The organism is Nocardioides zeae, from assembly GCF_010686755.1.
GTDB lineage: Bacteria > Actinomycetota > Actinomycetes > Propionibacteriales > Nocardioidaceae > Nocardioides > Nocardioides zeae.
In genome coordinates, this window is sequence record NZ_JAAGXA010000013.1 from 1 (window position 1) to 96,419 (window position 96,419).

Below are 96,419 nucleotides of genomic sequence, written 5' to 3' on the forward strand. Positions count from 1 at the left end.
GATCGCCGCAACCCTCAACCAACGCCCACGACCTACCCTCGACCTACGGACACCAGCCCAAGCGCTGGCCGAGCTGCTCGCCAACCCGGCAGCAGCATGACCGTTGCTTAGACCGATGGACACCGCCCATCAACGTTGATGGTCAAAGCGGCGTGTTGATGCTTCAAGCGTGTTCGGTACGCCGCGAACCGGCCCGCCCGTCATCCCCAGGTCGCGGCGTGAGCGGCGTCGTCCACAGCCGGTCCGAGCGCCGGACGCACGCCGCGGAGGGTCCGATCCACCCGGTGCTCTGCATCGTCCGCGAGGACGCCTGACGGGCGACGCGGTGGGCGGCACGACGGTGGGTCGGGGCCGGTCCGCGTGGGGTCGCAGAAAGGGACGTTGGTGCGGCCACCGGACCGCTGGCTGTGTCCCGACCGCACATTTCGCGCCCCGGCCGACCAAGCCCGGCCGAGCCCGGCCCAGCCCCGCCGCGCCTCAGCCCAGCAGCTCGGCGGCCTCGAGCCACTCGAGCTCGAGCTCGTCGCGCTCGTCGGCCAACGCCTGCAGGCGTGCCCCGATGTCGGCGAGCCGCTCGTAGTCGGCCGCGTGCTCGACCGCCTCGGCGTTGAGCGCCGCCTCGTCGCCGGCGATGCGCGCGAGGCGCTTCTCGACCCGGGCGACGGTCTTGCGCGCGGCGCGCTCCTCGGCGCTGCCGGACTTCGCCCCGCGGGCGGGCGAGCCGCTCGGAGCGGCCGCCGAGGGCTCCGAGGCAGGCTCGGCCAGCGCGCCCTTGGCCGACGTCGACGCGGCCCGGCGCTCGAGGTACTCGTCCACGCCCCGCGGCAGCATCGACAGCTGCCCGTCGCCGAGCAGCGCCCAGACGGAGTCGGTGGCGCGCTCGAGGAAGTACCGGTCGTGGCTCACCACGAGCAGCGTGCCGGGCCAGCCGTCGAGGAAGTCCTCGAGCACCTGCAGCGTCTCGATGTCGAGGTCGTTGGTCGGCTCGTCGAGGAGCAGCACGTTGGGCTCCTCGAGCAGCAGGCAGAGCAGCTGGAACCGTCGCCGCTCCCCGCCGGAGAGGTCACCGATGCGAGCGGTCAGCCGGTCGCCGGTGAAGCCGAAGCGCTCCAGCAGGGAGGTCGCGGTGATCTCGCCGTCGGCCGTCGTCGTCACCCGGCGGATCGACTCCACCATCGGCAGCACGCGGGCGGTGGGGTCGAGGTCGTCGAGCTGCTGGGTGAGGTGCGCGAGCGCCACGGTGCGCCCCGTCTTGACCCGCCCGGCGTCCGGGGCGAGCGCCCCGGCGACCAGCGAGAGCACCGAGGTCTTGCCCGCGCCGTTGACGCCGACGATGCCGACCCGGTCGCCCGGCCCGAGGCGCCAGGTGGCGTCGCGCAGCAGCTCCCGGTCGCCGCGGCGCAGGTCGACGTGCTCGAGGTCCACGACGTCCTTGCCGAGCCGCTGGGTCGCGAACTTCTGCAGTGCCAGGGTGTCGCGGGGCGGCGGCTCGTCCTCGATGAGCGCGTTGGCGGCGTCGATGCGGAACTTGGGCTTCGACGTGCGCGCGGGGGCACCCCGGCGCAGCCACGCCAGCTCCTTGCGAGCCAGGTTGGCCCGGCGCGACTCCACGGCGGCGGCCACGCGGGCGCGCTCGGCGCGGGCGAGGGTGAACGCGGCGTACCCGCCCTCGTAGACGTCCACCACCCCGTCGTGGACCTCCCAGGTCCACTGGCACACGGCATCGAGGAACCAGCGGTCGTGGGTGACGACGAGGAGCGCGGACGGGAGCCCGGCGACGTGCTGCGCGAGCCAGGCGACGGCCTCGACGTCGAGGTGGTTGGTGGGCTCGTCGAGCACGAGCAGGTCGTGCTGGTCGAGCAGCAGCGCGGCGAGGGCGCAGCGTCGCCGCTCCCCGCCGGAGAGCCCCGCGACGGGGCGGTCGAGCTCGACCCCCGCCAGGAGGACCTCGACGACCTCGCGGGTCGTGGCGTCGGCGGCCCACTCGTGGTCGGCCTTGCCGCCGAGCACCGCCTCGCGCACGGAGTGGGTGTCGTCGAGCCGGTCACCCTGGTGGAGGTGCCCGACGAGGAGACCGCGCGTCTGCGACACGCGACCGGTGTCCGGCTCCTCCGTGCCCGTGAAGACGTTGAGCAACGTCGACTTGCCGTCGCCGTTGCGACCGACGACGCCGATCCGCTGCCCCTCGCCGATGCCGAGGGAGACCTCCGACAGCAGGGGCCGCACGCCGTAGGACTTCGAGACCTTCTCGAGGTTGACGAGGTTCGGGGCGGCCATCAGACGTACTCCACACGGTGGGCACCGGCGACGGGGCCGGTGGCGACGAGCACGACGTCGTACGACGCCTGCAGGCGCCCGGCGACCTCCCGCGCCTCGTCGGGCGAGCCGCAGAGGAAGACGCAGGTGGGGCCGGAGCCGGACACGATGCCCCGCAGCGCACCGGCGGCCTCGCCGTCGGCCAGCACGTCGGCCAGCTCGGGACGCAGGTCGAGGGCGGGGGCCTGGAGGTCGTTGTGCAGCACCGCGGCGAGCGTCACCGGGTCCTGCGAGGCGAGGGCCGCGATGACGCGGTCGGGCACCACGACCGACTCGGCCGCGTCGGGCCGCATCCGGTCGAAGTGCTGGTAGACGCTGGGGGTCGAGAGCCCGAGCGCCTGCGGGACGACGACCCACCACCAGGCGGCGTCGGCGATCGCGGGGTCGCTGTACGGCGTGACCTGCTCCCCACGCCCGACCCCGGCCGCGGTGCCCCCCAGGAGGGAGAACGGCACGTCGCTGCCCAGCTCCGCGGCGATCGCGAGCAGCGCCTCGTCGGGGGTGCGCAGGTCGTGCAGGCGGTCGAGCGCCACGAGCGCGGCGGCGGCGTCCGCGGACCCGCCGGCGAGCCCGCCCGCGACGGGGACGGCCTTGGCGATCTCGACGTCCGCCCGCAGCGTGCGTCCGTGGTGGGCGCCCAGGAGCTGCGCGGCGCGGTGCACCAGGTTGGTGCCCGGGGCGAGCGGCACGGCGCCGGCGTCGACGTGGTCGGCGGCGTGGAGCGCGAGGCGGACCGGGTTGGTGCCGGAGCCGCCGGGGCGGGCCGTGAGGTCGTCGTAGAGTCCGATGGCCTGGTAGACCGTCGCCACCGGGTGGAAGCCGTCGGGGCGGGCCGCTCCCACGGCGAGGTAGAGGTTGATCTTGGCGGGCGCGCGCACCGTGACCGCCGTCGTCACCCGGCTGCGGCTGCTCACGCGCGGCTCCCACGGGTCGGACCGGCCGCACCGGCGGGCGCCAGCGCACCGGTCGCGACGAGGGCGTCCGTCAGCGCCGCGAACTGCTCCACCTCGAGCTGCTCGCCCCGCACGGTGGCCGCCAGCCCCGCCTGCGCGAACGCCGCCTCGAGCCGCTCGGCCGCCCCGTCGCCGGACGCCGCCGTCATCGGCCTGAGCGCCGCCCGCAGCGTCTTGCGGCGCTGGGCGAAGGCGGCATCGACGACGCGGAACACGTCCTCGCGGGTGGCGACCGCCGCCGGGGGCTCGCGGCGCGTCCAGGCCACGAGGCCCGAGTCCACGTTGGGCGCGGGCCAGAAGACGTTGCGACCGATGGCGCCGGCGCGGCGCACGTCGGCATACCAGGCCGCCTTCACCGACGGCACCCCGTAGGTGCGCGAGCCCGGCCCGGCGGCCAGCCGGTCGGCGACCTCGGACTGCACCATGACGAGACCGCGCTCCAGCGAGGGCAGGAGGGCCATGAGGTGGAGCAGCACCGGGACCGACACGTTGTAGGGCAGGTTCGCGACCAGCGCGGTCGGCGGCGGCCCGGGGATCTCCGCGACGCGCATCGCGTCGGCGAGCACCACCTCGAGGGTGTCCGCCTGCGCGGGCGCGTGCTCGGCGACGGTGGCCGGCAACCGCCCGGCGAGCAGCGGGTCGAGCTCGACGGCGACCACGCGGCGTACGACGCCCAGCAGCGCCAGCGTCAGCGAGCCCAGGCCGGGCCCGACCTCCACCACCACGTCGTCGGCCCCCACGCCGGACTCGCGCACGATGCGGCGCACCGTGTTGGGGTCGATGACGAAGTTCTGGCCGCGCTGCTTGGTGGGCCGCAGGTCGAGCTCCGCCGCGAGCCGACGGACGTCGGCGGCGCTGAGGAGGCGGGGCTCGCCGGGGTCGGTCACGGGGCTCACCCTACTGACGCCGGATGCGGACGAGCCGCCGTGGTCGCCCGGTCGGGCGTCCACGGCGGCTCGTCGCTGGTGCTGGGTCGTGCCGGGTCCTGCGTGTCGTGCGGTGGAGCAGGTGATCAGCGCGGCAGGCCGAGCTTGCTCGCGCAGCCGGGCCACGCGCCGTACCCACCCCGGTCGTCACGGACCTTGGTGGCGATGCGGATCTGCTCGGCGCGGCTGTTCTCGTGCGGGTAGCCCGAGCCGCCGTAGGCGCGCCAGGTCTGCAGGTTGAACTGCAGGCCGCCGTAGTAGCCGTTGCCGGTGTTGATGGCCCAGTTGCCGCCCGACTCGCACTGCGCGAGACGGTCCCAGTCGGTCGAGCCGGACTCGTAGTTGCTGCCACCCGCGGGAGCGGACGAGCCGGACGAGCTGGACGGCTCCGGCTCGGGCTCCTTCGTGCCGACGCGGATGCGCTCCGTGACGGGCGCGGTGGTGACCTCGCGGGACAGCTCGGTGCGCTCGACGGTGCTGCCGTTGCGGAAGACGACGCGGTAGGTCACGTCGGCGGCGCCGTCGCGGCCCTCCTGCTCGACCTCGCGCTCGCCCTTCTCCAGGCTCGCGTCGTTGACCTCGACGGTGTCGTGGGGCACGCGCTGGCCCTCGACGGTCGCCTCCTCCGCGGTCCAGCGGACCACGGTGATGGTCTGCCCGTCGGTGACCGTGCTGTCGAGCGCGGGGTCGACGGCGTCGGTCTCGGAGACCTCCACGCCCATCTGCTCGAGCACGTCGGCGACGGTCGTCGCGGCGACGCGCTCCTGCACCGGGTCGTCGAGGCCGACGACGACGGTCAGCGTCTTGGGGGTGACCAGCTCGAGGGCGAGGCCCTCGCGGTCGATCGACGCGCTGCGGCTCACCGAGACGGTGGCGGCGTCGTCGACGCCGAGCTCCGTCAGGGCGGCGTCGACGTTGGTCGCCAGCACCCACCGGGTCTGGGACTCGCCGTCGACGGTCAGCTCGAGCGGACGCGCGTAGCGGACGTCGACCTTGGTGCCGTCCTCGACGGCCTCGTCGACGCTGGGCACGACGCGGTCGCGCTCCCCGACGTCGATCGACTCCGACTCGAGGACGTCGCCCACCGTGCCTCCGAAGACGGTGACCGTGCGCTCCTGACCGTCCACCGAGAGGGTGACGGACTTGCCGAGCGCGGCGTAGCCGGCGGTGGTGCCGGCCACCGCCAGCACCACGACCGCGACCAGCGCGATGACGAACCCCCGACTGCGGACGAGCCGGGCGAGATCGCCTCGGCTGCCCAGGACACTGTTGAGCTGCACGCTTCTCCGAACGACGTGGTTCCCGGTTCACGGACGTCGGCGCACCGCTGGGCCGCGACGTGCCGCCGGCGAGCAGGCCGCAGGGGTCTCCTGCTGCACCTCGTCGGGAACCATCGGGATCCAGTCGGGTCGACTGAGGAAGTAGCGGGGATCGGAACGCGGTTGTCTGTCCGCGCCCGGCCCGCGAGCCGCACCCTGCGCCGGTCGGTGTGGATGCCCGATCCCGGCTGACAAGACCCCGACCATAGCGGGGATCGGGGGAGCCTCCAATCCCCCGTGCACAGGGTCACGTCCCTCGTCCGCCCGGGCTCACCCGCTCGTGCGACCCCACGAACCCCCGAACGCACGCTCGGTCGTGGCGTCCACGGCGGCGCACAGCTCGGCCAGGTCCTCGCCCCGCACCTCGGCCATGACGCGCATGGTCAGCGGCACGAGGTACGACGCGTTGGGCCGCCCGCGGTAGGGCACGGGCGTCAGGTACGGCGCGTCCGTCTCCACCAACACCCGGTCCTGGGGCGTCACGGCGAGAGCCTCGCGCAGCGGTGCGGCGTTCTTGAACGTGACCGTGCCGGCGAAGGAGAGGTGGGCGCCCCGGTCGAGGCAGGCGCGCGCGAGCTCGGCGTCGCCGGAGAAGCAGTGCATCACCCACCGGTCGGGCGCGCCCTCGGCGTCGAGCACGTCGAGGACGGCCGCGTGCGCGTCGCGGTCGTGGATGACGAGCGTCTTGTCGAGCCGCTTCGCGATCGCGATGTGGCGGGCGAAGCTCTCGCGCTGCGCGTCGACGCCCTCGGGCCCGGTGCGGAAGAAGTCTAGCCCCGTCTCCCCCACGGCCCGCACGTCGGCGTGCGCCCCCGCGAGCCGCTCGATCTCGTCGAGGGCCTCCTCGAGACGACCCGCCTCAGCCAGGCGCGGCGCCTCGTTGGGGTGCAGTGCCACCCCGGCGACGAGCGCGTCGTACCGCTCCGCCGCCGCGACCGCCCACCGCGCCCCCTCGAGGTCGCAGCCGATCTGCACGATCCGCGGGACGTTCACCGCTGCGCTGGCCTCCAGGGCCGCGTCGACCTCGACCCACGCCCCGTCCGGACCGTCGGCGATGTCGAGGTGGCAGTGGTTGTCGACCACGGGGTGCGGCAGCGGCTCGGGCGCCGGCGGCCGGGACCGGTCGCGGCGCGAGCCCTGCTCCGTGGCCGCCGCCCGCGAGCGGGTGGGCCGGTCGGGATCGGTCACGCCGCGCTCCCCACGCGCTCCAGCACCGCCTCGGCCAGCGCCTCGGGGGCGTGCTCCGGCACCCAGTGGCTGACGCCCTGCAGCACGACGAGCTCGTACGGCGCGTCCACGTAGTCCGACGCCAGCTCCACGCCCGCGCGGTCGACCGCGGTGTCGCCGTCGCTCCACACGAGGGTCGTGGGCACCCGGACGCGCGCCGAGAACGAGCCGCGGGCGGCGAGGGGCAGCGCGCGGTAGTAGCCGATGGCGCCCGGGAACGCGCCGTGCTCGAGGATCTCGGTGCGGAACCGCGCCACGTCCTCCTTGGTCATGCCGGTCGAGCGCAGCACGCGCTCGAGCGCCTCCGGCTTGCGACCGGCGAGCAGCTCGGGGAGGCGCGGCAGCTGGAAGGCGCCGATGTACCAGCTCTTCAGCAGCTGCGGCCCCCGCAGCCCGCCGCGGACGAACGCACCCGTGGGCGGCACCGAGACGGCGGTGAAGGTGCGCAGGCGGTCGGGGTACGCCGCGGCGACGCCCCACCCGATGACGGCGCCCCAGTCGTGACCGACGAGGTGGACGCGCTCGCCGGCCGTGCCGAGCGCGTCGAGCAGTGCCCGCACGTCGCCGGCCAGGTGCTGCACGGTGTAGTCGCGCCGACGCGTGGGCCGCGCACCGGGCGAGTAGCCGCGCTGGTCGGGGGCGACCGTGCGGTAGCCGTGGGCGTGCAGGAGCGGCGCCACGCGGCGCCACGACGAGGAGCGCTGCGGGAAGCCGTGGAGGAGCACGACGACCTCCCCGTCGATCGGACCCGAGTCCTCGACGTCGAAGGTCAGGCCCTCGTGGACGAACGACGTGACGCGTGCGGGAGGCATGGTCGCGAGGGTAGTAGCCGGGTGTGGCACTTTCCCCGGTCGACCGGGGAAGGTGTCGCTTGGACCATCAACATTGATGGTCTAAGCGGCGTGTTCCCCGGTCGACCGGGGAAAGTGGCGGGCTCACCCCTTGTGCACCACGTCGTACACGACGCGCTTGGGCACGCCGGCGGCGTCGGCGACGTCGCGGATGGCGTCCTTGCGCGTCGCGCCCGCGGCCTCGGCCTCGGCGACGGCCGCCCGCAGGCTCTCGGGGTCGGAGGCGACGGACGCGCCGGGCGAGGCGCCCTGCACCACGAGCGTCACCTCCCCGCGCACCCCCTCGGCGGCCCAGGCGACCAGCGAGGCGAGATCGCCGCGGCGTACCTCCTCGTGGGTCTTCGTCAGCTCCCGGCAGACGGCGGCGGGGCGGTCGCCGCCGAACGCCTCCGCGAGCGCGGCGAGCGCCGCGTGGGTGCGGTGGGGCGCCTCGAAGAAGACCATCGTGCGCTCCTCGCGGGCCAGGCCGGCGAGACGGCGGCCGCGCTCCCCCGCCTTGCGCGGCAGGAAGCCCTCGAAGCAGAAGCGGTCGACGGGCAGGCCGGAGACGGCGAGGGCGGTGAGCACGGCGGACGGGCCCGGGACGGCCGTGACCGGCACGTCGGCCTCGACGCAGGCGGCCACCAACCGGTACCCGGGGTCGGAGACGCTCGGCATCCCCGCGTCCGTCACCAGCAGCACCCGCTCCCCGGCGAGCAGCGCCTCGAGCAGCACGGGGGTGCGCGCGGTCTCGTTGCCCTCGAAGTACGACACCACGCGACCCGTGAGCTCCACCCCCAGGTCGGTCGTCAACCGCCGCAGCCGGCGCGTGTCCTCGGCGGCGACCACGTCGGCCCGCGCGAGCTCCGCGACCAGCCGCGGGGGCGCGTCGTCCGGGCGCCCGATGGGGGTACCCGCCAGCACCAGCACGCCGCTCCCGTCTCCGCTCACGCCCCGATCGTAGAGTTCACCCCCGTGACCTCGCCGATCCTCGCCCGCGCCAGGGAGCGGGCGGGACGCGCCGTGGCCCCGCCCGCGGTCACCCGTGCGCTCGCCGGCTGGTCGACGCGCTGGGGCGGCTGGCTCCCCGCGCTCGGCGTCTTCGCCCTGGCGCTGGGGATGCGGCTGTGGCACCTCGGCACGCCGCGGGAGTTCTCGTTCGACGAGACCTACTACGCCAAGCACGCGTGGTCGCTGCTCAACCTGGGCTACGTGCGGGACTACCCCGACGACGCCAACGACCGGATCCTCGCGGGCGACCTCGACGCGTGGTCGGACGAGCCCGAGCTGATCGTGCACCCCGAGGTCGGCAAGTGGGCGATCGCGCTGGGCATCCGGCTCTTCGGCATGGACCCGTTCGGCTGGCGCTTCTCCGCCGCCGTCGCGGGGGCGCTGCTCGTGCTCGTGCTGTGCCGCCTCGTGCGGCGCATGACCGGCTCGACGATGCTCGGCCTCGTCGCCGGGATCCTCCTGGCCTTCGACGGCATGCACTTCGTGCTGTCGCGCCTCGCGCTGCTCGACATCTTCCTGGCCCTCTTCATCACCTGCGGCGTCGCGTGCGTCGTCAACGACCGGTTCTGGCTGCGCGCGCGGCTGGCCCACCTCGTGCCGGAACGGCCCGACGACCCCACCGCCCGCCTCGATCCGCTCGACGGCACGGCCCGCTGGGCCACCTGGGGTCCGGTACGACGCCTGCTCTGGCGCCCCTGGCTGCTGACGGGCGGCGTCATGTGGGGCCTGGCCGTGGGCACGAAGTGGACGGCGCTCTACCCGCTCGCGGCCTTCGGCCTGCTCGTGTGGGTCTGGAGCGCCGGCGCACGCCGGATGTTCGGCGTACGGCGTTCCCTCCTCCGCGCGGCCCTCACCGACGGCCTCCCCGCGTTCGGCTACCTCGTGCTGGTCGCGTTCGCGACGTACGTGCTCAGCTGGACCGGGTGGTTGATCCACGCCGACCAGGAGGAGGCGGCGTTCTCGTCGACGCAGTACACGCAGTTCGTCGCCCCCGCCGCGGACTGCGACGGCCAGGCCGAGACCGACCCGTCGCAGCGCTGGCCGACCGCCACGGAGCCGGACGCCTCGGGCCTCGGCGAGGTGGTGCAGTCGCTGCGGTCGCTCTGGTACTACCACCAGGACGTCTACACGTTCCACACCCAGTACCTGAACTGCTCCACCCACCCCTACCAGTCCGACCCGCGCGGCTGGCTGCTGCTCAACCGGCCCGTCGGCGTCCACGCCGAGAACGGCATCGCGCCCGGCGCGCAGGGGTGCGACGCGGCCCCGGACTCCACGTGCCTGCGCCAGGTGCTCATCCTCGGCACGCCGGTGCTGTGGTGGTCGGGCGCGGTGGCGCTCGCGTTCGCGGCGCTCATGTGGCTGGGCGCCCGCGACTGGCGCTACGGCGTCGCCGTCGTCGGCGCGCTCTCGACGTGGGTGCCGTGGTTCTTCAACGACGACCGACCGATCTTCATCTTCTACGCGATGGCGATCCTGCCGTTCACCGTCATCGCCCTGACGCTGGCGATGGGGCAGCTCGTCGGCCGGTCACGCGTGCCCACCCCGCGCCGCACGGTCGGCGTCGTCGTCGCCGGCGCCGTCGTCGTGCTGGTGATCGTGAACTTCGCGTGGTTCTACCCGATCTACACGGCCGAGCTCCTCACCCGCGGCGAGTGGCTCGACCGGATCTGGTTCGACCGCTGGATCTAGCCGGTCAGGCCGGCGTTCTCCCGCACCCAGTCCCACAACGCGCGGCGGTCGGCCGCGGACGGGCGGGTGCGCCGCAGGAGGGACGTCGGCCGCACCCGGCGGTCGTGCCACAACGCGCCCGACGGCGGCGCGGGCTCCACGGCCCCCAGCCACACGGCGGTGTCGGCGCCACCGGCGGCGTCGCGCAGCACGGGGCCGGTAAGCTTGTGGAAGCCCGGCAGCGAGTCGACGACGCCGGGGGTGTCGGCCCACCCGGGGTGCATCGCCGCGACGCTGACGTGCTCCGGCGCCCAGCGCGCGGTGAGCGACGGGAGCAGCTCGACCTGGGCGCGCTTCGAGCGTGCGTACGCCGTCGTGCCCGAGTAGTCCTCCGGCGACGCGTCGTACTCCAGGTCGTCGACCCGCAGCGCCTGCGCGTACATGCCCCCGGACGTCACGAGGACCACCCGCGCGCCGCTCGGTGCCGGGTCGTCGGGGTCGGAGGCGTCGGACGACGCGGCGAGCCGGTCGCGGAGGAGGTCGGTGAGCAGCACCGGGCCCAGCACGTGGACGGCCATGGAGAGCTCGTGGCCCTGCGGCGAGAGCGTCCGCTCCGGCGGCATGACCCCGGCGTTGTGCACGAGCACGTCGAGGGTGCGACCGTCGAGCGCCGCGTCGATGGCGGCGGCCGCGCGGCGTACGTCGTCGAGGTCGCCCAGGTCGCAGCGGTCCACCACGAGGTCGGCGCCCGGCACCCGCTCCAGCAGCTCGGCGCGCACCTGCTCGCCCTTCTCCACGTTCCGCACGACGAGCCGCACGGAGGCCCCGAGCCGCGCCAGGCCCTCGGCGGTGGCGAGCCCGAGGCCGGAGGTGGCCCCGGTGACCGCGGCGACGCGCCCGCGGAGGGCGTCGGGCGCCGGGTCGGCGGGCCACGTGGGGAGACGACGCCGCAGGCTCAGCCCGAGCTTCGTGTAGCCCGGCGCGATGGTGCGGTCGAGGACGGTGTCGAGACCCCGGGCGAGGGTCGTCGCGAGGGGGGCCTGGCCGGTCCGGTGTGCCATGACCCGAGCCTAGGTGGGCGGTCCCACCCCGACGGGCGAGCAGCGGATCGCTAGGGTCGACGACGGCGGCGACCCACCGCCGTACCCCTGTGACCCCGCGCGAACGGAGCCGCCCGTGCCGTCCTGGACCCCCGACTGGACCGCCGTCCCCGACGGCCTCGCTTCCTTCTTCGCCGAGCGCCACCTCGCGACGCTGACGACGCTGCGCCCCGACGGCCGGCCCCACGTCGTGCCGGTCGGGGTCGGCATCGACGCCGAGCGCGGCTGCGCGTGGGTGATCACCTTCGCCGGCGCGCGCAAGGCGCGGAACGTGCAGGCGAGCCCCGGTGGACCGGTCGCCGTCTGCCACGTCGACGGCGCCCGCTGGGTCACGCTCGAGGGGACGGCGACCGCGACCACCGATCCCGACGAGGTGGCCCGGGCCGTGGAGCGGTACGCCGCGCGCTACCGCCAGCCGAAGGAGCGCCCCGACCGGGTGGCGCTGCGCATCGAGGTCACGCGCGTGCTCCACTCGGCGCGCCTCTGAGGCCCTGCGACGCACCACGAGCCGGTCCCCCTGCTCCGCCACAGAGGACAGGGGGACCGGCTCGTCGCCGTACGGGGTCCGGGGTCTCCGCGGGGAGACCCCGGGAGGTCACTCGTTGATGTTGGCCGGCTCGCTCGCGTCGGCGGTGCGGTTCTCGGCGTCGATCATCCACGCGAGCTGCTCGAGGCGCTCGATGATGCCGTGGAGGATGTCGGCGGTCGTGGGGTCCTCGGCGTCGACGTCGTCGTGGATCCGACGGGCCGTGCCGGACACCGCGTAGAGCGACGCGACGATGAGGTCCACGCACCGGGCGGTGTCGACCTCGGTGGCCGGGAACTCCGGGAGGCTCGACTGGGTGGCGACGCGCGCAGCGCGACCGTCCACCGTCACGTAGATGGCGCGCATGCGCTCGGCCACCGTGTCGGAGAAGTCGCGGGCGGCGTCGACGACCTCGTCGAGGGCCAGGTGGAGGTCGCGGAAGTTCTTGCCGACGACGTTCCAGTGGGCCTGCTTGCCCACGAGGTGGAGGTCGATCAGGTCGGCGCTGAGCGCCTGCAGGTGGTCGGCGAGCTGCTGGGACGCCGTGAAGCGCGGGTGGGCCTTGTGGGTCGCGGCGGGCGTCGTGGTCTGGATCGTGTCGCTCATGGCGAGCTCCTCTCCTGGGGGTCCGGATTGCCGGCTCGGGCCGGCGACGTCACCCACATAACCACCTTTTCTGGAACCGTTCCAGACAGGAAAGGCTCCCCTAAACGCTGTCCTGGCGGGCGATCGCGGCCCACGCGAAGCGTCCGGCGCGCTGCCACGACGCACGGTCGGCGTCGCCCAGTGCCGAGAGCCGCGACGCCAGGCCGAGCACGAGGAGGGCGAGGTCGTCGAGGGTGACGTCCGGCGCGACGAGTCCCGCCCCGACCGCGCGGTCGAGCGCCACGCCGAAGCGCCGCAGCAGCTCCTCGCGGGCCTGGCGCATGCGGTCGTCGAAGTCCTCGCCCCAGAGGGCGTCGAGCGCGAACCGGTCGCGCCGGAACCGCTCCATCACCTCGGCGAGCAGCACGCGCAGCGTGTCGTCGCGGTCCTCCTCGAGGTAGGCCGCGACGTCCGCCGACCAGGTCTCGAACCATCGGCCCGCGACCTCGCTCAGCAGGTCGGCCTTCGTGGGGAAGTGCCGGAACACGGTGGCGTTGCCGACGTCCGCGCGCCGGGCGACGTCGGCAACGGTGGCGACGAGCCCCTTCTCGGCGAACACCTCGACCGCGGCATCGGAGACGCGCACGCGGTTGCGCGTGGCGTCGGCGCGGGGCCGCCGGGGCGCGAGCTCCGGCGCGAGCGGCGGGGTCTGGTCGGGCACGGCGCGGATTCTAGGGGCGTCAGGTGACACGGCGCCGCAGGACGCGGATCCGGGGTGGCGCACGACTCCGTCGCGCGGCCTACCGCGTCGGCGCAACATCCCCGTAACATGGCGAGCGCTCAGGGTTCGGGCGCGTCTTGGAGGTGGGTACGGCGCGCAGCCTCGCCCTGCCCGGAGCCCCCATGTCACCGATGCACTCCTACCGGCGGCTGGTCAGCCTGACCAGTCCCACCTACGTCCTCGTCGCCTTCGTCGCGCGGGTCCCCCTCGCCATGGCCCAGATCGGCACGCTGCTGCTGGTCGCCGCCGAGACCGGCAGCTACGGCGCGGGCGGCGCGACCGCCGGTGCCCTCGCCGTCGCGAACGCCATCGGCGCCCCCGTCGCGGGCAGCCTCGCGGACCGCTGGGGCCAGCGCCCCGTCGTGCTCGTCCAGTCCCTCGTGGGCGCGGCCGGTCTCGTCGCGCTCGTGCTGTGCGCCACCGGCGACGCACCGCTCCCGACCCTCCTCGTCGTCGCGGCCCTCGCCGGCGCGGCGCTCCCCCAGGTCGGCCCGCTCGCGCGTGTCCGGTGGCGTCCGCTGACCGCCGGCGAGGCCCAGCAGGGCCGTCTCGTCGCCACCGCGTTCTCCTACGAGGGCGCGGCCGACGAGGCCTCGTTCGTGCTCGGCCCGGCCGTCGTCGGCCTGCTCGCCGCCCTGGTCGACCCGGCCGGCGCGCTCCTCGTCGCCGCGGTGACGCTCGCCGTGTTCGGCACCGCCTTCGGTCTCCACGGCTCGGCCCCGCGCGGCACGGGCCGGCGCACCGCCGGCACCTCCGCCCCGCTCCTGACGGCCACGGTCCTCGTGCTGCTCGGCGCCCAGACCCTGCTCGGCATGGTGTTCGGCTCGATCCAGACGGGCTCGACCGCGGTCGCCACCGACGCCGGGATGCCCGGCGCCGCGGGCCTCGTGCACGCCCTGCTGGGCATCGGCAGCGTCACCGCCGCGCTGACCTACGCCTACCTGCCCGACCGGTTCACCCTCGGCCGACGCCTGCTCGTGGCCGCCGCCGCGCTCGCGGTGCTGAGCACGCCGCTGCTGCTCGTCGGCACGCTCTCGTCGGTCGCCGTGGTGACGCTGGTGCTCGGCTTCGCCGTGGCGCCCTACATGATCACGACCTTCACGCTCGCCGAGCGGGTCGTGCCGGTCGCGCGGGTCGCCACCGCGATGACGCTGCTGGCCGGCGCCACCGGCCTCGGGTACGCCGCGGGCGCCGCCCTCGCGGGCCGGCTCGCCGACCTGGCCCGAGCGGGGTCGATCGACCTCGGGGCGCACACCGCGGCGTACGTCGTCACCGTCGGGTCGGGCACCGCCGCCCTCCTGCTCGCGGGGGTGGCGGCCTGGCGTCGTACGCTCGTGACGGAGGTCCCCGACGGGGACCCGGAGCCCGCGTCCACGCCCGACACGCCAGCAATCCCGGCGGTTCGGTAGCGTGATGCGGGGATTTCCCCGCTACGGTCGCTCTGACCGCACGTTCTCGACAAGGAGTCACACATGAACAAGAAGGAGCTCGTCGACCAGGTCGCCTCCGCCACGGGCCTGGGCAAGGGCGAGGCCGAGTCGGCCGCGAACGCCGTGTTCGACGCGATCGCCAAGGCGCTGGCCGGTGGCGACAAGGTCGCCGTCGCCGGCTTCGGCACCTTCGAGACCCGCGAGCGCGCGGCCCGCACGGGCCGCAACCCGCAGACGGGCGAGGAGATCCAGATCGCCGCGAGCACGACGCCGGCGTTCAAGGCCGCCGCCGCGCTGAAGAAGCAGGTCTCCGGCTCCTGATCACGGAGACCTGACGCCGGCCCGGGCACGTCCCGGCCGGCCCAGGAGACGCGACGAGGGCGTCCGATCCACCGGATCGGACGCCCTCGCTGTGTCTGCGGGACCTCGGCGCTCAGCCCACCGTGGACTCCGTGTCGGCCGGCTGCGACGGCTCCTCGGTGAGGCCGGGGGTCGGCTCCACGGAGTAGAGCGGCGTGCCCTCGGCGTCGCACGTGGCGCTGACGGTCTCGAGCGCGTTGATCCACTCCTCGTCGGCCGCCTCGAGCGCCGCCGAGTCGCCCTCGATGGGCGGGCCCTCGAACGTGTACTCCTGGCCCGGCACCATGTCGGTCGGGAAGTTGCTGGGGTCCTCTGCGAACTCGTTGACATCCGACTCGTCGACGCTCGCCGCCGCCTCGGCCCGCGCCTCGGCGGCGTCCGCCAGCGGGGTGAGCGCGTCGGCGGTCTCGTCGTCGGCGTTGTCGACGAAGTCCCGGAGGTCGGCCGCGAGCCGGGTGTAGTCCGTCTCGCCCGGGTCCTCGGCGGGGCTCACGATCTCGCCGACGGCGGGGCAGGCCTCGGCGAGGTTCTCCGGCAGGTCGGGGGCTGCGTCCTCGTTGTCGCCGTCGTCGCCGCTGCAGGCGCTGACCGACAGCGCCAGCGCGCCCACGAGCGCCGCGATCCTGGTGCTTCTCCTCGCGCGCATCCGCGTCGTACCTCCACGCAACTTGGGTGTGCGACCCCGAGCGGGCCACCACCGAGGGTAGTCGAGCGGGGGGCCGACGTTGCGCGAAGGACCGATCAGGCCCCGAACACCGGCGCCCGCTTCGCGAGGAACGCGGAGACGCCCTCCCGCCCCTCGGGGCCGCCCGCCTGGGCACGGATGCCGAGCGCCTCGGCGCGCAGGCGGCTCTCCGGCGCCGGCTCGGCGGCCTGGCGGAGGAGGCGCTTGGTGGTCGCCTGGGCGCCCGCAGCGCCGGCCGCGAGACGGGACGCCATCTCCTCGGTCGCCGCCTCGAGCTCGGCGTCCTCGACGACGCGGGCCACGAGGCCGGCGGCCTGGGCCTCCTCGGCCCCGAGCCGGTCGTTGAGGAGGGCGAGCCGTAGCGCGCGGTGGAGGCCGAGCGTGTGCACGAGCATCGACGAGCCGCCGTCGGGGCTGAGGCCCGCCCGCGTGTAGGCGAGCGTGAAGCTGGCCGAGCGCGCGGCGAGCACGATGTCGGCCGCGGCCACGAGGGGGAACCCGGCCCCGGCCGCCGCGCCCTGCACGGCAGCGACGACGATCGCGTCGGAGCGCACGAGCTCGCTGACGGCGCGGTGCAGACCGTCGGCGAGGTCGTCGATGTAGCCCGCCATGTCGTCCGCACCGCCGAACTGCGCGAGGTCGCCGCCGACGCTGAAGAAGCGGCCCCGGGCGGCGAGCACGACGACCCGCGCGCCGTCCGTGTTCACGCGGCGGGCGGCAGCGAGCAGCTGCTCGAGCGACGCGGTGTGGATCGGGTTGCCCGCTTCGGCGTTCTCGAGGGTGATGCGCGCGATGCCGGACTCGGCGTCGTACGCGTAGGCCACGTGGGTCTGCTCAGCGCTCATGACTCCGCAGTCTCCCGCACCGGGGCGTCCGGCCGACCACCGGGCCGACCGAACGCTCCGTCGTGCGGCCTCTGCGGCGGGGGGCGCCGCAGGCGTCAGCCCTGGCGGGCCTTGAGCCGCGGGTTCTGCTTGTTGATGACGTACGTGCGCCCGCGGCGCCGCACGACCTGCGAGCCGGGCTGGTTCTTCAGCGACCGCAGCGAGTTGCGGACCTTCATCGCGTTCCTCCTCTCCTGGTGTTCCGGGTGGGGCGACCGGTGGCGGGGTCGACGAGGCCGCGCTGCACGGCGCGGACCAGCGACCGGGGCACGGCGTGCTCCTCGCCCCCGACGACGACGGGCACGAGGTCGGCGGGGGTCGCCTTCCACTGCGAGCGGCGGTGCCGGGTGTTGCTGCGCGACAGGCGTCGCTTGGGGACGGCCACGGTTGTCTCCTTCTTCTCGATTCTCGGGGGAGCTCAGGCGACGCGCCGGATGGGACCGAGCCACGGCTCGAACCCGTCCTCCGCGGCGGTCCAGCGGATGCCTGGGCCGACGGCGGCGGCCGGCACCAGGAGCGACTCGAACGTGGCGGGCAGGTGGGCGGGACGCTCGCCGACCCCGACGAACGTGAGGTGCGTACGGCGCGGCCGCGCCCCCCAGGCCTCCCCGTCGCCGATGGACAGGTGCCCGCCCGCGCCCTCCCAGAGCAGCGCGCGGTCGGGTCGCGTCGGCAGCCAGAAGCAGCCCCGGGTGCGCCACGGGCCGGCCGCGAGGGACTCGAGGTCCTCGACGAGCCGGTCGGGGTGGAACGGCAGGTCCGCGCGGAGCTCGAGGGACCACACGCCCGGCCCGGGGGCCGCGACGAACGGCACCTCCCGCACGTGGGAGCCCCAGGCCACCGTGCGCCCGTGGCGGTGCGGCGGTCGCGCGACGAGAGGAGCGGCCTCGAGGCGGGCGGCGTCCTCGACCACCGGCACGTCGGGGCGCGCGAGCGTGCGCACCAGGGTGGCGGCCACCCCCGCGTCGCCCGCCCCGCCGGTGAGCACCACGACGTCGGCGTGCTCGACCATCGCGCAGGCGACGTCCCCGACGCCGCGGTCGTCGTCGGCGGAGGTGCCGAGCTCCCGGTCGGCCAGCGTGTCGTCGCCCAGCAGGTCCGCGACGACGGTGCCGTGGTCGAGGGCGGTCACGACGGCGGCGACCCGCAGCCGCCGGGCGAGGCGCGGGTCGCGGGCCAGCACGGTGCAGACCTGGTCGGCCTCCGCCCCGACGGGCAGCTGCACCACGATCGAGCGCCACCGCCCGTCGCGGGCGAGCCGGTCGAGCGTGGGCAGCACGTCCTCGCGCAGCGCGCAGCTGACGCAGGCGTGCTCGAGCTCGGTCTCCTGGTGCTCGACGACGCCGGTCAGGTCGGAGACGACCCGCTCGAGGACGCCGCGGCCGACGTCGATGCGATGGCGCACGGCGACGGCCTGCGGCGCGTCCCAGAGGAGCGCGAGCTGCGCGGCGGCCATCGCGTCCGGGTCGACACCGGTCACGAGCAGCACCGAGGCCCTCACGACGCCGACCCCTCGGCCGCCGACCCCTCGGCCGCCGGGCGCTCGGCCGCCGGGCGCTCCGTGCCGCGGGCGGCGGCGGCCGCGCCGTACCGACGCCTGAAGGCCTCGACCCGACCCTCCGTGTCGAGGACGCGTCCCTTGCCGGTCCACCACGGGTGGCTCGCGGAGGAGACGTCGACGTCGACGACGGGGTAGGTCACGCCGTCCACCTCGGTCGTCTCGCCGGTGGTGCGCGCCAGCGTCGAGCGCGTCAGCAGCGTCCAGCCGGCCGAGCGGTCGCGGAAGACCACCGGTCCGTAGTCGGGGTGGATGCCCTGCTTCATCGAGATGCTCGCTTTCCGTGTGTTTAGAATGAGAACCGTTCTCAAGTCTGCCACGGAAGGAAACCCCATGTCACGTGTGTGCCAGGTGACGGGACGGGAGCCGGGATTCGGCCACCACGTCTCGCACTCCCACCGCCGCACCAAGCGACGGTTCGACGTCAACATCCAGAGGAAGCGCTACTACGTGCCCACGCTCGGGCGCACCGTGACGCTGCGCCTGAGCGCCCGCGGCATCAAGGTGATCGACGCCCGCGGCATCGAGTCGGTCGTCGCGGAGCTGCAGCGGGCGGGGGTGAGGCTCTGATGGCCAAGCGCGGCAGCGACGTGCGCCCGATCGTCAAGCTCCGCTCGACGGCGGGCACGGGCTACACCTACGTCACGAAGAAGAACCGGCGGAACGACCCGGACCGGATGGTGCTGATGAAGTACGACCCCCGGATCCGCCGCCACGTCGAGTTCCGGGAGGAGCGCTGATGGCCAAGCAGTCGAAGATCGCAGCCGAGAAGCGGCGCCAGCAGGTCGTGGCGCGGTGGGCCGAGCGGCGGGCGAAGGCGAAGGAGCGGGTACGCCGCGCCCCCGCCGGCTCCGCCGAGCTGACCGCGGCGGTCCAGGCGCTGGCGCGGATGCCCCGCGACTCCTCCCCCGTGCGCCTGCGCAACCGGGATCAGGTCGACGGACGGCCCCGCGGCTACCTGCGCAAGGCGGGCGTCTCGCGCGTGCGGTTCCGGGCGATGGCCCACCGCGGCGAGCTGCCGGGGATCACGAAGTCGAGCTGGTAGGCGCGGGGCTGCGAAAGAAAACGCGGACGGGGCTCCGGGGGCTGGAAAGAAAACGCGGACCGGGCTCCGGGGGCTGAAAAGAAAACGCGGACGGGGCAGCGCGACACGCCGAACCCCGGGCCCGTCCGGTCCGCGTTTTCCTTCCCCCAGCACGGGCCCCCGCGCACTTTCCTCACCCAGGCCCTGGGGGCGGGACCACCGAGCCGGTACGGCGCGAGCGACGGCCCGACGGCCCGACGGACCGGGGCCCGACGGGACCGGGGCCACCAGTCCCCACCCCGAACGAGTCGTGGCCCCAGCGCATCACTTTCCGATGCGCTGGGGCCACGAGCCCGCGAGGGGTGGATCAGATGTCGGTGATGCGCACGCCGGCGTGGGCCTTGTAGCGGCGGTTCGCGGCGATGAGGTTCGCCGTCAGGGCCTCGACCTGGTGGGCGTTGCGACGACGCCCCCCGTAGACACCGCGCACACCCGGGATGACCCCGGCCAGGTCCTGCACGAGGTCGGTGGCCTCGCGCTCGTCGCCGAGCACGAGCACGTCGGTGTCGATGGAGGTGACGGCGGGGTCCTCGAGCAGGACGGCCGAGACGTTGTGGAAGGCACCGACGACGGTCGAGTCGGGCAGCACCGCCTGGGCCTGCTCGGTCGCGGAGCCCTCCTCGACCTTGAGCGCGAAGGGACCCTGCTTGTCGAAGCCGAGCGGGTTCACGCAGTCGACGACGACCTTGCCGGCGAGCTGCTCGCGCAGGCTCTCGAGCAGCTCCTTGTGGCCGTCCCACGGCACGACGACGAGCACGACGTCACCAGCGGCGGCGGCACCCGCGTTGTCGGAGCCGCTCACGGCACCCACGCCCTCCGCGCCGGCGCCAGAGCCGGCGAGGGCCTCGGCGAGCTCGGCCGCGGCGGCCTGCCCCTTCTCCTCCGTGCGCGAGCCCAGCACGACGGGCACGCCGGCGGCAGCGAAGCGCCGGGCGAGGCCGCGTCCCTGGGGTCCGGTGCCGCCGAGCACCGCGACGGTCTTGCCCTGGAGGCTCTCGGGGATGGAGGTCATGCGGCTGGCTCCGTTCGTCAGGGGTCTTCGGGGCCCTTCCACGACCGATCGGTCGGGGCGAGCGGCGCCAGCCTAGTGCGGCACGTGGGCCCGGTCGTGGTGTGCCGAGTACCGGTCAGTAATGAGATCCAACGCCCCTTGAGGTCGCCTTGAGGGAATCTTGAGAGTAGCCTGCGCGAGCATGTGTCGTTGACCACCTCGAGCGGGGCACAGAAGGCATCGCTCGTCGTGATCCATCCGGGGAGGGATTCCTTTGCCACGCTCAACCACGCGCCTTTTCGCGGCGCTCTCGACCGTCGCCATCATCGGCGTGACCACCGCGCCTGCCATGGCCGCCGAGCCCGCCGCCGAGGCCAGCGCCACGGCCGCGATCCTCACGATCGCCGGGAGCCCGGTCGACTCCGGCCAGTTCACGGTCGTCAACGACGGCAAGGAGCAGTCGTCCACGGGCACGAACTCGCCCGAGGTCGCCGACGTCCTGTCCAACCAGAGCAACGTCTCGGTGGGCGTGCTCTACCAGGACGCGACCACCGCCGTCGCCGACGGCCGCGGCACGTCCCGCGCCTGCTCGGGTGTCGCCGGCACCGGGGCGGTCGTCGCCGAGGTCGGTGACGGCTCCTGCCTCACCGGCGGCGACGCGGTCACGCTCCTCCCGGGCACGGTCAACCTGGGTGACGCCCAGCTGATCCAGTCCAACATCCTCAACCCGCTGACCCAGCCGCTCAACGACGCGCTCGGCCCGCTGGTCTCCCAGCTGACGACGCCGCTGAGCGACGTGGTCAACCAGGTGCTGGGCGGCCTGGGCAACCTCGGCATCGTCATCGAGTCCGCGGGCGCGATCCAGAGCACCTGCCAGGCGACGTCCACGTCCGCCTCGGCCGACTCCAACATCGCCGACCTGCGCGGCTACGTGACGGTCGCCGGCCAGGAGATCGAGATCCTCGACCTGCCCGTCGGCGACATCGCGCCGAACACCGAGGTCGTCACCAACCTCGACGACGTCGTCGACGCCGTGCTCGTGGGGGTGGACCAGCAGCTGACCAACGGCCTCAACGGCGCGCTCCAGCCGCTGACCGCCCTGCTGCCCTACCTCGACCAGATCAACGACCTGGTGATCGCGCAGATCTCGAGCCAGCTGGCGCCGATCCGCGACAACGTGCTGAGCCTGACGCTCAACAAGCAGTCGCAGCCCTCCGCCAACTCGATCGAGGTCACCGCCCTCGACCTGCAGGTGCTTCCCGCGGCCTCGCAGTTCATCGGCACGAGCTTCGCGAGCCTCGAGCTGGGCAAGGCGTTCTGCAAGGGCGGCGTGGCCGACATCGACACCCCGACGCCGCCGACGACGACGCCGGACCCGACGCCGCCGAGCGACCCGACCCCGGCCGTTCCCGTGTCGGTCCCGGCCGGTTCGGCCGGTGAGACCGAGGTCCCGTGGGGCCCGGTCGCACTGGGTGGCATGGCGGTCCTCGCGGGTGGTGCCGGTGTGGCGCAGCTCGTCCGTTCGCGCCGCTCGATCTGATCCTGCGTGATCTACTGACGCGATGGACGAGAGCACCCCGAAGAAGCGGCCCGGACTGGGGGACGCGCTCCTCTCGGCCCTGACCACGGTGCTCCTCGTGATGAGTGTCGGCATGATCGGCTGGGGTGTGGCGTGGCCGGGTGGCGAGGCGGACGACGGCACGACGTCGTCGGAGTTCGTCTCGCTCGACCCGGCCGCGCCCATCCGGCTGGAGGTGCCGAGGATCGACGTCTCGGCCCCGATCATCCCGATCAGCGTGGCGGACGGGGAGCTCGACCCGCCCCGTGACGCCGAGCTGGTCGGGTGGTGGAACCTGAGCGCGAAGCCGGGGGCCACCCAGGGCCAGACCGTCATCACCGGTCACACGGTGCACACCGGGGGCGGCGCCATGAACAGCGTCGGCCAGCTCGAGCAGGGCGACCTGGTCGACGTGGTGAGCGACCAGGGCCGGATGCGTTACGAGCTCACCTCCTCCCCGCGCTACTACAGCCGGGAGGACGTCGCCGAGAAGGCCGAGGAGCTCTTCGGCCAGGACCACGGTGACGGCGCGCTGGTGCTCATCACCTGCGCGGACTGGAACGGCGAGTACTACGAGAACAACGTCATCGTCGTCGGCAAGCCGCTCGGCCGCCCCAAGGACGGCCAGCCCATCGACGTCGCCGCGGGCTGACCCGCGGCGTACCCCCTGCCCCACGACCGGGTCGTGGTGAGGGACCTACGGATTCCGTAGGTCTCCCACCGCGACCCGGTCGGCGTTGGGGAGCGTCAACCCACCGGGTGGTGGCTCGTCATCGACAGTCGGTTGAAGGCGTTGATGGTGACGGCGATCCAGGCGACGACGGAGTACGCCTCGTCCCCCAGCACCCGGCGGGCCCGCGCCTCGGCGCGGCACCGCTCGTCGTGGGACGGCAGGCGGGTGATGGACTCGGCGAGCACGAGCGCCGCCTGCTCCGCCTCCGAGAACAGCGAGGTCTCCCGCCACGCCTCCAGCACGGCGAGCCGTCGCGGCTCCTCCCCCGCCGCCAGCGCACGCCGGTGGTGCAGGTCGAGGCAGAAGGCGCAGCCGTTGAGCTGCGAGACGCGGATGTTGACGAGCTCGACCAGCCGGCGGTCGAGCCCGACCCGCTTCGCGGCGTCGGTGACGGCGGACGCCGTGGACCCGAGGGCCGCGTACGCCGCGGGCTCGGCCTTGTCGAGGTAGCAGTCGCTCACGACCCGCACGCCCGGCTCAGTCGACGACCCGGCTGGCCGGGGCGTTGAAGGCGAGGTCGGCGTAGTCGGGGTGGCGCTGCATCCACGCGAGCACGAACGGGCAGAGCGGCATGACCTTCGTGCCGCGCGCGCGGATGTCGTCGAGGGCGAAGCGGGCCAGCGCCGAGCCGACGCCCTTGCCCTCGTGGGCCGGATCCACCTCGGTGTGGGTGATGACGCGCATCGCCTCGCCCGGGATGTAGGCCGCGAAGCCGGCGAGCGCGCCGTCGATGCGCGCCTCGTACCGCTTCTCCTGCTCGTTCTCGACCACCTCGACCGTCATGGCCACCCCTCGCTCGCGGGCCGCCGCCCGTCGGCGGCCACGGGGGGACGCTATCGGGTCGGCGGCGGGTCGGTACGGTGCGCGGCATGGTCCCCCCGGCGCGCTACCTCGACGGACTCGACGGTCTGGCGCGCGCGACGAGCCACCCGTCGTACGTCGCGGTCGCGCCCGACTGGTTCTGGGACGCCGCCGACCCGCGCGCGCCGTTCGGCTCGGACGACGGGCACGACACGTTGCGGCACCTCGAGGAGTTCTTCTTCGACGGTGGCGCCGACGACGAGGCCCCCGCGGCCCTCGTCGCGCTCCTCGACGACTGGGCGCTCGTGCCGGAGGAGCTGTGGGACGGACCGGGCGAGGCAGTCGTCGCCTGGCTCGACGCGGACGAGCCGCACGTCCGTTTCCTGCACGGCGAGATCGACGCCTACGTCGCCGCCGCGTTGGCGCACTTCAAGGTCGCGGGCGGCATCCACCCCCGGCTCCGGGCGTGGGCGGAACGCGCGTGCGCGCTGCTCGAGACGGTCGTCGACCCGTGGGAGCAGCGGGGGTTCGGGGTGGGCCCGGGACGCTACGACGAGCGGCTCGCCGCCGTGCGTACGGCGCTGGCCGCCGCTCCCGCGACCTGAGGCCCCGGCGGGCCGGACGCGACCGGACGACGAAAACGCGGACCCGGGCGCGGGCCGACCCCGACCGGACCAAGAAAACGCGGACCGGGCCCGGGGCCGATCCCGACCGGACGAAGAAAACGCGGACCCTCGGCCGCGACACGCCGAGGCCTGGGCGACCCAGGTCCGCGTTTTCTTTCTCCCGCTCCACCAGCCCGCGCACTTTCGTCCCACCCGGTCGGGCCCGTCCGCGTTTTCCTCCACCCGAGCCCGACCCCGAGCCCGACCCGAGCCCGACCCCCAGCCCGACACCGGGCCCAGGCCATCCCCGACCCGCGCGACGGTCAGCGCCAGCCCAGCGCCGGCGCGACGTGGGTCAGCAGCGACTCGATGACGTGCGCGTTGTACTCCACCCCGAGCTGGTTCGGCACGGTGATCAGCAGGGTGTCCGCCGCGGCGATGGCCTCGTCCTTCGCGAGCTCCTCGACGAGCTGGTCGGGCTCGGCGGCGTACGACTTGCCGAACCGCGCCGTGCCCCCGTCGATGATGCCCACCTGGTCGCTGCTGGCCCGGTCCTGGCCGAAGTAGGCCCGGTCGCGGTCGTCGACGAGCGGGAAGATGCTGCGGCTGACCGAGACGCGGGGCTCGCGCTCGTGCCCCGCCTCCGTCCACGCGTCGCGGAAGAGGCGGATCTGCTCGGCCTGCAGCTCGTGGAACGGCACGCCGGTGTCCTCGGTGAGCAGGGTCGAGCTCATGAGGTTCATGCCCTGCCGGGCGGTCCACTCGGCCGTGGCGCGCGATCCGGCGCCCCACCAGATGCGGTCGCGCAGCCCCTCGGAGTGCGGCTCGACACGGAGCAGCCCGGGCGGGTTGGGGAACATCGGGCGGGGGTTGGGCTCGGCGAAGCCGCGTCCGCTGAGCACGTCGAGGAACACCGACGTGTGGCGGCGCGCCATGTCGGCGTGGTCCTCGCCCTCGGCGGGCCCGTAGCCGAAGTAGCGGTAGCCGTCGACGACCTGCTCCGGTGATCCCCGGCTGATGCCGAGCTGGAGGCGTCCCCCGGAGATGAGGTCGGCGGCGCCGGCGTCCTCCGCCATGTACAGCGGGTTCTCGTAGCGCATGTCGATCACGCCGGTGCCGAGCTCGATGCGCGACGTGCGCGCGCCGGCGGCGGCGAGCAGCGGGAAGGGCGAGGCGAGCTGCCGCGCGAAGTGGTGGACACGGAAGTAGGCGCCGTCGGCGCCCAGCTCCTCGGCCGCCTCGGCGAGCTCGATCGACTGCAGCAGCACGTCGGAGGCCGACCGCGTCTGGGAGTGCGGCGACGGCGTCCAGTGCCCGAACGACAGGAACCCGATCTTCTTCATGGTTGAACGAACAACTACCTTCCCACCGATGTTCCTGCGCGGCTTCCTCACCGCCGCGGCAGCGGTCGCGCCGACGGACGGCACCGTACGGCGTCGAGCGCGAGCTCGACGTACCCCGCCGCCACCTGCTCCGGCGTCGCCGGACCGGTGGGCCGGTACCACTGCGCCAGCGCCGTGCACATCGTGACCACGGCGCGCGACGCGTCGAGCGGCTCGGTCACGGCGGAGACCCCGGCGACCCCGGTGAGCACGGCGACGGACCCTCAGGGACGACGTGGTGGCGCGGCCCGCTGGTGAGCTCGGTTCAGCTCACGGTCGGTACGGCGCTGCCGCGGGCCCTCCTGCTCCAAGACGTGGTCGCGCTGGTGGCCCTGGCGCTCGCCGGGACGGCGCTGTCCGTCCCCGCGCTCCGACGGGCTACGCCCGCCGGCACCCTCACCGCTCGACCGGACATCGGCGCCGGGATCGTGCTGCGCGCCCTGCTGTGCGGGGTCCAATTCGGCAGCGAGGCCTTCATTCCCCCGGGCCTGCAGGCGCTGCGGGGCCAGAGCGCCACGGCGGCCGGCCTCAGCCTGTGCGCCGGCGCCCTGACCTGGGTGCTCAGGTCGTTCCTCCAGGCCCGCTTCGGCACCACCCACGCCGACAGCCACGGCCGGAGCGTGGCCGCCGACGCCGAAATTCTCCTCGTGGGGGCCGCGGCCATTGCCACGACGGTCCTCGTTGACACCGTCCCCGCTTCGCTCGCCGTCGCCGGGTGGGCGGTCTCGGGATGGGCGTAGCCTTCAACGCGTCGACCGCTGCCACACTCGTCAGGCGCCGTCAGACACCAGGGGGTGACGAGCAGCTCGCTCCAGCTCGCCCAGACCCTCGCCACCGGGATCGTCCGGGATCGGCAGCGCGGCCACCGCCACCACCGCCGGCGACGCGACCGACGCGCTCCAGACCGCCCTCGTGGAGATCGTCGTACTCACGGGCACCCTGGCCGCAGCGGCGGTCGCGCTCGCGGGCTGCGTACGAGCCCGCTGAGCACGACGAGACACGCGGTCCGAACATGTCGCTCACCAGGGCCAGCAACTCCCCGCCCGGGGCGACGCACTGCAGCAGACGAGCATCCGCGTCAGCACCGCCTCGCTTGGGTCTATACCGAACCGCCGCATGGTCAGCGAGAACGGTCAGCGGGCGGTCCATTCTGGCGCCCGGACTCAACGCATGAGCCAGCGCCATCGCCCGCCGAACGACTGACAAGCGACGCCGGGGCTTCTCACCCATTCCCCCCGCACCAGGATCAGTTGTGGTCGCCCCAGGTGCTGCGAGGCAACACCCAGGGCGACCGACGCGTGTCCCACGTCACAAACATGGCCGGGTCAAAGGTCGACTCCAAGACCTCGACGCGTTCAATCTGGCTCGACAGGAGGGAGAGCGGGTGGTTCCAGCCACTGTCGCTCTCAAAGTCAAAGAAATGGTACCGCGGCGCCTGGTCGTGGAAGCGACGGCTCAGCGCGTAATCCATCGGCGCGCAACGGCGCCGCTGGATCGTCCCGCCGTCATCCTGAGACCGCCACTCGACCACCACCTCGCGACAGTCGTGGATCGCTTGGACGATGTCCTCGTGATTCGCCAACTTCATGGTCGCCCCCTCGGCTCCTAGACCTGCGCACACCGGTCGACCAATCGCCGCCGATGCGGCCAAGGTAGAACACCTTGGTCACGTGACCGACAAGATGAATTCAAGTTCGCTTCACGCTGACGCACCTCCCGCTATCTAAGCCCTAGAGCCGAGGCGAGAGCGCTTCCCGCGGGGCGGACGCATCGGGCGTCGAGTCTCGACTGAGGCGCCGGCTCGCGGGCTGCGTAAGCGCGCGGCGAGGAGCGGGCTCGAAGGAGAAGGAGAACGCGGACCCTCAGCCGCGACACGCCGAGGCCCGGGCCACTCAGGTCCGCGCTTTCTTTCTCGGGCCTCACAGGCCCGCGCAGTTTCGTCTCACCGGTCGGGCCCGTCCGCGTTCTCCTCCACCCGAGCTCGGGCCCACCCCGACCCGCGCGACGGTCAGCGCCAGCCGAGCCCCGGCGCGACGTGGGTCAGCAACGACTCAATGACGTGCGCGTTGTACTCCACCCCGAACCGGTTCGGCACGGTGATCAGCAGGGTGTCCGCCACCGCGGTCGCCTCGTCCTTCGCCAGCTCCTCGACGAGCTGGTCGGGCTCGGCGGCGTACGACTTGCCGAAGCACGCCGTACCCCCGTCGATGAAGCCCACCTGGTCGCTGCTCGCGCGGTCGTGCCCGAAGAAGGCGCGGTCGCGGTCGTCGACGAGCGGGAAGATGCTGCGGCTCACCGAGACGCGCGGCTCGCGCTCGTGCCCCGCGACCCGGCGCCCCACCAGATGCGGTCGCGCAGCCCCTCGGAGTGCGGCTCGACGCGCAGCAGCCCGGGCGGGTTGGGGAACATCGGGCGCGGGTTCGGCTCGGCGAAGCCGCGCCCGCTCAGCACGTCGAGGAACACCGACGTGTGGCGGCGCGCCATGTCGGCGTGGTCCTCGCCCTCGGCGGGCCCCGTAACCGATGTAGCGGTAGCCGTCCACGACCTGCTTTGGTGATCCCCGGCTGATGCCGAGCTGCAGCCGGCCGCCGGAGATCAGGTCGGCGGTGCCCGCGTCCTCCGCCATGTAGAGCGGGTTCTCACGCAAAACGCATTGACTGAGCAGGCGTACCTCGACCGATCTGCCAAAATCGCCATATCTCGCCGGAGGCTGACGCGATCTACGGACGGCCTCTGATGACGAGGCCAAGCCCTGTGCGATAGAGGCGTGGAATCTCGTATGAGGCAGCCGTAAGAACCCGCCCAGTGTTTGGGCGGACGACCCCGATCTCGAAGAGACGCTCAAGTAGAGCATCCCCGTTGGGTTCAAGGCCATCCATCAGTTCAAGGATTTCTGCTCTAGTGAAGTCGGCCTTTGACAGGCCACTGAACCTGCGAAAATGTTCGCGCAGATCAGGAAACTCAGCCAGGAACGACTCGTATCGAATTTCGGAGGTCTTCGTGAACGCCTCCCGCACCGCCTCGCGCGAGAGCAACGAAGGAGACCCCACCTCCCCCAGGTCCCGCTGCTTATCGGCCGCTGCGTTGGCGAGAACGATCGTGTCCCTCGGCAAGGCGGTGCGACGGCCATCAGTGACTCGCTCCACCAACCAGTCCATGATCGCGGCCTCGCGCTCACCGGGGTAAGCGGTTGACGGGAAGATGGTCTTCAGGGCGTCAAGGCGTTCGTCGGCCGTCCAGTCTTCGACTTCGCGGCCAGAGAGTGAAGGGATCTGGCCGAGGACGTATGCAAGAACGGCTTCTCGTCGAAGCGCCCTCTTCACCAAAAGACTCGTAAGTTGGATCGGATTCCAATTAAGTTCGATGCGCTTGTCAGTCAGGTGGTCCTTGTTGGTGAAGTCAAGTTCGCTCCATAGGTCAGTGCGGAGCAGCACGACCGGCTGAATCGCCGGAAACGTCCGACGAATGTGCATCGAGGCGGTCAGGAGACCTTCGAGTGCGCGGCGGCGCTCGCCCCTATCCGCGGGCCAGATTTCGTCGATCTTGTCGAAGACGAGCCACAGCACCTTCCCCTTCTCGTAGAGCGCTGTATTCACGTCATCGAGGAGTGTCACCACATCAAGACTGCGCTTACCGCCGCTCAATGCCACGCTTGCGCCACCTGCAGAGACGGTCACGACCTCTGGGGCATTGCCGATAGCCAACGTCCAGAGTTCTCGGAGCATTGGACCAACGCGGTAGTCACGGCGTTCGCCGACGGCGGCCAGAAGATCCCTCAAAGGACCCCGGGGGATCTTAAATGATTCATCCAAAGCCATGCCCGCCTTGATCGCAATATAAAGCCGCCAGAGGCGATCATGGTCAAAGTCCTTGGCCTCGGACTTCAACGCTTGGAGGTCTCCCGTCGCCACCTCGGTGAGGTCACCGAATCCAGTACCCGGGGCGATGATGACGTCGTTCAGCGCTGAGCCAGCGAGTCGTCTGGCAGTGCTTTCAAACTTGGTGAACAACTCGAAGAGTGCACTTTTGCCAGTCCCCTTTGCTCCAAGCGCCAACCAGACATGCGGCTGAAGGAACTTGTCGAAGTCGCTCGTCCGAACGAACAGGCGGTCCAGGTCGGCCTCGGACTCTGAATTCACGGACCCGAAGTCCAAACTGGCGAGGGCGGCAGCATCTGTCATCAAGGCGCTCCTGAGGTCGTTGCACGGCGATCTGCAGGGGCGATGATCCGGCAGGCCCCGGATTCAGAATCTAGCCTCGGGACGCCGCACGAACTAGTCCATCACCAAGATAGAGCGGGTTCTCGTAGCGCATGTCGATCACGCCCGTGCCGAGCTCGATGCGCGACGTCCGCGCCCCGGCCGCGGCGAGCAGCGGGAACGGCGAGGCGAGCTGCCGCGCGAAGTGGTGCACGCGGAAGTAGGCACCGTCGGCGCCCAGCTCCTCCGCCGCCTCGGCGAGCTCGATCGACTGCAGCAGCACGTCGGAGGCCGACCGCGTCTGGGAGTGCGGCGACGGCGTCCAGTGCCCGAACGACAGGAACCCGATCTTGTTCATGACCCTCCGAACAACCACCCCGGTCCGGCTGTTCCGGCGCCGCTCCGACCCTTGACGCCGCACCCGCATCCCCGCGAGTGTGATCCAGGTCATGCATCAGCCGAGCGGGCGTTCAGATCCGTTCGGCGCGACCCCTGGAGGATCCATGTCCGACGGCACCGCCCCCGACCTCACCGAGCTGCTCGCCGACTCCCCGTCCAACTGGGGCAAGTGGGGGCCCGAGGACGAGGTGGGCAGCCTCAACTACCTGGGTCCCGAGCAGGTCGTGGCCGCGGCAGGCCTCATCAGCTCGGGCAAGGTCTTCACGCTGCAGCGCCTCATCGGCGACCCGAAGGGCGACCCCGTCTGGCCGGGCCGCACCCCCGCGACCCGCACCCAGATCCTCGACGAGTCGAGCTGGGACGGCGAGGACGCACCGGCGTTCCCGGGCGGCCTGCACTACGCGGACGACAAGATCGACGCGTTCCTGCAGGGCTCGACGCAGTACGACGCGCTCGGCCACGTCTGGTACGGCGGCCAGCTCTACAACGGCTACGACGCCCGCACGACGGTCGGCGGCATGGACAAGGCCTCCGTCGAGCCGATCGCCCAGCGGGGCGTGGTCGGTCGCGCCGTGCTGCTCGACATGGCCCGCTTCCGCGGCAAGGACACCCTCGAGTCCGCCGAGACCTACACGCACGAGGACCTCGTGGCGTGCGCCGAGTCCCAGGGCGTCGAGCTCCGCAAGCGCGACATCCTCCTCATCCGCACCAACTACCTGCAGCTCTTCTTCGAGCTCGGCGACAAGTTCTACGAGGGCTTCTGCGAGCCCGGCCTGGTCTACAGCCCCGAGCTCGTGCAGTGGTTCGCCGACATGGAGATCCCCAACCTCGTCACCGACACCATCGCCAACGAGGTCACCACCGACCCCAACAACGGCGTCGCCCTCGTGCTCCACAACGCGCTCATGCGCAACCTCGGCATCGCGTTCACGGAGATCTGCGACCTCGAGGCGCTCGCGGCCGACTGCGCCGAGGACGGCCGCTACGAGTTCTTCTACGCCGCCGCCCCGCTCAAGGTCGCGAAGGGCAGCGGCTCGCCGGTCAACCCGCTCGTCGTGAAGTGAGCGAGGCGTGAGCGTCTACGACGAGCGCCCCTGGCTGGGCCTCTACGGCCAGCAGCCGCCCGAGATCGAACCCGGCCACCGCAACGCCCTCGACATGTTCCGGGCGGGTCTCGCCCAGGAGCCCGACGGCGTCGCGGTGCGCTACTTCGACGGGGTCCTCACCCGCGCCGAGCTCGACGCCCAGAGCGACGCGCTCGCCTCCGGTCTCCTCGCGCACGGCGTGGCGCGGGGGGACCGCGTCGCGGCGTACCTGCAGAACGTCCCGCAGTTCCTCGTCGTGCTCCTCGCGGCGTGGAAGGCCGGCGCCGTCATGGTCTCCGTCAACCCGATGAGCCGCGCGCGGGAGCTCACCTACCTGCTCGAGGACTCGGGGGCGCGCGTGCTCGTGTCCCTGGAGTCGTTGTACGACGAGGTGGCGCGCGACGTCGTCCCCGGCAGCGCCGTCGAGCTCGTGCTCACCACCAGCGAGCTGGAGCACCAGACGCGGCACGACGCCCGCCTGTTCGCGGGGACGCAGCGGCAGCGCCACGAGGGCACGACCGACCTCGCCGCGTTCATCCACGAGCACCGCGGCCAGGTGCCGCCGCCCGTCACGCTCGGGCCCGAGGACGTCGCGTTCCTGACCTACACCTCCGGCACCACCGGCGTGCCGAAGGGCGCGATGAACACCCACGGGAACGTGGTGTTCACGGCGACGGTCTACCGCGACTGGGCGCGCTTCCGGCCCGGCGGCTCGGTCTTCGGCATCGCGCCGCTCTTCCACATCACGGGACTGATCGGGCACATCGCGGTCAGCTTCCTGGCCCCGATGCCGCTGGTGCTGGCCTACCGGTTCGAGCCGGCGGTGGTGCTCGACGCACTCCGCGAGCACCGCCCGACGTGCACGATCGGCGCGATCACCGCGTTCAACGCCCTGCTCAACCACCCGGACTTCACCACCGACCACTTCTCCTCGTTCACGTCGGTCTACTCCGGCGGCGCGGCGATCTCGCCGACGGCCGAGAAGCGGTTCCTCGAGGCCACCGGGCTGCAGGTGCACAACGCCTACGGCCTCACGGAGACGACGAGCCCGATGACGCTCACGCCGTTCGGCACGCCGTCGCCGGTCGACCCGGTCTCCGGCGCGCTGTCGGTCGGCACGCCGGTGCCCTCCACGGTGGTGCGGGTGCTCGGGGACGACGGCCGCGACGTACCGCTCGGGGAGGTCGGCGAGATCGTCGCCGAGGGTCCGCAGGTGGTGGCGGGCTACTGGGGCAAGCCGCAGGAGACCGAGGCGAGCCTGCCCGGGCGGTCGCTGCGGTCGGGCGACGTGGGGTTCATGAACGACGACGGCTGGATCTTCATCGTCGACCGCAAGAAGGACATGATCAACGCGTCGGGCTACAAGGTGTGGCCGCGGGAGGTCGAGGACGTCCTGGCCGAGCACCCGGCCGTGCGGGAGGCCGCGGTCGTGGGCGTGCCCGACGAGAAGCGCGGCGAGACGGTGAAGGCGTTCGTCAGCCTGCACGCGGGCCGGCAGGCCACGGCCGAGGAGCTCGTCGCGCACTGCAAGGAGCGGATGGCGGCCTACAAGTACCCCCGCCAGGTCGTCCTGCTCGACGAGCTGCCCAAGACGGTGACCGGCAAGATCCTGCGCCGCGAGCTGCGGGGCACCTGAGCGCGGGAGGCCGTCGCACCGGTCGGTGCGACGGCCTCCCCCGCTCGGGCGGTGGGGCATCGGTCAGTGGGCGGCGGCCCGGGAGAGCTCGTCGGTGAAGTCGTCGAGCGTCCACTCCCAGGAGAGCGCAGTCGGCGGAGAGACCGCAGCCACGTTCGCGCCGCCGATGACGGTGGCGACCCGCCCCTCGCGATACTGGGTCAGGAGTCGGGCCGGGGCGCTCGCCTCGAACGCCCGCGCCTCGTCCTCCGTCTGGAAGTACAGGAGGAGCACGTCCGACGTGATCTGGCCAGCGTGCTCGAAGCTCAGCTCGTACCACGGTTCGGTCTGGCCGAAGGACTCCACCTCGAAGCCCAGCTGCGCGAGCAGCAGCGAGCGTGGCTCACTTCCCGTGAAGATGTAGAACTCATCGTCGTAGATCGCGGAGGCCGTGATCGACCGGCCGGCGAACTCCGGGTGAGCCCGACGAGCGGCCTCGGTCTTCGCGTCGACCTGCGCGAGGACGTCGGCGGCCCGGTCAGGCTCGCCGAGCGCATCGCCCGTGATCGTGATGACCTCACGCCAGGGAGTGGCCCACGCCTCACCGGGATGGGCCACGGTCGGAGCGATCTCGCTCAGCCGCTCGTACTGCGTGTCCGTCAAGCCCGCCTCGACGGCCAGGATGAGGTCAGGATCGTAGGACGCGATCTCTTCGAAGGGCGGCTCCGCGCCGGCGTTCGCCGACAGGAGCTCCGGTGCGTCGAGCCCTTCGTCGGAGAGGAACTCGGCCACCCACGGGTGCAGACCATCGTCGATACCCCCGTTTCCCTCTCCGTTGGGAATGGCCACCGGAACCACACCGACCGCCAGGGCCGCCTCGGTCGATCCCCATCCCAGCGTGACGACCCGCTGAGGATCGTCCGGCACCTCCGTGACACCGAAGACGTGCTCCACGACCGTCCCCGAGCCGCTGTCGGGTGCGTCGCTCGCACCGCAGCCCACCGCGATCGGAGCCAGCGCCGACGTCAGCGCAGCGAGGAGAAGCGTTGCTTTTTTCATGTGGCTCACCTTCGTGCCGATCCGGATCCGAGCTTAGGCTAACCTAAATTCACCTGACCGGGTGAGGCAACAGGCGTCACGGAGTCGCGGAGTCGCGGAGTCGCGGAACCAGAGAGCGGCGCGGCGGCAACGCCGGCAACGGCAAAGCGCCCCAGATGTTCCGGGGCGCTTCGGAGGAGCACTTCGACCGCCCCGACGTGGCCGGCACTGCGGCGATCGCGGGTCGGCGCAAGCCGATCATGGTGGAGCTGAGGGGATTCGAACCCCTGACCTTCTCGATGCGAACGAGACGCGCTACCAACTGCGCCACAGCCCCAGTGCGTCACCGTGGTGACGCGAGGAGAAACGTTAGCACCACCGTCGCCGCGGTCCGAATCCGGGTCGTGGTGCCAGCCCCCCACTTTCCGCAGGCCTCCCACCACGACCGACGGAGGGGGGACGGTGTCAGTGACCGACCGCGCGGCGGTGGTCGTCCAGCTCGGCCTGCTGGGCCGCCGTACGCCGCTCCTCGGCCTCCGCGCGCTCCCGACGGACGAGCTCCGAGTCGGCCTGGTCGCGGCCCGAGGAGAAGACGCCCGTGTCGTCGAAGTCGAAGGCGGGCAGCTCGCGGGCGGCCGCGTGGTCCTTGCTGACGTACGTCGGGAGCGGCACCGCGACCGGGTCCCACAGGGTGCGCGGGTCGCGCGTCTCGGCGGGGTCGCCCGGCGTGTGCGCCCGCGAGAGCTGGGTGGCCCCCTCGGCGGACACGGCGGAGATGAGGCCGGTCTCGGCGTTGGCCTCGAGCAGGTGGGCGCCACCGTCGTCGTACCCCTCGAGACCCGCCACGAGGTCCGCCTCGCTGCTGGCGGCGTTGGGGGCCTCGGTGGAGCGCGGCACGGCGACGGACACGACGGCCCGGGCCTGGTCCCACGCGGCGAGCTCGCCCTTGACCATGACGCGGCACGTGACGAGCCAGGCGCCGAGGAGCACGACGGGAGCGGCGACGTACCCGCCCGCGATGACGCCGGTCAGCGCGAGCACGACGCCGACGACGAGGAGCGTGACGAGCACGCCGAGCACCCGGCGACGGCGCTGCATGGCACGGCGGGCGGCGGCGCGTCGGGCCCGGAGCTGCGCAGGGGTGGGCGCAGCTACGGGCTCGGCGACGTCCTCGACCGGCTGGTCGGCGCCTGCGGAGCCGGCACCGCCGCGGCGCACGAGCACCCGCATCGTCGCCGAGAAGCGCTCCACGGAGCGGGTCTGGACGGTCTCGTCGTGGTGCTTGATGGCTTGGGGCAGGAGGTACACCACCCATGCGATGGCGACCGCCACGAAGATGACACCGCTCAGATCCACGAGCCGAGGCTACGAGCGCGGAGCACGCGAGTCCGGGAGGCGCACTGGTGTGTCGGTTGACAACTGGTGTGGCGTCCGGGGAAAGTGTCGCTCGCTCTCACCCCAACCGCGCGCGCAGCCCGCCGGGGCACTCCTCGGGGGTGACGGCGTAGAGCCGGTGGTCGCGCCAGTCGCCGTCGATGTGGAGGTACCGCGGCGCGTACCCGAACTCCCGCAGCTCCAGCTTCTCCACCACCCGCAGCGAGCTGGAGTTCTCGGGCCGGATGGCGATCTCGACGCGGTGGAGCCGTCCGGGCCCGAAGCAGTGGTCGACGGCGAGCGCCACGGCCCGCGGCATGAGCCCGCGGCCCGCGAAGCGCTGGTCGATCCAGTACCCGATCGACGCCGACTGCGCCGAGCCGCGCAGCACGCTGTTGACGGTCACCTGGCCGCCGAACGCCCCGTCGACCTCGAGCACGAACGGCATCGCCTCGCCGCGGTCGGCGAGGCGCAGCAGCTGCCGCAGCCCGCGGCGCAGGGTGAGGGGCGTGTCGGTCTCGGCACCGGGGGGCGCGGTGGCGTCCCAGCGGGCCAGCCAGTCGCGGTTGCGCTGCCGCGCGTCGCGCCACGCCTGGGCGTCGCGCATCGTCATCGAGCGCAGGACCAGGCCGGTCGCGGGGTCGGGGTCGACGATGCGCGCGGGCCAGGCCGCGGCGTGGCTCCAGGGCACGTCAGTCGCCGGTGCGCGGGTGGTCGCCGCCGCCGATCTGGTCGACGGCGTGGGGCACGACGTCGGCGAGCACGCCGAGGGCGTCCTTCACCCCGCCCCGGGAGCCGGGGAGGTTGACGACGAGGCAGTGGCCGGCGACGCCGGCGAGCCCTCGGGACAGCACCGCGGTCGGCACTCCCTTGGCCACCCCGGCGGCCCGGATCGCCTCGGCGATGCCGGGCACCTCGCGGTCGAGCAGGGGGCGCGTCACCTCGGGCGTGCGGTCGGTGGGCGTCAGCCCGGTGCCGCCGGTGGTGAGCACGACCCGCGCCCCCGCCCGTACGGCGCTGTCGACGGCCTCCCCGACCGGCGCCCCGTCCGGCACGACGACCGGGTCGGGCGTCGCGAAGCCCCAGGCCCGGAGGGCCTCGACGAGCAGCGGGCCGGTGGTGTCGTCGTACACGCCGGCGGCGGCGCGGTTGGAGGCGACGACGACCGCGGCGGGGAGTCCCGCGACCGCGCTCATCGCGTCCAGTCCCCCGACTTGCCCCCGGACTTGGCCTCGACCCGCACGTCGGTGATGACGGCGAGCTTGTCGACGGCCTTGACCATGTCGACGACGGTGAGGGCGGCGACGGAGACCGCGGTGAGGGCCTCCATCTCGACGCCGGTGCGGTCGGCGGTGCGCACGGTCGCGCTGATCTCGACGGCCTCGTCGGTCACCTCGAGGTCGACGGTGACCCCGGACAGCGAGAGCGGGTGGCACAGCGGCACGAGGGCGGGCGTCTGCTTGGCGCCCATGATCCCGGCGATGCGGGCCACGGCGAGCGCGTCGCCCTTGGGCACGCCCTCGCCGCGCAGCAGGCCGACGACGGTCGGCGACACGAGCACGCGGCCGGTGGCGGTCGCGGTGCGCGTCGTGACGGTCTTCGCGGAGACGTCGACCATGCGGGCGGAGCCGCGCTCGTCGACGTGGGTGAGGCGGGAGCCCTCGGGCGGTGTCGTCATGTCCGGCCTCAGAACTGCTCGTCGAGGGCGAGCACGTGCACGGGCTGGCCGGCCTCGACGCGCGTGACGCTCTCGGGGATGACGATGAGGGCGTTGGAGGCCGCGAGGTCGCCCAGGAGGTGGGAGCCGTGGCCGCCGACGGGCGTGACGCTGGCGCCGCGCGCGACGTTGCCGCCGACGCCGGTGGGCACCGAGTACTCCCCCCGCAGGAACTGCCGCCGCCCCGCGATCGAGGTGACCGGGTGGGTGAGCGCGGCCCGGCGCAGCGGCCGCGCGTAGGGCGCCAGCCCCATGAGCTTGCGGATCGCGGGGAGCACGAACACCTCGAAGGAGACGTACGCCGAGACCGGGTTGCCCGGCAGGGTGACGATCGGCGTCTGGTCGTCGCCGATCGTGCCGACGCCCTGCGGCTTGCCGGGCTGCATGGCGACGCCGCCGAACCAGACGTTCGCACCCGAGCTGGCCGAGCCGAGCGCGGCCTTGACGACGTCGTAGTCGCCCGCGCTGACGCCGCCGGAGGTGATGACGAGGTCGGCCCGCACGAGCTGGTCGTGCACGGCCTCGAGGAAGGCGCCCGGGTCGTCGGGCACGATGCCGACCCGGTAGGAGACCGCACCGGCGGCGCGTGCCGCGGCGGCGAGCATGTAGGAGTTGCCGTCGTAGATCGAGTCGTGGCCGACCTCGTCGCCGGGGTCGCGCAGCTCGGAGCCGGTGGAGACCACCACGACGCGGGGGCGGGGCCGGGCGAGCACGTGGGAGCGGCCGACGGCGGCCAGCAGGCCGATCTGGCGCGGGCCGAGCACGGTGCCGGCGGAGACGACGACCTCGCCGGCCGTCACGTCCTCGCCGCGGCTGCGGATGTGCTGGCCGACGGCGGGTGCACGCTCGATGCGCACCTGGGCGACACCGCGGTCGGTCCACTCGTAGGGCACGACCGTGTCGCACCCGGCCGGCACGGGGGCGCCGGTCATGATCTTCGCGGCGGTGCCGGGGCTGAGCGCCATGATCCGCGCCTGGCCGGCGCCGATCTCGCCGACGACGGGCAGGTGGACCGGGTGGTCCTCGCTCGCGGTCACGACGTCGGCGGCGACCACGGCGTAGCCGTCCATGGCCGCGTTGTCGAACGACGGCAGCGCCACCGGCGCCGCGACGTCCTCGGCACACGCGAGCCCGGAGGCCTCCTGCAGCGAGTGCGACATCGGCGCGAGCGGGTGGACGGCGTCCATCACGCGCTCGAAGAACTCCGGTACGCCGATCAGGGAGGTCGCGTCAGGCATCAGGCTCCTCGGTTCGGCGGTCGGGCGGGGGACCTCGGTCGAGGTCAGCCTCCCAGCACGGTACCCGGGTCGAGGCGCTGCGCCGAAGGAGCCTCGTCGAGCTCGACCTCGCCCTTGACGGTGACGCCCTTGCCGAAGGTCCAGTCACCGCGGACGCGGAGCGCCGTGGCCTCCTTCAGCGACGGGGCGCCCTCGGGGAAGCGGCGGTCGAAGTCGCCGACGAGCTTGTAGACGTCGCCGTCGAGGTCGACGAACGGCACGTCGGTCGCGACCTGGTCGAGCACGAAGTCGTCGCCGATCGCGTAGATGTCGCTGCGCAGCACCAGCAGGTCGTTGGTCGTCTTCACCGGGATGAACCGGTCGCGGCCGACCTCGATCGTCTGGGCGCCCTCGAACACCTCGATGGCGGCGCCCATCGCGGTCTCGATCTGCACCACCTTCTCGGTGGAGGAGTCGGCCGGGTCGACGTTCTTCACGTTGCGGATCAGGGGCAGGCCGAGCACGCCCTGGCGCTCCGTCAGCGTCTTCTTCATCGCGCGGAGGTCGAACCAGAGGTTGTTGGTCGACATGAAGCGGTGGCGGTCGAGGTCGGCCAGCGCGTCCTTGTCCTCGTCGCGGGTCTGCGCGGTCTCGCGCAGGATGATGCGGCCGTCGGAGCTGCGGCGCGCGAAGTGGCCGCCCTTGCGGTCGGACGGTGTGCGGCGCACGGCCTCGATCGCGAACGGCGCCCCCGAGGAGGCGAACCAGCCGGCGACCTGCGGGTCGGCGACGGCGCCGAGGTTGTCGGAGTTGGAGACGAACGCGTAGCGGTAGCCCTGCGCGATCATCTCGTCGAGCAGGCCGGTGCCGAGGAGCGCGGTGTAGATGTCGCCGTGACCGGGCGGGCACCACTCGAGGTCGGGGTCCGGCCCGAACTCGACGGGCTCGAGGTCGCTGAGGCGGAGCTTGGGCTCCTTGTTCTGCAGGAACTCGAGCGGCAGCCCGTCGACCGGGAGCGCGTCGTACCGCTCCAGGGCCGCCAGCGTGTCCGCCGACGTGCGGAACGAGTTCATGAGCACGAGCGGGATGCGCGCGTCGTACTTCTCCCGCAGCCGCAGCGTCTGCCGCGCGATGATGTCGAGGAACGAGAGGCCCTTGCGCACGCACAGCAGCGACTTCGCGCGGTCCATGCCCATCGAGGTGCCGAGGCCGCCGTTGAGCTTGATGACGACGGTGGCGGCCAGCGCCTCGGCGCCGACCTCGTCGTCCACGTCAATGTCGGCCAGCGCCGGCATGTCGAGCGGCTCGATCGTGTCCTCCGCGATCATGCCGGTCTCGCCGTGCTCGAGCAGCCGGTAGTAGTGCGCGAACACCTCCACGGCGGTCTCGTCGACACCGGCGTCGCGCATCTTCGCGGCCGCCTTCTTCAGGCCAGGGCTACCCATGAGCGCGATCGTAGGCTTGTTCGGTGCCGTCCACACATCCTCCTGCACAACCCGTCCCGACGGGTGGGGCGCGGGAGGCCAAGCGCGCCCTGCGGCGCACCGTCCTCGGCCTGCGGGAGCAGCGGAGCGACGCGGCCCGCGCGGCCCACGGCACCGCCCTCGCCGACGCCGCGCTCCGCACCGGACCGCTCGCGGGCGTCGTGTCCGCCGGGGGGTGCGTCGCGGCGTACGTCGGGGTGGGCAGCGAGCCGCGCACCCTCCCCCTCCTCGACGCGCTGGTCGCGCGGGGGGTCGAGGTGCTGCTCCCCGCGCTGCGGTCGGACTGGTCGATGACGTGGGGCCGGTACGTCGCGCGCGACGCCCTCGTCGCCGCCGACCGCGGGCTGCTGGAGCCGGCCGAAGCGCTCCACGGTCTCGGGCGTGCCGATCTCGTGCTGCTGCCGGGCCTGGCCATGGGGCCGGACGGGATGCGGCTCGGGCGGGGCGGGGGCGCCTACGACCGAGCACTCGCCGATGCCTCGCCGCACGCCCCGCTGCTCGTCGTGCTGCACCCCGAGGAGGTCGGACTGCCCGTGCCGGCCGAGCCGCACGACCGGGCGGTCGACGGTGCGCTGACCGTCGACGGGATCGTGCACGCGCACCGTCAATAATTGATACCCTGTCGAGGTATTCGTTTTCAGTGCTGCCCGGCGCAGGCGTCACGCACTGTTTACACGCGCGATGCAGTCGTACCGCCGGGTAGGACCCACACTCCTCTCAGGGAGAGGGAACGACGGATCTGGGGTCCGTCGTCAGATTCACGGGAGCACACATGCAGGTCGACCTCGCTGCCGAGGGCAGCACGCTCACCATCTCGTCCAACCGGGCCTTCGAGGCCCTGGTCCTCGCGTCGACCCCGTCGGGTGACGGCGCCTTCCTCAACTGCGATGTCCGTCCAGGGACGACCGTCGTGCACCTGCCCATCACGGGCCACGGCCTCGTGCTCGAGGTCGTCGACAGCCGCACCGGCGCGGTCACCGGCACCATCACCGTCTGAGGCTCCACCACCTGTCGGGAAGGATGACGGCATGGACGCCGTCGTGACCGACAAGAAGGGCCGCCCGGCCAGCTCGATCGTCAGCATCGTCGTGGCGGTCCTGACCCTCGGCTACATGGTGCCGTGGATGGTGGCCGCGTTCCGGGGCAAGCAGAACGCCTGGGGCGTCTTCTGGATCAACCTGCTGCTGGGCTGGACGGCCCTGGGCTGGATCGCGGCACTCGTGCTCGCGTGCATGCCGCACCGGGTCGTGGGTTTCCGCAGGTCCTGAACAAGTCCTGAGCGAATGCTCAAGATCTGGACGGACATCGCTCCAGCAGGTTAGAAACGGGCGGCGGGTGGCCATAGTTACCGTTATGGCCATCAACCTGCCGCACGAGCAGCGCTGCTCCTGCGACCACCTCGCCTTCCTGCACGAGGCACGCGCGCCCCACGGGTGCACCGAGGCGTGCGGGTGCACGGGGTTCAGCGAGCTAGCGGAAGCCGACCTGCTGGACTGGTGACCACCGTCTCCGGCGAGCGCCTAGACTTGGCAGTCGAGGCTTGAGAGTGCCAATCTCTCGCTCGACGTCACGTTCTCCGGAGGTCTCACGTGCCCACCTACCAGTACGCCTGCACCGAGTGCGGTCACTCCTTCGAGCAGGTGCAGAAGTTCTCTGACGACGCGCTCACCGAGTGCCCCGAGTGCCACGGCAAGCTCCGCAAGCTCTTCAACGCGGTCGGCGTGGTGTTCAAGGGGTCCGGGTTCTACCGCAACGACAGCCGCGGCACCGACACGTCCTCGAGCAGCGGTGCCTCGTCGAGCTCGAGCACGTCCGGCGGCTCGAGCAGCTCCAGCAGCGACAGCTCGTCGTCGAGCAGCACGACGAAGTCCGACTCGTCGAGCTCCTCGAGCAGCACGTCGAGCAGCACGTCGTCGCCCGCATCCGCCTGAAGGGGGACGCGGGGGCGACGCGCGTCAGCGCATCGCGCGCACGCTGACCACGGCGACCAGCGCCCACACCAGGGCGCGCGGCAGGTCGCTGGCGACGACACCGTGGCCGCCGCCCAGCGCCAGCAGGATCTTGGACTCGGACGAGTGCGCCGCCGTGACGGCGAAGGCCACCCAGGCGGTGGCGCCGACGAGCAGCGCGAGAGCGCAGCAGCGGCGTACCCAGGTCATCCCCCGATCCTAGGGAACCCCCGGGGGCCTGCCACGGCCTGTGGATGAGGCACCGCGCACATCGCGCTCGGCGCCTAGCGTCGTCGCCATGGTCTCGGACTCCTCCACTCCGTCGCGGCCGACGCGGCCGTCGCCCGCCCGGCGGCTCCGCTCGGTCCGTCACGCACTCGTCCGTCGACGTCGGTGGCTGGCCGCCGCCTGCGCCCTCGTCGCCGTCGGCGCGACGGTGGCGGTGCTCCGCCCCGCTCCCCCGGCGAGCACCCCGGTGGTCGTGGCCGCGTCGCCCCTGCCGGCGGGCACGGTGATCGAGGCGGCCGACCTCGTCACGGTCGCCGTTCCCCCGGAGGCTGCTCCCGCGGGCCGCCTGACGGCCGACGAGCTGGTCGGTGCCGTCGTCGCCGCGCCCGTCGACGCGCGGGAGCCCCTCACCACCCGGCGCATCGTGGGGGCGAGCGCGCTCGCGCCGACGGAGGGCGAGGTGACGGTGCCCCTCCGTCTGCCCGACGCCGGCGTCGCAGCCCTCCTGGGCGTCGGTGACGTCGTGGACGTGCTGGCGACGGACGCGGAGAGCGGTACGACGCGCACCGCGGCCCGCGACGTCCGCGTGGTCGCGCTCCCACCCGACGACGGCGACGTCGGCGCTGCGGGTCTCGGAGGCCGCCTCGTGGTGGTGGCTGCTCCTCGGGAGACCGCGGTCACCCTGGCCGGTGCGGCCGTCCACCACTACCTCACCATCGCGTTCACGAACTAGGCTCGTGCGCCGACCGCCCCGGCACCGGGGCCTCGGGACAAGGAGCTGGCGATGACCGGATTCAAGAACTTCCTGCTGCGCGGCAACCTGATCGAGCTCGCCGTCGCCTTCATCATGGGCGGCGCCTTCGCGACGGTGGTGACGGCCACGGTCGCGCTGATCATGGACCTCGTGGGCAAGGTCGGCGGGCAGCCGGACTTCTCGACCTACTCCCCCGGCGGGGTGTCGGTCGGTGCGTGGCTGACGGCCCTCATCGCGTTCGTCATCCTCGCGGCGGTCGTCTACTTCGCGATCGTGATGCCCTACACGAAGGCCAAGGAGCGGTTCTTCCCGGACCCGACCGACGAGCCCGGCACGCCGGAGGACATCGCGCTGCTCACCGAGATCCGCGACCTGCTCGCCGGCCAGGCGCAGACGGGACAGCACAAGCAGCTCTGAGTCTCACTGCACGGCCACACGCCCACCCCCGCGACGGGGGTGGGCGTTCGTGGTCTCAGGGCCGGTTCTCGGCCAGGTCGTGCTCGACCATCATGGTGATGAGCTCCTCGAAGGTGACGCGCGGCTTCCAGCCCAGCACCTCGCGCGCCTTGCTCGCGTCGCCGACGGTCAGACCGGCGTCCGCCGGGCGCATGAACGCCGGGTCCTGCCGCACGTAGCGGCTCCAGTCGTCGATGCCGACGACCCGGAAGGCCGTGTCCAGGAGCTCCCGCAGCGAGTGGGTCTCGCCGGTGGCGATGACGTAGTCGTCCGGCTCGTCCTGCTGCAGCATCAGCCACATCGCCTCGACGTAGTCACCGGCGAAACCCCAGTCGCGTTCGACGTCGAGGTTGCCGAGCACGAGCTCGTCCTGGAGGCCCAGGCTGATGCGGGCGACGGCGCGCGAGATCTTTCGCGTCACGAAGTCGACGGGTCGCCGCGGCGACTCGTGGTTGAAGAGGATCCCCGACGACGCGTGCATGCCGTAGGACTCCCGGTAGTTCACCGTCACGTGGTGCCCGAAGGTCTTCGCGACCCCGTACGGCGAGCGCGGCCACGGCAGCGTCGACTCCCGCTGCGGCACCTCCTGCACCTTCCCGAACATCTCCGAGCTCGATGCCTGGAAGAAGCGGACCCTGCCGACGTGGTCGCCCTCGTAGAGGCGAATCGCCTCGAGGATGTTGACGACGCCCTTGGCATTCACGTCGGTCGTCAGCTGAGCCGTCGCCCACGAGTTGGAGACGTGCGACATCGACGCGAGGTTGTAGACCTCGTCGGGCCGAGCGGCGTACATCGCACGCACCAGGCTGGGAAGGTCGGTGAGGTCACCGGGCACGCGATGCAGGCCGGGCAGCGCCTCGTCGGGCGACGCAGTCGCCCCCACACCGCGCACGAGACCGTGGACCTCGTACCCCTTGGCCAGCAGCCACCGCACGAGGTAGTGGCCGTCCTGGCCGCCCGCGCCCGTCACGAGTGCCCGCCCGTTGGTCATGCGCTGATTGTGACAGCAGCGATGTCACAATCGCCGCAGGTAGCCATCTCGACCCGGCGCAGTGCGCCCCATCACACCCGCCGGGCGGCTCTGATCGCGACAAACCCCAAACGTCGATCGCTGGCTACGACACAATGGCGTGCAGAGCCACGTACCGTCACCAGCGCCGCGATTGGAGGTTCGTTGGGACCGAAGGACGCACCCCGTAGCTGGACGCACCTGATGGATGAGCATGCACCGCAGGGGTTTACTCCGAGCCAGAGTTCAGCGTCACTAGCCCGCGGCCCCCGAAGCGGGCGCCTTCCGCCGAGCCGATCGGCGGCGCCCGAGCAGCCAATGACCACCAGACCAGGACCAGGCGTCTTGGCTGAACGCCGCCGAGAGACCTCCGTGACAACTCAGAAACCGCGCATGGCATGGGTTACCAACATGGCGCCGCCCTACCGTGTGCCCGTATGGAACGCTCTGGCTCAGAGCGTCGACCTTACGGTCCTCCTGCTCGCCGATGAGCACCAGTTCGAGCGGCTTCAGAGAACACGGAACCGCAGCTCGGAGTGGATCAGACCAACCGCCCCAGGATTCGCGGTTGAGAGTCTTCGGACAACGGCCTTCAGCGTTCGGGGCCGCCCAACATACGTCCTGCGGACCTCACCCGCAGAGAAGTACGACTGCGTAGTGCTGGGAGGCTGGGAACAACCCGCGTACTTTCAGCTCAAAAGGTGGGCACGCCGGTCGGGATCAACGTTGATTGGCTTTTACGAGTCGACATCGAAGACGCAACGCTTCAGCCGTGGACCCGTCGCCCGCGCCCGTTCCGAGTACTTCGCAGATCTGGACTGTGTCGTCGCCCCGGGCACCGGCCCCGCTCAGGCATTGCTGCACGCCGGAGTCACTCAAGATCGAATCCGGCAGGGTTTTAATCCGGTCGATGTCGACAAGTTTCGCCGCACAACAACGACATTTCGAGCGCCAAGTGCGGCGCACAACTTTATCTACGTCGGCCAGTTGATCGAGCGCAAGAATGTCATCAACCTGGTCCAAGCGTTTGGATCGGCGACTTTTCGCGACGACAACCTGACCATTGTCGGCAAGGGGCACCTCGAACAGGCACTTCTGGCCGAGGTTGCGCGACTCGGCGTCGCAGATCGCGTGAGACTGATCGGCTCGGTGCCGAACGACAGACTGCCGTCAGTGATGTGGGAACACGACACACTCGTTCTGCCGTCAATAGAGGAAGTATGGGGACTCGTCGTGAACGAAGCCTTGGCAGCCGGGCTTCACGCGGTCGTAAGCACCCGCGCGGGGATCTTGGAAGACATCAGCCACATGGGTGGCGTCATCCCGACCGACGTCACAGTCGAGCAGATAGCGAAGTCGATGGCGAAGTCGAAGACGCAGTGGCGCGGCCCAGTGCCCGAACCAGAGATCCTGAGACACACGCCCGAAGCCCTCGCGGACCTCATCGTCGACGCCGTTCGGAGCACAGCATGAGCAAGGTCGGCAAGTGGATAGTAGTGAACCCTGGGAACCACCCGGCGCCGAAGTGGGCAGCATCGGGGCTGTCCGCGGCTAGACGGTTGCACACGTATTGGACTGCCGCACAATTCAGATCGGTGCCCTCGCCCGCCCAATCGGCGATGGCGAACAGAATGCTGCCGAAGCAACTTGAGAACGACCTCATACGGAGACGCGGACTGCCCCAAGACTTGGGGGCCGCGGTGGCCCTCGCATGCGGGGCAGCTCCGATCCGACGGGCCCTTGTCCAACGTCGTGACTTTTCTATAGGGCGCGCCGTCGCCCGCCAGTTACGCACAAATCCCGACGGCGTTTCCGGAGTTCTCATCCCTACCGGAACAGCGTGCGACCTTGACCAGGTCGTGCGCGAGCACGGACTGATCCTTGCGCATTACACACCCCTCCCAAAAGCCTCCACCGTCCAAACGATTTTGAAAGCCGAGCGGGAAAGCAACGCCAGGTGGGCCAGACACCTTGGCGTAGGCTTCACCCCGGACGAGAGGACCGACTCCTCGGAAACTGCCGGAGTTCCTGACTGCATCATCGCAAACAGCGCCTTTACAGCACGCTCTTTCAGCGGCAGCAGTGCTCAGGTAATCAACGTTCCATTGGCGGCTAATTACGCCGAGCGTTTCAACCTGCCGACATCGACCGAGCGTCGTCGCCCCGGCGAGAAGTTGCGGGTCGCGTTCTCTGGACAGATTAATCAGCGCAAAGGAATCTCTTACCTAACTGAGGCAATATACGGGACTCTCCAGGACAAGGTCTCGCTGCACCTTTTTGGCAACGATGCGACCGGGTTTGTACCCGAGCTCCGAAGGGCGTACCCGGGCGTGCAGATCGAGCACACCGAGAAGACCGACCAGGAAAGCCTTTGGGGCCACCTATCCGCCATGCATGCGTTCGCATTTCCGACGCTGGTCGACGGCTTCGGCAATTCCTTGGCGGAGGCTGCGGCCATTGGACTTCCGTCGATCGTTACGGACAACTGCGGCGCACGCGACATCGGACTCGTGCCCGAAGCCGCTGTGGTGGTTCCACCCGCGTCAGTCAGCGCAATCGTGGATGCTATCGAGATCCTCTTGGACGAGGCGACCCGGCAAGACATGGGTGCATCTGCGAGACGCATCGCACGGCAGACACGAACCTGGGAGCAGTATGGCTCCGAGGTGACTGAACTGCTAAGCGAGTTGGCAGACCGAAGTTGATGAGGCTGTCGCGCTTCCAGCGCACCTTCGCACTCATCACCGGAGGCAAGATCGCGGGCGCTCTCCTGCAGGCCGCATCTCTGGCGCTCCTTGCCTCCTTCATGGACGTCGCAGAGTTCGGCCGGTTCTTTGTCGTCGTGTCCATCACCTATTTGGCCATGACACCGTTTGAGTTCGGATTCGGCACCCTGGCGCTGCGAATCAAACGCGAAGACGATCCCGGCGGCACGCTCGCGGCAGTGCTCGCATTGCGGTGCACCACCACCGCCTTGACCATCGGGCTCACTTTCGTCGGATGCGTTTTGTCGTTCGAGAACATGAGTCCCAGCTTGATCCTGGCTGCGACCATCTGGGCGACCTCTGAAGCCGTGGGAAATCTGAGCCAAAACCTGTACGTTGGCTTGCTTCGAGAGAACGTGGCTATTGCTTTTCTTCTCGCACGCAGAGCAGTCTTGGTGGCGGCACTGCTGTTAGGGCAAGCGCAAAGAGTGTCCTCACCCACCGAGCTTATTCTCTTTGCGTGCGGGCTTTCCCTTGTCGCCGGACCCGCTCTCCTGAGCATCCATGCCTCTCTGCCGATGCAGTCCCCCATCAAGCTCTTGTCGAGTCGACGCCGGTTCTGGCTGACTGGCCTTGGCGATAATCTCCGCCAGCTCGATACGGTCATTGTCATGCTGCTGGCTGGCCCCGTCGTCACGGGGTACTTCGCAGCCGCGAGCCGTCTGGTCGCACCCTTGGGAATCCTGACCAGTTCACTCATGCAGTCCATGATCCCGGAGATGGTCAGACGCGGAAAGGAAGACACTTCACAGTTTCTGCGTTCAGCCTTGAGATACATGACACTAGTAGCCGCTGTTCTGGCGCTTGCGTCTTCCGCGTCTCCAATACTTATGACCGTCGTCTACGGAAGCGAGTTCGGCCCATCCTGGCCCATTGCCGCGGCGATCATCTTCGGCGCTGGACTCACGGCGATGAATCAGACCATCCTGGCCTGGGAGGTAGACCAAGGTCTCTCCGGAGCTGTCACCGTCATTATCCTTTTGTCGACGTTTCTCTACTTGACATGCATCAGCGCAGCAAGTTTCGCGTCCACGACATACGCATTGGCAGTCGGCATACTCGTCAGCGGGATGGCGTATCATCTGGCCCTGCGATTCAGATTCGTCAAACACTTTCCGAAGGCGGAGGCGACGTGATGCGGCGAACGCAGGGCCTACCTGCAGCTTGGGCGGCGTTGTTTCTGGCAGCGTCGGCCCTCAGCGCTGCGGCACTGTTCGTCGTCGAGACGCTGCCGCGATTGAGCGACGGCGAGGTCGGCGTCTTGACTGCCATCGTGTTCGTCGTGATCTCAGTTCTTTTTGTGGCATTCACCTCCGCGAAGCCTATTAGGCCGCTGTCACTGTTCACCCTGATTGCCGTGGGCCAAACGGTTCTCTTTGTGGCGCGGCCAGCCTATTCTCTTCGCTTCCAAGGTGGGCGGAACCTGTTCACCGGCACGGAGTACGACGGAAGTTTCGTCACCGCCCAACTAACGGCAGGAGTTGCATTTCTTGCTTTTTCCGTTGCGTACGGGCTGAGTTCTCGCGTGGAGGTGCGTGGGCCCTCTCGAGCTATATTGCCGATTCCGGAGGCGGGGTGGAGGAGGGTGCGCCCGCTCGTAGTGGTTGTAGCGCTGGTCGGGACTGGACTCTACTCCCTGCACATCGCGTCCATCGGCCTCGGCAACTACTTGGCCGTCTCGACCGCAGGGCGCGATCGCGAGCTCCAAGCCGAGGTGGGGACCTCATCTGGTTACTTCTACTCGGGCCTGATGATCGCCACAGGGGCGATCGTCCTGCTCTTCATCCAAGCAGCTGCGAGCGGCGAAAGGCGCCGGGCCGTGAGGGCCGCCTTCTTCCTTGCAGCGTTAGCGCTCCCCAGCCTGCTTTCCGGAACGCGCTCTCAGTTCCTCCCGATCATCTTGGCGCTGGCCATCGTCTGGATCTACCTGACCCCACGGCGTAACACGTGGAGACGGTTTGCGTTGTTCGCGCCAATACTGCTGGTGGTGGGATTCGTAGCTCCCCGCATTTGGCGAAACTCGACCGATGACAGCGTGGGATGGGTTTCGGCTCTGGGTGCCGCATTCAGCCCGAAAGAGATCTTCGAGACTTCACTCGGCTCCCTGGACACAGCAATGGTTGATGCTTTCTCATTGCAAGTGGCGCGACAAAGCAGCGGCGCGTTGGAGCAGACGTACGGATCGTCCTACTTGGGCCTGCTGGCAGCGCCCATCCCACGGGCCATCTGGCCCTCAAAACCACTGCCGACCGACCAGCTTCTCAACGCGGACGTTTTCCCGGCGACAGCAGAGCGCGGCATCGGTTTCTCGTTTTCCATGTACAGTGAGCCCTATTTGAACTTCGGCTGGCTCGGTACCATTGGGGTGTTTCTGATCTTTGGCTTTTTCTTGGGCCGCTTGAGCTCACGGCTCGAAACCAGCCGTACTGTCCCGTGGCTATTTGTCTACGCCTTGACCAGCGGATTCACGTTCGCCTTGGTGCGGGGCACCTTTACTTACAACTTCCAACGGCTCCTCATCCCGCTCGTTCCTGCTCTGCTCGCGCTCCTGTTCTCGGTCGGGCTAAAACCAGCCCACGCTAGGGGCCGACCTCCCCGGCCAACCAGTTCGGGCAACCTAGGTGCATCCCCGTCGCGTGATCGGCGACTTGCAACCTCCCCGTTGATCGAGGCGGCCCCGGAGCATCCACGGGGCCCCGGTGAGGACCGGCGGACCGGTGATTCAGATGACCTGAGTGTGAAAGGACTGCGAGCCAATGAGTGATGCATCGTTCTCGCAAGTTGTCGACTCCGGCTGCTGCGTCGGCTGTGGCGCATGTGAGGTCGCCACCGGCGGCTCGGTGACCGTTCGTCTGGGGCCGACCCGGACCTACCAGGCCGACCCCGACGTATCGCTCGCCGATAGCGCCACCGCGTCGAGCGTGTGCCCCTTCGCGGACGAGACGGTCGACGAGACCGCCCTCGGCGCCCGCCTCTACCCGGAGCTGCCGGAGGACCCGCGCACGGGGCGCTACCTCGCCGGCTACGCCGGCCGGAACCCGGATGCCGCCCTCGTCCCCGACAGCAGTTCCGGTGGCCTCACGTCGTACCTGCTGCGCAGCCTGCTCGAGCGCGGCGACGTGGACGGGATCATCCACGTCGGCGAGACGGGCGCGGCGGGCGGGAGCGGGGAGCCGATCTTCGCCTACGTGGTCTCGAACGACGTCGATCAGCTCATGGCCCGTCGCAAGAGCCAGTACTACCCGGTGAGCATGAACGAGGTCCTCCGCGAGGTTCGTGGCGACGGCCGGCACTACGCGTTCGTCGGGATCCCCTGCGTGGTCACGGCAGTGCGCCACCTGATGGCGCAGGACCCGGTGCTCCAGGAGCAGCTGCGCTTCGTCGTTGGCATCGTGTGCGGACACCTCAAGTCGATCGCCTACGCGGAGTCGTTCGCCTGGCAGCTGGGCATCGCGCCCGACGCGCTGGAGAAGGTGGACTTCCGCGTGAAGGACCCGGAGCGCACGTCGCGCGAGTACGGGTTCGCCGCGGTCGACGCCACCGGGCACCGCGAGGAGCGCAAGACGCTCTCCCTCGTCGGCGGGAGCTGGGGCCACGCGGTCTTCCAGCTCGGTGCCTGCGACTTCTGCGACGACATCTTCGCCGAGTCGGCCGACGTCGTGTTCGGCGACGCGTGGCTGTCGAAGTACGAGATCGACTGGCGCGGCACGAACGTCGTGCTCACTCGCGACCGCTACCTCGACTCGATCCTCACCGAGGCCCGCACGTCGGGGGCGATCGAGCTCGACGACCTGACCATGGACAAGGTGGCCGAGACGCAGGGCGGCAACTTCCGCCACCGGCGCGACGGGCTGGCGGTCCGCCTCGCGGACGACCGGGCCGCGGGCCGGTGGACACCGCGCAAGCGTGTGCAGCCCGACACCGAGCACCTCCCCGCCGACCGCGTGGATCTCATCCGTGATCGTCGTGAGATCACGCGCGAGAGCCACGTCGCTTTCGAGAGCGCCCGGCGCGCCGGAGATCTCGGGGTCTACCTCGACCGCATGCGACCGCTCATCGAGCGCTACCAGTCACGCACCTCCATGCCGTTCCGCACGCGCCTCCGCAACAAGCTTCGCCGCGAGACCTACCGAGTCCTGTCCAAGCTCCGCACCGCACGCTCCAACCGAAAGGCCTCGTCCTGATGGGCAACCCGCCTGAGCTCTTCATCGTGTCGACCGGCGTCAGCGGCAACCTGGGTGACGCCGTGATCCGGCGACGTGTGCTGCGCTGGTTCGAGACCGGGAGCACCCGTCACGTGTACGTCGGGCGCACCACCCCGGGCTGGGTCGAGCAGCTGGAGCTGCCGACCACGGACGTGGTGTACGGCGCAGGTGAACGCCGCGCCTGGCTCAAGAAGCTGCTGTTCGGACGTGGTCGCCGTGTCCTCGTCTTCGACCCGGGCGAGGTTCCCCTGGGACGGGAGCACCTGAAGTCCGAGCTCGTCTTCCTTCTCATCGGCATCGTGCTGCGGCTGCGGGGAGCGTCGGTCGTGCGCCCACCGCGAGCGGTGGCCCATGTCGACCGTCCCACGGCGTGGCTGCACCAGATGGGCTGCCTGCTCTCGCAGACCGTGATGTGGCGCGATGCCGACTCCCACCGCACGATGCGGTGCGGCGACCTGACGCCCGACACGGCCTTCGGTGAACCGCGGCGAGCGCAGGCCGACGAGCCGCACCGCGTGGCGATCTCGCTGCGGGGGGCCCGACCACTCCCGCCCGACGCCTGGTTCGATGCGGTGGCCGAGTTCGCGCGCGCCTCGGGCCTCCTCATCACGCTCTCCACCCAGGTCGACGAGGACCGGGATCGGTCAGCGGAGCTGGCGGCGCGGTTCCGTGCCCTCGGCGCGACCGTCGATCACGTGGAGTGGACGGACGCGTCCGATCTCGAGCACGAGCGTCGCCTGCGTGACCTGTACACGGAGTGCAAGGTCGTCATCAGCGACCGGCTCCACGTGCTCCTCATCGCCGCCAAGTGCGGGGCCATCCCGACGGAGGTCGTGCCCGGCCCGAAGTCGAAGTGCCGCACGCACTTCGCGACGGCGGGCATCCACGACATCTCGCTCGACGTCGCGGGCCTGCCCGCGGAGGAGATCGTCGCCTTCCTCGGGGCCGCAGCCGCGCGCGGGCCGGAGATCACGGCGCTCGTGGACGCTGCCGAGGCGCGCCTCAACGCCTACGTGGAAGGGTCGCGGCGACGGGCGCTGCGCTCGCCGGCAGCCGCGTCGAGCGTGGCGTAGCGCCGCACGCGGTAGCGCCGGTAGAGCGCCGCGTAGGGCGCCGAGCCGAGCTTCACACCGACCGCACGCGCGGCGGCTCCGCGGTGACCCCCGCGGAACGCGCGGACGATGGACCGCCGGGAGATGAGCGATCGCGCGTAGGCACGCATCGCCCGGACCTCGGAAACGTCCAGCACGCCCTCGCGCCGCACGCTCTCGTGGAACAGGGGCAGGGCGACCTGGTTCGTCGCGAACAGCTCCAATGAGGCGTCCGCGACCCGCCCCTCACCCACCTCACGGGCGAGGTCCAGGCAGTCGGGGAGGTCGCGCCACCGGTAGCCCCTGCTGTTGAGGATCGAACCCGGGCGAATGATGTAGGTGTACACCTCCTGTGCTTCGAAGGCGACGGTGGCGCTCCGGCCCAGCACACCCAGGAGCCCTCCGAGGTCGGAGTGGGCCCGCGTGGGAGGGAACGGCGCAACTCCGAGCACGCTGCGCCGCACCAGCTTGTTCCACAGGTGTCCCTGGAGGGACCCGACGAGGAGGCGCTCCATCGCCTCGACTCCCGTCGCGGTCCCCGCCCGAGCGGCATCGGTGATCTCCCCGAGGTCCTCGCCCGCGACGCCGACCTTGCGCGCGTTCGCGACCACCAGGTCGGCGTCCGTATGCCGCGCTGCTGCCAGCAGGGTCGACACGATGTCGGGGGACCATCGGTCGTCGGCGTCGGTGAACCAGAGGTAGTCGCCGCGGGCCTCGCTCACCGCGAGGTTGCGAGCGGCTGCGACGCCCTGTCCGCTCCCCCGGAGAACGCGGAGGTCGAGTGCGGTTCCCTCGGCCCAGGAACGCAGGACCTCGGAGCTGCCGTCGGTCGATCCGTCGTCCACCACGAGGACCTCGATGGTGCTCGCACCGGTCAGGCCTTCGCACTGCTCACGAAGGCCGGCCAGGTGCGCCACGGCGTTCTTGACGGGAACGATGACCGACACCTCGGGCACGTGGCCCCCTTCTAGCTGGGTGGGCGTCCCGCGTGGCCGGGACGCCGGGAGCGTATCCATCCCCGGGCCCGAGGGACAGGTGAGACGGCCCTCACCACCGGGGTTCTCGGAACACCCGTTCTGGGGCACCCACTTTGTGAGAGGGTCACGCCAAGTCCGCGTCAGGCACCAGGAGATCGAATGAAGCGCGCCCTCATCACCGGCATCACCGGACAGGACGGCTCCTACCTCGCGGAGCTCCTGCTCGCCAAGGGGTACGAGGTCCACGGCCTGATCCGCCGGGCATCCACCTTCAACACCTCGCGGATCGACCACCTGTACGTCGACCCCCACGACCCCGAGGCGAAGCTCTTCCTCCACTACGGCGACCTGAGCGACGGCGCACGCCTCGTGACGCTGATGTCGGAGATCAACCCGGACGAGGTCTACAACCTCGCGGCCCAGTCGCACGTCCGCGTGTCCTTCGACGAGCCCGAGCACACGGCCGACACCACGGGCACCGGCTCGATCCGGCTCCTCGAGGCGGTCCGGCTCTCCGGCGTGGACACGAAGTTCTACCAGGCGTCGTCCTCGGAGCTGTACGGGGCGACCCCGCCTCCGCAGGACGAGAACACGCCGTTCTACCCGCGTTCGCCGTACGCCGCGGCGAAGCTTTACAGCTACTGGATCACCAAGAACTACCGCGAGGCCTACGACATGTTCGCGGTCAACGGGATCCTGTTCAACCACGAGTCGCCCCGTCGCGGCGAGACCTTCGTGACCCGCAAGATCACGCGCGCGGTCGCCGCCATCGCTGCCGGCAAGCAGGACTACGTCTACATGGGCAACCTCGACTCGGTGCGTGACTGGGGTTATGCAGCGGAGTACGTCGAGGGCATGTGGCGGATGCTGCAGGTCGACGAGCCCGAGGACTTCGTGCTCGCCACGGGTCTCGGCATCACGGTGCGTGAGTTCCTGGAGATCAGCTTCGAGCGGGCCGGTCTGGACTGGGAGAAGCACGTCAAGTTCGACGAGCGCTACCTGCGGCCGACGGAGGTCGACGCCCTCATCGGCGACCCGTCGAAGGCGAAGGAGAAGCTCGGCTGGACGCCCACCGTCGACGGCCGCGAGCTGGCCAAGCTCATGGTGGATGCCGACATCGAGGCACTCAAGCACGCCGGCAGCAGCTGGATCGACGACGTCAAGCTGGCGTCGTGGGGCACCGCGTGAGCGACGGCGTCGAGTTCGCCCCGCGTCCCCTCGACCGGGACGCGCCGTTCTACGTCGCCGGGCACCGTGGGCTCGTGGGCGGCGCCCTCTGGCGCACGCTGGACGGCAACGGGTTCACCAACCTCGTCGGGCGCACGTCGTCAGAGCTGGACCTGACCGACCGCGGTGCGGTGTTCGACTTCTTCGCGACCGAGAAGCCGACGTACGTCGCGCTGGCGGCCGCCAAGGTGGGCGGCATCCTGGCCAACAGCACCTACCCCGTCGAGTTCCTCTCGGTGAACCTGCAGATCCAGACGAACGTCATGGACGCGGCACTGGAGCACGGCGTCGACCGGCTCCTGTTCCTCGGCTCGTCGTGCATCTACCCGAAGCTGGCACCCCAGCCGCTCAAGGAGGAGTACCTCCTCACCGGACCGCTGGAGCCGACCAACGATGCGTACGCGATCGCCAAGATCGCCGGCATCCTTGCAGTCCAGGCCGCTCGCCGTCAGTACGGCAAGCCCTGGATCTCAGCGATGCCGACGAACCTCTACGGCCCCGGGGACAACTTCTCGCCGACGGGCTCGCACGTCCTCCCGGCCCTCATCCGGCGCTACGACGAGGCGGCTCGGACCGGCGCGGACGTCGTCGAGAACTGGGGCACGGGTTCGCCGCGGCGCGAGTTCCTCCACGTCGACGACATGGCCGAGGCCTGCCTCTTCCTGCTGGAGAACTACGACGGCCCGTCCCAGGTGAACGTCGGCACCGGCAGCGACGTGACCATTAAGGAGATCGCCGAGACCATCGCCGAGGTGGTGGGCTACGAGGGCGAGGTGCGCTGGGACACGAGCAAGCCGGACGGGACGCCCCAGAAGCTGATGGACGTCTCGCTCATCAACGACGCCGGTTGGACCGCTCGCGTCGGTCTGCGCGAGGGGCTCGAGTCGACCGTCGAGTGGTACCGCTCCCACCAGGGCGAGCTCCGCGGGTGACGGTCACGGGCTGCTGACCGATGCGCATCCTCCAGGTCCTCACCTACATCAGTGCCGACGGTGCGTACGGCGGACCTGTGGCGGTCGCACGCGCCCAGTGCGCTGAGCTGGCCGCTCGTGGGCACGAGGTCCAGCTGGTGACGGCCTGGGACGAGCAGGCGGATCCCACGGTGCCCGGTGTGCGGGTGAGGCCCCACCGTGCCGCCCGGCTGCCCGGACTGGGCTTCGCCGGGCTCACGTCACCAGGGGCCTGGGCCGACGTGCGCCGCCTCGCTCGCGACGCGGACGTCGTGCACCTGCACTACGCCCGCGACTTCGTCCAGATGCCAAGCGCGGCGTCGATCCCCCGCCGCACCCCGACGGTCCTGCAGGTCCACGGGATGGTCCGACCCGACGCTCGCGCCACGGCCCGGCTCCTCGACGCGCTGTTCGTCCGGCCGGCCTACCGGCGTGCCTCCGCGCACCTCTGCCTGACGGACGACGAGGAAGCAGCACTGAGCGACCTGGGACCCGTCGGTGGCATCGTGGCCCGCATCCGCAACGGAGTTCCGCTCACCGCCACCGCGGCGACCTGGTCGTCCCGTCCCCGCATCGTGTTCCTTGCCCGCCTGCACGAGCGCAAGCGTCCGCTGGCGTTCGTGGAGATGGCCGCTCGCATGATCGCGGACGGGTCCCCGGCACGGTTCGACCTCTACGGCCCCGACGAGGGCGAGGGCTCTCGGGTGCGTGAGCTCATCGCGTCGTCGGGTCTGGAGGAGCGCGTCGCCTACCACGGCGCCGTCGACCCGCGGGAGGTCGCGACCATCCTGGCGTCGGCACAGGCGTACGTCCTGCCCAGCGTCCGCGAGGTGTTCCCGATGGCGCTCCTCGAAGCCATGGCCGCAGGGGTTCCCAGCATCCTCACCGACGACTGCGGCCTCAGCGACGAGCTGCGGTCCCGGGGCACCGCCGCCGTGACCGATGGCAGCCCGGCGCAGCTCGCGGACGCCGCTGCCCGGCTGACGAACGACGAGGCCACCTGGACCGAGGCCTCACTCCGATCGCGCGCCGACGTCGCCGCGCACTTCTCCCCCGCATCCGTGGTCGACCGGCTCGAGCGGATCTACCAGGAAGTGGTGCGACCGTGAAGCTCCGCAACGACCGCTCCCCCGCTCCGCGTGCTCGTCAGCGGATCCTCCTCGTCGGCCTCAACTACGCGCCGGAGACGACAGGAATCGCGCCGTACACGGCCGGTATCGCCCGCGCGCTCGCCGAGGACCACGACGTGCAGGTGCTCACCGCGCACCCGCACTACCCGCAGTGGCGGGTCCACGACGGCTACGGCGGATGGCGTGCGGACGTCCGCGACGCCGACGTGCACGTGAGCCGGCTCCGTCACTACGTGCCCGCCGAACCGGCCGGAACCTCGCGCATCGTCTCGGAGCTGAGCTTCGCTGCGCGGGCGTACGCCGCGCGCGTGCAGCGCCCGGACCTCGTGATCGCGGTGACGCCGGCGCTGCTCTCGGCGTCGGCCGCCGTGCGGATGGCCAAGCGCTGGGGCGTCCCGTGCGGCATCCAGGTGCAGGACATCTACAGCCTCGCCGTCGAGTCCATCGGCGGCCTCGGCGGACGACTGGCCACCCGGGTGCGTCAGCTCGAGGCGTGGACCCTCCGGCAGGCCGACGGCGTCGCGACCATCCACGACCGCATGGCCGTCGCCGTCAGCGCCCTGTCGGGCATCCCCGTCGACGACGTCACGGTGGTGCGCAACTGGACGCACGTGTCGGCGCCCACGGTCGCGCGGGAGGAGATGCGCCGTCGGCTCGGGTGGCGCCCTGACCAGACCGTGCTGCTCCACGCCGGCAACATGGGGGCGAAGCAGGGCCTCGAGAACGTGGTGGCCGCCGGACGTGCTGCGAGCTCGCGGCCGGAGGACGTCCGCGTCATCCTCATGGGAGACGGCAGCGAGCGACAGCGGCTCGGTGAGCTGGCGTCAGGTGCGGAACGGGTCGAGTTCATGGCCCCGGTCGGCAACGACGACTTCACCAACGTGCTGGCAGCGGCCGACGTGCTCTGCCTCAACGAGCGCCCGGGGCTCAAGGAGATGTGCGCGCCCTCCAAGCTCACGTCGTACTTCGCGACGGGTGTGCCCGTCGTCGCCGCGACCGAAGCGGAGAGCGCTGCCGCTCACGATGTTCGGGCCAGCGGCGCCGGCCTCGTGGTGACGCCCGGAGACCCGCAAGCGCTCCTCGACGGGGTCAGTGCGCTTGTGGGCGACGCGGGGCGTGAGCGGGGTTCCCGCGGCCCGGTCTTCGCCGCGGAGACGTTGAGCCAGTCCGCCGCCGTCGCCGCCTATCGCTCCTGGGCAGCGGACCTCGTGGCCGGGAAGCGCTCTCCCAGCACCTGAGGGGCCCCGCTGCCCACGATGGTGTTGGGCGGCACGTCCGACTGCACGGTGGTCCCGGGGCCGACCAGCGCAGAACGTCCGATCGTGACACCTCCGGTGACCACGCACCGCGCCGTCACCCAGGCACCGGCCTCGATGACCACCGGCCTCGTGATCAGGGCCATGTCGCGTCGGTGCGCGTGGGAACCAGTGGTGATGAAGGTGCCCTGGCTGACCACCGCGTCGTGGCCGATCGTCAGCTCGTCCTGGTTGTGGAGCCACACGTCCTCGCCGACCCACGAACGGTCGCCGATCGTCAGCTTCCACGGGAACTTCACGCGCAGTCCGGGGCGCAGGATCACGCCGTCACCGATGGTCGCTCCGAACTTCCGCAGGACCGCGACCCGCAGTCGCGAGCTGATCTGGAACGCGTTGGTGACGAAGACCTGCTCCACCAGCCCCCAGAGCAGCACCATCCAGGCGGGACGTCCCCAGGCGGCGCGGGCTCCGGGAGCGCGGGAGAGATCGATGACCGGCGGCAGGTCCTCAGGCACGGTCACAGCCTCCCACGCCGACGCTCCACGGGTCAGTCGTTCACCATGCCCGCGCCGACCGTCACACCCGTCGCCTCGTCGATGAGGATGAAGGCGCCGGTCGTGCGGTTGCGCGAGTAGGGGTCGAGCAGCAGCGGCTGCTGCGTGCGCAGGCGCACGCGGCCGATCTCGTTGACGCCGAGCTCCCCCGTCTCGAGGTCGCGGTGGAGCGTGTTGACGTCGAGGCGGTAGTCGAGCTCCTTGACGAGGGCCTTGACCGTGCGCGTCGTGTGCTTGACGAGCAGCTTCTGACGCGGGCGCAGCGGCGTCGTGCTCATCCACGCCACCATCGCGTCGACGTCCTGCGTCACGGCCGGCTGGTTGTTGGGCCGCGCGATGAGGTCGCCGCGGGAGACGTCGACGTCCTCGTTGAGTCGGATCGTCACCGACATCGGCGGGTAGGCCTCGGTGACCTCGCGGTCGAAGAGGTCGATGCCCGCGATCGTCGCCGGCATGCCGGAGGGCAGCACGACGACGTCGTCGCCGGGCTTGAAGACACCGCCGGCGACCTGACCCGCGTAACCCCGGTAGTCGTGGTGCTCGTCCGACTTGGGACGCACGACGTACTGCACCGGGAACCGCGCGTCGCGCAGGTCGCGGTCGGAGGCCACGTGGACGTTCTCGAGGTGGTGGAGGAGCGAGGACCCGTCGTACCAGGGCATGTTGGCCGACCGCGTGACCACGTTGTCGCCCTTGAGCGCAGAGATCGGGATGATCGTCAGGTCGGGGATCGTGAGCTTCGTGGCGAAGGCGCTGAACTCGCGCTTGATCTCCTCGAACCGCTCGGCCGAGTAGTCCACGAGGTCCATCTTGTTGACGGCCAGCACGAGGTGCGGCACGCGGAGCAGAGAGAGCAGCACCGCGTGTCGGCGGGACTGCTCCGTGAGCCCGTGGCGGGCGTCGACGAGCACGAGGCCGAGGTCGGCGGTGGAGGCGCCGGTGACCATGTTCCGCGTGTACTGCACGTGGCCCGGCGTGTCCGCGATGATGAACTTCCGCGTCGGGGTCGCGAAGTAGCGGTAGGCCACGTCGATCGTGATGCCCTGCTCCCGCTCGGAGCGGAGGCCGTCGGTGAGCAGCGCGAGGTCGGTGTAGTCGTAGCCCTTGGAGGCGCTGGTGGCCTCGACGGCAGCGAGCTGGTCCTCGAAGATCGCCTTCGAGTCGAGCAGCAGCCGACCGATGAGGGTCGACTTGCCGTCGTCGACGGATCCAGCGGTAGCGAAACGGAGCAGGTCCATCAGAAGTAGCCCTCCTTCTTGCGGTCCTCCATGGCAGCCTCGGAGAACCGGTCGTCGCCACGGGTCGCGCCGCGCTCGGTGAGGCGGGCGACGGCGATCTCGTCGATGATCTCGGCCGTCGTCGCGGCGGTCGACTCGACGCAGCCGGTGAGGGTCAGGTCGCCCACGGTGCGGAACCGGACGGTGCGCTCCTCGGCGACCTCGCCGGCCCGCAGCGGGTTGTGCTCGCTCTCGCTCAGCAGCATGCCGTCCCGCTCGAAGACGCGGCGCTGGTGGGAGAAGTAGATCGACGGGATCGAGATCTGCTCCCGGTCGAGGTAGTGCCAGATGTCGAGCTCGGTCCAGTTGCTCAGCGGGAAGATCCGCATGTGCTCGCCCTCATGGATGCGCCCGTTGTAGAGGCTCCAGAGCTCGGGGCGCTGGTTCTTCGGGTCCCACTGGCCGAACTCGTCGCGGTGGGAGTAGACCCGCTCCTTCGCGCGCGCCTTCTCCTCGTCGCGACGACCGCCGCCGAAGGCCGCCGTGAAGCCCTCCTCCTCGATGGCGTTGAGGAGGGTGCCGATCTGCATCCGGTTGCGCGTCGTGCGCCCGTCGTCGACGACGACGCCGTTGGCGATCGCCTCCTCCACGGACGCCACCACCAGGCGGAGACCGAGGCGGGCCACCCACTCGTCGCGGCACGCGAGCACCTCGGGGAAGTCGTAGCCCGTGTCGACCTGCAGCACGGGGAACGGGATCTTCGCCGGGTAGAACGCCTTCTCGGCGAGGCGCAGCATGACGATCGAGTCCTTGCCGCCCGAGAACATCAGGACGGGCTTCTCGAACTCGGCGGCGACTTCGCGGAAGATGTGGATCGACTCGGCCTCGAGCTGGTCGAGCTGGCTCAGGCGGTAGTCGGGGTGGGTCACGGACACCGGTTCAGAGTACGGACAGGTGTCTCATGCCCGCGCCTTCGTCCAACTACTGAGCATTCACCTGTCCAGCGACTATCGAACTCCGGAGAGCGCCTCTGCGAGGAGCGGGGCCAGTTCCTCGGACAGCGGAATGGACAGGTGGATACCGTCAACCGTCGCGGGTGTGGTGCCGATCCAGCCGGGGCATCGGTTGCTGACGCAAAACCAGTCCTCCGTCGAGACGTAGGTTGCGCCGGCGGCCTCGGCGGCGGCTCGTTCCCCGGCGGCGTGCGAGCTCCATTGAGCACTGGGGGTCGCCTCGCAATCATCGGGGTCGCCGAAGCGAGTCATACAATCCACGAGCGAGGGTGACTTCGGCCGAGGCTGCAGCACGACAACATGGTCAGACCACTGTGCATAGCGACGGAGCGTATCCCTCATCCCAGCCTCGGCCACGCCCTCTCGGGTGTAGGAGAGGTCGGTGCGTCGAGCGTTCTCGACATGCCCCTCGCCGCTGGCCAAGACGATTAGGTCTGGCTGCAAGGTCGCGATTGTTCGGTCGCGTTCGCCGTTCAGGTCGGCGCACTCGGGGTAGGGCGCCCCGTCCGATCGGAAATAGCCAGGCAGGGTCCATGTGCCGCACTGGCTGCCGGTCAGCTGTACAACCTTCACCTCCGGACCCAGTGCGCTCAACAAACCGGGCATCCACGCCGCGGCGACTGAATCGCCGACGACCACCACAACCTCAGCGTCGGGCGCACTACTTCCGAACACGCAGTTGACGGATTGGTTCTCGGTCAGGGTCGAGCACGCAACGTCATCCAACTGGCGGCGCCACACTTCGGTGTCCAAGTCCTCGAAGGACAGGTTGAGTGTGGGATAGGTCGTTGAGTTGAGCGCAAGAATCAACCGCTGCCGCTGTACGGCAATCATGCCGGCGAGTCCGTCCGCGGCACCAGTCGTCTGAGTCTGCGGCTGCGGGGCTGAAGCCAGTGAATCGAGTTCCCCACTTGCCTCGATTGACCGGCTTGTCGTCGCGACAGCACCTACTGCGGCCACGAGCACCAGCCCGGCGACCAACCAACCTTGAACCAGGCGCCGTTGTCTCCGCTTGCGTTCGGACCGCCGCACGCGACGTTTGAACCTCTTCTTCTCGGGGGGAGTCATCAACCACATCGCTGTCCGCATGGGTCGTTCGACGAGGTAGAAGAACACGACCGACAAGATCGCCGTGAGGGCTATCACCGCCACCTCGTACTGCCAGTCGACCTCGAAGAACGGCCGCAGCAGAACGATCAGCGGAAGGTGCCAGAGATACACCGAGTACGAGATGTCCCCGATGTAGGTCATGAGCCGGTTGTCGATGAGGACGAACCTCCGCGTGTCGCGACCGACGCCCGCCGCGACGACAGCTGCTGTGCACAACACCGGCAGGAGGCCCCAGGGCGCGGGGAACGCGACCTCGTGGTGCAAGAGGAAGATCGGGAAGGCGAGCGACAGGAAGCCGCCATAGCTGAGCACGAGTGCGACGCGCGATGGCAGGCGTGCGAGAACTGGCTGGGCGATGGCGAGGAGACCGCCGATACCGAACTGCCAGGCTCGGTCGAAGGTGGAGAAGTATGCGACGGTCGGCGCGGCGACCGAGTGCCACAGCGAGTAGCAGAAGAAGCCCACCACGACGACGGAGACGGCGACGAAGAGCGCTGGGCGGTTCGACCGCATTCGACGCGAGACGAAGATGACAGCGAAGAGCAGCAGGGGCCAGACGGCGTAGAACTGCTCCTCCACCGACAGGGACCAGTAGTGGAGGAAGGGCGACTTGCCCTGGGTTGCGAAGTAGTCCGTTCCCTGGTTCGCGAAGTGCCAGTTCGCCCAGAAGATGCTGGACCAGAACCCATCTTCGGCGATGCGGTCGCCGCGCTCCGGATTGAACACCCAGTAGCTCGCCGCGATGGTCACCGCGGTCACGAAGAGACCCATGGGCAGGAGCCGTCGCGCCCGCGCCAGGTAGAACGGCACGAAGTAGATCCGACCGTGCTCGTCGGCCATGTCCAGCAGGACCTTGGTGATGACGAAGCCCGACAACACGAAGAAGATGTCGAGCGCCGTGAAGACGCCTTGGGGAGCCAGGTAGAGGTGGCCGATGACGACGAGGATGACGCCGACACCGCGAACGCCTTGGAGGTCGTAGCGTGTCGCCGGGTTGCGTCGCTTCGGCTGCGGGGTCAAGGCTGCCCGGAGCTTCTTCCACTTCGAGCGATGACCGCGCCCCCGTGAGGAAGACCGAGAACGACCCGACGTCGAACGCGATCGTTCGGACTGACCAGCAACAACACTCACGGTCGACTCTCCCAGAGACGCGGCGCGACGGCCGCACGATGCAGCACCGGAGCCACGGAGCGGACCGGCGCGTCCCAGCTACGCCCTGACGCGCGCTGTGAACGAACCGATTCTCCGGCAGTTCGTTCCCGCCCGCCCCGGGTTCACCGAGGCGGAACCGGACGGTCTAGACCAGGGCGGCTCAGTCCCGACCGTAGATGTCCCGCGTGTACACCTTGTCCGCCACGTCGGCCAGCACGTCGGTGCGGCGGTTGGCGATGATGACGTCGGCCCTCTTCTTGAACTCGTCGAGGTCCTGCACGACCTCCGAGTTGAAGAACAGGTCATCGTCGAGCGACGGCTCGTAGATGACGACCTCGACACCCTTCGCCTTGATCCGCTTCATGACGCCCTGGATCGAGGAGGCACGGAAGTTGTCGGAGCCCGACTTCATGATGAGCCGGTAGATGCCCACGGTGGTGGGGTTGCGGCGCAGCACGTCCTCGGCGATGAAGTCCTTGCGCGTCGTGTTGGCCTCGACGATGGCGGAGATGAGGTTCTGCGGCACGTCGGAGTAGTTGGCCTGCAGCTGCTTGGTGTCCTTGGGCAGGCAGTAGCCGCCGTAGCCGAACGACGGGTTGTTGTAGTGCCCGCCGATCCGAGGGTCGAGCCCGACCCCCTCGATGATCTGGGACGAGTTGAGCCCGTGCACCGCGGCGTAGGTGTCCAGCTCGTTGAAGTACGCCACCCGCAGCGCCAGGTAGGTGTTGGCGAACAGCTTGATCGCCTCCGCCTCGGTGGCGTCGGTGAAGAGCGTCGGGACGTCCTTCTCGATGGCACCCTCGATGAGGAGCGCGGCGAACTCCCGGGCGCGCTCGCCCGTGTCGCCGACGACGATGCGGGAGGGGTGCAGGTTGTCGTAGAGCGCCCGGCCCTCGCGGAGGAACTCCGGGGAGAAGATGATCGAGGCCCCCGGGTTCTCCGAGCGCATCCGCTCGGTGAAGCCGACCGGCACGGTCGACTTCACGATGATCGTGGCGTCCGTGTTGATGGCCAGCACGTCGGCGATGACCGACTCCACCGTCGAGGTGTTGAAGTAGTTGGTGCGCTCGTCGTAGTCCGTCGGCGTCGCGACGACCACGAACCGGGCGTCGGAGTACGCCGCGGCCTTGTCCAGCGTCGAGGTGAGGGTCAACGGCTTCGTCGCGAGGTAGTCCTCCAGCTCCCGGTCCTCGATGGGCGAGGTCCGGTCGTTGAGGAGGTCCACCCGGTGCTGGTCGACGTCGACGGCGACGACCTCGTGGTGCTGGGCGAGGACGACGGCGTTGGAGAGCCCGACGTAACCCAGGCCCGCGACGGCGATCTTCATGGTCGGGAGCCTAACGGCGCGCGAGGGCGGGCGTGACCTCTGTGACGAGACGGTCGATGTGATCCGCGCACGCCTCGGCCGCCGCGGGGCCGCGCCGGTAGGGGTCGGCGATGTCCACACCCTCCGCGCTCGGCCGGCTGGCGGCGAGCCGCGCGACCGCCTCGCGCGGCGCCGTACCGTCCGGGAGGCCGGCGACGCCGCGGGCGAACTGGCCGACGGTGAAGACCTTCTTGAAGGCCGCCGGGTGCTCCTCGAGCACGAAGGCGCGGTGCCGCGCCTCGGCGGTGAGCACCAGGTCGGCACCGGCCACGAGGTCGCGGGTGAGGGGCCGACTGCGGAAGCCGACGGGGTCGAGACCCCGGGCCCTCGCCTGCGCCGCCATCTCGGCATCCATCTCCTTGTCGACAAAGCCGTGCGTGCCGGCGCTGGTCACCTCGACCGTCTCCCCCGCGGCGGCCTGGAGGGCCAGCTGGAGATAGGGCGACCGGCAGATGTTGGCCGTGCAGACGACGAGCACGCGGAGCGGGTCCGCCACGGGCGCCGGCTCCGGGTCGGCCGTGAGGCCCACCGCCGCGAGCACCGGCGCGAGCGCCGCCTCGACCGTCAGTCCGGTCGTGTCGACGACGACGTCCGCGTCGTCCGGCACCTCGTAGGGCGCCGAGATGCCGGTGAAGTCGCTGATCTCTCCCGCTCGCGCCTTGGCGTAGAGCCCCTTCCGGTCCCGTCGCTCGCACTCCTCGACAGGAGTCGCGACGTGCACGAGCACGAACCTCCCACCCGCCTCCTCGACCGTGCGGCGCACCTCGCGGCGGGTCGCGTCGTACGGCGCGATCGGGCTGCACACCGCCACCCCGCCGTGCCGGGCGATCTCCGCCGCGACCCAGCCGATCCGCCGGATGTTGGTCTCGCGGTCGGCCGGCGAGAACGTCAGGCCCGCGGAGAGGTTGCGACGCACGACGTCGCCGTCGAGGCTCGTCACCGTGCGGTCGGTGGTCTCGAGGACCTCGTCGACCAGTGCGCGGGCGAGGGTGGACTTGCCGCTGCCGGACAGCCCGGTGAAGAACACGACCACCCCCCTGGCCTCGTCGACGGCCGGTGCGGCGGACGCGCCGCGGTCGCCCGCGAGCTCGACGAGGGTGGCCCCCTCGGCGTACGCCGCCAGGACCTGCCCGCGACGCTCCGCGTCCCGCGTCGCGTCGCCGGTGCGCGCGAGCGGCACGACGACCACGTGCACGTCCGGTACGCCGCGGGTCGCCGCCACCGTCGAGCGCACCAGCGCGAGCGGGGAGACGCCGACGGGCCAGCCGGCGCCCGCGAGCGCGAGGAGGACGACCGGACCACCCGCGCCCCGCACGTCGGCCAGCTGCGCGGCGGTGAGCGGCGACTCGACCGGGACGACGACCGCGCCCGGGTAGCGGTCGCGCAGTTCGGCGGGCGTGAGCCGCAGCCGCCGGAAGGGACCGTAGGACGGCCGGGCGAGCGGCTCGACGCGCAGACCGGAGTGCCCGTCGAGGTCGACGCGGGCGAGCGGCAGGCCCTCCGGATCGACGAGGTCCACGGTCGGCAGCCCAGCGAGGTCGCGGGGCAGGCGCAGATCGTCGATGCTCGGCGGCGAGGAGAGCACGCCCGTCAGCAGCAGCTCGATGTCGTCGAGGGTGCGCTGGCTCGGGTTGTGCTGGGGAACGGCGGCCACGGCCTCATCCTGCCAGCGGGGAGGCCGCACGCCGGCGGCCGTCCGAGAAGGCGGAGCCGCCCTGCCCTCTGGGGTTCGGCAGGGCGGCTCCTGGAGGCCGTCCACCTGCCGGCCGTCAGGGATTGCCAGCGGCAGACTCGCTCCGAGGACAACTGTCCCACGCGAGAGGCCCCCGTACAAAGCAAGTCCGGCGCAACTTTGCGGAGAGTTCCGACGGCCGACAGCGACCGTTGCGACGTGCAAGCAGGAGCAAGCGACGCCGACTGGTGCTTCTCACCTGTTCGGTGGCCGGATTCTCCGCGGGCTGTGCCCCTCCTCACGTTACTCAGGGGTTGAGTTTGCTTGCTGGAGTTAGCAGCATGGAACTCATGGCAAAGGGCAAGGTCGGCAAGACGGTCGAGACTCTGGGCGAGTACCTGAAGGAGCAGCGCACCTCCGCGCAGCTCTCCTTGAGGCAGCTGGCCGAGCAGGCCGGCGTGTCGAACCCGTACCTGAGCCAGATCGAGCGCGGTCTGCGCAAGCCCTCGGCCGAGGTGCTGCAGCAGATCGCCAAGGCACTGCGGATCTCCGCCGAGCAGCTCTACATCCGTGCGGGCATCGTCAGCCCGACGGACGGCGGAGGTGGCTCCGTCGAGCTCGCGGTGCTCGCCGACCCGAACCTCACGGAGCGGCAGAAACAGTCCCTTCTCGAGGTGTACGCGTCGTTCCTGGCGCTCAACTCCAGCGAAGGCTGATCCCCGCACACAAGCAGAAGGAGTGGACATGGCTGCCACCAAGTTCGACATCAAGACCGAGGCCCAGAAGGGCCTGTACGCCGGCGCCGGCGTCGTCGACCTCGCCGTCGAGGTCGTTCGGGAGTACGTCAGCACCACGCAGGCCAAGGTGACCGCGTTCCAGGGCGACGTCGAGGCACGCGTCAAGGGCGTCCAGGCCCGCGCGACCGAGGCGCAGAAGAAGGCGACGAACCTCGAGCTGAAGCCCGAGGCCCTGCGCGACCAGGCCGTCGCGACCGTCAACAAGCGCGTCGAGCTCATCACCAAGGAGGTCGAGGAGCGCCGCGCCGCCATCGAGACCCGCGTGGCCGACCTCCAGGCCGAGGCGCGCGCGCTCCCGGAGAAGGCGCGCAAGGCGGGCGACGAGTACGTCGCCACCGTCACCGGCGCCTACGCGGACCTCGCGAAGCGCGGCGAGACCCTCGTCGGCCGCATCCGCAAGCAGGAGTCCACCAAGGAGGCCGCCGCCTCGGCGAAGGCCACGGTCTCCCGCGCGAAGGCGACCAAGACGACGGCGAAGAAGACGGCCAGCTCGGCGAAGACCACGGCGAAGACCGCCTCGTCCGAGGCCCGCAAGGCTGCCCAGTCCGCGACCACGTCGCCGGCGACCAAGCGCGCCACGACCACCACGCGCAAGAAGGCGGCCACGACGAAGTCGACCGCCAAGGCGACCGGCACGACGGCGAAGAAGACCGCGGAGAAGGCGACCACCGCGGTGACCGAGGCCGCGAAGAAGGTCGGCGACTGACGATCGAGCCCGCCAAGGGCTGAGCCCACGAGGTCGGGAGCGCACGCGATGCGCTCCCGGCCTCGTGGCGTGTCAGGTGCGCCGCCACTCCCGGAAGCGGCGGCGCGCCGTAGCTCCCCGCACGCGGGCAACCGCGAGGGCCGCTCCCCCAGCCGTGCGGGCGTCGACACCGCCGAGGTCGCTGGGGTGCGCCACCGTCACCGCAGCGAGTCGCCACAGATCGCCCGCGGTGCGGATGCCCCGCGCCAGGCGCCGCGCACCCGTGAGCGTGCGGTGCCCCGGGAACCGCCCCGTCGACACGTCAGCGGCGGAGGCCTGCAGCAGCACGGCGCGCGCCACGACACGGTCCGGGGCGAGGGGCCCGTGGTCTCCGCCGAGGTGGGCGCGAACGACGCCGATGGTCGCGCGTGGCGCTGCCCCCAGGGTCCCGTCCTGGCCGGGATCGACGGCGTCGCCGAGCAACCGCACGTCGACGAGGCTGCGCAGCGACGCCCACTCGTCCTTCGCTGCATGCATCGCGGAGTGGCGCCACGCGTCTGCGATCGACAGCGTGGCGACGCTGCGCCCACCGACGTCGACACTCGCCCTACGGCTCCACAGCGTGTCGAACGACGGCGCAGCACTGCGCGCGAGACCCAGGTGCCAGTGCAAGTCGATCGAGAGTCCCGACCCGTGCATCGCGATCTCGTAGTAGTTGCGCATCATGTGGCGCCAGGCCCACGTGGGCCCGGGCGCCGGGTAGGACCTGTCCGGTGTCCAGCCGGCGCCAGCCAGCGCGGCGCGCGCCTCGGCGATCTCTGACGGCGGCACGAGCAGGTCGAGGTCGCCCGAGCCGCGGGCCGCGAAGTCGCCGTGGGCCTGCGCGGCGAGTGCCAACCCCTTGAAGCTCAGCACGCGCACTCCGGCCGCCGTCAGCGCGTCGGTCGCCTGGTGCAGAGCCCGAGCCATGCCGAGCGTCGCCATGCGCTCCCGTCGCGCCGACTCCTGGAGCGTCCGGGCCAGCTCGAGCGTCAGCACGAGCCGTTCCTGGCGCAGCGCGAGGAACACGACGAGACGGTGGCGCTCGGCGGCCGCCAGGTAGGCGGCGTCGTCGGTCGGGCTCGCCGTGGTCGCGACACCGGTCTCGCCGTCGAGGAGACGGCGGACCGTCTGCCGCAGCGCGGCCACGGACTGCTCTGTGTAGGCGACCACGACGTCTCCCTCCTCCTCGCGAGCCCCGGAAACACCCTAGTGTTGGGCCTCGTGCTGGTGTACCAGGTCGAATCGTGGCTCATGCTCGCCCTCCTGCTCGCGATCATCGCGGTCAAGGGCTTCACCCTCGTGAGCGCAATCGGGTTCCGTCCCGACGCCTACGAGGCGACGGGCAAGCAGACCAAGTCGACCTGGGTCGGCATCCTCACCGTGGGCCTCGTGCTCGAGCTCGCGACGCTCTTCGTGGCGTTGGGCTTCATCGGGGGGATCCTCAACATCGGCTTCACCATCGCGGCGCTCGTCTACCTCGCCGACGTGCGGCCCGCGCTCAAGGAGGTCATGCGCCGACCGCGCTGGTGACGCGGCGCCCCAGGGTCATCCCGCCGCGACGTACTCCGCCAGCTGCTCCAGTGCGTCGCGCGGCACGAAGCCGGTCGATTCGATCTTGGTGAGGTCGAGGGCGCTGTGAGTGGGACGCGGCGCGACCTGCTTGCCCGCGACGTACTCCGCCGTGGTGATCGGGGTGACGTCCTCGCGCGGGCGTCCGGAGAGCTCGTAGACCTGCTGGGCGTAGGACGCCCACGACAGCACCGCGCCCGCGCCGGTCACGTTGTAGGTGCCGAACGGCGCCTCGACGTCGAGGAGGTGCTTGATCGCCCGGGCGAGCTCGGACGTGAAGGTCAGGCGGCCGTACTGGTCGTCGACCACCGTCGGCGCCACCCCGTTGCCCGCGAGCTTCTGCATCGTGCGCACGAAGTTTCCGCCGTCACCGATCACCCACGACGTGCGCAGCAGGTAGTGACGAGGCGCGAGGCCGACGGCGATGTCACCGGCGGCCTTGGACTGGCCGTAGACGCTGAGCGGCGAGTAGGGCTCGGTCTCCGTGTGGAGCTCGACGGTGCCGTCGAAGACATAGTCGCTCGAGACGTGGACCAGCGTGAAGCGGTGCTCGGCGGCGAGACGCGCCAGCGTCGCCGGCGCCGTCGCGTTGGCTGCCCAGCAGGTGGCGCGACCGTCGGGGGTCTCGGCGATGTCGACGGCCGTGTACGCCGCGGCGTTCAGCACCACTCCGTAGTCGCCCCACGGCCACGCGGCCACCGCGTCGGCGTCGGTGAGGTCGAGCGCCGCGATGCCCTCGCCCGCGACCAAGTCGACCCGGTCGGCGTCGGGGAACTCGGCGAGCAGCGCTCGCCCGAGCTGACCGCCCGCGCCGACGACCAGCGTCTTGCGCGGCCGCATCGGCGTGACTTCCGCCAGGCGCGGGTTGCGCTGGTCCTTCTCCGAGATCTCCGCCTCCGCCAACGGGATCGGCCACGGGATGCCCGCGGTCTCGTCCGCGAGGTTGAGCGCCGGGTAGGCCTTGCCGGGCACGAAGTGGTCGTTGACCAGGTAGCTGTAGACGGTCCCGTCCTCCAGCGCCTGGTAGGAGTTGCCGACCCCGCGCGGCACGAAGACCGCGACCGACTCGTCGATCTCGATCCAGAAGGTCGCCCCGAACGAGTTGCCCTCCCGCATGTCGACCCAGGCGGCGAAGACGCGGCCGGTCGCGACCGCGACGTACTTGTCCCACGGCTCCGTGTGGATGCCGCGGGTCGCGCCCTTGGTCGCGTTGTAGGAGACGTTGTTCTGCACCGGGCCGAAGTCGGGCAGGCCGAGCGCGGTCATCTTGGCGCGCTGCCAGTTCTCCTTGAACCAGCCGCGGGAGTCCCCGTGGACGGGGAGGCGGACGACCAGGAGGCCGGGGATCGGGGTGGTCTCGACGGCGAGCTCGGTGGTCACGAAAGGATCATCCCACCTACGTGTCGACGCCACCGCGGACCACAGCCGCTAGGGCGATCCGTCGGGAGAGCCCGACGCCTCAACTGCCTCCTCGATCGCCTCGAGCAACGGCGAAGCCAGCGCCTCGCTCATCTCGGCAGTGACGTGGTTGGAATCGCGATAGACGAGCCGGTCACCGATGATCGGGCCGCAGGTGTCGCTGTCGCACAGCCAATCGGTCAGGTCGACGAACTCGGCGTCCGCCGCAGCTGCGGCCGATTCCTCCGCTGCCTGCAGCTCGTCCTCGACAGCGTCGTCTCGGCCGACAGCGCAGGCGTTGGCATCGTCGAGGTTCGCTGAAAGACATACCGCCGGAACCCCTGGGAACTCAGGAGTGTCCGCGATCACGAGAGCTCTGCTTCCAGCGGCCTCGAGACGCTCGAGAGACGACTCCAGGCCGTCTTCCCACTCTCTCGGCAGGTCCGCCACGCGGTCGAAGCCATCAGAGCGGGCGTAGTTGGCGACGACCACGAGGTCCGCCGGGTCGCTGGCGTTCGCACGGATGACGGCGTCGCGCCAGGTCTCGCACTGCGTGTAGCGGTTGCCGTCGCGCATCTTGACGATGTCGACGGACGGACACGAGGACTTCGTGTGGACCGTCAGACGAATGCGTCCCGTGGCCGCAGCGACTTCGAGCGCCGGGAACCACTGAGCGGCGTGGGAGTCCCCGAACAGTGTCACTTCGATGGGGGCGGACTCGCGACCGTATACACACCCGACGGGGTCGGTTTCCGCGAAACCTGCATGGCAATCCGTGGCGTAGATAGCCGGGTTGTCATCGGCCGCACCCTCGAGCGACGGTTCTAGGTTGGCTGGCACATAGTCAGTGAACTCCGGCTCCCGAACGAGTGGTCGCTCTGCTGCCGTCCTATCGCTGTGCAGCGGTACGAAGTGGAACAAGACGAAGGCAACGGCCGCGGTCGAGGCGGCCACGACCGTCAGAGCGGCCGCCGCACCGAGACTCCGCCCCGCCGACGTCCGTCGCAGGAACGACGCGTTCTGAGCGGGTCTTTCCACAACGTTGAAGAGGAACCAGGAAGCGACGACGCTTGCCAGCACGAGCACGGCCGCCAAGAGCGGCGACAGCTCACCCGGGTAGTCACCAGCCTGCTTCGGGATGGTGAGGATGGGCCAGTGAACGAGGTACAGCGAGTAGGAGATTGTTCCGATGAACACCATCGGACGAAGGCTCAACAGTCGTCGCGGCCCCGGCCCCTCGGTGTCGCCGAATGCAATGAGCAGTGCCGTGCCCACGACCGGCACCGTCGCGGCGTACCCGGGGAAGGTCACGTCGGAGTCGTAGAGAACCGCGGCGCCGGCGACGAGAGCCAGGCCGGCCCATGCTCCGGCAACTCGCAGCACCTGCGGAACTCGCAACAGTTGCGCGGCGGCTAGTGCCAGCAAAGCGCCGGCACCGAGTTCCCACGCCCGGGTCGGGAGCAGGAAGAACGCATCGGGCTGTGATGAGCCGGTGAGCAAGACGCAAGCCAAGAGCGAGCTGACGACGAGGAGGACGGTCACGAGGGCTGTGCGCGCCTGCGAGCGACGGACGACAATGTAGCTACCAACGAGCAGGACGGGCCAGATCAAGTAGAACTGCTCCTCGATACCTAGCGACCAGTAGTGCTGGTAGACGGACGGCGTGCTGTCCGCGAGGTAGTCCGTGCCGGTCTTCGCGAAGAGCAGGTTGGGGACGTAGAGCGCCGTCGCGAGAGCCTGCTCGAACGTCGCACGCCACTGCAGCCGAGGAAGCCAGAGCACCGAAGCAACGAGCGTCAGAAGAAGAACCACGACCGACGCGGGGAGGATGCGGCGGGCGCGTCGCGCGTAGAACGCGGCAAATTGGACTCGGCCCGTCCTGGTCAGCTCGGACAGGAGGTGGTTGGTGATCAGGAACCCCGAGATGACGAAGAAGACGTCGACACCGACATATCCGCCACTGAGCCACGGGAGTCCCGCGTGGTACAGAACCACTAGGCCGACCGCGATGGCGCGCAGCCCCTGGACATCCCCACGGTAGGCCTGCTTCGTCACCTCGGTCACGAGGGTGCAGCCTATGTCCGAGGGGCCTTCCGCTCGGAGTGGATGCAACCACCGTCATACGATGAGCGAGCCACTTGTCGACCAGTCATCAGGACAAGAGACGGCGGGCCGTCCGGTCCCGTTGCAGTACCGCTCGCGCTCCGTGGAGCGCCCGTCGCGCAAGGCTGCCAGTTCAATGATCCGGAGCGGTGGTCGGCGAGTGAGGGGCGTCCCCAACCGAGTGAGTCTGCACCAGCCGGTAGACACGCCTCAACGCCAGCGAGCGGACCTGCGGGTAGGGCCGCGATCGTTGGCCCCGACTGCGCGGCGGCAGGAGGGGGCAGCGTGGGACGGCACAGCAATCGCCAACTTGAAACGATCTCGTTGAGGCGTGCCCCGTCGAGCTGGACTAATACCGGTTGTCGGTTACTCCTCGTCGAGCGCGAAGTGCCGGGCGATCCGGGGGTGCCACAGCTCGCGCTCGGCCTCGGGGTCGTCGGCACCGGCCGGCGAGCCGACGTAGGCCTCGCTCGGCTTGCCCGTCTCGTTGACGGCCCACGCCAGCAGCGAGCGGGACCACGAGTACTGCCCACGCTCGCCCATGTGCTTGAGGACCGCACCCATCCCCGTGGCGGGGTAGGTGCGCTCGTCGTCGCTGATCGCTGCGGCCAGCTCGCCGTAGGTCATGGGCTCGACGCCCTCACGGGCGCGCGCCGCCAGGACGCGCTCCGCCCGCGCGGCGAGCTCCGGAATGGACCGCTTAGCAATTGCCACTGTCACTGCCCCTTGGCTGCATAGGTTGCCTCGACGGCCCGCTTGTGCGGCCGCCACCAGGGCTCGTTGTCTCGATACCACTGGACCGTGCGCTGGAGGCCCTCGGCGAAGTCACCGAACGCCGGCTGCCACCCCAACTCCTCCCTCAGCTTCGAGGAGTCGATGGCGTAGCGCAGGTCGTGACCCGCCCGGTCGGTGACGTGGTCGAAGTCGTCGGCCGGGCGGCCGAAGGCCTCGAGGATCATACCGACGACCTCGAGATTGTTCTTCTCGCCGTCGGCGCCGATCAGGTAGGTCTCGCCGATGCGGCCCTTCTGCAGGATCGTCCAGACCGCCGAGGAGTGGTCGTCGGCATGGATCCAGTCGCGCACGTTGAGGCCCGCGCCGTAGAGCTTGGGGCGGCCGCCGTCGATGACGTTGGTGATCTGGCGCGGGATGAACTTCTCGATGTGCTGCCACGGGCCGTAGTTGTTCGAGCAGTTCGACACGGTCGCCTGCACACCGAAGGAGCGCACCCAGGCCCGCACGAGGTGGTCGGAGCCCGCCTTCGACGCCGAGTAGGGCGACGAGGGCGTGTAGGGCGTGGCCTCCGTGAAGCGCTGCGGGTCGTCCAGCTCGAGGTCGCCGTAGACCTCGTCGGTCGAGATGTGGTGGAACCGCACCCCTGCCTTGCGGACGGCCTCGAGCAGAACGAAGGTGCCCACGATGTTGGTCTGGATGAACGGGCTCGGGTCGTTCAGCGAGTTGTCGTTGTGGGACTCCGCCGCGTAGTGCACGACCGCGTCGTGGCGGGCCACGAGCGGCTCGACGACGCTCGCGTCGGCGATGTCGCCCACCACGAGCTCGACCCGGTCGGCGGGCAGGGCAGCCAGCGACTCACGGCTTGCGGCGTACGTCAGCTTGTCCAGCACCGTCACCCGCACGTCGGTGTGGGCGACGAGGTAGTGGACGAAGTTGGAGCCGATGAAGCCGGCGCCGCCGGTCACGAGGATGCGCTGCATGGTCGCAACACTAGGCTGCCCCCATGCGCGGAATCATCCTGGCCGGCGGCACCGGGTCGCGACTCCACCCGATCACCCTCGGCGTCAGCAAGCAGCTCGTGCCCGTCTACGACAAGCCGATGATCTACTACCCGCTGACCACCCTGATGCTCGCCGGCATCCGCGACGTCCTCATCATCACGACGCCGCACGACAACGAGGCGTTCCGGCGTCTCCTCGGCGACGGGTCGCAGCTGGGCGTCAGCATCACCTACGCGGTGCAGCCCAGCCCCGATGGGCTCGCCCAGGCGTTCGTCATCGGCGAGGAGCACATCGGGACGGAGTCCGTCGCTCTCGTGCTCGGCGACAACATCTTCTACGGCCCCGGCCTCGGCACCCAGCTGCGCCGCTTCGAGCACATCGACGGAGCAGCAGTCTTCGGCTACCAGGTGGCCGACCCCACGGCGTACGGCGTCGTCGACTTCGACGCATCGGGCGTGGCGACCTCGCTGGAGGAGAAGCCGACGAAGCCCCGCAGCAACTACGCCGTGCCCGGTCTGTACTTCTACGGCAACGACGTCGTCGACCGCGCCAAGGCGCTCACGCCCTCGGCGCGGGGCGAGCTGGAGATCACCGACCTCAACCGGATCTACCTGGAGGAGGGCCGGCTGCAGGTCGAGATCCTGCCCCGCGGCACCGCCTGGCTCGACACGGGCACGTTCGACTCGCTCAACGACGCGAGCAACTTCGTGCGCACGCTGGAGGGCCGCCAGGGTCTCAAGATCGGCTGCCCGGAGGAGGTCGCCTGGCGCATGGGCTGGCTCAGCGACGACGAGCTGCGGGACCGGGCCGAGCCGCTGCGCAAGAGCGGGTACGGCGCGTACCTCGAGGGCCTCCTGGGGTCGGACCTCCCCTGACCTCCCCTCACCTGCCCGAACGACACGACCGGGCTCGCCGTCCCCCAGGAAGGCGACCCCGGTCGTAGTTCGAGAGGGAACCGCAGGCGTCAGTAGGCGCCGCGGGAGCTCGCGACCGCGCCGACGGTGCGAGCGAGGATGCTCAGGTCCTGCATCATCGACCAATTGTCGACGTAGTAGATGTCGAGGCGGATCGCTTCCTCCCACGACAGGTCCGAGCGCCCGGAGACCTGCCAGAGACCGGTCATGCCGGGCAGCACGCGGAGGCGGCGACGCATGTCGTCGTCGTACGTCGCGACCTCGGCCGGCAGCGGAGGACGGGGGCCGACCAGGCTCATCTCGCCGCGGATCACGTTGAACAGCTGCGGCAGCTCGTCGATGGAGAACCGGCGCAGCCACTTGCCGGGCTTGGTGATGCGCGGGTCCTCCTTCATCTTGAAGAGACCGCCGTCGAATCCCGCCTCGGCATGCAGCGTCGCGAGCAGCTCCTCGGCGTTGGTCACCATCGAGCGGAACTTGAGGCACGCGAACTCGACGCCGTCCCGCCCGGTGCGCGTCTGCCGGAAGAGGATCGGGCCACGGTCGAAGGCCCAGACCCGCAGCGCCGCCAGCACGAGGATCGGGCTGAGCACCGTCACCAGCACGGAGGCACCGAACAGGTCGAAGGTGCGCTTCGCCCAGCGCGACGCCTTGGCCGACCGCGCCGTGTCGAGGTGCATGAGCGGGAGCCCGCCGACAGGACGGACGGTGATGCGCTCGCGGGCGACGTCGGTGACGCTCGGCGCCACCACGACCTGGGTGCGGTGCTGCTCCAGGTCCCAGGCGGCGCGGCGCATCTCGTCGGAGGTGCGGAAGGCGCCGTTGGCGAAGAAGACGATGTCGGCACCGGCTCCACCGGCCACGCAGGCCAGGTCGGCGGAGTCGCCGATGACCGGGATGCCTGACGCCGTCGTCGTGCTGACGTGTCCCGCCGGAGTGACGGCGCCCACGATGCGGTAGCCGAGCCACGACTCCCGGTCGAGCACCGCGGCGATCTCGTCGATGTGGGAGGGACGTCCCGCGATGACCACCCGGTGCTGGAGCACGCCGAGGCGGTGCGCCTTGTGGAGGGCGCGGCGCAGGGCGAACCGCCCGAGCACGAGGAGCGGGACGCCGATGACGAAGGCGAGGAGGAAGAACCCGCGCGAGAGGGGGAACTTGGCGAGGTAGCAGCCGACACCGACGACGGCCGCGGTGAGGAAGGAGGCGTTGACGACCCGCTTGTACTCGTCCGGGCCGGCCCCGAAGACCGAGCGTGCGTAGCCGCCGGACGCGGCGATCGTGGCGATCCAGGCGAAGAACATGAGCGGTCCGACCACGCCCAGCATGCCGGAGACGTCGCTCCCGACCTCGAAGAAGGCGAGCCGGTTGCGCCCCGTGATCGCGAGCGCCGCTGTCACGGCGATGGCGATCGTGTCGGTGGCCAGCGCCGTCAGCGGGATCGAGACGAGGGCCCGATGGCGGAAACCGCGGGTGGAGTCGACCGCAGCACTGTCCCGTCGCAGGGAGGTGAGGGCGAGCGTCAACGCGGGCTCCGAGAGGTCGAGAAGGGGGACGGGCCGACCCCAAGTCTGGGGCATCGAACCGCGCAGCGCACCTGCTTCCGAGAAATGACACGTACGCCACACCCGGACGTGTGATAGGCCCGAAGATCGGCGGACGAGGGACGGCACGGATAGCATGACCGACCATGGCCCAGACCACGCTGGCGGGAGAGGGATGACTCTCCGCGACTACCTGCGCATCATCCGCTCGGCGTGGCTGTCGATTGCGATCGTCACGCTCCTCTGTGTCGCCGCGAGCGCGGCGTACACCTTCACCGTCGCCCCGCAGTACGAGTCGTCGGCTCGGCTGTTCGTCAGCACCCAGGGCAGCACGACGGGGGATGCCTACACGGGCAGCCTCTACTCGCAGCAGCGGGTTGCGTCCTACGCCGACCTGATCCAGAGCCGTGAGCTCGCGGGGGACGTCATCGACGAGCTCGGGCTCGACCTCACACCATCCGAGCTCTTGGGCGGAGTGTCAGCGAGCGTCGTTCCCGACACCGTGAACCTTGAGATAACTGTGCTCCAGGCTGACCCCCAAGACGCGCAACGCATCGCGCAGGGTTACGCCGAAGCCATGGTGGCCCTCGTGCGGGAGCTCGAAACACCGCCGGGGCAGACCGTCGCACCGATCAAGGCGACGATCGTGGACCCGGCGGACTTCGACGGCACCCCCGTATCACCACAGCCAGTGCGCAACATAGCGATGGGCCTGATCCTCGGCGTCCTCCTCGGCGTTGCGTTCGCCATTCTGCGCGACTTGCTCGACAGCACCGTCAAGTCCACCGAGGACATCGCGGGGGCGACAGACGCACCCCTCATCGGTGCGATCGGCTACGACGCGTCGGTGCGCAACGACCCGCTCATCACCACGCTGCCCTCCCACGCGCCGCGGGTCGAGGCGTTCCGCGTGCTGCGCACCAACCTCCAGTTCATCGACCTCGACAAGTCCTCCAAGGTCTTCGTCGGCACCTCGGCCGTGCCGGGAGAGGGCAAGACGACCACCATGGTCAACCTGGCGCTGGCGCTCGCCCAGGGCGGCGAGCGCACCCTCCTCATCGAGTGCGACCTGCGCCGTCCCAAGGCCGCCGCGTCTCTCGGGCTCGACTCCAGCATCGGCGTCACCACCGTGTTGCTGGGGCGGGTCACGCTTGCCGACGCGGTGCAGACGCACGAGTCCGGCCTCGACGTGCTCGGCGGCGGTGCGATCCCGCCCAACCCGGCGGAGCTCATCCAGTCGGCCGCCATGAAGGACCTCCTCGCCGAGGTCCGGGAGAAGTACGACGTGGTGCTCATCGATGCGCCGCCGCTGCTTCCCGTCACCGACGCCGCGCTGCTCTCCGCGCAGGCCGACGGCGCACTCGTGATCGTGCGTCACGGCAAGACCACCGTGGACCAGCTCAACGGGGCGGTGCGACGCCTCGAGCAGGTCGACGCGGCCGCACTCGGCGTCGTCTTCAACATGACGCCGAAGGCCGGGGGCGCCTACGGCTACGGCTACGGCTACGGGTACGGCTACGGGTACGGCTACGGCCCCGAGGAGGGACGGCGCGCCGCCCGCTCCGCGAAGGACAGCGAGGACGGGGCACCGCGCGGCAAGCGCTCCCGCTGACTGACGCTCCACCGCTGATCGAAGCCCCCGGGCACCGGTACCGCCGGCACCCGGGGGCTTCGTCGTTGTTCCCTTCCGGCCGTCACCAGCGGAGAGGTTCGCCTGGTGCCCCGGGCCCGACACGGCCGACGGCGCCGACGACCCCCGGCCCGTCCCGCTCCAGCCCGCACGGGCAGCTCAGGGGCGGCAGGCCGACGTCACGGTCGAGGACAGGTCATCGGGCTCGACCCCAGCGGTCGTGTCCACCACGACGTCACCGGGTTGGCCGCGGCCGCTCGTCATGGTCCAGCGGATGTCGGCGGTGAACCCCGGGTCGAGGAACGCCAGCACGGTCAGCACCGGGCGCCCGTCGAGGTCGACGGTGGGCGCTGCGATGTAGGGCTCGTCGTTGAACATGACGTCGTCGATCTCGCCACCGACCGGTCCGATGATCTGCACCGACACGAGCTGCTTGCCCGGCTCGATCCCGTAGCGCCCGGCACCGGTGATGTAGCTGGGGAGGTCGGCCGCGTTCTCGGGCGCGTCGGAGAGCAGGTAGGCCCGCCCGGAGAGCCGCTGCTCCCCGCGGGCGCAGCTGGTCGCGGTGACGTGCACCTCGTGGCGCAGGAAGTAGGACATCTTCGCGCCCGTGGTGTCGTTGAGGTAGACGCCGACCTGCGGGTTCTCGTCCGATGGGTCGGTCACGAGCTCGCCAGCGATCCGCGTTCCGGCGACCACCGACTGCTCGGTCTCGTCGAACGAGTGCAGCTTGACCCGACCCTCGTCGACCCCGCGGGCCAGGGCCTCGATCAGCAGACGCGGGTTCCCGCCGCCCGACGCCAGGGCGTCGAACGTGGTAGCCGCGGCGGCCTCGAAGTAGGCGTCCTGGGCGGACGGCTCGTCGAAGCGCAGGTAGACCTGGTGCAGCAGCTCGTCGACCAGGTTGGACTGCGTCAGGCGCGGCCCGCCCGGCACGTCAATCGGCCCGACAGCCCCCAGCACGTAGGACAACGTGACCGGGTCGATGGCCAGGACGCCGTCGACCGGCTCGTACTCCTGCTCCCACCGCGCCTGCCACAGCTCGGCCGAGCGCGGGAAGTCGGGCGTGAAGTTCGCGTCGAGGAAGTAGGTGCCGAGCTGGCGGTTCCAGATCTCGTCCTCCGCGTCCGTCAGCGGCAGCACCGGCTCGTCCGTCATGCCGAACGAGCTGCCCGCCACCTGGCGCGTCAGGTCGATCTTGCCGTCCACCGCGGTGACGAGCGCCGCAGATCCGGGCAGGCCTCCGCCGGCGCGGATCTCGGCATTGTTCTGGAAGATCAGCAGGTATTGCCGCGGGCCGTCGGCGCCCAGCATCGACGGCATCACCTGCGCCGCGCGGTCAGCGGAGTCGAGGACGCGCGCCGCGCGCCCCACCTCGCTCACCACCTCGCGGTACTGGTCGCGCACCACCCCGACGTAGCCCTCGGAGTCGTGCTCGTCGAGCTCCGCCACCGCCCGCTGGAACGCCTCGTTGCCACGGGCCACCGGCTCCTGCAGCGCGGCGACCGCCTCGAGGTCCACCCGACCGTCGCGCGGGCTCAGCGTCTCGAGGTTGCCAGCCGTCTCCACGAGCGGCGCCAGCCCGTCCTGGGCGAGGTCGTCGAGCACCGCGCTGACGGCGCGCACACCCTCGAGGTCGTCGCCGACGAACGGCGTCCACGTCATCACCGACCACAGGGGACCGTCGGTGCGTCCGGCCGCCGAGGCGGCGTGGTCCTGCAGGCTGGCCAGGGCGGCGTCGGCCGCGGCATCGTCGCCGTCGGTGACCGCGTCCTGCAGCGTGCGCGCGTCGTCGGCCGCAGCGGCCAGGTCGGTGCTCGTGCGGACCACCAGCCAGACCCCCCACAGCACCACCCCGAGCAGGAGCACGCCGGCGAGCAGGACGGGCAGCTTCCAGCCGCGGGCAGCACGCATGGGCGTGACTCTAGCGAGGGATCAGCGCAGGCGTGGACGGACGTGCAGACCCACCTCGGGGTCGACGAGTACCTCCTGGCCCGCGGGCATGCCCTCGACCTCGAGCGTCGCGTCCAGCGCGACGTTCCGCTTCACCATCGCCAGCGCGATCGGGCCCAGCTCGTGGTGCCGCGCGGAGGTGCCGACGAAGCCGACGACCTTCTCCCCCAGCCGCAGCTCCGCGCCCGGTGTGGGCAACGTCTCCTGGGACCCGTCGAGGTGGAGCAGCGTCAGGCGCCGGGGCGGACGCCCCAGCGTGTGGACCCGCGCCACGGTCTCCTGCCCGCGGTAGCACCCCTTGTCGAGGTGCACGGCCGGGCCGATCCACCCCGCCTCGTTGGGGATCGTGCGGTGGTCGGTGTCGAGGCCGAGGCGCGGCTCGCCGCGCTCGATGCGCAGGGCCTCGAAGGCCCACAGGCCGGCCGCCGGGCCCGCCGCCGCGGCGTACGACTCCAGCTGGTCCCGCGGGACGAGCTCGTACGCCGCGTAGGGGCCGTCGCCGCGCGACGCCGGGCGCCACGTGAGCGCCCACTGCGCGGTCACGTCGGCGACCTCGACCTTCGACCAGAAGCGCATCCGGTCGAGGAACGCCACCAGGCCCGCGCCCTGGCCGGGCTCGGTGTGCGCGAGGAAGGCCTCACCGTCGTCGTACCCGAAGAAGGCGTGCTCGACGTGGCCCTGCGGACTGAGGACGAGCACGCCGGTCCACTCCCGCGGCGCGAGGTCGGTGAGGTGCTGCGTCGTCAACGAGTGCAGCCACGTCAGGCGGTCCTCCCCCGACACCCGGATCACGTCGTGGTGGGACAGGTCCACGAAGCCCTCGCCCGCCACCAGGGCGCGCTGCTCCACGTTGAACGAGCCGTAGTGCGCCGCCACGGGGGCGTCGATGCCGTTCGCGGCCACGGCTCCCGGCAGGCGCAGCAGCGGGCTGCTGGCGGGGGCGGGGCTGGGTGCGTCGGTGGTCACTGCGTCTCCTCCTCGGTCGGGCAGCGCACGCACTCCCCGAAGATGGCCAGGTGGCCGGCGTCGGCGACGAACCCGCGGCGGTCGCGGAGCGCGTCGAGGAACGGAGCGGCCTCCCCCACGTCAACAGCGGAGGTGCGCCCACACTTCCGGCAGACGAGGTGGAAGTGCTCGTGGCCGTCGTCGACGGCGTGGAAGGTGGGCGCCCGGTCGCTCAGGTGCGCGTGCCGCACGAGACCGAGGCCCTCGAGCACCTCGAGCGTGCGGTAGACCGTCGAGAGATTGACCGCCGACGACGACTTCCGCACCTCGGCGAGCACCTCGTCGGGGGTGGCGTGGCGCAGGGTCGTCACCGCTTGGAGGATGAGCTCGCGCTGGGGCGTCAGGCGGTACCCCTGCGCACGGAGGCGGGCACGCCAGTCCGGCTCGACGCCGTCCCCCGGCGCAGCCGGCTGGTGCGCGCCCACGGTCAGGCCCGCTGCAGACGGGCCCACGTGCGCGGCTGGAGGGCCTCGCCGAAGGCGGCCATGTCGTAGGCGTAGAGCAGGTCGCCCTCGACGTTGCCGTAGAGCCGCTTGCCGCCCGTCACCTCGGGGGCACCCTCGGTGCGCCCGATCGCGTCGGTCACGATCTCGACCTTGCCGCCCTCGGCCTCACCGATCCAGATCTCGACGACCCCAGACTCGTGGCTGAGCAGCAGCTCCACCTTGCCCCCGGGCAGACCGCGGAGGAAGCCGGTCTCGATCGCGTCGTCCCGGACCTTCGTGCCCTCGGCGTCCACCACCCACGAGCGCGCCATGTAGTGGAAGAACGGCCGCCCGTCGTGGGTGAAGATGAGCTCCTGGCCGAACTGGTAGGGCTCGATCGTCGGGTAGTCCCCGTGGCCGTTGCCCCGCCAGGTGCCGAGCATCCAGGCAATGGGCCCGCAGTCGGGGTGGAGGTCGACCGGCAGCTCGAACGCCATCAGGCCCGCCCTCCGGCCCCGGCGCCCACGAGGCGCGCCACCGCGCGGAGGGCCAACGCCGCGAGCCCCAGGGGCGCGGCGACGAGCACGGCGATCAGCACGGCATCCATGACGGGTGAGTCTATCGGCGCCCGTCCGCGCGTCGTCCTAGGCTGGCGGGATGCGAAGCCTGAGGATCAAGGTCACCTGCGGGGCCGAGGACGCCGAGCGCTGCAACCAGGCCTTCACGGTCGCCGCGGCAGCAGCCGCCGCAGGCGCCGACGTCGGCCTGTGGCTCACCGGCGAGGCCGCCTGGTTCGGCGTGCCCGGTCGCGCGGAGGAGTTCGCCCTCCCCCACGCTGCCCCGCTCGCCGACCTGCTCGCGACCGTGGTCGACCTGGGCCAGGTGACGGTGTGCACGCAGTGCGCCGTGCGCCGTGGGATCTCCGAGCCCGACCTGCTGCCCGGCGTGCGGATCGCCGGTGCCGCCACCTTCGCCGAGGAGATCCTGGGCGACGGCGTCCAGGCGCTCGTCTACTGAGGCGGCTCCGGCGTCGTTCACGCGTCCCGACGCACCCGGGAAATGCAGAACGGCCGCCGCCGCGAGGCGGGGGCCGTTCTGGTGAGCTGACGGATCAGGCGCGACCGGACACCGTGACCCAGACGTTCCAGGCGCGGACCGAGGGACGGAACTGCTCGTCGTCCGGCACGAACGTGATCGTCACGCGGTAGTTGGCCTTGACGCCCGGCGTGAAGGTCGGCGTCGTGAAGTAGCGGGTCGTGCCGGTGTAGCGGTACTGCTTCACCTGCACGGTGCTCGTGCCGTAGCGACGGATCGAGACGTAGGCCGTGCCGTTGAGGCGCACGCCGGGCTCACCGGCGTAGAAGATCGTGAAGCCCTTGCCCGTGCCGGCCTTGCCGACGTTGGAGATCGGGTCGGGCGTGAGGCGGGAACCCGTGGAGTACTGACCCGGGTAGCCCTCCGCAGCCTGTGCAGTTGCGGCCGAACCGGCGAGCACGCCAACGGCCATCACGACCGTGGAGATGATCGCCACGAGAAGCTTCTTCATGAGAACCCCTGACGTAGATCGAAGCGGACGGATGAACCCCTCATCCATCCGCCCCGAACTCTAGGGCATCCCGGGAGGGTTCCGGACCACTCTCGGCAAATATCGACACTTATGGTCGAAGTTCACGCTCTCGTAACGCTCCCCGAGACCCAGGTCACCGCGCCGGGGCCAATCCCAGGACCTCCCGGACCCGAGACGGTGCCATCGGCGTCCGGTGGACTAGACCACCCAGGGTCACGACCCGCTCCACGAGACGGCGGTTGCTCCCGACCGGCTCGCCCGGCGCGAGGGTGAGCGTGTCCTCCATGCCGACACGGAGGTGGCCCCCCTTGGCGAGGGCGGCCATCGCCACCGTCATCGCCGTGCGCCCGATGCCCGTCGCCGACCACGACGTGACTTGCGGCGGCAGGGCCGCGACGGCCGCGACGAGCGCGTCGGCCGTGCCCGGCATCCCACCCGGCACCCCCATGACGAGGTCGCAGTGCACCCGGTCGCCGACCGGCAGTCCGTCCTTCGCCAGGAGCCGGCCCAGGGCCGCGACGTGCCCGAGGTCGAAGAGCTCGAACTCGGGCGCGATGCCCCGCTCCCGGGCGGCGCGGTGGAGGTCGCGCACGAAGGGCCACGGGTTGAGGAAGACGTCGTCGCCGAAGTTCACGGTGCCGAGCGTGATGGAGCAGGAGTCGGGGGCGGCGTCGAGCACGCGCAGCCGGTCCTCGAGGGGGTCGTGCACCGAGCCCCCGGTGGACAGCTGCACGACGAGCGCCGTCGACTCCCGCAGCGCGGCGACCGTCTCGCGCAGGAGCCCGGGATCGAGCGTCGGGCGGTGGTCGGCGTCGCGCACGTGGACGTGGATCAGTCCCGCACCCGCCGCCTCGCACTCCTTCGCCGTCGCGACGAGCTCGTCGAGCGTCGTCGGCAGGTCCGGGCAGTCCGCCTTGGCGGTCTCGGCCCCCGTGGGGGCGACGGTGATGAGCAGGTCGTCGACGACGGTGTCAGCCATCCCGCCATGCTGGCAGAAGATCCTGCGGTCGAGAACACCTCCGGCGGGAGGATCTCCTACGGCGTGCGGGTCACCGCGAGGTAGCAGAGCACGAGAGTGACGATCGACAGGATGACGAGCAGCGAGTACTGCAGCGCCCTCACCAGGCGACGCTCCTCAACCGGACTGCGACGAGCCATGTGCCCCTGAACCCTCCCCTGACGTGACGTTGGCGCTCACCCCTAAGGGTGGCACCGATTGCTACCGCCGGAGAACCATGTCTGGACCAGCGGTGCCGTGACCTTCCCCACGACCACGCTCAGGGGTGATAGGCCGGGTGGTGCGGACAGCTGTCGCCGTACTTCATCCGGCACCGCACCGCGCGGGCCAGCCGCTTCATCCTGCGCACTCAGAGCTCCTCGGATCGCCGTGGTCTCGACACGAAGACGCTAGGGCGGACGTCAGCGGATCCCGCCGCCCTTGCGGCAACGTTGAGGGCGCGTCTAGACCACCGGGGGCAGCGACCCCGGCGTGCCCAGCCCCGCGCGGAACCGCGGGTCGGCAGCCGCTCGCCCCACGACGTACGCCGCGGTCTCCGCGCCGCCCGCCAGCCAGCGCGTGCGGAGGGTGAGCGGGCGGACCCGCCACGAACGGACCGGAGGGCCGTGGCGGTCCACCACCGGCCGGGCGCCGTCGTGCAGCGCGATCTCCAGCGGTTCCCCGGGATCGACGCGGGCGATCGCCGTCCACGGCACCTCCCACGTCGTGCCGAGGTGCTCCGCGATGACCCGGTGCGGGGTCAGCCAGACGCCGCCCGCGGTGTCCCGCCCGGGCGCGGCGACCACGAGGAACGCGACACCCGCGAGCCCGCAGGCCGACGCCAGGAGCCAGTGGGCGGAGACGAGGGCGAGCACCGCCCCGATGAGCAGTGTCACACCGGTCCCGAGCAGCACCCGGGTGACGTTCTGGACGACCGCCCGGTCGCGCGGCAGGAACAGGGCCGGCTCGCCCCCGCGCAGCACGACGAGCGTCGGTGCGGGCGGGTGGCGCTCCCCCGCGACGTACGCACGCTCCTGGGCCACCCCGCCCGCCAGCGCGACGCAGAGCAGGAGACCCGGCACGAGCACCACGCCGTTGCCGCTGCCGAGGAGGAGGGCGAACCCGAGCAGCGTGACCACCGGCGCGACGATGCCGAGGACGACGAGCGCGCCGCGGCGCACGACGACGAGGTCGGAGGCGGGAGACGGCACCGGACCAGTGAACCGCATCGGCGCCAGGACGCCGACGGGCCCCGGAGCAGTGCTCCGGGGCCCGTGCGGTGGTGCTGTGCTGGTGGTGCGCTGCTGACCGTTGGTCAGATCGCGATCTCGACCTCGGCGACGACGCCGGTGCGGGCGACGACCGTGCGGTCGACGGTCTCCGCCTTCGGGGCGAGCGTGCGCAGGGTCCACTCGCCGTCGCCGGCGAAGAACCGGAAGTGGCCCGTCGCGGAGGTCGGGACCTCCGCGGTGAACTCACCGGTGCGGTCGAGCAGACGCACGTAGGCGCTCTCGACGGGCTCGCCGTCGCGCAGCACCTGGCCCTGGATCACGGCCTCCTTCGCGACGTTGACGCCGTCGAGGGAGAGGCCGCCCTTCGTTGCTCCGCACATGTCAGGCCTCGCCGGGCTCGTCGCCGAGGGCCACGGGCACGCCCACGAGGGAGCCGTACTCGGTCCACGAACCGTCGTAGTTCTTCACGTTCTGGTGGCCGAGGAGCTCCTTGAGCACGAACCACGTGAGCGACGAGCGCTCACCGATGCGGCAGAGCGCGATCGTGTCCTTGGAGTCGTCGATGCCGGCGTCGGCGTAGAGGGCCTTGAGGTCCTCATCCGACTTGAAGGTGCCGTCGTCGTTGACGTTCTTGCTCCACGGCACGTTGATCGACGTGGGGACGTGGCCGGCACGCTGCGCCTGCTCCTGCGGGAGGTGGGCCGGGGCGAGGAGGCGACCCGCGTACTCGTCGGGGCTGCGCACGTCGACGAGGTTCTGCACGCCGATGGCGGCGACGGCGTCGTCACGGAAGGCGCGGATGGAGCGGTCCTGCTCCTGCGCGACGTACTGCGTGGCGGCGCGCTCGGGCACCTCGTTCGTCAGCTCGCGGGACTCGAGCTCCCACTTCTTGCGGCCGCCGTCGACCAGCTTGACGTTCGTGTGGCCGTAGAGCGTGAAGTACCAGAACGCGTAGGCCGCGAACCAGTTGTTGTTGCCGCCGTAGAGCAGCACCAGGTCGTCGTTGGAGATGCCCTTGCGGGACAGGAGCTCCTCGAACTGCTGCTTGTTGACGAAGTCGCGGCGGACCTGGTCCTGCAGCTCGGTCGTCCAGTCCAGCTTCACGGCGCCACGGATGTGGCCCTTGTCGTAGGACGTGGTGTCCTCGTCGACCTCGACGACGACGATGCCGTCGGTGTCGAGGTTGTCCTCGACCCACTGCGTGGAGACGAGTGCGGACTCGCGGCTCATGGTTGGTGCCTTTCGGTTGTGGTGCTGGACGTCGGGTGGGTGGTGCGGTGGTGCGGGGGCGTGCCGGGTCAGGCGGTCGCGCGCTTGGCCAGCAGGTAGACCTCGCAGCCCAGGCAGAACGCGAACACCGCGTTCAGCAGGGCCGCGACGAGGGCGAAGCCGACGGCCACCTGGCCGACGAGGGTCGCCCCGAGCAGGTACGCCGCCAGCGCGACCACGACGAACCCGAGGCCCACGGCCTGGGCGAAGCGCGGCGGCGCCGGGTCCTCCAGCTCCGTGGGCGGCTGCAGGCGGGGACGGACGAGGGTGCGGAACACCCAGCCGTACGGCGCGTGCTGCGGCCCCGCCGCCGCCCCGACCGCGAAGACCGCGGCCTGGAGACCGAGCAGCACGAGCGCCGCCGTGCTGTCGCCCAGGAGGAGGGTGACGGCCAGCACGACCGAGGTGATGGCGGCGGCGACCTGCGGGCCGCGGGGGTCGATGCCGGCCGGGACCTGGGGGCGCGTGCCCGGCGTGAGCGCGGCAGAGTCGGTGGACATGGAGTTCCTGACGGTGGTGTTCGGGGTGCGGGGCTGCTGGTCGGCGTCGTCGGGGCCCAGGTGGACGTGCCGGTGGGCGTGGACGTCCCGCGGCGCGGAGGGGCGGCGGTCGATCAGGAGCAGCGACACAGGGCGGAGCGCACGCGGCAGTGGTCGACTGCGCGTCGCTTCGTCAGCAAGGTCGTGAACACGTCGCCCAATGTAGGCGGATGCTGGGTGGGCGCGAATTCGGCGTCCGGATGGTGGGACCGGTGTTCGGTGGGTGAGATGGGGTGGGGGGCTTGGGTTGTCGGGCTGGGGCGCACGATCCCGTGGTCGCGAAATGTGCGGTTGGGGTGGGTCTGGTCGCGCCCGGCCTGTCCCGACGTCCCATTTCGCTGGGGTGGGGTAGGGGCTGAGGCGGACCCGCGACGACGCCGGCCCGCTGGACGTCCCCAGGCGCTCGCCGGGCCGGACCCCTCCACAGGCCGTCACCGGACGGCTCCGGGAGCGCCGGGGGTGGGGCAGCGTCGTACCCGTGTCCCTGGACGACGACCTCGACCTCCCCGCCGACCTGCGCCTCGGGCGTTCGCGGCAGGCCGGGTGGGAGCGGGTGACGCGCGGGGTCCATCGCCGGTCGGGCGCGGAGGAGGCCGAGCTGCTGGACCTGCGCGGGTTCCAGGAGGCGCTGCCGGACGACGCCGTGCTGACGGGGCTGACCGCTGCACGGGTGCGGGGGTGGTGGCTGCCGGGGCTTCCCGACGACGTGCCCGTGTTCGCCGCGACGAAGGTCGGCACCGGTCAGTCGCGGCGCCCGGGCGTGCGCTTGATCCGCGCGGTCGAGGCCCCGGATGTCGAACGCGTCGGGGACCTGCGGCTGGCGTCGCCGGTGCGGACGCTCCTCGACTGCGGCCGCGTGCTGGGGCCGCTGGACCTCGCGGTCGTCGTCGGCGGGGCGCTCCGGCCGCAGGGAGATGCACGTGGCGTGGGTCCCGCCGAGGTGGAGGCGGCCGCGGGGCGACCCGGCGTGCGGGGGGCGAGTGCCCTCCGCGCGGCGCTGGCACTCCTGGTCGATCCCGGTCGGGCCGAGTCCGCACCGGAGGTCACGCTGGGGGCGTTGTGCCGCACGCTGCGGGTCCCGGTCACTGCGCAGCACGAGGTGCAGGCGGCCGACGGCTCCTTCGTCGCGCGCGGCGACCTGTGGATCCCGGGCACGAGGACGCTGGTGGAGTACGACGGCGCCGGCCACCGCGAGAAGGAGGCGTACGCCGACGGGTTGCGTCGCGACCGACGGCTCAGGACGGAGGGCTGGGGGCGGATCGCCGTCACGCAGCACGACCTCGGGGAACGGTCGCAACAGCTGGCGCGGGAGCTGTACGACGCGGCGGGCCTCCCCCACGACCAGCGGCGGGTGCTGACGTGGTGGCGGATGCTGCGCACCAGCGGCGAGACCCCCGCCGGACGGGCGTGGCTGAGCTCGCGCTGGGCGCTGCGGACCAATGCACGGCGGGACCCGGTTCCGGACGAGCTTCCGGGCGAGCTTCCGGGCGAGCTTCCGGGCGAGGGCCCGTGCGAGGCCGGGGACGTCGAGCCCGAGGTCGACGGGCGCCGGGCGGCGTAGGCGAGCCGGTGTGGGGCGGGCGCCCCGCCAAGCGGCCCAGAAGTGTGCAGCTGGGGCCGGTCCGACACGATGCCAGTTGCTCCAACCGCACATTTCGCACCGGGCCGGGGCCGGGGCCGAGGCCGAGGCCGGGGCGGGCGCCCCGCCAAGCGGCCCAGAAATGTGCAGCTGGGGCCGGTCCGGCGCAACCAGACCCACCCCAACCGCACACTTCGCGGGTCGGCGCGGCGCCGAGGCCCCAGCCACCACCCCGCGAGGGCCGAAATGTGCCGCTGGGGCAGGCCCGGCGCAACCAGACCCACCCCAACCGCACACTTCGCGGCCCCGGCGCGGCGCCGAGCCCCGAAGCCCCAGCCCCAGGCCCCAGGCCCCAGGCCCCAGGCCCCAGGCCTCAGCCCAAGCGCGCGACGGCGGCGTCGATGCGCTCGTCGGTCGCGGTGAACGCGACGCGCACGTGCTGGCGCCCGGCGGCGCCGTAGAACGCACCCGGCGCCACGAGGATCCCGCGCTCGGCGAGCCACGCGACGGTGTCCCAGGCGTCCTCGCCGCGGGTGGACCACAGGTAGAGCGATGCTTCCGAGTGGTCGATCCGAAACCCGGCCCGCTCCAGGGCGGAACGCAGGCGGGTGCGGCGGGCGGCGTACCGGCTGTGCTGCTCCAGCGCGTGCGTGTCGTCACCGAGAGCGGCGATCATCGCGTGCTGCTGCGGCAGCGGCATGATGAGGCCGAGGTTCTTCCGCACGGCGAGGAGCTCGCCCACCACGGCCGGGTCGCCGGCGACGAAGGCGCAGCGGTAGCCGGCCAGGTTCGACCGCTTCGACAGCGAGTGGATGGCGAGAATGCCCTCGTGGGAGCCGCCCGAGACGTCGGGGTGCAGCACCGACGCGACGGGGCCGTCCCAGCTGTTCTCGATGTAGCACTCGTCGCTGACCAGCAGCACCCCACGCTCGCGGCACCACTCGACCACCTTGCGCAGGTGGGCCGGGGGCAGCACGCGGCCGGTGGGGTTGGACGGGCTGTTCAGGTAGAGCAGCGCCGGCACCCGCGGCCCGATCGCCGTCAGCGAATCGGTCGCCAGCGACTCCGCGCCCGCGAGGGCGGCGCTGACCTCGTACGTCGGGTACGCGACCTCCGGCAGCACCACGAGGTCGCCCGGGCCGATGCCCAGGTGCAGCGGGAGCGCCGCGATGAGCTCCTTCGAGCCCACCACCGGCAGCACGCCGTCGAGCCCGAGGCCCGTCACGCCGTGGTTGCGCGCCAACCAGTCGATGGCCGCCTGGCGCACGGCCGGGATGCCGATCGTCGTCGGGTAGCCCGGCGCATCGGCGGCCGCGGCCAGCGCGGCCTGTGCGACCGCGGGGGTCGGGTCCACCGGCGTACCGATGGACAGGTCGACGATGCCGTCAGGGTGGGCGCGCGCCCGCTCGGCGTGCACCACCAGACCGTCCCAGGGGAAGTCGGGCAGGCGCTGGGAGACGGCGCGCCGCGCCGGGGCGCTCACTCCTGGTTCTGGGGCGGCAGGGCGGCGATGAAGGGGTGGTCGGCCTCGATCACGCCCATCTTCGCTGCGCCGCCGGGCGAGCCCAGGTCGTCGAAGAAGTTCACGTTGGCCGTGTAGTACTCCTTCCACTCCTCCGGGGTGTCGTCCTCGTAGTAGATGGCCTCCACCGGGCAGACCGGCTCGCACGCGCCGCAGTCGACGCACTCGTCGGGGTGGATGTAGAGCATCCGGTTGCCCTCGTAGATGCAGTCGACCGGACACTCGTCGACGCACGCGCGGTCCTTGACGTCCACACACGGCTGGGCGACGACGTACGTCATCTCGGGGTCCTCCTGGAGTCACGGGCACGTGGTCGTGCCTTGGTGGAGCGGGGTCGATCGGGATGCAGCGGGCGCGGATCACGCGCGGCCGCCAGCCTAGTATCCGCGAGGTGACCTCCCCCGACGAACCCCACGATGTGAGCAGCGGTGTGAGCAGCGGAGCACCCGCCACCGGGGCCCACGGCCTGGGCCCGCACGTCGTCGGTACCCGGGTCGTCGTGCGCCGACTCGTCCCCGGCGAGACCGGCCCCACCGGCGGGCCCGCGTTCACCGACGTGCTGGGGGTGGCGGAGACGTGGTGGCCCGACCTCGTCGTACGGCGCGAGGACGGCACCGCCGTCACCGTCCCGCACGCGCTCATCGTCTCGGGCAAGCCCGTCCCGCCCCGCGCCAGCCGGCTCCAGCACGTGCCGGGCGGTGAGGTGCAGCGACGCGTGCGCGGGCTGTGGCCCGGCGAGACCGCCGCGCTGGGCGACTGGCTCCTCCAGGTGTCCCCGCCGCACGAGGGACGGGTGCGGCGGCGCGCCAGCTCGGTGCTCGCCTACGGCAGCCCCGACCGCCCGCTCGGCGAGGCGCTCGCGGCGATCCAGGACTGGTACGCCGCCCGCGACCGCCGCCCGGAGCTGTGCGTCGCGGTGGGCTCGGCCGAGGAGACCGCGTTGCGGGCCGAGGGCTGGACGGAACCGGCGGACTTCGCGGGACACGCCGTCGCGGTGCAGGTCGGCTCCGTGGCGCGACTGCGGCGCGCCCTCGGCGCGAGCCCGCACACCGCGGCGACCGGCACCGTCGCGACCGAGCACGGACCGGTCGCCGGCGCGGCGCCCGACGTCGAGCGGGTGCGGGTGTCGGTGACCGCCAGCGGCGACCGGATCGCCACCGGCCTCGCCGACCTCCGGGGCGACTGGGCGTGCGTGCACGACGTGCGAACGGACGCGGCGTACCGGCGCACGGGGCTCGCGCGACGCATCGTCGCCGGGCTCCTCGACGAGGTCGCCGAGCGGGGCGTCACCACCGTCGTGCTGCACGTGCTGACGACGAACGACCCGGCGCTGGCGCTCTACGCGGGGCTCGGGTTCGAGGAGCACCACACGGCGACGTACCTCGGCCCACCGCGCTAGCGCGGGACGGGAGCCTCAGCCGCCCGTGCCCGCCTCGCCCGGCTCCACCGGGTCGGCCTGCTCGACCGGCGGCGGCGTCGGCTCCGGCTCGGGCGAGACGCAGCGGATCGTCGGGGTCGGGCTGTAGGTCCAGCTGAAGTCCTCGGTGCGCACGATCTCGTCCGACCCCGCCTCGCGGAAGATCCGGTCGTAGTCGACCGAGAAGCCGCTCGACCCGCTCTGCGGCTCGCAGTCCGCCGTGTCGAGGGTGCGGGTGCTCGAGCTGGTGACGGCGTAGCGGCCCGAGACGTCGGACTCGATGTCCCACACCTTCGTCGACCACATGCGCACCGTGATCGAGCCGCGGTTGCCCGGCGAGCTGGGGCTGAGCACCGCCTGCACGAGCACGCCGTGCTCGGTGTCGTTCTCGAACTTCAGGTCCACCGTCGGCCACGCCACGGTCGCCTCGCGACCCTCGGGGTAGCGGTCGATGTAGAGCGAGTGGGGCTTGTGCTCGACGTCCTTGAGGCCCGCGAAGTACGCCGCGTTGAACGTCGTCGTCGCCATCTGCGAGACGCCGCCGCCGGGCTCGGAGCGGAAGACACCGTTGGAGATGATGAACCCGTCGGTGAAGCCGTTCTCGTAGGTGCGCTCCCCCACGATCCCGTTGAGCGAGAAGACGTCGCCGGGCTTGAGCACGGTGCCGTCGATCAGCTCGGCCGCACGGCCGATGTTGGTGTTCCGGTACGCCGCGTGCGGGTAGTACGTCGTGAACTCGCTGACCTCCTCGACGATGCCGAGGGCCTCCGCGTCGGCCGTCGTGAACTCGGGCTCGACGGCCTCCGCCTCGACGGTGCCCTCCCGGCTGCCCTCGGGGGCGGTCACGATCTCGGTGAAGACCGAGGCCAGCGTCTCCGGCAGGAAGTCGACGCCGGGCTCCGCGGGCACGACGACGGGGGCGCCGTTCTCGATGACGACGGTGGCGTCGACCGGGCGGCCCGGGTCGCCCACGCGGTCGTCGACGAGATCCTTCAGCACGGCGCCGTCGACACGGCCCACGAGGGCGCCGTCCTCGGCGACCATCGACACGGCCGGCGCGTACTCCACCGGGGCGAGCTCGACCGGCGTCTCGCCGAAGACGAGCGTCACGGGACCGGACATCGCCGGCTCCGCGAAGGTCGCCAGCGCGGTCTCCACGTCGGCGGCGTCGATGCTCGGCGCCACGTCGGTGAGGGTCAGCTCGACGGTGCTGTCCTCGGCGACGAAGGCGTCCTCGATGGCCGGGAGGGCCTCGTCCCGCTCGAAGCCGCGGCCCGGCATCGGGTCGGTGACGACGGGCTGGCCGTCGGTGAAGGTGATCGCACCCTCGACGGGCGGCTGGCCGGCCGCCTCCTCGAGCCCGCCGAGGAACTCCTCGACGGCCGCGTCGTCCGCGTCCACCACGGCGGGCAGCTCGTCGCCGCCCGTGAAGTAGTCCCACAGCCGGCCCGGCGCCCAGCTGCGCTCGCCACCGGCGGCGGCGACGGACGCTGCGTAGTCCACCTCGAGGCCGGCGGCCGCCGGGTCGAGCTCGTCGGACAGGTCCGAGTCCGCGACCGTCACCGAGATCGGGCGCTGCAGGCGCTCGGCGAGGCCGTCCTCGAGCTCCTGCTCCGCCTCGGCCTGCGTCAGGCCGCCGATGTCGACACCCGCCACGGTCGTGCCCCGGGCGACCTTGTCGCCCGCGACCGCGTAGGCCGCGCCGTACAGCCCCGCCGCCAGCAGCACGAGCGCCAGCGCGGAGAGGGCCACGACCCGGCCCGTACGGCGCTGCTTCACCACCGGCTCCTCCGTCGGCTCGTCGGGCTGGTCGGGCTGGTCGGGCTGGTCGGGCTGGATCAGCGAGAGGCGCTCGGTGTCGGGGGCCTGCTCGGGACTCGCCGCGGACGGCCGCACGACGGGGCGCTCGGCGGTGTCGCCGCCCTCGAAGCCGGCGTCGGGCCGGTCGGCGGGCTCGTCAGCGTCAGTCACGGGCGTCATCCTAGGTATGCCGGGTCGGCGCGCCGAGTCCGTGCACCCCGTTCACCCCTTCGGAGGGTCCGGGCGGCCCCCCGCCGGGCGGCGGTCGAGGCCACCGGCGAGCGCGACCACACCGGCGAGCGCGACGAGGAAGCCGAGCGCGAGGATCCCGTAGCCCTTCCCGTCCGACGCGACCGCGAAGTCGCCCTTGGCGTTGCCGTTGAGCACCAGCAGCAGCATCGCGACCCACCCCCCGGCGAACGAGCACCAGGCCAGCCGGGTCGGCGGGAGCGCGAGGAAGACGGCGGCGGCCGTCGCCGCGGCGAGCGCGATGCCCCACCAGTGTCCGCCGGCGATCACCGAGGCGAACCCGCTCACCGCGCCCACGACGGCCAGGCCGAGGGCGAGCGCGACGCGGCGGGCGGGCGTCACAGCCCGGCGAACAGGTCGGTCTCCCACCCGTCGGCGTCGACCGGGCCGAGCTCGCCCTTGGCGATCCGGTAGTGCTCGACCCCCCAGATCGCCGTGCCGAGGTTGTTGGAGAGGGCGAAGAAGGGCCCGTCCACGGTGATCTGCGTGGCGTGGGCGCGCATCGCGTCCATCTTCTTGTCGGCCAGGGCACCGGCGTCGACCCGGCACGCGATGTCGGCGTCGGGCGACCCCATGGGCATCGGGCCCTCGGGGTCCATGCCCTCGAAGGTCGTGGTGTCCCCCGCGGCACGGAGCTTGCGGAGCCCGTCGCGCAGCTGGGTCTCGGACATCGCGCCCCAGTAGATCTTGGCGATGTCGTGGGCCTCGCCCAGGTCGCGGCGGTAGGACGGCACGGCGGCGAGCTGCGCGGCGTACATCGCCACCCGGTGCGCCTGGATGTGGTCGGGGTGCCCGTAGCCCCCGAACTGGTCGTAGGTCACCAGCACCTGCGGGCGCACCTCGCGGATGATCGCCACGAGGTGGTCGGCCGCCTCGGTGAGGTCCGCGTTGGCGAAGGCCCGCTCGTCGGTCTCGTCGGCCGCGATCGCGTGGCCGTCGGGGTGCCACTTCATGCCGGAGTCGCGGTAGCGCCCGAACCCGCCCAGGAAGCGGTGGTCGGTGACGCCGAGGATCGCCATCGCGTCGGCGAGCTCGCCCCTGCGGTGCTCCCCGAGGGCGTCGTCGCGGTCGGCGGCCAGGTGCTCGAGCTCGGGCACGAGCACCTCGCCCATCTCGCCGGCCGTGCAGGTCACGAGGGTGACGCCGCGGCCCTCCGCGACGTACTTCGCCATCGTCGCGCCCTGGCCGATCGTCTCGTCGTCGGGATGGGCATGGACGAGCAGGAGGTGCTGGTTGGTCACGGAGCGAGCGTACGGCGCGGCACCGACATCACTGCTGCGGGCGCTTGATCCGCTTCGGGGCCGTGGGGAGCACGAGGGGCGGGGGCGGCGCCACCGGCTGGGCCTCCTCGGCGTCGAACCACCCGTCGAGGTCGTCGCACACGACCTCGAGCACGAAGGGCGGCGCGTCGCTCACGACCGCCCAGGGCTGGTCCTCGTCGTCGTCCTCGCCGGCGAGCCGCTCGCGCTCGACCACGGCGTCGTACCCGTCCCGCCGCAGGCGTGCCACGGCGGCGTCGGCGGCGTCGGGGTCGAAGAAGATGGCGCGCACGGCTCCATTCTGGACCCGGGCGCTGGGTCGGCGTTCGGCCCAGGCGGAGAACGCACCGCCTGGGCCGCCCCAGAGGGCGTCCGGCGGTGCGTTCTCCGCTGTTGTGAACAGTCCCCGTAGCGTCGGGGGATGACCGCCGCGCTCCACGTCCGCCGCACGCCCTCCCGCGAGCCCCTCGTCGTCGAGCTCGCCGCCCGGACCGGCACCCGCCCCGGGCTCGCCGCCCTGCTCGCCGACCTCGACCGCCGGGCGCACCGCAGCGTCCTGCCCCGCCTCCTCGGCCGCCGCGTCGCCGCCGCCTGGGGCTGGGACGCCGAGGACCGCCGCAACGAGTGGTGGCCGCAGGGCGTGTCGACCACGGTCGACGCGACCGGGCTCGGCACGGTCCCGGAGGGCATCGCGGGCCGGCGGGTGGCGGTCGTGTCGTCGTACGCGAAGGCGGTGCCGGGCCCCGACGGACCGATGAAGCAGGGCGCGCGGCTGACGTTCCTCGACCTCGACACCGGGGCCTACCGGCACGTGCTGCTGGTGAAGCCGGTACGCCGCGACGACGGCATCGTCGGCCACGAGCCCGTGCCGGTCCACGCGGGCGGCGTCGTCTGGTCGGGGTCGTGGCTGCACGTCGCCGCCACCGGGAAGGGCTGCGTGTCGGCACACCTCGACGACCTCGTGCACCTGGGGGACGGCGAGCGGGGCACGGCGTTCGGCTACCGCTGGGTGCTGCCCACGCGCGTCGACCACCGCGGCGGCGCGGACGAGGGCACCGACAAGCTGCGCTGGTCGTTCCTGTCCCTCGACGTCGGGACGCGGTCGCTGGTGGTGGGCGAGTACGGGCGCGGCGAGAAGTCGACGCGGATCGCACGCTTCCCGCTCGCCGACGACGGCCTCCCGGCGGGGTCGGCCGAGGACGCCGCGCTGACGCGGGCCAGCGAGGTGATCGACACGGGCGTGAAGGGGATGCAGGGGGTGGCGTCGGTCGACGGCCGGCTGCACGTGACCACGTCGCACGGCGGGTGGCTGCCCGGCAGCCTCGTCACCGCCCGGTCCCACGACGCGCGCGGGTGGCGCCGCACCGTGGCCGCGGCGCCCATGGGCCCCGAGGACCTGTCGTGGTCGCCGGCCGAGCGCCTGCTGTGGACCCCCACCGAGCACCCCCACCGGCGGTGGCTCGTCGCGCTGCGGCCGGTGGGGTGAGGCCTCTGGCACTTTCCCCGGTCGACCGGGGAAAGTGCCACTTCGACCATGGCGGTGTCCATCGGTCTAAGCAACGGTCATGCTGCTGCCGGGTTGGCGAGCAGCTCGGCCAGCGCTTGGGCTGGTGTCCGTAGGTCGAGGGTAGGTCGTGGGCGTTGGTTGAGGGTTGCGGCGATC

The 96,419-nt window shown here is 71.3% G+C and carries 103 protein-coding genes, 1 tRNA gene and 4 pseudogenes; 39 read left to right on the top strand and 69 right to left on the bottom strand.

All coding sequences use genetic code 11. The features are described from left to right. Window positions 1–477 precede the first annotated feature (477 nt). From G3T38_RS16735 to rsmI, 8 genes and pseudogenes are all read right to left on the bottom strand, one after another. On the bottom strand, window positions 478–2,277 hold the full coding sequence (locus G3T38_RS16735) for an ABC-F family ATP-binding cassette domain-containing protein (protein ID WP_163773471.1): 1,800 nt from the start codon (window positions 2,275–2,277) through the stop codon (window positions 478–480). Beyond that, window positions 2,277–3,230 carry a 4-(cytidine 5'-diphospho)-2-C-methyl-D-erythritol kinase gene (locus G3T38_RS16740; RefSeq protein WP_163773472.1) on the bottom strand — a complete coding sequence of 318 codons (954 nt, stop codon included), beginning with the start codon at window positions 3,228–3,230 and terminating at the stop codon, window positions 2,277–2,279. The genes G3T38_RS16735 and G3T38_RS16740 overlap by 1 nt, the downstream gene beginning before the upstream one ends. Continuing rightward, window positions 3,227–4,156 (bottom strand): 16S rRNA (adenine(1518)-N(6)/adenine(1519)-N(6))-dimethyltransferase RsmA, encoded by a 930-nt coding sequence (gene rsmA / locus G3T38_RS16745; protein WP_163773473.1) that lies wholly within the window; start codon window positions 4,154–4,156, stop codon window positions 3,227–3,229. Before rsmA ends, G3T38_RS16740 begins: the two co-directional genes overlap by 4 nt. 125 nt (window positions 4,157–4,281) lie before the next feature. Further along, window positions 4,282–4,521, bottom strand: a pseudogene (locus tag G3T38_RS22910) (transglycosylase family protein); the annotation flags it as partial. An 87-nt stretch (window positions 4,522–4,608) separates the two neighbouring features. Beyond that, a pseudogene (locus G3T38_RS22350) lies at window positions 4,609–5,475 on the bottom strand (ubiquitin-like domain-containing protein); the annotation flags it as partial. A gap of 309 nt (window positions 5,476–5,784) precedes the next feature. Then, complete coding sequence (locus G3T38_RS16755) at window positions 5,785–6,702, bottom strand: TatD family hydrolase (protein ID WP_163773475.1); 918 nt, start codon at window positions 6,700–6,702, stop codon at window positions 5,785–5,787. Further along, window positions 6,699–7,553, bottom strand: coding sequence for an alpha/beta fold hydrolase (locus G3T38_RS16760; RefSeq protein WP_163773476.1), 855 nt, complete (start codon window positions 7,551–7,553; stop codon window positions 6,699–6,701). The genes G3T38_RS16755 and G3T38_RS16760 overlap by 4 nt, the downstream gene beginning before the upstream one ends. A gap of 123 nt (window positions 7,554–7,676) precedes the next feature. After that, entirely contained in the window at window positions 7,677–8,522 is an 846-nt protein-coding gene (gene rsmI, locus G3T38_RS16765) for a 16S rRNA (cytidine(1402)-2'-O)-methyltransferase (protein ID WP_338037726.1), read from the bottom strand. A gap of 24 nt (window positions 8,523–8,546) precedes the next feature. On the opposite strand from rsmI, the gene G3T38_RS16770 reads away from it, so the two are divergent. Further along, window positions 8,547–10,274 carry a dolichyl-phosphate-mannose--protein mannosyltransferase gene (locus G3T38_RS16770; RefSeq protein ID WP_338037727.1) on the top strand — a complete coding sequence of 576 codons (1,728 nt, stop codon included), beginning with the start codon at window positions 8,547–8,549 and terminating at the stop codon, window positions 10,272–10,274. On the opposite strand, the gene G3T38_RS16775 is transcribed toward G3T38_RS16770, so the two are convergent. Beyond that, window positions 10,271–11,314, bottom strand: a complete 1,044-nt coding sequence (locus tag G3T38_RS16775) for an SDR family NAD(P)-dependent oxidoreductase (protein ID WP_163773477.1) — start codon at window positions 11,312–11,314, stop codon at window positions 10,271–10,273. The two genes, G3T38_RS16770 and G3T38_RS16775, sit on opposite strands and share 4 nt — an antisense overlap. A gap of 115 nt (window positions 11,315–11,429) precedes the next feature. Here G3T38_RS16775 and G3T38_RS16780 point away from each other — a divergent pair, with 115 nt between their 5' ends. Continuing rightward, a complete protein-coding gene (locus tag G3T38_RS16780; RefSeq protein WP_163773478.1) occupies window positions 11,430–11,840 on the top strand; it encodes a TIGR03618 family F420-dependent PPOX class oxidoreductase in 411 nt (136 codons plus the stop codon). Between the two features lie 108 nt (window positions 11,841–11,948). On the opposite strand, the gene G3T38_RS16785 is transcribed toward G3T38_RS16780, so the two are convergent. Both G3T38_RS16785 and G3T38_RS21075 read right to left on the bottom strand, forming a co-directional pair. Beyond that, on the bottom strand, window positions 11,949–12,485 hold the full coding sequence (locus G3T38_RS16785; protein ID WP_163773479.1) for a Dps family protein: 537 nt from the start codon (window positions 12,483–12,485) through the stop codon (window positions 11,949–11,951). Window positions 12,486–12,585: 100 nt separating this feature from the next. Then, complete coding sequence (locus G3T38_RS21075) at window positions 12,586–13,185, bottom strand: TetR family transcriptional regulator (RefSeq protein ID WP_206675909.1); 600 nt, start codon at window positions 13,183–13,185, stop codon at window positions 12,586–12,588. Window positions 13,186–13,367: 182 nt separating this feature from the next. Here G3T38_RS21075 and G3T38_RS16795 point away from each other — a divergent pair, with 182 nt between their 5' ends. After that, window positions 13,368–14,654 (top strand): MFS transporter, encoded by a 1,287-nt coding sequence (locus G3T38_RS16795; protein ID WP_194247587.1) that lies wholly within the window; start codon window positions 13,368–13,370, stop codon window positions 14,652–14,654. A 63-nt stretch (window positions 14,655–14,717) separates the two neighbouring features. Continuing rightward, window positions 14,718–14,996, top strand: coding sequence for an HU family DNA-binding protein (locus tag G3T38_RS16800; RefSeq protein WP_163773480.1), 279 nt, complete (start codon window positions 14,718–14,720; stop codon window positions 14,994–14,996). 112 nt (window positions 14,997–15,108) lie between these two features. Here G3T38_RS16800 and G3T38_RS16805 read toward each other — a convergent pair whose 3' ends face one another. The 6 genes and pseudogenes from G3T38_RS16805 to G3T38_RS16830 all read right to left on the bottom strand — a co-directional run. Further along, entirely contained in the window at window positions 15,109–15,681 is a 573-nt protein-coding gene (locus G3T38_RS16805) for a hypothetical protein (RefSeq protein WP_163773481.1), read from the bottom strand. A 95-nt stretch (window positions 15,682–15,776) separates the two neighbouring features. Continuing rightward, window positions 15,777–16,565, bottom strand: a complete 789-nt coding sequence (locus G3T38_RS16810) for an enoyl-CoA hydratase/isomerase family protein (RefSeq protein WP_163773482.1) — start codon at window positions 16,563–16,565, stop codon at window positions 15,777–15,779. Window positions 16,566–16,660: 95 nt separating this feature from the next. Beyond that, window positions 16,661–16,783, bottom strand: a complete 123-nt coding sequence (gene ykgO, locus G3T38_RS16815) for a type B 50S ribosomal protein L36 (protein ID WP_023645249.1) — start codon at window positions 16,781–16,783, stop codon at window positions 16,661–16,663. Then, a complete protein-coding gene (gene rpmF / locus G3T38_RS16820; RefSeq protein WP_163773483.1) occupies window positions 16,780–16,989 on the bottom strand; it encodes a 50S ribosomal protein L32 in 210 nt (69 codons plus the stop codon). The genes ykgO and rpmF overlap by 4 nt, the downstream gene beginning before the upstream one ends. 33 nt (window positions 16,990–17,022) lie before the next feature. Then, window positions 17,023–18,105, bottom strand: a complete 1,083-nt coding sequence (locus tag G3T38_RS16825) for a CobW family GTP-binding protein (protein ID WP_338037728.1) — start codon at window positions 18,103–18,105, stop codon at window positions 17,023–17,025. Between the two features lie 83 nt (window positions 18,106–18,188). Then, window positions 18,189–18,428 (bottom strand): annotated as a pseudogene (locus G3T38_RS16830) (type B 50S ribosomal protein L31); the annotation flags it as partial. Between the two features lie 67 nt (window positions 18,429–18,495). Between G3T38_RS16830 and rpmB the strand changes: the two are divergent. The 3 genes from rpmB to rpsN are packed head-to-tail and all read left to right on the top strand — an operon-like array spanning window position 18,496 to window position 19,207. Then, a complete protein-coding gene (rpmB, locus tag G3T38_RS16835; RefSeq protein WP_163773485.1) occupies window positions 18,496–18,732 on the top strand; it encodes a 50S ribosomal protein L28 in 237 nt (78 codons plus the stop codon). Next, window positions 18,732–18,902, top strand: a complete 171-nt coding sequence (rpmG, locus tag G3T38_RS16840; protein WP_163773486.1) for a 50S ribosomal protein L33 — start codon at window positions 18,732–18,734, stop codon at window positions 18,900–18,902. Before rpmB ends, rpmG begins: the two co-directional genes overlap by 1 nt. Then, window positions 18,902–19,207, top strand: a complete 306-nt coding sequence (rpsN, locus tag G3T38_RS16845; protein WP_163773487.1) for a 30S ribosomal protein S14 — start codon at window positions 18,902–18,904, stop codon at window positions 19,205–19,207. The genes rpmG and rpsN overlap by 1 nt, the downstream gene beginning before the upstream one ends. A gap of 346 nt (window positions 19,208–19,553) precedes the next feature. Here the strand turns inward: rpsN and npdG are convergent, their stop codons facing one another. Continuing rightward, window positions 19,554–20,258 (bottom strand): NADPH-dependent F420 reductase, encoded by a 705-nt coding sequence (gene npdG / locus G3T38_RS16850; protein ID WP_163773488.1) that lies wholly within the window; start codon window positions 20,256–20,258, stop codon window positions 19,554–19,556. Window positions 20,259–20,568: 310 nt separating this feature from the next. Between npdG and G3T38_RS16855 the strand changes: the two genes are divergently transcribed. After that, on the top strand, window positions 20,569–21,777 hold the full coding sequence (locus G3T38_RS16855; protein ID WP_163773489.1) for a hypothetical protein: 1,209 nt from the start codon (window positions 20,569–20,571) through the stop codon (window positions 21,775–21,777). 22 nt (window positions 21,778–21,799) lie between these two features. Then, window positions 21,800–22,447 (top strand): class F sortase, encoded by a 648-nt coding sequence (locus G3T38_RS16860; RefSeq protein WP_163773490.1) that lies wholly within the window; start codon window positions 21,800–21,802, stop codon window positions 22,445–22,447. Window positions 22,448–22,542: 95 nt separating this feature from the next. Here the strand turns inward: G3T38_RS16860 and G3T38_RS16865 are convergent, their stop codons facing one another. Together G3T38_RS16865 and G3T38_RS16870 are read right to left on the bottom strand one after the other, a co-directional pair. Further along, on the bottom strand, window positions 22,543–22,998 hold the full coding sequence (locus G3T38_RS16865) for a carboxymuconolactone decarboxylase family protein (protein WP_163773491.1): 456 nt from the start codon (window positions 22,996–22,998) through the stop codon (window positions 22,543–22,545). Window positions 22,999–23,005: 7 nt separating this feature from the next. Next, complete coding sequence (locus tag G3T38_RS16870; protein ID WP_163773492.1) at window positions 23,006–23,311, bottom strand: GNAT family N-acetyltransferase; 306 nt, start codon at window positions 23,309–23,311, stop codon at window positions 23,006–23,008. A gap of 86 nt (window positions 23,312–23,397) precedes the next feature. Here G3T38_RS16870 and G3T38_RS16875 point away from each other — a divergent pair, with 86 nt between their 5' ends. Then, entirely contained in the window at window positions 23,398–23,934 is a 537-nt protein-coding gene (locus G3T38_RS16875) for a hypothetical protein (RefSeq protein ID WP_163773493.1), read from the top strand. A gap of 323 nt (window positions 23,935–24,257) precedes the next feature. Here G3T38_RS16875 and G3T38_RS16880 read toward each other — a convergent pair whose 3' ends face one another. Both G3T38_RS16880 and G3T38_RS16885 read right to left on the bottom strand, forming a co-directional pair. Further along, window positions 24,258–25,277, bottom strand: coding sequence for an LLM class flavin-dependent oxidoreductase (locus tag G3T38_RS16880; RefSeq protein WP_163773494.1), 1,020 nt, complete (start codon window positions 25,275–25,277; stop codon window positions 24,258–24,260). 47 nt (window positions 25,278–25,324) lie between these two features. Further along, a complete protein-coding gene (locus tag G3T38_RS16885; RefSeq protein WP_163773495.1) occupies window positions 25,325–25,528 on the bottom strand; it encodes a TetR-type transcription factor C-terminal domain-containing protein in 204 nt (67 codons plus the stop codon). 42 nt (window positions 25,529–25,570) lie between these two features. Between G3T38_RS16885 and G3T38_RS16890 the strand changes: the two genes are divergently transcribed. Beyond that, on the top strand, window positions 25,571–26,056 hold the full coding sequence (locus G3T38_RS16890; RefSeq protein ID WP_163773496.1) for a hypothetical protein: 486 nt from the start codon (window positions 25,571–25,573) through the stop codon (window positions 26,054–26,056). 30 nt (window positions 26,057–26,086) lie between these two features. Here the strand turns inward: G3T38_RS16890 and G3T38_RS16895 are convergent, their stop codons facing one another. The 6 genes from G3T38_RS16895 to G3T38_RS16915 form a co-directional block, all read right to left on the bottom strand. Next, window positions 26,087–26,248: a hypothetical protein gene (locus G3T38_RS16895; protein WP_163773497.1), complete on the bottom strand. Its 162-nt coding sequence runs from the start codon at window positions 26,246–26,248 to the stop codon at window positions 26,087–26,089. Between the two features lie 314 nt (window positions 26,249–26,562). Beyond that, window positions 26,563–26,904 (bottom strand): hypothetical protein, encoded by a 342-nt coding sequence (locus G3T38_RS16900; RefSeq protein ID WP_163773498.1) that lies wholly within the window; start codon window positions 26,902–26,904, stop codon window positions 26,563–26,565. Between the two features lie 420 nt (window positions 26,905–27,324). Next, on the bottom strand, window positions 27,325–27,612 hold the full coding sequence (locus G3T38_RS21875; RefSeq protein ID WP_241729002.1) for a hypothetical protein: 288 nt from the start codon (window positions 27,610–27,612) through the stop codon (window positions 27,325–27,327). Continuing rightward, the gene (locus tag G3T38_RS21880) at window positions 27,609–27,800 is read right to left on the bottom strand and encodes a hypothetical protein (protein ID WP_241729003.1); all 192 of its coding nucleotides are present in this window, start codon (window positions 27,798–27,800) and stop codon (window positions 27,609–27,611) included. Before G3T38_RS21880 ends, G3T38_RS21875 begins: the two co-directional genes overlap by 4 nt. A gap of 236 nt (window positions 27,801–28,036) precedes the next feature. Then, window positions 28,037–29,497: a P-loop ATPase, Sll1717 family gene (locus G3T38_RS21885; protein ID WP_163773470.1), complete on the bottom strand. Its 1,461-nt coding sequence runs from the start codon at window positions 29,495–29,497 to the stop codon at window positions 28,037–28,039. A 70-nt stretch (window positions 29,498–29,567) separates the two neighbouring features. Beyond that, a complete protein-coding gene (locus G3T38_RS16915) occupies window positions 29,568–29,873 on the bottom strand; it encodes an LLM class flavin-dependent oxidoreductase (protein WP_206675910.1) in 306 nt (101 codons plus the stop codon). A gap of 145 nt (window positions 29,874–30,018) precedes the next feature. On the opposite strand from G3T38_RS16915, the gene G3T38_RS16920 reads away from it, so the two are divergent. Together G3T38_RS16920 and G3T38_RS16925 are read left to right on the top strand one after the other, a co-directional pair. Then, window positions 30,019–30,978: a cyclase family protein gene (locus G3T38_RS16920; RefSeq protein WP_163773499.1), complete on the top strand. Its 960-nt coding sequence runs from the start codon at window positions 30,019–30,021 to the stop codon at window positions 30,976–30,978. Window positions 30,979–30,985: 7 nt separating this feature from the next. Further along, window positions 30,986–32,635 carry an AMP-binding protein gene (locus G3T38_RS16925; protein ID WP_163773500.1) on the top strand — a complete coding sequence of 550 codons (1,650 nt, stop codon included), beginning with the start codon at window positions 30,986–30,988 and terminating at the stop codon, window positions 32,633–32,635. A 63-nt stretch (window positions 32,636–32,698) separates the two neighbouring features. Here G3T38_RS16925 and G3T38_RS16930 read toward each other — a convergent pair whose 3' ends face one another. The 8 genes from G3T38_RS16930 to G3T38_RS16965 all read right to left on the bottom strand — a co-directional run bounded on the left by G3T38_RS16930 (window position 32,699) and on the right by G3T38_RS16965 (window position 39,405). After that, window positions 32,699–33,673, bottom strand: coding sequence for an iron-siderophore ABC transporter substrate-binding protein (locus tag G3T38_RS16930; RefSeq protein WP_241729011.1), 975 nt, complete (start codon window positions 33,671–33,673; stop codon window positions 32,699–32,701). Window positions 33,674–33,913: 240 nt separating this feature from the next. Next, a tRNA-Ala gene (locus G3T38_RS16935) sits at window positions 33,914–33,989 on the bottom strand. Window positions 33,990–34,117: 128 nt separating this feature from the next. Next, window positions 34,118–35,008: a divisome protein SepX/GlpR gene (gene sepX, locus G3T38_RS16940; protein ID WP_163773502.1), complete on the bottom strand. Its 891-nt coding sequence runs from the start codon at window positions 35,006–35,008 to the stop codon at window positions 34,118–34,120. 97 nt (window positions 35,009–35,105) lie between these two features. Continuing rightward, a complete protein-coding gene (locus G3T38_RS16945; RefSeq protein ID WP_338037730.1) occupies window positions 35,106–35,717 on the bottom strand; it encodes a GNAT family N-acetyltransferase in 612 nt (203 codons plus the stop codon). A gap of 1 nt (window position 35,718) precedes the next feature. Then, window positions 35,719–36,222 carry a MogA/MoaB family molybdenum cofactor biosynthesis protein gene (locus tag G3T38_RS16950; RefSeq protein WP_163773503.1) on the bottom strand — a complete coding sequence of 168 codons (504 nt, stop codon included), beginning with the start codon at window positions 36,220–36,222 and terminating at the stop codon, window positions 35,719–35,721. After that, window positions 36,219–36,704 carry a cyclic pyranopterin monophosphate synthase MoaC gene (gene moaC, locus G3T38_RS16955; protein ID WP_163773504.1) on the bottom strand — a complete coding sequence of 162 codons (486 nt, stop codon included), beginning with the start codon at window positions 36,702–36,704 and terminating at the stop codon, window positions 36,219–36,221. The genes G3T38_RS16950 and moaC overlap by 4 nt, the downstream gene beginning before the upstream one ends. Before the next feature lie 8 nt (window positions 36,705–36,712). Further along, entirely contained in the window at window positions 36,713–37,981 is a 1,269-nt protein-coding gene (gene glp, locus G3T38_RS16960; RefSeq protein ID WP_163773505.1) for a molybdotransferase-like divisome protein Glp, read from the bottom strand. A 44-nt stretch (window positions 37,982–38,025) separates the two neighbouring features. Further along, window positions 38,026–39,405, bottom strand: a complete 1,380-nt coding sequence (locus tag G3T38_RS16965; protein WP_163773506.1) for a UTP--glucose-1-phosphate uridylyltransferase — start codon at window positions 39,403–39,405, stop codon at window positions 38,026–38,028. A gap of 23 nt (window positions 39,406–39,428) precedes the next feature. Between G3T38_RS16965 and G3T38_RS16970 the strand changes: the two genes are divergently transcribed. The 5 genes and pseudogenes from G3T38_RS16970 to G3T38_RS22355 all read left to right on the top strand — a co-directional run. Next, window positions 39,429–40,055: a 5-formyltetrahydrofolate cyclo-ligase gene (locus G3T38_RS16970; protein WP_163773507.1), complete on the top strand. Its 627-nt coding sequence runs from the start codon at window positions 39,429–39,431 to the stop codon at window positions 40,053–40,055. A 161-nt stretch (window positions 40,056–40,216) separates the two neighbouring features. Next, entirely contained in the window at window positions 40,217–40,441 is a 225-nt protein-coding gene (locus tag G3T38_RS16975) for a hypothetical protein (protein ID WP_163773508.1), read from the top strand. Window positions 40,442–40,472: 31 nt separating this feature from the next. Continuing rightward, complete coding sequence (locus G3T38_RS16980; protein ID WP_163773509.1) at window positions 40,473–40,712, top strand: superinfection immunity protein; 240 nt, start codon at window positions 40,473–40,475, stop codon at window positions 40,710–40,712. 85 nt (window positions 40,713–40,797) lie between these two features. Further along, window positions 40,798–40,944 (top strand): hypothetical protein, encoded by a 147-nt coding sequence (locus tag G3T38_RS16985; RefSeq protein ID WP_163773510.1) that lies wholly within the window; start codon window positions 40,798–40,800, stop codon window positions 40,942–40,944. Between the two features lie 89 nt (window positions 40,945–41,033). Further along, window positions 41,034–41,174, top strand: a pseudogene (locus G3T38_RS22355) (FmdB family zinc ribbon protein); the annotation flags it as partial. Between the two features lie 14 nt (window positions 41,175–41,188). Here G3T38_RS22355 and G3T38_RS21895 read toward each other — a convergent pair. Further along, complete coding sequence (locus G3T38_RS21895; RefSeq protein ID WP_241729022.1) at window positions 41,189–41,353, bottom strand: hypothetical protein; 165 nt, start codon at window positions 41,351–41,353, stop codon at window positions 41,189–41,191. A gap of 46 nt (window positions 41,354–41,399) precedes the next feature. After that, entirely contained in the window at window positions 41,400–41,603 is a 204-nt protein-coding gene (locus tag G3T38_RS16995) for a hypothetical protein (protein WP_163773512.1), read from the bottom strand. Between the two features lie 88 nt (window positions 41,604–41,691). On the opposite strand from G3T38_RS16995, the gene G3T38_RS17000 reads away from it, so the two are divergent. Together G3T38_RS17000 and G3T38_RS17005 are read left to right on the top strand one after the other, a co-directional pair. Beyond that, window positions 41,692–42,354: an SAF domain-containing protein gene (locus G3T38_RS17000; protein ID WP_163773513.1), complete on the top strand. Its 663-nt coding sequence runs from the start codon at window positions 41,692–41,694 to the stop codon at window positions 42,352–42,354. Window positions 42,355–42,405: 51 nt separating this feature from the next. Continuing rightward, window positions 42,406–42,792 (top strand): MscL family protein, encoded by a 387-nt coding sequence (locus G3T38_RS17005; protein ID WP_163773514.1) that lies wholly within the window; start codon window positions 42,406–42,408, stop codon window positions 42,790–42,792. 55 nt (window positions 42,793–42,847) lie between these two features. On the opposite strand, the gene G3T38_RS17010 is transcribed toward G3T38_RS17005, so the two are convergent. Continuing rightward, the gene (locus G3T38_RS17010; RefSeq protein WP_163773515.1) at window positions 42,848–43,822 is read right to left on the bottom strand and encodes a GDP-mannose 4,6-dehydratase; all 975 of its coding nucleotides are present in this window, start codon (window positions 43,820–43,822) and stop codon (window positions 42,848–42,850) included. Window positions 43,823–44,566: 744 nt separating this feature from the next. Between G3T38_RS17010 and G3T38_RS17015 the strand changes: the two genes are divergently transcribed. The 6 genes from G3T38_RS17015 (at window position 44,567) to G3T38_RS17040 (ending at window position 51,883) form a co-directional block, all read left to right on the top strand. Next, entirely contained in the window at window positions 44,567–45,313 is a 747-nt protein-coding gene (locus G3T38_RS17015) for a glycosyltransferase (protein ID WP_163773516.1), read from the top strand. 386 nt (window positions 45,314–45,699) lie between these two features. Continuing rightward, window positions 45,700–46,545 (top strand): glycosyltransferase, encoded by an 846-nt coding sequence (locus G3T38_RS17020; protein ID WP_163773517.1) that lies wholly within the window; start codon window positions 45,700–45,702, stop codon window positions 46,543–46,545. Beyond that, window positions 46,545–47,741: a lipopolysaccharide biosynthesis protein gene (locus G3T38_RS17025; RefSeq protein ID WP_163773518.1), complete on the top strand. Its 1,197-nt coding sequence runs from the start codon at window positions 46,545–46,547 to the stop codon at window positions 47,739–47,741. The genes G3T38_RS17020 and G3T38_RS17025 overlap by 1 nt, the downstream gene beginning before the upstream one ends. Beyond that, window positions 47,741–49,369, top strand: coding sequence for an O-antigen polymerase (locus G3T38_RS17030; RefSeq protein WP_163773519.1), 1,629 nt, complete (start codon window positions 47,741–47,743; stop codon window positions 49,367–49,369). The genes G3T38_RS17025 and G3T38_RS17030 overlap by 1 nt, the downstream gene beginning before the upstream one ends. A gap of 76 nt (window positions 49,370–49,445) precedes the next feature. Beyond that, window positions 49,446–50,789, top strand: coding sequence for a Coenzyme F420 hydrogenase/dehydrogenase, beta subunit C-terminal domain (locus G3T38_RS17035; protein ID WP_163773520.1), 1,344 nt, complete (start codon window positions 49,446–49,448; stop codon window positions 50,787–50,789). Next, window positions 50,789–51,883 carry a polysaccharide pyruvyl transferase family protein gene (locus G3T38_RS17040; protein WP_163773521.1) on the top strand — a complete coding sequence of 365 codons (1,095 nt, stop codon included), beginning with the start codon at window positions 50,789–50,791 and terminating at the stop codon, window positions 51,881–51,883. The genes G3T38_RS17035 and G3T38_RS17040 overlap by 1 nt, the downstream gene beginning before the upstream one ends. Here G3T38_RS17040 and G3T38_RS17045 read toward each other — a convergent pair. Next, window positions 51,820–52,857: a glycosyltransferase gene (locus G3T38_RS17045; RefSeq protein ID WP_163773522.1), complete on the bottom strand. Its 1,038-nt coding sequence runs from the start codon at window positions 52,855–52,857 to the stop codon at window positions 51,820–51,822. The genes G3T38_RS17040 and G3T38_RS17045 overlap by 64 nt on opposite strands. 180 nt (window positions 52,858–53,037) lie before the next feature. Here G3T38_RS17045 and gmd point away from each other — a divergent pair, with 180 nt between their 5' ends. The 4 genes from gmd to G3T38_RS17065 are packed head-to-tail and all read left to right on the top strand — an operon-like array spanning window position 53,038 to window position 57,423. Next, on the top strand, window positions 53,038–54,066 hold the full coding sequence (gmd, locus tag G3T38_RS17050) for a GDP-mannose 4,6-dehydratase (RefSeq protein WP_163773523.1): 1,029 nt from the start codon (window positions 53,038–53,040) through the stop codon (window positions 54,064–54,066). Then, complete coding sequence (locus G3T38_RS17055; protein WP_163773524.1) at window positions 54,063–55,037, top strand: NAD-dependent epimerase/dehydratase family protein; 975 nt, start codon at window positions 54,063–54,065, stop codon at window positions 55,035–55,037. Before gmd ends, G3T38_RS17055 begins: the two co-directional genes overlap by 4 nt. A 20-nt stretch (window positions 55,038–55,057) precedes the next feature. Further along, window positions 55,058–56,164 (top strand): glycosyltransferase, encoded by a 1,107-nt coding sequence (locus G3T38_RS17060; RefSeq protein ID WP_163773525.1) that lies wholly within the window; start codon window positions 55,058–55,060, stop codon window positions 56,162–56,164. Then, window positions 56,161–57,423 (top strand): glycosyltransferase, encoded by a 1,263-nt coding sequence (locus G3T38_RS17065; RefSeq protein WP_163773526.1) that lies wholly within the window; start codon window positions 56,161–56,163, stop codon window positions 57,421–57,423. The genes G3T38_RS17060 and G3T38_RS17065 overlap by 4 nt, the downstream gene beginning before the upstream one ends. On the opposite strand, the gene G3T38_RS22800 is transcribed toward G3T38_RS17065, so the two are convergent. From G3T38_RS22800 to cysC, 6 genes are all read right to left on the bottom strand, one after another. After that, window positions 57,369–57,956: an LbetaH domain-containing protein gene (locus G3T38_RS22800; protein WP_206675911.1), complete on the bottom strand. Its 588-nt coding sequence runs from the start codon at window positions 57,954–57,956 to the stop codon at window positions 57,369–57,371. The genes G3T38_RS17065 and G3T38_RS22800 overlap by 55 nt on opposite strands. Before the next feature lie 32 nt (window positions 57,957–57,988). Continuing rightward, window positions 57,989–59,233 carry a sulfate adenylyltransferase subunit 1 gene (locus G3T38_RS17075; protein ID WP_163773527.1) on the bottom strand — a complete coding sequence of 415 codons (1,245 nt, stop codon included), beginning with the start codon at window positions 59,231–59,233 and terminating at the stop codon, window positions 57,989–57,991. Next, entirely contained in the window at window positions 59,233–60,147 is a 915-nt protein-coding gene (cysD, locus tag G3T38_RS17080; RefSeq protein ID WP_338037732.1) for a sulfate adenylyltransferase subunit CysD, read from the bottom strand. The genes G3T38_RS17075 and cysD overlap by 1 nt, the downstream gene beginning before the upstream one ends. 72 nt (window positions 60,148–60,219) lie before the next feature. Continuing rightward, window positions 60,220–62,355 carry an acyltransferase family protein gene (locus G3T38_RS17085; protein WP_163773528.1) on the bottom strand — a complete coding sequence of 712 codons (2,136 nt, stop codon included), beginning with the start codon at window positions 62,353–62,355 and terminating at the stop codon, window positions 60,220–60,222. Between the two features lie 292 nt (window positions 62,356–62,647). Next, window positions 62,648–63,814 carry a nucleotide sugar dehydrogenase gene (locus G3T38_RS17090; protein WP_163773529.1) on the bottom strand — a complete coding sequence of 389 codons (1,167 nt, stop codon included), beginning with the start codon at window positions 63,812–63,814 and terminating at the stop codon, window positions 62,648–62,650. A gap of 10 nt (window positions 63,815–63,824) precedes the next feature. After that, window positions 63,825–65,507: an adenylyl-sulfate kinase gene (gene cysC / locus G3T38_RS17095; protein ID WP_163773530.1), complete on the bottom strand. Its 1,683-nt coding sequence runs from the start codon at window positions 65,505–65,507 to the stop codon at window positions 63,825–63,827. Between the two features lie 368 nt (window positions 65,508–65,875). Between cysC and G3T38_RS17100 the strand changes: the two genes are divergently transcribed. Together G3T38_RS17100 and G3T38_RS17105 are read left to right on the top strand one after the other, a co-directional pair. Then, a complete protein-coding gene (locus G3T38_RS17100; RefSeq protein ID WP_163773531.1) occupies window positions 65,876–66,241 on the top strand; it encodes a helix-turn-helix domain-containing protein in 366 nt (121 codons plus the stop codon). Window positions 66,242–66,269: 28 nt separating this feature from the next. Then, window positions 66,270–67,028 carry a hypothetical protein gene (locus G3T38_RS17105; protein ID WP_163773532.1) on the top strand — a complete coding sequence of 253 codons (759 nt, stop codon included), beginning with the start codon at window positions 66,270–66,272 and terminating at the stop codon, window positions 67,026–67,028. A gap of 72 nt (window positions 67,029–67,100) precedes the next feature. On the opposite strand, the gene G3T38_RS17110 is transcribed toward G3T38_RS17105, so the two are convergent. Further along, complete coding sequence (locus G3T38_RS17110; protein WP_163773533.1) at window positions 67,101–68,219, bottom strand: nucleotidyltransferase family protein; 1,119 nt, start codon at window positions 68,217–68,219, stop codon at window positions 67,101–67,103. A gap of 51 nt (window positions 68,220–68,270) precedes the next feature. On the opposite strand from G3T38_RS17110, the gene G3T38_RS17115 reads away from it, so the two are divergent. Then, window positions 68,271–68,579 (top strand): DUF2516 family protein, encoded by a 309-nt coding sequence (locus G3T38_RS17115; protein WP_163773534.1) that lies wholly within the window; start codon window positions 68,271–68,273, stop codon window positions 68,577–68,579. 15 nt (window positions 68,580–68,594) lie between these two features. On the opposite strand, the gene G3T38_RS17120 is transcribed toward G3T38_RS17115, so the two are convergent. The 4 genes from G3T38_RS17120 to rfbB all read right to left on the bottom strand — a co-directional run bounded on the left by G3T38_RS17120 (window position 68,595) and on the right by rfbB (window position 73,834). After that, a complete protein-coding gene (locus tag G3T38_RS17120) occupies window positions 68,595–69,998 on the bottom strand; it encodes a sugar nucleotide-binding protein (protein WP_163773535.1) in 1,404 nt (467 codons plus the stop codon). 48 nt (window positions 69,999–70,046) lie between these two features. Next, window positions 70,047–72,080 carry an SGNH hydrolase domain-containing protein gene (locus G3T38_RS17125; protein ID WP_206675912.1) on the bottom strand — a complete coding sequence of 678 codons (2,034 nt, stop codon included), beginning with the start codon at window positions 72,078–72,080 and terminating at the stop codon, window positions 70,047–70,049. Window positions 72,081–72,485: 405 nt separating this feature from the next. Continuing rightward, window positions 72,486–72,833, bottom strand: a complete 348-nt coding sequence (locus tag G3T38_RS17130; RefSeq protein WP_163773536.1) for a hypothetical protein — start codon at window positions 72,831–72,833, stop codon at window positions 72,486–72,488. Window positions 72,834–72,835: 2 nt separating this feature from the next. Further along, on the bottom strand, window positions 72,836–73,834 hold the full coding sequence (rfbB, locus tag G3T38_RS17135) for a dTDP-glucose 4,6-dehydratase (RefSeq protein ID WP_163773537.1): 999 nt from the start codon (window positions 73,832–73,834) through the stop codon (window positions 72,836–72,838). Between the two features lie 23 nt (window positions 73,835–73,857). On the opposite strand from rfbB, the gene rfbA reads away from it, so the two are divergent. Beyond that, complete coding sequence (rfbA, locus tag G3T38_RS17140) at window positions 73,858–74,730, top strand: glucose-1-phosphate thymidylyltransferase RfbA (protein ID WP_163773538.1); 873 nt, start codon at window positions 73,858–73,860, stop codon at window positions 74,728–74,730. Between the two features lie 89 nt (window positions 74,731–74,819). Here rfbA and G3T38_RS17145 read toward each other — a convergent pair whose 3' ends face one another. Then, window positions 74,820–76,295 (bottom strand): sugar transferase, encoded by a 1,476-nt coding sequence (locus G3T38_RS17145; RefSeq protein WP_163773539.1) that lies wholly within the window; start codon window positions 76,293–76,295, stop codon window positions 74,820–74,822. Window positions 76,296–76,488: 193 nt separating this feature from the next. Between G3T38_RS17145 and G3T38_RS17150 the strand changes: the two genes are divergently transcribed. Then, on the top strand, window positions 76,489–77,925 hold the full coding sequence (locus G3T38_RS17150) for a tyrosine-protein kinase domain-containing protein (protein ID WP_163773540.1): 1,437 nt from the start codon (window positions 76,489–76,491) through the stop codon (window positions 77,923–77,925). Between the two features lie 177 nt (window positions 77,926–78,102). Here the strand turns inward: G3T38_RS17150 and G3T38_RS17155 are convergent, their stop codons facing one another. The 4 genes from G3T38_RS17155 to G3T38_RS17170 are packed head-to-tail and all read right to left on the bottom strand — an operon-like array spanning window position 78,103 to window position 81,823. After that, window positions 78,103–79,857 (bottom strand): DUF4012 domain-containing protein, encoded by a 1,755-nt coding sequence (locus G3T38_RS17155; protein ID WP_163773541.1) that lies wholly within the window; start codon window positions 79,855–79,857, stop codon window positions 78,103–78,105. Between the two features lie 21 nt (window positions 79,858–79,878). Next, complete coding sequence (gene ygfZ, locus G3T38_RS17160; RefSeq protein WP_338037733.1) at window positions 79,879–80,862, bottom strand: CAF17-like 4Fe-4S cluster assembly/insertion protein YgfZ; 984 nt, start codon at window positions 80,860–80,862, stop codon at window positions 79,879–79,881. Continuing rightward, on the bottom strand, window positions 80,859–81,326 hold the full coding sequence (locus G3T38_RS17165; RefSeq protein ID WP_163773542.1) for a transcriptional repressor: 468 nt from the start codon (window positions 81,324–81,326) through the stop codon (window positions 80,859–80,861). Before G3T38_RS17165 ends, ygfZ begins: the two co-directional genes overlap by 4 nt. 2 nt (window positions 81,327–81,328) lie before the next feature. Next, window positions 81,329–81,823 (bottom strand): heme-binding beta-barrel domain-containing protein, encoded by a 495-nt coding sequence (locus G3T38_RS17170; RefSeq protein ID WP_163773543.1) that lies wholly within the window; start codon window positions 81,821–81,823, stop codon window positions 81,329–81,331. Between the two features lie 160 nt (window positions 81,824–81,983). Here G3T38_RS17170 and G3T38_RS17175 point away from each other — a divergent pair, with 160 nt between their 5' ends. Then, window positions 81,984–82,343, top strand: coding sequence for a DsrE family protein (locus G3T38_RS17175; protein ID WP_163773544.1), 360 nt, complete (start codon window positions 81,984–81,986; stop codon window positions 82,341–82,343). Between the two features lie 94 nt (window positions 82,344–82,437). On the opposite strand, the gene G3T38_RS17180 is transcribed toward G3T38_RS17175, so the two are convergent. The 7 genes from G3T38_RS17180 to G3T38_RS17205 all read right to left on the bottom strand — a co-directional run bounded on the left by G3T38_RS17180 (window position 82,438) and on the right by G3T38_RS17205 (window position 87,020). Next, window positions 82,438–82,872, bottom strand: a complete 435-nt coding sequence (locus G3T38_RS17180; RefSeq protein WP_163773545.1) for a hypothetical protein — start codon at window positions 82,870–82,872, stop codon at window positions 82,438–82,440. 154 nt (window positions 82,873–83,026) lie between these two features. After that, window positions 83,027–83,872 (bottom strand): beta-keto acid cleavage family enzyme, encoded by an 846-nt coding sequence (locus G3T38_RS17185; protein ID WP_163773547.1) that lies wholly within the window; start codon window positions 83,870–83,872, stop codon window positions 83,027–83,029. 56 nt (window positions 83,873–83,928) lie between these two features. Next, window positions 83,929–84,051, bottom strand: coding sequence for a hypothetical protein (locus tag G3T38_RS22365; RefSeq protein WP_275940951.1), 123 nt, complete (start codon window positions 84,049–84,051; stop codon window positions 83,929–83,931). Between the two features lie 303 nt (window positions 84,052–84,354). Further along, window positions 84,355–85,101 (bottom strand): hypothetical protein, encoded by a 747-nt coding sequence (locus tag G3T38_RS17190; RefSeq protein ID WP_163773549.1) that lies wholly within the window; start codon window positions 85,099–85,101, stop codon window positions 84,355–84,357. A gap of 104 nt (window positions 85,102–85,205) precedes the next feature. Continuing rightward, window positions 85,206–85,502 carry a DUF1416 domain-containing protein gene (locus G3T38_RS17195; protein ID WP_163773552.1) on the bottom strand — a complete coding sequence of 99 codons (297 nt, stop codon included), beginning with the start codon at window positions 85,500–85,502 and terminating at the stop codon, window positions 85,206–85,208. A gap of 1 nt (window position 85,503) precedes the next feature. Beyond that, a complete protein-coding gene (locus G3T38_RS17200; RefSeq protein ID WP_163773554.1) occupies window positions 85,504–86,352 on the bottom strand; it encodes a sulfurtransferase in 849 nt (282 codons plus the stop codon). Window positions 86,353–86,420: 68 nt separating this feature from the next. Next, window positions 86,421–87,020 carry a DUF4395 domain-containing protein gene (locus G3T38_RS17205; RefSeq protein WP_338037734.1) on the bottom strand — a complete coding sequence of 200 codons (600 nt, stop codon included), beginning with the start codon at window positions 87,018–87,020 and terminating at the stop codon, window positions 86,421–86,423. Window positions 87,021–87,408: 388 nt separating this feature from the next. Between G3T38_RS17205 and G3T38_RS17210 the strand changes: the two genes are divergently transcribed. Then, complete coding sequence (locus G3T38_RS17210) at window positions 87,409–88,491, top strand: hypothetical protein (RefSeq protein WP_163773555.1); 1,083 nt, start codon at window positions 87,409–87,411, stop codon at window positions 88,489–88,491. Between the two features lie 391 nt (window positions 88,492–88,882). Here the strand turns inward: G3T38_RS17210 and dapC are convergent, their stop codons facing one another. Next, window positions 88,883–89,992, bottom strand: a complete 1,110-nt coding sequence (dapC, locus tag G3T38_RS17215; RefSeq protein WP_338037735.1) for a succinyldiaminopimelate transaminase — start codon at window positions 89,990–89,992, stop codon at window positions 88,883–88,885. Beyond that, window positions 89,989–90,312, bottom strand: a complete 324-nt coding sequence (fdxA, locus tag G3T38_RS21080) for a ferredoxin (RefSeq protein WP_163773557.1) — start codon at window positions 90,310–90,312, stop codon at window positions 89,989–89,991. Before fdxA ends, dapC begins: the two co-directional genes overlap by 4 nt. Before the next feature lie 110 nt (window positions 90,313–90,422). On the opposite strand from fdxA, the gene G3T38_RS17225 reads away from it, so the two are divergent. After that, window positions 90,423–91,430 (top strand): GNAT family N-acetyltransferase, encoded by a 1,008-nt coding sequence (locus G3T38_RS17225; protein ID WP_163773559.1) that lies wholly within the window; start codon window positions 90,423–90,425, stop codon window positions 91,428–91,430. Window positions 91,431–91,445: 15 nt separating this feature from the next. Here G3T38_RS17225 and G3T38_RS22805 read toward each other — a convergent pair whose 3' ends face one another. Genes G3T38_RS22805 through G3T38_RS17245 form a run of 4 tightly spaced genes read right to left on the bottom strand, consistent with a single transcriptional unit; the run spans window position 91,446 to window position 95,048 of the window. After that, complete coding sequence (locus G3T38_RS22805) at window positions 91,446–93,419, bottom strand: VanW family protein (protein WP_163773561.1); 1,974 nt, start codon at window positions 93,417–93,419, stop codon at window positions 91,446–91,448. Window positions 93,420–93,470: 51 nt separating this feature from the next. Beyond that, entirely contained in the window at window positions 93,471–93,839 is a 369-nt protein-coding gene (locus G3T38_RS17235) for a hypothetical protein (RefSeq protein WP_163773563.1), read from the bottom strand. Further along, window positions 93,836–94,738 carry an N-acetyl-1-D-myo-inositol-2-amino-2-deoxy-alpha-D-glucopyranoside deacetylase gene (gene mshB / locus G3T38_RS17240; RefSeq protein WP_163773565.1) on the bottom strand — a complete coding sequence of 301 codons (903 nt, stop codon included), beginning with the start codon at window positions 94,736–94,738 and terminating at the stop codon, window positions 93,836–93,838. The genes G3T38_RS17235 and mshB overlap by 4 nt, the downstream gene beginning before the upstream one ends. A 28-nt stretch (window positions 94,739–94,766) precedes the next feature. Continuing rightward, window positions 94,767–95,048, bottom strand: coding sequence for a hypothetical protein (locus G3T38_RS17245; protein WP_163773566.1), 282 nt, complete (start codon window positions 95,046–95,048; stop codon window positions 94,767–94,769). Between the two features lie 129 nt (window positions 95,049–95,177). Here G3T38_RS17245 and G3T38_RS17250 point away from each other — a divergent pair, with 129 nt between their 5' ends. Further along, on the top strand, window positions 95,178–96,242 hold the full coding sequence (locus G3T38_RS17250) for a hypothetical protein (RefSeq protein ID WP_163773568.1): 1,065 nt from the start codon (window positions 95,178–95,180) through the stop codon (window positions 96,240–96,242). Window positions 96,243–96,419: the final 177 nt, after the last annotated feature.

Bases quoted from the DNA above. Each gene is read 5' to 3' on its own strand.
- G3T38_RS16735 (WP_163773471.1), bottom strand. From the start codon at position 2,277: ATGGCCGCCCCGAACCTCGTCAACCTCGAGAAGGTCTCGAAGTCCTAC.
- G3T38_RS16760 (WP_163773476.1), bottom strand. From the start codon at position 7,553: ATGCCTCCCGCACGCGTCACGTCGTTCGTCCACGAGGGCCTGACCTTC.
- G3T38_RS16775 (WP_163773477.1), bottom strand. From the start codon at position 11,314: ATGGCACACCGGACCGGCCAGGCCCCCCTCGCGACGACCCTCGCCCGG.
- G3T38_RS16785 (WP_163773479.1), bottom strand. From the start codon at position 12,485: ATGAGCGACACGATCCAGACCACGACGCCCGCCGCGACCCACAAGGCC.
- G3T38_RS16795 (WP_194247587.1), top strand. From the start codon at position 13,368: ATGTCACCGATGCACTCCTACCGGCGGCTGGTCAGCCTGACCAGTCCC.
- G3T38_RS16800 (WP_163773480.1), top strand. From the start codon at position 14,718: ATGAACAAGAAGGAGCTCGTCGACCAGGTCGCCTCCGCCACGGGCCTG.
- G3T38_RS16805 (WP_163773481.1), bottom strand. From the start codon at position 15,681: ATGCGCGCGAGGAGAAGCACCAGGATCGCGGCGCTCGTGGGCGCGCTG.
- G3T38_RS16810 (WP_163773482.1), bottom strand. From the start codon at position 16,565: ATGAGCGCTGAGCAGACCCACGTGGCCTACGCGTACGACGCCGAGTCC.
- ykgO (WP_023645249.1), bottom strand. From the start codon at position 16,783: ATGAAGGTCCGCAACTCGCTGCGGTCGCTGAAGAACCAGCCCGGCTCG.
- rpmB (WP_163773485.1), top strand. From the start codon at position 18,496: ATGTCACGTGTGTGCCAGGTGACGGGACGGGAGCCGGGATTCGGCCAC.
- rpmG (WP_163773486.1), top strand. From the start codon at position 18,732: ATGGCCAAGCGCGGCAGCGACGTGCGCCCGATCGTCAAGCTCCGCTCG.
- rpsN (WP_163773487.1), top strand. From the start codon at position 18,902: ATGGCCAAGCAGTCGAAGATCGCAGCCGAGAAGCGGCGCCAGCAGGTC.
- npdG (WP_163773488.1), bottom strand. From the start codon at position 20,258: ATGACCTCCATCCCCGAGAGCCTCCAGGGCAAGACCGTCGCGGTGCTC.
- G3T38_RS16860 (WP_163773490.1), top strand. From the start codon at position 21,800: ATGGACGAGAGCACCCCGAAGAAGCGGCCCGGACTGGGGGACGCGCTC.
- G3T38_RS16870 (WP_163773492.1), bottom strand. From the start codon at position 23,311: ATGACGGTCGAGGTGGTCGAGAACGAGCAGGAGAAGCGGTACGAGGCG.
- G3T38_RS16875 (WP_163773493.1), top strand. From the start codon at position 23,398: ATGGTCCCCCCGGCGCGCTACCTCGACGGACTCGACGGTCTGGCGCGC.
- G3T38_RS16880 (WP_163773494.1), bottom strand. From the start codon at position 25,277: ATGAAGAAGATCGGGTTCCTGTCGTTCGGGCACTGGACGCCGTCGCCG.
- G3T38_RS16900 (WP_163773498.1), bottom strand. From the start codon at position 26,904: ATGAAGTTGGCGAATCACGAGGACATCGTCCAAGCGATCCACGACTGT.
- G3T38_RS21880 (WP_241729003.1), bottom strand. From the start codon at position 27,800: ATGGCGCGCCGCCACACGTCGGTGTTCCTCGACGTGCTGAGCGGGCGC.
- G3T38_RS21885 (WP_163773470.1), bottom strand. From the start codon at position 29,497: ATGACAGATGCTGCCGCCCTCGCCAGTTTGGACTTCGGGTCCGTGAAT.
- G3T38_RS16915 (WP_206675910.1), bottom strand. From the start codon at position 29,873: ATGAACAAGATCGGGTTCCTGTCGTTCGGGCACTGGACGCCGTCGCCG.
- G3T38_RS16920 (WP_163773499.1), top strand. From the start codon at position 30,019: ATGTCCGACGGCACCGCCCCCGACCTCACCGAGCTGCTCGCCGACTCC.
- G3T38_RS16930 (WP_241729011.1), bottom strand. From the start codon at position 33,673: ATGAAAAAAGCAACGCTTCTCCTCGCTGCGCTGACGTCGGCGCTGGCT.
- G3T38_RS16950 (WP_163773503.1), bottom strand. From the start codon at position 36,222: ATGAGCGCGGTCGCGGGACTCCCCGCCGCGGTCGTCGTCGCCTCCAAC.
- moaC (WP_163773504.1), bottom strand. From the start codon at position 36,704: ATGACGACACCGCCCGAGGGCTCCCGCCTCACCCACGTCGACGAGCGC.
- glp (WP_163773505.1), bottom strand. From the start codon at position 37,981: ATGCCTGACGCGACCTCCCTGATCGGCGTACCGGAGTTCTTCGAGCGC.
- G3T38_RS16965 (WP_163773506.1), bottom strand. From the start codon at position 39,405: ATGGGTAGCCCTGGCCTGAAGAAGGCGGCCGCGAAGATGCGCGACGCC.
- G3T38_RS16975 (WP_163773508.1), top strand. From the start codon at position 40,217: ATGCAGGTCGACCTCGCTGCCGAGGGCAGCACGCTCACCATCTCGTCC.
- G3T38_RS16980 (WP_163773509.1), top strand. From the start codon at position 40,473: ATGGACGCCGTCGTGACCGACAAGAAGGGCCGCCCGGCCAGCTCGATC.
- G3T38_RS16985 (WP_163773510.1), top strand. From the start codon at position 40,798: ATGGCCATCAACCTGCCGCACGAGCAGCGCTGCTCCTGCGACCACCTC.
- G3T38_RS16995 (WP_163773512.1), bottom strand. From the start codon at position 41,603: ATGACCTGGGTACGCCGCTGCTGCGCTCTCGCGCTGCTCGTCGGCGCC.
- G3T38_RS17000 (WP_163773513.1), top strand. From the start codon at position 41,692: ATGGTCTCGGACTCCTCCACTCCGTCGCGGCCGACGCGGCCGTCGCCC.
- G3T38_RS17005 (WP_163773514.1), top strand. From the start codon at position 42,406: ATGACCGGATTCAAGAACTTCCTGCTGCGCGGCAACCTGATCGAGCTC.
- G3T38_RS17010 (WP_163773515.1), bottom strand. From the start codon at position 43,822: ATGACCAACGGGCGGGCACTCGTGACGGGCGCGGGCGGCCAGGACGGC.
- G3T38_RS17025 (WP_163773518.1), top strand. From the start codon at position 46,545: ATGAGGCTGTCGCGCTTCCAGCGCACCTTCGCACTCATCACCGGAGGC.
- G3T38_RS17030 (WP_163773519.1), top strand. From the start codon at position 47,741: ATGCGGCGAACGCAGGGCCTACCTGCAGCTTGGGCGGCGTTGTTTCTG.
- G3T38_RS17040 (WP_163773521.1), top strand. From the start codon at position 50,789: ATGGGCAACCCGCCTGAGCTCTTCATCGTGTCGACCGGCGTCAGCGGC.
- gmd (WP_163773523.1), top strand. From the start codon at position 53,038: ATGAAGCGCGCCCTCATCACCGGCATCACCGGACAGGACGGCTCCTAC.
- G3T38_RS17060 (WP_163773525.1), top strand. From the start codon at position 55,058: ATGCGCATCCTCCAGGTCCTCACCTACATCAGTGCCGACGGTGCGTAC.
- G3T38_RS17075 (WP_163773527.1), bottom strand. From the start codon at position 59,233: ATGGACCTGCTCCGTTTCGCTACCGCTGGATCCGTCGACGACGGCAAG.
- G3T38_RS17090 (WP_163773529.1), bottom strand. From the start codon at position 63,814: ATGAAGATCGCCGTCGCGGGCCTGGGTTACGTCGGGCTCTCCAACGCC.
- G3T38_RS17100 (WP_163773531.1), top strand. From the start codon at position 65,876: ATGGCAAAGGGCAAGGTCGGCAAGACGGTCGAGACTCTGGGCGAGTAC.
- G3T38_RS17105 (WP_163773532.1), top strand. From the start codon at position 66,270: ATGGCTGCCACCAAGTTCGACATCAAGACCGAGGCCCAGAAGGGCCTG.
- rfbB (WP_163773537.1), bottom strand. From the start codon at position 73,834: ATGCAGCGCATCCTCGTGACCGGCGGCGCCGGCTTCATCGGCTCCAAC.
- rfbA (WP_163773538.1), top strand. From the start codon at position 73,858: ATGCGCGGAATCATCCTGGCCGGCGGCACCGGGTCGCGACTCCACCCG.
- G3T38_RS17150 (WP_163773540.1), top strand. From the start codon at position 76,489: ATGACTCTCCGCGACTACCTGCGCATCATCCGCTCGGCGTGGCTGTCG.
- G3T38_RS17155 (WP_163773541.1), bottom strand. From the start codon at position 79,857: ATGCGTGCTGCCCGCGGCTGGAAGCTGCCCGTCCTGCTCGCCGGCGTG.
- G3T38_RS17170 (WP_163773543.1), bottom strand. From the start codon at position 81,823: ATGGCGTTCGAGCTGCCGGTCGACCTCCACCCCGACTGCGGGCCCATT.
- G3T38_RS17175 (WP_163773544.1), top strand. From the start codon at position 81,984: ATGCGAAGCCTGAGGATCAAGGTCACCTGCGGGGCCGAGGACGCCGAG.
- G3T38_RS17180 (WP_163773545.1), bottom strand. From the start codon at position 82,872: ATGAAGAAGCTTCTCGTGGCGATCATCTCCACGGTCGTGATGGCCGTT.
- G3T38_RS17185 (WP_163773547.1), bottom strand. From the start codon at position 83,872: ATGGCTGACACCGTCGTCGACGACCTGCTCATCACCGTCGCCCCCACG.
- G3T38_RS22365 (WP_275940951.1), bottom strand. From the start codon at position 84,051: ATGGCTCGTCGCAGTCCGGTTGAGGAGCGTCGCCTGGTGAGGGCGCTG.
- G3T38_RS17195 (WP_163773552.1), bottom strand. From the start codon at position 85,502: ATGTGCGGAGCAACGAAGGGCGGCCTCTCCCTCGACGGCGTCAACGTC.
- G3T38_RS17200 (WP_163773554.1), bottom strand. From the start codon at position 86,352: ATGAGCCGCGAGTCCGCACTCGTCTCCACGCAGTGGGTCGAGGACAAC.
- fdxA (WP_163773557.1), bottom strand. From the start codon at position 90,312: ATGACGTACGTCGTCGCCCAGCCGTGTGTGGACGTCAAGGACCGCGCG.
- G3T38_RS17250 (WP_163773568.1), top strand. From the start codon at position 95,178: ATGACCGCCGCGCTCCACGTCCGCCGCACGCCCTCCCGCGAGCCCCTC.